This window comes from Mesorhizobium sp. ES1-6 (assembly GCF_020164775.1).
In the GTDB taxonomy this organism is placed as follows: domain Bacteria; phylum Pseudomonadota; class Alphaproteobacteria; order Rhizobiales; family Rhizobiaceae; genus Mesorhizobium.
This window is the reverse complement of sequence record NZ_JAIUGU010000005.1, coordinates 281,997-391,903: the sequence shown is the minus strand read 5'-3', so window position 1 is coordinate 391,903 and position 109,907 is coordinate 281,997. Positions and strand designations below refer to the sequence as shown.

The following is a 109,907-nucleotide window of genomic DNA, read 5'->3' as shown; positions in this document are numbered from 1 at the left end:
CGTTGCAAGGAAGCTCCTCGTCGTCCTCAACGCCATCATCCGTGATAAAAAAGCATTCGCATGAACACAGTTGCCATGCCGCGACCTTTGTTGAGGGGTGCAGGGGTGCAGAATTCTGCACTGTTTCAAAGTGTTAGGGTCACCTCATGGATCCCAGGGTTCTGCGCCGCGTCGCTCCGCTCCTTGCTTCGCCCTAATGCATGTCGCCCAAAAGTGACCTCGGTTTTGGGAGAACGCCATGCATAAAACCAAGGATCTAAGCGCGTCGCATGAAACCCGTTTCGACGCGACACGCTTTAGGATGACGAAGCGATGGGGCGACCGGCCGTCATCATGCTGATCAGTTCTCGGTGCTGCGCAGCTGGAACTGGCTGACGCCGATGGCGAGATTGATGCCGGTCTGCGTCTGCAGGCTGAGCGGCTGCAAGGTGAAGGCTTGCGAGGAGCCGCCGACCAGGAGATTGGCGCCGGCGCCGACGGCCGCGGTCACTTCGGCGCTGGCGCCGATATAGTCACCCGCCAAGGCGCCCGGCGCGTAGATGTTCTTCAGCGGCGTCAGCACCAGCCAACGCATCACCGCCTGCTTGGTCGTGCCGATGTCGAGGCCGTATTTGTTGACGGCGCCGAAATAGGCTTCCGGGGCGAAGGTCTTGTCGGCCGGAGTGAAGGTGCAGCTCAGATCCTTGCTCGAACCGAAAATGAAACCGGTGCCGCCCGATATGGCGCATTCAAGCGTGCCGAGTTCGATGCCCTGATCTTGCGCTCGTGCCGGGCCGGCAAGCACGGTTGCGATCACGGCAGCGGCAATGGCTGTCCTCGGCATGGCGTCCCCCAAAATCAAAAACGGCGCGGAACCATCCTATCGGGTTCCGCGCCGCGAAGTGAAGGGCCTGGAGTCGAGGCTCCAATCCGCTTATTTGAGCGAGTGGATCAGTTCCAGCGACGTCACGGCCACGGCGAGGTTGACGCCGGTCTGCGCCTGGACGCTGAGCGGCTCCAGCATGAAGGCGCTGTCGAAGCCACCAACCAGCAGGTTGGCGCCGCCGCCGGTCACGACGCTCGCCTCGGCGTTGACGCCGTAATAGCTGCCGGCAAGGTCGCCAGCGTCACGATCGCGGGTCGCGGCAAAAACGGCCCAGACGAGCTGGCCCTGATGCGTCTTGCCGAGATCGACGCCGATCTTGGAGATGACGCCGGTGTAAATTTCCGACGGACCGTGATGGTAGGGGCGGAAAACGCAGGACACACCCTTGTTGGAGGCGACGATATAGCCGGTGCCGCCATCGATGGTGCAGTCGAGGGTGCCGAGCTGCAGCTTGCCGGCGCTGGCCGGAGCGGCGGCGAACACGGTCGTTGCAAGGGCGGCGGCGCAGACGAGTTTCTTGATCATGGGAGGGTCCTTTCGCAGTCAGTCTTCGGTAACGTCTCGGGCCCCGCGACCGTTCCGCTGAAAACTTGGCGCGAACAAGGCAAGGGTCGACGGCTTGCCGCCGGGGTTAACGCGGGGTTGCCGGTTTGAGGGCGATATGCCTCGCCGCGTGTCTTTTTGGACACGCACACGATGTGGTGGAACGCTTATGCGGGCTTGTAGAGGCCGATGTCAGCTGACGCGGGCGAGGCCGTCCTTGGCCGGCTGGTAGCTGGGGTTGAGGCGCACGGCCTCGCGATAGGACTTCGCCGCCTTGGCCTTGTCGCCGCGCCGTTCGTAGATCAGCGCCTGGTTGGCCCAGGCCTCGGCGTTCTGGCCGTCGAGCTTGATAGCCATGTTGAAATCGGAGAAGGCGTTGTCCTCGTCGCCCGTCGCCAGATAGGAGAGGCCACGGCCGTTATAGGGCTCGGCCGCGTCGGGGGCCAGGGAGATGGCTGTCGAGAAATCCTCGATGGCGAATTTGTGCTGGCCCTGGCTCTGATAGATCAGCCCGCGATTGTGGTAGGCGCGGGCGTCCGTCGTGTCGAGCTGGATCGCCTTCTGGAAGTCGGTGAAGGCATCCTGGGTGCGGCCGGCCTTACGGTAGAGATTGCCGCGGCCGATATAGGCGGCGTCGTAATTGCCGTTGATCTGGATCGAGCGGTTGTAGTCCGCAAGCGCTGCTTCCTGGTTGCCGAGGAAGCGCTGGATGAGGGCCCGGTTCGAATAGGCCTGGTAGAAATTCGGATTGAGCTGGATGGCCTGGTTGAAGTCCTTGAGCGCCGCCTGGTACTGGCCGCCGCGGCCATAGGCCGAGCCGCGCACATTGTAGCCCTCGGGATCCTGGGGATTGCGCTGGATCACCGCCGACAGCGAGGAGATGTTCTCGCTCGACCCTTGCGCCTTGTCGATGTTGTTGAACTCGCCAGCCGGGCCCGATGTCTGGCAGCCGGCAAGCACCAATCCGGAAAGCAGGGCCGCTGTCAGGGCGAAACCACGCAATGCGGTCCCGCGCTCCACGCTCGTTGCGTTCATGTCTGCCCTGTCCTCACTTGCGCCGTCGTTCGGGTCCGGTTCCCCCCTCCGGGCCGGTCATATCAAAATAAAAGGGTGGCGGCGATTCCGCATCGCGCCACCCTGGTATCCTTCGAAAAGGACGAAATATTGGCGATAATCAGCGCGGCGGACGCGCTGCACCGGCGGCACCGCCAGCAGCGACCGGACGCGGGGTCATCGGCAGCAGGCCTTCGCGCTGTGCGCGCTTGCGGGCCAGCTTGCGGGCACGGCGAACGGCTTCGGCCTTTTCACGGGCGCGCTTCTCGGAAGGCTTCTCGTAGTGGCCGCGCATCTTCATTTCGCGGAAAATGCCTTCGCGCTGCATCTTCTTCTTGAGCGCGCGAAGCGCCTGATCAACGTTATTGTCGCGGACGAGTACCTGCACGGGCAATCCTGTCTTTCGGGTTTGATATCAACAGGCAAGTAGCCATAGCCACAAGCCTCCGCGGCGCTCGACACCACGAATTGTGGCGGCTGATAGCAGAATCAAGCCTCGCTGTCCACAGTCGAAATGAGAGACGGCAGCCAAATTGCCACGGTCGCCTGGAGATAGGGCGCCGTTACGCCGTGGCCAGGTGCAACCGCTCGAAATCCTCGAAGAACTCACCGTAATCGCAGGTGATCTCCTCGCCGACGGCGATATCCCGGGTCGCGGTCGCGCCGCCATAGTGCGAGAAGTCGGTGTTCGGCGTGGCCGAATGGTTCATGAAGCGGCCATTGTCGACCTCGTAGACCATGAAACCGGGCTTGTCCGGGCTCGGATAGGCGTAGCGGTCGAGCAATTCCTTAAGGGGCGGCGAGGCCGTCTCGTATTTGTCCATCGGGATCAGCCGGTCGAAATCCGGGTCCAGCCGCCAGATCGAGGCGCCTTTCGCGACCGGCTCGGCGGCGAACATGCCGACGCCTTCGATGGCGCTCTGGGCGACATAAGTTCGGATCAGCATCATGGCTTCAAGACTCGTTTGGTAAAAGGACCCGTTTCGACAGGAAACGAAATCGCCAAATCGGGCGCAAAAAGCAAGACCGGCGGCCTGCGTCACAACGACGAACAGGCCTGTTCCCCGTAAATCCTTCACGTCCGGTTGATCGACACGCCGCCATCGGCAAACAGCGCGGTTCCCGTGGTGAAGCTCGAGGCGTCGGAGGCGAGGTAAAGCGCGGAGCGGGCGATCTCTCGCGGTTGCGCCATGCGCTTCAGGGCATGGAGGCCCTCGACAAAGGCGCGGGCCTCGGGCGTGGTCGTGGTCGCGCCTGGCGTGTCGGTGCCGCCCGGCAGCAGCGCGTTGACGCGCAGTCCCTTCGGTCCGTATTCGGCGGCAAGCACCTGCGTCAAACCGATCAGGCCGGCCTTGGCGGCGGCGTAGGCGGCCATGCCCGGCATGCCGGCGGTGTAACCGACAAAGCTCGACGTAAAGATCAGCGAGCCGCCGCCGCGCTCCAGCATGGCCGGTATCTGATACTTCGCGCCGAGAAAGGCGCTGGTCAGATTGGTGTCCATCGTCCCGTGCCATGTCCGTGCCGACATGTCGGGGACTGATCCCATCAGTCCAACGGAGCCGGCATTGTTCAACGCGATGTCGAGTCCTCCGAAGCTGCCGACCGCCAGCTCGACGAGGGCTTTCGCGTAGGTCTCGTCGGTGACGTCCCCCGCGAGGGCGACGGCCGTGCCGCCGGCGCCCTCGATTTCGGCGGCGAGCGCATCAAGCTCCGCTTGGCGGCGGGCGGAAATGACGAGCCTGGCGCCCTCCTCGGCGAACAGCTTTGCGGTGGCGCGGCCAATGCCGGAACTGGCGCCGGTGACGATGGCGATCTTATTGGCGAGTGCGAGCATCTTTTGCATCCCTGTCCTTCGCGCCGGTCTCGCCGGCAATCGGGATGCTTGGTCACAGATCGGGCCGGGCAGGGCCACCCGATACGTGCCAATGTGCCGATGCCTTGCTTGCGTCTTTTTCAGCACGGCGCAAAACGGCAAGCGCCGTCGCAAACAGCGCAAGGATGGCAGCGCGGTTTCGCTAGTGATACACCTCGCGCGCCGGGGCTTGATGATGAACGCCCGGCTGCCATTTGCGAGGCTGGACCGTGAAGAAATACTCTGTATTCGCCATCGCCCGCGAGGCCATGCGCGGCCACAAGGGCTGGGAGGAGCAATGGTCCTCGCCCGAGCCGAAGAAGGAATACGACGTCATCATCGTCGGCGCCGGCGGCCATGGCCTGGCCACCGCCTATTATCTCGCCACGGTGCACGGCATCACCAATGTCGCGGTTCTGGAAAAGGGCTGGCTCGGCGGCGGCAATACCGGCCGCAACACCACCATCATCCGTTCGAACTATCTCTATGACGAGAGCGCCGGCATTTACGACCATGCCCTGAAGCTGTGGGATGGGCTCAGTCAGGAACTCAACTACAACGTCATGTATTCGGCGCGCGGCGTCATGATGCTGGCCCACAATGTGCACGACATCCAGGTGCTGAAGCGCCACGTGCATGCCAACCGGCTCAACGGCATCGACAATGAATGGCTGACGCCTGAGCAGGCAAAGGAATTCTGCCCGCCGCTCAACACCTCCAAGGACGCACGCTATCCGGTCGTCGGGGCTGCCTTGCAGCGCCGCGGCGGCACGGCGCGCCACGACGCTGTCGCCTGGGGCTATGCGCGCGGCGCCTCGGCGCGCGGCGTGCATATCATCCAGAACTGCGAGGTGACGGGCGTCAAGCGGGCTGCCAATGGCGCGGTGACGGGCGTCGACACGACGCGTGGCTTCATCGGCGCCAAGAAGGTCGGCGTCGTCGCCGCCGGCCATTCCTCGGTCATCATGAATATGGCCGGCGTGCGCATGCCGCTGGAAAGCTATCCGCTGCAGGCGCTGGTGTCGGAGCCGATCAAGCCGGTCGTGCCTTGCGTTGTGATGTCGAACACGGTGCACGCCTACATCTCGCAGTCCGACAAGGGCGAACTGGTGATCGGCGCCGGCACCGACCAGTATGTCTCCTATTCGCAGACCGGTGGGCTGCACATCTTGCAGCATACGCTCGACGCCATCTGCGAGATGTTCCCGATCTTCACGCGCATGAAAATGCTGCGCTCGTGGGGCGGCATCGTCGACGTGACGCCCGACCGCTCGCCGATCCTGGCCAAGACGCCGGTGCCCGGCCTCTATGTCAATTGCGGCTGGGGCACGGGCGGCTTCAAGGCGACGCCCGGTTCGGGCCATGTCTTCGCCCACACCATCGCCAAGGACGATCCGCATCCGATCAACGCGCCCTTCACCATCGAGCGCTTCCGCACCGGCCGCCTCATTGACGAGGCGGCGGCGGCGGCGGTGGCGCACTGATGATGATGGCGCAGATGGCTGTCGCCATGCCGCTGATGCTGGCGGGGGAACAGGGCATGTTCCATTTTCCTTCGGCGGACGAATTCCGCACGCAGCCGATCAGCCGCGCTGGAAACGAGGCCAACTGGCCATTTACCGTCGACGACGGCGTCCTGGCCTGCGTGTGGAGTGGCGGCCAGAGAGTGGTCATGTTCGTGGAGAACAGACCCGCCGATCTCGACGAGGACGAACCGTTCGAGCCACGTCGCGTCATCGTCACGACCGATCCGATGCAACTCACCATCGGCAACATGGCGTATCGCGATCTGTTTCGCCCGGCCGCAAGCGTGGAGGAGCGCATCCGGCTCGTCGCGCCATTTGCGGCTATGGGCCAAAGGCTTTGCGACCAACCGGCTGGCGCCCACGTCGGTCACGGCGAATTGTAGGAACAAACACGATGCTTCTCATCCGCTGCCCCTATTGCGAGGAAGAGCGCCCGGAACTCGAATTCCGCAACGCCGGCGAGGCGCATATCGCGCGTTCGGCCGACATATCCGCCGAGAGCGACGACGACTTCGAGAAGTTCTTCTTCATCCGCTCCAATCCCAAGGGCATCATTTATGAGCGCTGGCGGCACATGCATGGCTGCGCGCGCTTCTTCAACGCGGTGCGCGACACCGTGACCGACAAATTCGTCATGACCTACAAGGCCGGCGAGCCCAAACCCTCCAAGCTGCCCAAAAACTCCACCGAAGGAGTTGCGAAATGAGCGGCGCGTTGCGCATTTCCGGCGCCGGGCGCCTCAGCCAGGCCAAGACAGCCCGTTTCAGCTTCGATCGCCAGTCCTATACCGGCATCGAGGGCGACACGCTGGCCTCGGCGCTGCTTGCCAATGGCGTGCATCTGGTCGGCCGCTCGTTCAAATATCACCGCCCGCGCGGCATCCTGTCGGCCGGCGCGGAAGAGCCCAACGCGCTGGTGCAGATCGTGCGCGACGATGCGCGAAAGACGCCGAACGTGCGTGCGACCGTGCAGGAGCTCTATGACGGTCTCGCCGCCAACTCACAGAACCGCTGGCCGTCGCTGTCCTTCGACCTCGGCGCTGTCAACGACCTGGCCTCGCCGCTGTTTTCGGCCGGCTTCTACTACAAGACCTTCATGTGGCCGAAGGCGGCCTGGAAGAGCCTTTACGAGCCCAAGATCCGCGAAGCCGCCGGCCTCGGCGTTTCGCCCGACAAGCCCGATCCCGACCATTATTCCTCGCGCTACGCGCATTGCGACGTTCTGGTGCTGGGCGGCGGTGCGGCCGGTATCGCGGCGGCGTTAGCAGCGGCGGAGACCGGCGTTCGCGTCATCCTCGCCGACGAGCAGGCCGCGTTCGGCGGCAGCCTGCGATTCGAGTCTGGTGCGAAGATCGACGGCCAGGACGGCTTTGCCTGGGCGCAAGCGGCGATCGCCAGGTTGAGTTCAATGGACAATGTCCGCGTGCTCTCGCGCACCACGGCGTTCGGCTATTACGCGCAGAATTTCATCGGCCTGGTCGAGCGCGTCAGCGACCACCTGAAGGCCCCGGGCCACGACCTGCCGCGGGAGCGGCTCTGGCAGGTTCGCGCCAAGCGCGTGGTGCTGGCTTCCGGCGCCATCGAGCGCCACATGGTGTTCGCCAACAACGACCGGCCGGGCGTCATGCTGGCGGGAGCGGCACGCACTTTCCTCAATCATTATGGCGTCGCGGTCGGCAGGAATGTCGGCGTCTACACCGCCAATGACTCGGCGTACGCGGCCGCGATCGACCTGAAGAAGGCCGGCGTCAGCGTGGCGGCGATCGTCGATCTGCGCGACAACCCGACCGGCCCGGTAATCGACGAGGCGAGGGCGCTCGGCATCGAGATCAATTTCGGCCGTGCGGTGATCCGCGCCGGCGGCAAGCTGCGGGTGTCGTCGATGACGGTGCAGCCGAAGAATGGCGGCGGCGAACGCACCATTCCCGTCGACGCGATCCTGATGTCGGCCGGCTGGACACCGTCGGTGCATCTGTTCTCGCAGTCGCGCGGCAAGATCGCCTTCAACGACGAGACCAAGCGTTTCGTGCCCGGCACCTACGCGCAGGACTGCGTCTCGGTCGGCGCCTGCAACGGCACCGACGGCCTGTCGGCCTCGGTCGACGAGGCCTCTGCGGCGGGTGCCAAGGCGGCAAAGGAAACAGGCGGCAAGGTGTCCAAGGGCACCAAGCCGAAGGTGGATGCCTCCGAGAGCTGGTCGCGCGGCATGCTGGGCGCGGCACCCGGCGCCGGGCCGGATACGACGGTGAAAGCCTTCGTCGATTTCCAGAACGACGTCACCGCCAAGGACATTCGCCAGGCGGTGCATGAAGGCATGCGCTCGATCGAGCACGTCAAGCGCTTCACCACCAACGGCATGGCGACGGACCAAGGCAAGACCTCCAACATGCACGGGCTGGCGATCGCCGCCGAGACGCTGGGCAAGCCGATCCCCGAGGTCGGGCTGACCACGTTCCGCGCGCCCTATACGCCTGTCACCTTCGGCGCGATCGTCAGCCATGCGCGCGGGCCGCTGTTCGACCCGACCCGCAAAACCGCGATCCATCCCTGGGCCGAGGCGCAGGGCGCGGTGTTCGAGGATGTCGGCCAGTGGAAGCGCGCCTGGTATTTCCCCAAACCCGGCGAGGACATGCATGCGGCGGTCGACCGCGAATGCGTTGCCGTGCGCAACCAGGCTGGCCTGTTCGATGCCTCGACGCTCGGCAAGATCGAGGTGGTCGGGCCGGATGCGGCCAAGTTCATGGAACTGCTCTACACCAATCCGTGGGAGAAGCTGGAACCCGGCCGCTGCCGCTATGGCATCATGCTGCGCGAGGACGGCTTCATCTATGATGACGGCGTCGTCGGCAGGCTGGCGCCGGACCGTTTCCATGTGACGACGACGACGGGCGGCGCGCCGCGTGTCATGAACCACATGGAGGATTATCTCCAGACCGAGTTCCCGCATCTCAATGTCTGGCTGACCTCGATCACCGAACAGTGGGCGGTCATCGCCGTGCAGGGGCCGAAATCGCGTGACATCATCGCGCCGCTGGTCGAAGGCATCGACATGTCCGACGAGGCGCTGCCGCATATGTCGGTGCGCGAGGGCAAGATCTGCGGCGCGCCGACGAGGCTGTTCCGCATGTCGTTCACCGGCGAGCGCGGTTTCGAGGTCAACGTGCCGGCCGACCATGGTCAGGCCGTCTGGGAAGCGTTGTGGGCCGAAGGCCAGAAGCATGGCGCCACCGCCTACGGCACCGAGGCGATGCACGTGTTGCGCGCCGAAAAGGGCTACATCATCGTCGGCCAGGACACGGACGGCACGGTGACGCCAAACGATGCCGGCCTCGACTGGGCGGTCGGCAAGAAGAAGACCGACTTTGTCGGCATTCGCGGCTTGAAGCGGCCGGACCTGGTGGCCAAGGGCCGCAAGCAATTGGTCGGCCTCAAGACCAAGGACCCCAAGGTGGTGCTGGAAGAAGGCGCGCAGATCGTCGAGGATCCGAAACAGGCCATCCCGATGAAGATGATTGGTCATGTCACATCGAGCTACTGGTCGCAGAATTGCGGCCGCTCCATCGCGCTGGCGCTGGTTGCCGGCGGGCGCGACCGAATGGGCGACACGCTCTACGTGCCGATGCCTGATGGGGTGATCGAAGTGGAGGTTACCGGCATGGTGTTCTTCGACGAGACGGGAGGGCGCCTCAATGGCTAAGGCTGCTGCAAAGACGACGGCGTCGTCCTCGGCCGAGCGGCGTCCGGCATTGGCCGGGCGCGCCACATCGGCGGCCGGCGTCAAGGTCGAGGTGCTGCCCCCGGCGGAGCGCATGTCGCTGCGGGCGCCGGAGGCTTCGCTTGCGGGGCTTTCGAAGGCGCTCGGCGTGACCTTGCCGAAGAAGCCGAAAACATCCGCGTCCAAGGCGGGGCGTACCGCACTGTGGCTTGGCCCGGACGAATGGCTTGTCATCGATGAAGCCGGCAAGGACCCGCTTGCCGATTGCGCGAAAGTTTCCGTCCTGCACTCGTCGGTCGGTATCTCGCACCGCAACATCGCGATTTCAGTTGCCGGCCCAGGGGCCGAGGCCACGGTCAATTCGGGCTGCCCGCAGGATCTGTCGCTCGAAGCCTTCCCGGTGGGCGCCGCTTCGCGCACCATCCTGGGCAAGGCCGAGATCGTGCTGTTGCGCACGGCCGAGGACGCCTTCAGGGTCGAGTGCTGGCGTTCCTTCTCGGACTATGTCTTTACTTTCCTGTCCGAGGGAGCCCGCGACGCCGCCGGCTGACCCCGGAACGTTTGCCGCCCGCGTCCGTTGAGCGGCGACAGTCGAGGGAGAGATGCCGATGCCGTCGAAGTCCGCGCCGAAATCGCCGAAAACAGCGGCGGTCCGTTCGCTCGAACACGAGCGGCATCACGACGCCGACGCCGAAGAAGAACTCGAGGAGGGCCTCGAGGACACGTTCCCGGCCAGCGATCCGGTGTCGATCACCAGTTCCGCCATTCCGGGCGCCCCGGCTAAACCCGGCAAGGCCAAGACCGTCCCCGGTCGCAAGTCCCGCAAGCCTTGATTTCCAAAAATTTTGGTTGAAAGCCATCTTCCCAAGACCTCCGCAGATACGATATTCAAAGCGCTTTGGAGAGGAAGAATGCCTGTTAAAGCCATAGTCTGGGGCGAGAACGTCCATGAACAGACCAATGCCGCCGTGCGCGACCTCTATCCCCTGACCATGCATAGCACGATTGCCGCCGCGCTCAACCAGGACAAGGGCATCGAGGCGACCACCGCCACCTTGCAGGAACCCGAGCACGGCCTGAGCGAGGCGCGCCTTGCCGCCACCGATGTCTTGCTGTGGTGGGGCCACGCCGCGCATGGCGAGGTCAAGGACGAGATCGTCGAGCGCGTGCAGAAGCGGGTCTGGGAAGGGATGGGTCTGATCGTGCTCCATTCCGGCCATTACTCGAAGATTTTCAAGCGGCTGATGGGCACGCCCTGTTCGCTGAAATGGCGCGAGGCGGGCGAGCGCGAGCGTGTCTGGGCGATCAACCGCGGCCACCCGATCGCGCAAGGCATCGGCGAGTGCCTGGAGATCGGCGAGACGGAAATGTATGGCGAGCCGTTCGCGGTGCCGGAGCCGCTGGAGACGGTGTTCATCTCCTGGTACGAGGGCGGCGAGGTGTTCCGCTCCGGCCTGACCTACCAGCGGGGCGCCGGAAAAATCTTCTACTTCTCACCGGGCCATGAGACCTATCCGATCTACCACAATGAAGGCGTTCAGCAGGTGCTGCGCAACGCCGTGCATTGGGCGCACAACCCGGCTCCGGCATGGTCCGGCATCACCAATGCGCCGAATGTACCGACGGACAAGGCCAAGGAGAAGATCGTCCAGAAAGGCCTGCGCCTGCATACCGACGGTGACAGGGGGTTGAGCTGATGCATCGCCTGCTCTTGCTCGGCACCGGCTGGATCGCGGCCCATCATATCGAGGAGTTCGGTCAGGTTCCCGGCTGCGCCATCGTCGCTTGCGTGGACCAGCTGCCGGGCCGCGCGGCGGCGTTCGCCGCCGCCAACAAAATAGGTACTTTCTTCGAGAGCCTCGAAACGGCGATCGCTTGGGGCGAGTTCGATGCAGCCATCAATGCGACGCCGGACCAGGTCCACAAGGCGACGACGCTGGCCCTGCTCGCCGCCGGGAAACATGTCTTCTGCGAGAAGCCGCTGGCGCCGACCTACGCCGATGCGCTTGCGATGAGCGAAGCCGCCGAGGCGGCCGGGCTCGTCAACATGGTCAATCTGACCTATCGCAACACACCGGTGATCCATGCGGCGCGGCGTATGGTGGAGGCCGGCGAGATCGGCGAGCTGCGCCATGTCGAGGCCAGCTACAGGCAAAGCTGGCTGGTCAGCAAGTTCTGGGGCGATTGGCGGGTCGACGACAAATGGCTGTGGCGCCTGTCGGGCCGGCACGGTTCGACAGGTGTTTTGGGCGATGTCGGCATCCATATCCTCGACTTCGCGACCTATGGGGCGGCCGAGGATATTGTCTCCCTGCATGCCGATCTGGTGACGTTTCCGAAGGCCGAGGGCGACCGCATCGGCGATTATGTGCTCGACGTCAATGACAGTCTGGCGATAACGGCGCGGCTCAGGTCAGGCGCGCTGGCCACGATCATGGCCAGCCGCTACACGACAGGCCATGGCAATGATCTGTCGCTGGCCCTACACGGCACCAAGGGCGCGATCAAGGTCGAGACCGATGGCAAGGTTTCGAAACTGTCCGCTTGCCTGGGCGACGACGTCGATCAGCACCGTTGGCGGACGCTGACGCCGCCTGACGTCAAACACAATGCCCGGCGCTTCGCCGATGCGCTGGACGCGGGACAGAACGGCGATCCGTCGTTCCGGCGCGCCGCCGAGATGCAGAAGCTGATCGACGCGGCCTTTCAGAGTTCGGCGGCCAAGCTGCCGGTCTCGATCGCCTGAAATCATCATGTGGCCGGCTGAGCCGGCCACAACCAACCTTGCAAATCTCAGTAGGCGCTCGGCATGATCCACGGGTTCACCGTGATGCCGAGGCGCGGGCCCTTGCCTTCGGTCGTGGCTTCCGTGGAAGCCTTCTTGTCGACCGAGCCGGTCGAAGCGCAATCGAGCTTCACATTGGTCCGGGTGTCGACGCAGGCGGCGGCGGGCACATGCTTGACCGCATGGGTCGTGTTGGCGGCAAAGGCCGAGCCCGAAAGTGCCAGCACGGCGGCGAGGGTGAGGAGGGTCTTTTTCATGGTCAGTCTCCGTTTTCGACGGTGAATTTATTCCGTACATGTACGTTGCTTCGTACAAATACGCTCGTCGATCGCGGAGTTCAAGGGCAAATCGTACACGTACGGTAGTTTTTTGTTAACCAAGAAATTCGCCCCCGGTTTGGCTCGGAAAGGCGGCGCGGAAATCTGGAAACGAAAAGCCTGCAGATCAGCAGTTGACCGGTGTCTCGGTCAATGGCGGCACATCTTGTGTGCTGAGCGTGGCAAGGGTGAAGTCGCACATCCGCTTCACGAATGCCTGCGCGTCCCCGAAGGGATAGAAGGGGAAGGTGATCAACAGCGAGATGGTGCCATGGCCGACCGCCCACAGCATGGTGGCGATGGCGCGCGGATCGCCATGCAATTTCCCGGCGGCGACACAGGCCTCGACCCTGCTGATCAGCACCTTCATCGCCGGATTGCCTTCTTCCATGTCCTCGTAGCTCCTGCCTTCCGGCAGCCTGGTCTTTTCGGTCATGAAGACGGTGCGGTATTCATTTGGATTGCCGAGCCCGAAGGCGGCATATTCGGTCATCACCGCCCGCAAGGCCTCGATCGGATCGTCGGACGGGTGTTCCTCGATGCGCCGGGCAAGCGTTTCGAACGCGTCCTCGGCCAGCGCGAAGAGGATGTCCTGCTTGTCGGCGAAATAGGAATAGACCGACATCGGCGCGTAGCCGACCCGCCTGGCCAGCTTGCGGATGGTCAGGCCCTCGTAGCCTTCTTCCTGGACGAGCTTGTGCGCGGCCTCTACAAGCTCCGAGCGGAGTTCGGCCTTTTGTTTCTCGCGGCGTTTCTGGACGCTCAGCGGCAAGTCCGTTGCCCTTGTCTGGTTGATGCCTGGCTAAATTATATACGCTGTACGGAAACGAACAAGGCCGCCGACGGTTCCCAAGCGGCAGGCGCCAGATCGCGGGGAATCAGATCGCGCCGATGCCGCCGTCGATGGCCAGCGCATGGCCGGTCATGAAGGAATTGGCCGGGTCGGCGGCAAACAGGATGGCGGTGGTGATTTCGTCGACTTCGGCCACGCGCTTCATCGGCACGCCACGGGTCAGTTCGGCCAGCGCCTCTGCCTCCGGCGCGCGGGAGACGCGCACGAAACTGTCCACCATCGCCGTCCTGGTGTGGGCGGGGCAGATGGCGTTGATGCGCAGGCCCTTGCTGGCATATTCGACCGCCGCCGAGCGGGTCAGGCCGACGACGCCATGCTTGGCGGCGGCATAGACCGAAAGCTTCGGCGCGCCCGAAAGGCCGGCGGCCGAGGCGATGTTGACGATGGCGCCGCCCTTGGCCGTCGCCTTGAACTGCTGCTCCATCCGCGGGATCTGGTGCTTCATGGCATAGAACACGCCGAGCAGGTCGACCTCGAGCACACGGCGGGCTTCGTCGGATGGAACCTGCGGCAGGCGCACGAAACTCTGGACGATGCCGGCATTGTTGACGGCGACATCCAGGCGGCCAAATCTTTCGACCGCCAGCGCCACCAGCGCTTCCGATAGCGCCTCATCGGCAATGTTGCCGGCCAGAATTGCCGTTTCGGCATCGAGCGTCCCGGCGAAACTCATCAGGGCTGTTTCATCCAGGTCCGAGAGAACCAGCCGGGCGCCTTCGGCGGCAAAGCCCTTGGCGGCGCCACGGCCGAGGCCGCCGGCCGCGCCCGTGATCAGCACCGTAGCTCCATCAAAGCGGCCCATTGCTTAGCTCTCCTTGTCGATCAACTCGGCGGCGAGGCGCGACAGCAGCTTCACCGCCTCGCCATAGGTCCTGGCCTTTTCGGGATTAGAGGCATTGCCGTCCAGCGCCCGCTTGTAGACACCCTGGCAGATTGCAGCCAGCCGGAAGAAGGAGAAGGCGAGGAAGAATGTCCAGTTGCCGATGCCGGTGAGCCCGCGCCGCCGACAATAGGCAGCGACATAGTCTTCTTCGAAGGGCAGGCCGAGTGCCGAGCGATCGATGCCGCCCAGGCCGCGAAAGCCGGATGCATGCGGCAGGCGCCATTGCATGCACTGATAGGCGATGTCGGCGAAGGGGTCGCCAAGCGTCGACAATTCCCAGTCGAGCACGGCCAGCACATCCGGCCGGTCCGGCGCGAAAATCAAATTGTCCAGCCGGTAGTCGCCATGCACCAGCGCAATGCGGCCATCATCGGCCGGCACATGCGTCTCAAGCCAGGCGATCAGGCGGTCCATGTCGGCAATGGCGCCGGTTTCCGAGGCACGGTACTGGGTGGACCAGCGCGCCAGCTGGCGTTCGAAATAATTGCCGGGCCGGCCGAAATCGCCGAGCCCCACCGCCTCGACATCGACATCGTGCAGGGCGGCCAGCGTGGCGTTCATGGCGTCGCAGATGGCCGCGCGTTCATCGTTGCCACGTGCCTCCGGCAATGCCGGATCCCAGAAAATGCGGCCATCGAGGAAGTCCATGACGTAGAACATGCGGCCGATCGGCGAGTCCTCGGTCGACAGGTGCAGCATTTCGGGCACGGGCACGGCCGTGCCGGCAAGCGCCTTCATCACGCGGAATTCACGGTCGACCTGGTGCGCCGATTTCAGGAGTTGGCCTGGCGGCTTGGCGCGCAGCACGTAACGGCCGCTTGCCGCCGTCAGGAGATAGGTCGGGTTGGATTGGCCGGACTTGAATTTTTCGATGGCCGCGAGCCCGGAAAAGCCTGGTATTTGCGCCTCGAGGTAAGGCGCGAGCGCCGCCTGGTCGAGCGCGTTCGGGTCACTCATGCGGTCTCGGGCTGGCGTTCAAGCAAGGTCAGGGTCAACCAGCGGGCGGTCAGCGCCGGTTTCTTCGAGCCCTCGATCTCGATGGTCACGTCGTGCGCCGTCTGCACCCAGCCCGACGGCCTGACCTTGACGTCGGCCAGCACGAAACGGGTGCGGATGCGCGCGCCGGTCTTCACCGGTGCCAGGAAGCGCAGCGAATCGAAGCCATGGTTGACACCCATCTTGCCGTTTTCCAGCGGCGGCATGGTCTCGAAGGTCATGGCCGACAGCAGCGACAGCGACAGGAAACCATGCGCGATGGTGCCGCCGAACGGCGTTTCGCGCTTGGCCCGCTCTGGGTCGCAGTGGATGAACTGGTGGTCGTCGGTGGCGTCGGCGAACTGGTCGATCATGCGCTGCGTGACCACGCGCCAGGGCGAGACGCCGACTTCCTTGCCGACGCTGGCCAGAAGCACATCGAGACTGATCGGTTCCACGCTCACGTCCTCCTGTTTTCACCTCCGGCTTCTGCGGCCGGAAAATGTCATTCCTTGAACAAGGTCAGCCCATGCTGCACCGACTGCCCGCCGTCAATCGGCAGGATGGCGCCGGTGACATAGCTGCCTGCACGGCTGCACAAATAGAGCGTTGCGCCGGCAATGTCATCCGGTGCGCCGATGCGGCCGATCGGGACATGGTTGCCGACATGCCTGGCCTGTTCGTCCGTGCCGGTGGCGAAAGCCGTCATGCGGCTCTGGAAGGGGCCGGGGGCAAAGGCGTTGACGGTGATACGGCGGCCGGCAAGTTCGAGCGCCAGCGTGCGCGTCAGGTGATGCACAGCCGCCTTCGAGGCGGTGTAGGAATAGGCATCGTCGGCCAGCGGCTGCGTGCCCATCACCGATCCCAGATTGATCACCCGGGCCGGATCGGCGTCGCTGGCGCCGGCATCGAGCAGCGGCAGCAATTCGCGCGTCAGATGGAAGACCGCGGTGACGTTGACGCCGAACACCTTGGCCCAGGCATGGTAGGGAAAGCTTTCCAATGGCGCGCCCCACGACACGCCGGCATTGTTGATCAGAATATGCAGTTTTTCGGTGCGCGCCTTGACCTCGCCGACCAGGGCGGCAATGCCTGCCTCGCTGGAGACGTCGCCGGCAAAGCCTTCCGCCTGGCCCGGGGCGCCAAGCCCGTTCAACTCATTGGCCACCTTGATGCAGTCGTCGCCCTTGCGCGAGGCGATCATTACGCTGGCGCCGGCCCTGACCAGCGCGGTCGCCGCCATGCGGCCGATGCCGGTCGCCGCTCCCGTCACCAGCGCGGTCTTGCCGGCAACCGAAAACAGCTCGTCGAGATAGCTCATCCGAATTTCTCCGCGCCTTGCCCCGCCTGCGGGCAAAACAGTTCGCGTTGACAAGGCTATCCGAAGTACGGTCATCCTTGCCACGGGTAAAATGCCTGGCCTGCATGAAGGGTTAGCGACCGATGACGCAGATGAATCTCGGCATGACCGAGCGGCTGAAACCGATCCACGCACGCGTCGCGGCCATGGTGCGCGACGAGATCATGCCGCTCGACAAGGAATTCCTCGGCGAAGTCGGCAAGGAAGGCGACCGCTGGGTCTACAGCAAGCGCCAGAGCGAGATCCTCGAAGGGCTGAAGAAGACCGCCAGGGACCGCGGCCTGTGGAACTTCTGGCTGACCGGTTCGGAGCGCGGCTACGGCCTGTCCACCGTCGAATACGCCTATCTGGCGGAGGAGATGGGCAAGGCGCATCTGGGCGCCGAAACCTTCAACTGCTCGGCGCCCGACACCGGCAATATGGAGGTTCTGGAACGCTACGGCACGGCCGAGCACAAGCGGGAATGGCTCGAGCCGCTGCTGGACGGAAAAATCCGCTCGGCCTATCTGATGACCGAGCCGGATGTCGCGTCCTCCGACGCCACCAACATTGCCATGCGCTGCGAGCGGCAGGGCGATGATTATGTGCTCAACGGCGAGAAATGGTGGGCATCGGGCGCCGGTGACCCGCGCTGCGCCATCTATATCGTCATGGCGCGGACCGGCGGCGATGAGGAGCCACAGCACCGCCGCCATTCCATGATCCTGGTGCCATCGGACGCCAAGGGCGTGACCAAGGTCCGCGCCATGCAGGTCTATGGCGACGATGACGCGCCGCATGGCCACATGCACCTACGCCTCGACAATGTCCGGGTGCCGGCCTCGAACCTGATCCTCGGCGAGGGCAAGGGTTTCGAGATCGCCCAAGGGCGGCTCGGTCCCGGCCGCATTCATCACTGCATGCGCGCCATCGGCCAGGCCGAGATGGCGCTGGGAATGCTGTGCCAGCGTTCCGTGCGCCGCGAGGCGTTCGGCCAGAAGCTGGCAAAACTTGGCGCCAATTTCGACATCATCGCCGAATGCCGCATGGAGATCGAGATGGCCCGGCTGCTCTGCCTCAAGGCGGCGTGGATGATCGACCAGGGCGACGCGCGCGCCGCTGCGCCCTGGATCAGCCAGATCAAGGTGATCGCGCCGCGCGTCGCGCTGAAAGTCACCGACGAAGCGGTGCAGATGTTCGGCGCGCAAGGCATCAGCCAGGATACGCCGCTCGCGCGCTCGTGGACGCATCTGAGGACCCTGCGCCTCGCCGACGGACCTGATGCCGTGCACCGGCGGCAGGTGGCGCGCACCGAGCTCAAGAAATACACGCAGGAAAAGATCTGAGCGCTGCCGGCCGTGTTGCCGCCGACAAACAAGGAATCCCGCCAATGACGATCCCCTCCGAAATGAAGGCGCTGCTCTTGGTCGGTGACGGCTATACCAGGACGCCGAGCGGCAGCGTGCTCGAGGCGATGGAGCCGTATCTTGAGCCTGGCAGGATCGCGGTGCCGGCGCCCGGGCCGGGCCAGGTGCTGATCAAGGTCAGCCTGGCCTCGATCAACCCCTCGGATGTCGCCTTCATCAAGGGCCAGTATGGGCAGCCGCGCGCCAAGGGCCGGCCGGCCGGCTTCGAGGGTGTCGGCACGGTCGTGGCCGGTGGTGACGAGCCCTATGCCAAAAGCCTCGTCGGCAAGCGCGTCGCCTTCGCCACCGGTCTCAGCAACTGGGGTTCATGGGCCGACTATGCCGTCGCCGAGGCAGCGGCCTGCATTCCGCTGCTCGATACGGTGCGCGACGAGGATGGCGCGGCGATGATCGTCAATCCGCTGACCGCGATCGCCATGTTCGACATCGTCAAACAGGAAGGCGAGAAGGCCTTCGTCATGGCCGCCGGCGCCAGCCAACTCTGCAAGCTGATCATCGGCCTGGCCAGGGAGGAAGGGTTTCGGCCTGTCGTCACCGTGCGCCGCGACGAGCAGATCGCATTGCTGAAAGAGCTTGGCGCGGCGCATGTCCTCAACGAGAAGGCGCCGGATTTCGAGGTCACGCTGCGCGATGTAATGAAGGCCGAGCAGCCGCGCATCTTCCTCGATGCGGTCACCGGGCCGCTGGCCTCGGCCATCTTCAATGCAATGCCGAAACGGGCGCGCTGGATCATCTATGGCCGGCTCGACCCCGAGGCCACGATCATCCGCGAGCCCGGCCAGCTGATCTTCCAGCACAAGCACATAGAGGGTTTCTGGCTGAGCGAATGGATGCGGCAATCCAGAGATCGGCGTGGCCCCGCGGTCCTCGAGGCGCAGAAGCGATTTTCCGATGGACGCTGGTCAACCGACGTAACCGCGATCGTGCCGCTCGCCGAAGCGATGGCACGGGTGCCTGCGGAGCTGGCCAAGCCCAACGGCAAGGTGTTCATCCGGCCCTAGCGCCTCGAAAGACCGCCATCGAACCTGCCGGATCGTCATCCGCGCCATCAAGCCCCCTATGCCGCGCCGCTTTGTCCGTGATATGCCGCCGCCATCGAATGCCGGGACGAGGCTGAGGCGTCTTCCCCATTGGCGTGCGGGGTTTATTGATGACGATTTCCAAGCCGGTTTTCGACCGTTTGGGGCTGGGCCTTTGGATCGGGGCATTCCTGGTCGTTCTCGCCATGGTCCTGTGGTCGCCCCACACCCGCACCGTGATGGCAGCCTACACATATGGCAGCGACGCATTCCTGAATGGGCGGCCGCTCTACAATCTCCAATCCGAAATGGGATATCTCTACGCGCCCGCCTTCGCCGCGCTTTACGTTCCGGTGGCGAAGCTCGGACCTTATCTCGGCGGGCTGATTTGGCACGTGATGGGCTTTGCCGTGCTCACCTTCGCGGCGATGCGGCAGGTACGCAAGCTTGGCGGCGGCGAATCGACTTGGTTGCTTTCTTACGGTCTCTTCCTTGCCTTGCCGATGGCGCTGGGCGCGATCCGCAACGGCCAGGCGACGATCCTCCTGACCGGTGCCTGCTGGCTTCTCACTCTGTCGGCGCTCGAAGGGCGTCGCGCCGAGACCTTCTTCTGGGCTTCGGTCGCCATCATTGCCAAACCGACCGCCATCATCATGCTTTTGTTGGTGGGGGCTCTGCGCCCGCGGCTGATAGCCGTGCTGGTGCTATCGGTGCTGTTCGTGCTTGCCGTGCCCTATGCGTTCGCACCAGCTTCCTACCTCAACGCGCAATATGGCGATTTCGCCCGCATGCTGACTTCGATGGGCCTCGACAAATCAAGCCACTTTGTCCCCACCGACTTCACGGCGCCCTTCACCTCGGCGGGACTGCCCATGCCTGAATTCGCCGCGACGACCGTGCGTGTCGTCGTGGCACTGCTTACGCTATCGACCGTCCTCTGGTTCGACCGCAAGCTCCAGCCTGGAATGGCCGGACTGGCGATCTTCCTGACGGCAGCCTTCTACATGTGCGTGTTCAATCCGCGCGTCGAGCCCAACACCTATGCCATGATCGCCGTGCCCGCCGGCCTCGCTATTGCCACACTGTGGCGGGACGAGCGTGGCGGCGTCCTGGCCTCGGTGCTGGCGACGGTATTGTTCCTCACGGGTTTGACCGGCGTCGAGCGTCACATGCATGATTTCTTCTACCCTTGGTTCCGGCCGCTCGCGGTCACCTTCATCGCCTGTTCGCTGATCTGGTGGTTCTGGGCCAAGGCGCGCGAAAAGGCGGTGAATGTCGGACCCGTCGCCCATGGCTGAGTTGCGTCAGAAACTCGATATCGTCGCGCCGTTCTTCAACGAGGCGCAATCGGCGTCTGCCTTCGCCGCACTGCTCGACAGGCTCGAGGAAGCTGTATCGAGCCGTTTCGGCATGGCGGTCCACAAGATCCTGGTCGATGACGGCAGCCGCGACGACGGGGCCGAGCGATTTTCCCGCGCCCTGTCGGGATCTTGGGAGATCGTTCGCCTCAGCCGCAATTTCGGCAAGGAGGTCGCGGTGCTCGCTGGACTCGACCAGTCGCGCGGCGACATGGTGCTGATCATGGATTCCGATCTGCAGCATTCCATGGACATCAGCCTGAAGATGATCGCCGAACTGGTCGACGACCCCGAGATCGACGTCGTCTACGCGCAGAACGACCGGCGCGAGGCGAGTTGGCGGCGCAGCCAGCTAGCGAAGCTGTTCTATAGCCTGATCAACAGCAGCCAACGTTTCGACATTCCGGAGAACGCGGGTGACTTTCGCGTCATGCGCGGTACCGTTGCGCGCGCTTTGACGAGTTTGCGTGACAAGCGGCGCTTCAACAAGGGCCTGTTCGCCTGGGCCGGTTTCCGTCAGAAAGCCATACCCTATTCGCCGGAAAACCGCGCCATCGGCAAGTCGAAATGGAGCCGGCTCAACCTGATCGCCTTTTCGCTGGAAGGCTTTACGTCGTTTTCCGTCATCCCGCTGCGCATTATCAGCTTGAGCGGGATGCTGGCGGCGCTGGCGGGCATTGTTTACGGCGCCAAAGTGTTCTTCGAGGTGATGTTCTATGGCATTGCCGTGCCTGGCTATCCCAGCCTGATGGTCGCCGTTGTGCTGCTCGGCGGCCTCAATCTCACCTTGCTCGGCTTGATCGGCGAATATGTCTGGGTCACGCTGTCGGAGAGCAAGGACCGCCCTGTCTATCTGGTGCGCGATGTGGTGCGCAGCAACGTTTCGGACGGCGCCCCAGGCGCGTCCCGCGGATGACGCGGCGCATTCGCCTGATCGCCGACGATTACGGGCTGGCGCCAGGGGTTTGCGCCGGAATTCTCGATCTGCTCGACCGTGGACGCCTGACCGGCACCAGTTGCATGACCGGCTTTCCGGAATGGCCTGATGCGGCGGCGCGCATAAAGCCGCTATGCGGCCGCGCCGCGATCGGGCTGCATCTGACGCTGACCGACCAGCCGGCCATCACAGGCAAATCGAGCCTGGCGCCAAAGGGCCACTTGCCGCCGCTTCGTTCCCTGGCCTTGCCGGTCTTGCGCGGCCGGATCGACGCGCGCGACGTCCATGCCGAACTCGACGCGCAGTTCAGCCGTTTCGTCGAGGCGCTGGGCCGCGAGCCCGACTTCATCGACGGTCATCAGCACGTGCATTTCCTGCCCGTCGTGCGCGGATGGCTGCGTTCGCGTTTTCCCGAGGCCGCCGACAGGCCGATGCTGCGCGGCGCCCCGGCGCTGGGCGATGCCGCCGTCGCAGCGAAAATCGCGGCAATCGCCGCTGTCGCCGCCGGTTTCAACCAATCGATGCAGCACGCCGGCTTTGCGGTCTGGAAGCCACTCGCCGGCATCTATGACTGGCGGCAACCCGACAAATTCCGCCCGGTGCTGGAGGCCGCGGTCGACGCGCTGCCGGAGCATGGACTGTTCATGTGCCACCCCGGCCATGTCGACGAAACGCTGCGCGCGCGCGATCCGATGCAGGGCGTGCGCGAAGTGGAATTCGATGTGCTGGCCTCCGATGCGTTCGGCGCGCGCCTGGCCCGCGCCGGTGTCGAGATCATGGACGGCATGGGATGAGCAGCAGTGACCAACCCCGGCGTTCGACCGGCAGCAAGATCGTCCGTTTCGCGCTTGTCGGACTGGCGAATGCAGCCATCGACTTTGCCAGCTTTTTCCTGCTGCTCAAGCTGCACCTCCCGCCGCTGCCCGCCAATGTCATCTCGTGGTCGATCGCCGTCGTCTTCTCTTTCGTGGTCAATGGCTTCTGGTCGTTCGAGCGCAATCAGGCCATCCGGCTGCATGATGCGTTCCTGCGGTTCGTCTCGCTCGGGGCGCTGATTTCGCTCGGTGTCTCCAGCCTGTCGATCGCGCTCTTTTCCGGCATCGCCGGCGTGTGGCCGGCAAAGATCGGTGGGGTCATCGTCGCGGCGGTGCTGAACTTCCTCGCCGCGCGCTGGTCGATCGAGGGCCGGCTGGTGAAGTAGCTATCACTAGAGAGGTTCAGCGTTTGGTGGAATCGCGGAGCCGCTCTAACACTTTGTTTTCATGCAATTCCGGGCGGAAAACCGTCATACACTTTTCCTGGAATTTGCTCTATTCCGCCGGCTCGATATTGGTGTAGGCGGCTTCCTCGAGTTCGCGCTTCAGCCGCGCCTCCTCATGGGTCTTGGGCGTGACGAAGCGGCCCAGCAGGAGATAGGCGACCGGCGTCAGGAACAGCGTCGAGATGGTGGCCAGGCCAAGCCCGCCGACGATCACCCAGCCCAGCGCCACGCGCGCCTCGGCGCCCGCACCGGCGGCCAGCACAAGCGGCACACCGCCAAGGATGGTGCAGATCATCGTCATCATCACCGGCCGCAGGCGGATCGTGGAGGCCTGCTCGATCGCTTCGCGCACGCCGAGGCCGCGATCGCGCAGCTGGTTTGCGAATTCGACGATCAGGATGCCGTTCTTGGCCATGACGCCGACCAGGAGCACCAGGCCGATCTGGCTGTAGGCGTTGAGGCTGGTGCCGGACAAGAGCAGCGCGAAGATCGCGCAGGCAAGCCCGAGCGGCACCGTGGCCATGATGATGACGGCGCTGACGAAGCTCTCGAACTGGGCGGCCAGCACCAAAAGTATGATGACCAGCGCGAAGCCGAAGATGGTGACCATGGCGCTGTTTGTTTCGCCCAAGGTCGCGGCTTCGGCCAGCGGCAGGATACGGCTGCCCGGCGGCAGCAGCGGCGTGGCAATTTGCTCGGCGCGCGCCAGCGCATCGCCGAGCGCGAAATTGCCTGACAGATTGGAGGTGATGGCTACCGACGGCTGCTGCTGCTCGCGCGACAGCGACGGCGGCACGGCACGTTCGGTCAGCGTGGCGATGGTCGACATCGGCACGAAACGGCCGTCAGCCGTCTTCAGGAAGACATTTTCCAGATCGGTCGGGTCGTTGATCGGATTGGTGGTCGAGACAAGCTTCACCCCGTAGCTGCGGTCGGCGATGTAGACATCGACGACGTCGTTGCCGTCGAGCATGGCTTGCATGGTGTTGGCGAGACCCGTGATGTCGATGCCGAGATCGGAAGCGCGCTCACGGTCGATGGCCACGGCCAGCTGCGGCTGCGTCGGGTCGATCGACAGGCGCGGCGTCTGGAAGCGCTGATCCTTCTGCATCTCGGCGATGATCTTGACGGCCGCGTCGCCGAGCGCCTTGCGATCGTTGCCGACCAGCGCGAATTGCAGGCCGTTGCCGGCGCCGCGGATGCCGAGGCTGTTGGGCTGGACCGGGAAGATGCGCACGCTGGGCACCTGCCTCGTCAGCTGGCTGATCTCGGCCATGATCTCCTGCTGGCTGCGGCTGCGCTCGTCCCACGGCGCAAGCGTCATCACCATGAAGCCCGAATTGTAGGAGCCGTTCTGGCCGGCGTTCTCGAAGGTCGAGCGGATCTCGCCGGAATCGCGCATCGGCTGGATCAACCGCTCGATCTTCTGCATCTGCTGCGTCGTGTAGTCGAGGCTGACGCCTTGCGGGGCGTTGATGCGCAACAGCACGGCCGCACGATCCTCGGTTGGAGTCAGCTCCTGGCGGATCGTGCCGAACAGGCTGAAGGCGATGCCGGCAAACAGCGCCGCGACAAGAACCACGATCCAAGGCGCGTCGAGACATGCATGGAGCGCGCGCTTGTAGCCGGCATTGAGGACGCCGCCGATGCGCGCACCGATGCCATGGCCGCCTTCGTGCTGAAGCGATGCGCCGGTCAGCATGCGCGAGGCAAGCATCGGGCAAAGCGTCAGCGCCACCACGCAGGACAGAAGCACCGACATGGCCAGCACGAAGCCGAATTCGCGGAACAGGCCGCCGGTCTGGCCAGGCAGGAACGAGATCGGCACGAAGACGGCGACCAGCGTCAGCGTCGTGGCGACGACGGCGAAGAACACTTCCTGCGCGCCGAGCACGGCGGCCGCGCGCGGCCCCATGCCCTCGTTGCGCCGTCGCACAATGTTTTCCAACACCACGATGGCGTCGTCCACGACAAGTCCGGTGGCCAGCACCAAGGCGAGCAGCGTCAGGATGTTGACCGAGAAACCGGCCAGATAGATGGCGGCTATGGTGCCGATCATGGCGACCGGCATCGACAGGCCCGGGATCAGCGTGGCACGCCAGTCGAGCAGGAAGACATAGATCACGATCAGCACCATGGTGACCGACAGGCCGAGCGCGATCTCGACCTCGTGCACCGCGCCCTTGACGAAGACCGCGTCGTCGCTGGTGATCTTGATCGACATGCCCTCGGGCAGGTTCTGCTGCAGCTTGGCGACGGCAGCCTGCACGCCGGTCGAAATGTCCAGCGTGTTCGATTCCGCCTGGCGGATGATGCCGAGCCCGATGCCGGTCTTGCCGTCCGAACGCAGCGCGGTCTGGCCGACATCGGGGCCAAGCGTGACGGTGGCGACATCGCGGATGCGCGTCGTGCCGCCGATGATGATGTTTTCGAATTCGGCGGGCGTGGTCACGTCAGCCGTCGTGCGCACGATCAGGTCCTGGTTGGTCGTGGTGATCGAGCCGGCCGGGGAATCGAAGGCAACCGAGGCAAGTGCTGCCCGAAGATCCGCGACCGTGAAGCCGAGGCTGGCGAGCTTGTTCTGGTCGACATCGATGCGGAAGATCTTGTCGCGGTCGCCATAGACCTGGACGTCGGCGACGCCGGGTACGGCGGCCAGTTCATCCTCGATCTGGTCCTGAACCACCACCGTCATGTCCTGGATCGACATGCTGTCCGATGTCACCGCCAGGCGCATCACCGCGTCGGAATTGGCGTCGGCCTTGACGATGCGCGGCGGATCCGCGGTATCCGGCATCTGGTTGGCGACACGGCCAACCGCGTCGCGCACGTCCGAGGCCGCGACGTTGAGATCGACGCCGTCGTTGAACTCGATGGTGACGCGGCTCGAGCCGAAAGAGGAGGAGGACGAGATCGACTTGACGCCGGAGACGCGGGCGACGGCGCCCTCGATCGTGTCGGTCAATTCGCGGTCGACGGTTTCGGCGGCCGCGCCATTGAAAGTGGTGGACACGGTGACGACGGCGCGATCGACGTCGGGCAGTTCGCGGATCTCGACACCGTAGAAGGCGGCGAGGCCGGCAACGGCGATAAGGGTGTTCAGCACGAAAGCCATGACCGGCCTGCGGATGAACAGGGCGGTGAAGCCGGTATCGCTGGCGGCGTTGACGGTGCCGGTCATGAGCCTTCCACGGCGTTCGCGGCAGGAGGCTTCTGGCCGGCGATGCGGACCTCGCCGCCCTCGCTGACGCTCTGGGTGCCTTCGGTGACCACCATGTCGCCGCTGTCGATCTCTGCGTCGATCAGCACCGTCTCGGTGTTGCGCTGGATAATGCGCACCGGCACGCGCCTGGTCTTGCCGTCCTCGACCTGCCAGACATAGGCGCCGTCCGATCCCCACAGGATCGCCAGCGGGCTGACGGCCGGATAGGTCTCACCGGGGAATTTCATGGTGATGCCGAAGGACATGCCGGCGCGCAGGGAATCGGCGGGGTTGGCGATCTTGGCCTTGACCAGAAGCGTGCGGCTCTTTTCGTCGATGTGGTTGTCGATGGCCCAAACCGTCCCGGTATAGGCATTGCTCGGATTGGCGATCGGCGTCGCCGTCAATTGCGCCCCGACCTTGATGGCGGCGGCAAAACGTTCGGGCACCTGGAAATCGACCAGGATGGAGGAGCGGTCATCGAGGGTGGCGATCGCCGATTGGTTGGTTACATAGTTGCCGGCCGAGATCGGCAGGATGCCGACCGTACCAGCGATGGGGGCCAGGATCGAGCGGCGCTGCAGCGCGAGCTCGGCGTCCTGAAGCGCCAGCCTGGCGCCCGCCAACACCACTTCGGCGTCAGCGACCGCGACCGGGGTCGCGGCGTTGGAGGCGCGCAGCGACTTGACGCGGTCGAGCTTGGCCTGGGCGTCCTGCAAGGCGAGCTTGGCGCGGTCCTGGGCGATGATCTCCGTCTCGGAATCGAGCGTGGCGATAATTTGTCCCTTGTCGACATGGCTGCCGGAGTCGACCAGCAGTTCGGCGAGGCGGCCGGAACTGTAGGGATTGACGGTCACCGAGGCGTTGGCGCGGCCGGTGCCGATGGCCTGCAGGCGGTCGTTGATAACAGCCGAAACGGCAGGCAAGGCGACGACGTTGACCGGGCGGGCGCCATTGCGATTGCCAGCCTGTTTCGCGTCGGTCGCACCGCTCCCGGCCGGGGGCGTCGCCGCGTAGGTCCAATCCATCCCCCAGCGCGCCAGCACCTCGGGCGCCCCGGGATAAAAGCGCGCCCATGCGGCCGCGGCGGCGACCACGATCACAAGCGCAACGGCAATTTGCTTCCAGGTCCGCATCGATACTCCGGTTCAGGAATCGTCAGCCATTCCCAAAGGAGCGGCACAGCGACGATGCGGGCGGCAAGATCCGGCCACGCCACACCGAATATCAGCGGTTTATGGCAATTATCACGCAATCGTGCACATTAAATCTCGGTAACGTGAAGCCGGACATCCGGTTGAGGCGGACGCGATTGGCTGGGATCGGCCTATCGCAGGCCCTCCATCTCGCGGATGCGCCGTGCGCCGTCGGCCTCGAGCTGCAGGGTGACGGCCCCGATCAGCGTTTCGGCGACGACGAACAGTGCCGCCGAGGAATCCCATGCGGAAGGCACAGCGGTGCGCCCGGCGATGACATGGCGGGCAAAGCGGGCGATGGGCGACAACCACTGATCGGTGAACAGCACGATCTGGACGCCACGCTGATGCGCCTTCTCGGCGAAGCGGACGAGGCTGTCCTGGTAGCGCCTGATGTCGAAGATCACCAGCACGTCCCGCTTGCCCATGTCGATCAGCCTGTCGCGCCACATGCTTTCCTGTCCCGCGAGATGAAACACGTCGGGCTGGATGACGGCGAGATGGGCGGCCATGTAGCGCGCCAACGGGTCGGTAAAACGACCGCCGATCAGGAAGGTCTTGCCGCGCCGCTCGGCAAGCCGCGCGGCGATGTCGGCGAGCTGCTTGTCGGAGAGATGGCGGAAGGTCTCGCGCATATTGTCGAGCGTGGCTTCCAGCATCGGCGAGGCGCTGCCGCCGGCGGGCGAGGGGGGATTGAGTGTGCGGATCGCCGGTGACTGCAATTGCGCCGCCAATTCGTCCTGCAGGCTCGACTGGAACTCGGAATAATTCTGGAATCCGAGCCGGGCAACGAAGCGCAGGATCGTCGGCGAGGAGACGCCGGCCGCGGCCGAGAATTCGGCGACCGTCTTCAAGCCGATCAACGGATAGCTGGCGATCAGCGTTTGGGCCGCCCGCCGCTCACCAGCGGGCATCGCGCCGATGCGGTCGGCGATCAATTCGGCAATGCTGGATATCATCGTTCCCCACCTTTGGCTCGCCGACGGTCTTTTCCCCAGATCGCATTTGACAAAGCCGGACAAACTGTATGAAATCATCCGTAGGGACGCAATGAGGCAAAATACGTAACATACGATACAGCGCTCCCCGGGGACGGCAGACTATGGAGAAAGCACGGCCCGCCAGCCTTGCATCGCCTGATACCGTGAGGGTGACCAACCCCGGCGGATCAAGCCCTTTCGTCCTGACCTGCGACCACGCTTCCAATTTCCTGCCGGCCGAATTCGGCACGCTCGGCCTCGCCGCAGAGGACCTGTCGCGTCACATCGCCTGGGATCCCGGCGCGCTGCCGGTTGCGCTGCGCATGGCGCGGGCGCTCGACGCGACGCTGGTCGAGACCCGCGTTTCGCGGTTGGTCATCGACTGCAACCGGCCGCTCGACGCGCCGGACCTGGTGCCGCCGGTCAGCGAAACCACAGCCATACCGGGCAATACCGGTCTGTCGGAAAAACAGCGCGCGGCGCGGGTCGCCCTGTCCTGGCAGCCGTTTCATGGCACCATCGAGCGCATTGTCGAAGACCGGCTGGCGCGCGGCCAGGAGACGCGGCTGGTTTCCGTCCATTCCTTCACGCCGGTCTACAAGGGCCACAACCGGCCCTGGCATATCGGCATCATCCATGACGAAGACCGCAGGTTGGCGAAGCCGCTGATTTCGGCGCTGCAACGGCTTGCCGGGGTCACGGTCGGGGTCAACGAACCCTATTCGCCCGCCGACCGCGTCTATTTCACGCTGGAGCGGCACGCGCGTTCGCGCGGCTTGCCCTGCGCGATGATCGAAATCCGCAACGATGAAATCTCCGGCGAAACCGGGCAGCGGAAATGGGCGGATCTGCTCACCGGCATTTTTTCGGATCTGGAACCAGAGGAGGCCACGCGGCCCAGATCGCATTCAGTCAGAAAGTCAGTCCAATCGGCCAGCTGAGAATCAAAACAGGGGACTTCCAATGGCAGCACCGGGTTATACAGACGTCGACAAGGCGGAGGACGTAAAGGCCCTCCACAGCATGGGCTACGCCCAGGAACTGGAGCGGCGTCTCAGCCGCTTTTCGAACTTCGCGGTTTCCTTCTCCATCATCTGCATCCTGTCGGGTGGCATCAATTCACTGGCTCAGGCAACGTCGGGTGCCGGCGGCATTGGCATCGGCATCGGTTGGCTGGTCGGCTGTTTCATCTCGCTGACCTTCGCGGTCGCCATGTCGCAGATCAGCTCGGCCTATCCGACCGCCGGCGGCCTCTATCACTGGGGCTCGATCCTCGGCAATCGCGGCACCGGCTGGGTGACCGCCTGGCTCAACCTGCTCGGCCTGATCACCGTGCTCGGCGCCATCAATGTCGGCACCTGGACGTTCTTCGTCGGCGCCTTCGGACCGGCGCTCGGCATCGAGGGCACGCTGACCAACCAGATGATCTTCCTGGTCGTCATCACCGGCGCCCAAGCCCTGATCAACCATTTGGGCATCAAGCTGACGGCGAAGCTCACCGATTTTTCGGGCTATCTGATCTTCTTCGGTGCGATCCTGATCGCGGTGGTCTGCCTGATCTCGGCGGAACATTGGGATTTCAGCCGGCTGTTTACGTTCCACAATTACTCCGGCGATGCCGGCGGCGGGGTCTGGCCGCAGGTTTCGAACGCCTGGGTATTCGCGCTCGGGCTCTTGCTGCCGATCTACACGATCACCGGCTACGACGCTTCGGCGCACACCTCCGAGGAAACCATCAAGGCGGCTTCCTCGGTGCCGCGCGCCATGGTCATGTCGGTGATCTGGTCGGCACTGTTCGGCTATTTGTTCCTGGCTGCTTTCGTGCTGATGATCCCCAACATGGACGACGCCGCCAAGCAGGGCTGGAACGTGTTCTTCTGGGCCTTCGACCAGCGCGTCAGCCCCGGCCTCAAGGAGTTCGTCTATCTCGTCGTGTTCATCGCGCAGCTGCTGTGCGGTCTCGCCACGGTGACCTCGGCTTCGCGCATGATCTTCGCCTTCTCGCGTGACGGCGGCCTGCCGGGCTCCTCGGCGCTCGCCAAGGTCAGTCCGACCTACCGCACGCCGGTGGCGGCGATCTGGACGGCGTCGATCCTGTCGGTGCTGTTCGTCTGGGGCTCGACGCTGGTTTCGGTTGCCGGCACCTCGGCCTATACCATCGTGGTGTCCTGCACCGTCATCTTCCTGTTCCTCTCCTTCATCGTGCCGATCGTGCTCGGCATGCTGGCCTGGGGCACGCCGAAGTGGGACAAGATGGGGCCATGGAATCTGGGGCGCGGCGTGTTCATGCTGTTCGGCTTCCTGTCGATCGTGTCGATGATCCTCATCTTCATCATCGGCATCCAGCCGCCGAACGACTGGGCGCTTTACATCACCGTCGGCTTCTTCATCCTGACGGCGATCGTCTGGTTCGCCTTCGAACGCAACCGCTTCCAGGGGCCGCCGCTGGGCGACATCATCGCCGCGCGTCAGGCGGCGATCAAGGCAGCAGAGCAGGCGGTCGGCGAAACCGGCCACTGACGTCAAGCATCACCAATTATGGCCGGCATCGTGCCGGCCATGGTTGGGGTTTTCCCTTTCAACGACCAAGCACTGGAGTGCCACAGGAATGGCCGGAAATTTCTCGTTCGATCAGTTGAAGAAAGCGGTCTCCAATGGCGAGATCGACACGGTGCTGGCCTGTATCGTCGACATGCAGGGCCGGCTGGCGGGAAAGCGGTTCCTGGCGCAATATTTCGTCGATTCCGCGCATGACGAGACGCATGGCTGCAACTACCTGCTGGCTGCCGACATCGATATGGAGCCGGTGCCGGGCTACAAGGCGGCAAGCTGGTCGAAAGGCTATGGCGACTTCGTCATGAAGCCGGACCTCGCCACCCTGCGGCGCATCCCCTGGCTGGAAAAGACGGCGCTGGTGATCTGCGACGTGCTCGACCACCACACGCATGACGACCTGCCGCACTCGCCGCGCGCCATGCTGAAGAAGCAGGTCAAGCGGCTGCAGGAGCGTGGCTATATCGGCTATTTCGCTTCCGAGCTCGAATTCTATTTGTTCAACGAGACCTACGATTCCGCCCGAAAGAAGCACTGGCAAGGTCTCGACACCGCGTCGCCCTATATCGGCGATTATCAGATCGGCATCACCACCAAGGAAGAAGGCGTCATGCGCCGGCTTCGCAACGAGATGGAAGCGGCCGGCATCCCGATCGAGAATTCCAAGGGCGAGTGGGGCCCGGGCCAGGAAGAGATCAATGTGCGCTATGCCGAAGCGCTCGACATGGCCGACCGCCACGTCATCCTGAAGAACGGCGCCAAGGAAATCGCCGAGTCCGAAGGCAAGGCGATCTCCTTCATGTCCAAATACAATTATGGGCTCGCCGGCAATTCCAGCCACATCCACAATTCGCTGTGGAGCGCCGACGGCAAGACGCCGCTCTTCTTCGACAAAAAGGCTGAATGGACCTTGTCGACGCTCGGCCAGCAATGGGCCGCCGGGCAGTTGAAATACGCCAAGGAGTTCACCTGGTTCCTGGCGCCCTACATCAATTCCTACAAGCGCTTCCAGGCCGGCACCTTCGCGCCGACCAAGATCATGTGGAGCGAGGACAACCGCACCGCCGGCTTCCGCCTGTGCGGCGAAGGCACAAAGGGCATCCGCATGGAATGCCGCATCGGCGGCGCCGACTTGAACCCCTATCTTGCTTTCGCCGCACTGATCGCGGCTGGCCTCGCCGGCATCGACGAGAAGCTGGAGTTGCAGAAGCCCTTCGTCGGCGATGCCTACCAGGCATCGCGCCTGCCCGAGATCCCGAAGACCCTGCGCGATGCCACCGAAACGCTGGCCAGGTCGAAGATGCTGAAGCAGGCGCTCGGCGAGGACGTGCTCGAACATTATGTCCACACGGCGAAGTGGGAGCAGTTCGAATACGACCGCCGCATTACGGATTGGGAACTGCACAGGGGATTCGAGCGGTATTAAAGCTTAATGCAGCTTTAATGTTGACAATTTGGTTAAAGTGGCCCACGTGAAGGCTGCAAACTGCAATTGTTGAGGAGTTCGCAATGTCCAAATATGCGCCGCTGAAGGAATTTCTGGTCGCCCAGAATGCCGACCGTATTCCTATGTCATTCGATGAGATCGAGAGTGTGCTTAGTCTGCCGTTGCCTGCATCCAAGCAATACCCTGCGTGGTGGAGCAACAATCCGAACAACAACCCCATGACCAGGGAGTGGCTCGAGGCTGGGTTCGAAACCGAATCCGTCAACGTAGGCACTGGCAAGCTTGTCTTTCGCCGCGTTCGCAAGATGCCGACTGGTGACGGCGCACCCGCGGTGCGTACACACCGTCACCCTGGATTTGGTTTCATGAAGGGCTTGATAGCAATCGAGGCGGGGTTTGATGTCACCAAACCGTTCGATGACGAGCCTTGGGATCGGGGCTATCTGGGCGGTGAAACTCAGCATGACAAACACGTGATGCGCAAATGAGTGAAGAGCCGGGCCTGCTTCTGGACACGTGCGCGGTGATATTCATCGCCAACGACAGCAAAATCGATCCTCAGGCAAGTCAGCAGATTTCGGACGCGGCCTATGATGGCCGCCTCTACCTCTCGCCGATGTCTGCATGGGAGATCGGCATCGGTGTGGCCAAGGGCCGGCTTAACTTGCCCATAGCGCCGCTCGATTTCGTAGAGCGATTCATAGAGCGCATGTCGGCAAAACTCTGCGCGATTTCGCCGGCCATTCTGATTGCGTCTTCCAACTTGCCAGGTTCGCCTCATGGCGATCCCATGGATCGAATACTGATTGCCACTGCAAGGGCTTTGGACATGGTTCTTGTGACGCGAGACGAGCCCATCCTTCGCTACAGCCGCAATGGTCATCTGCGTGCATTAGCCTGCTAAATGGAGCATCTTTTGGAAACCGTAAAACTCAAATCCCCCATCGACGGCTCGATCTATGCCGAACGTCCGATCGCGACGGACCAGGCGATCAATGCCGCGGTCGAACGGGCCAAGGCGGCGCAAGAGAAATGGGCGCGGACGCCGATCGTCGAACGCGGCAAATACATGCTGGCGATGCTGGAAGCGCTGGTCGCGATGACAGATGAGATCGTGCCCGAGATCGCCTGGCAGATGGGACGGCCGGTGCGCTACGGCGGCGAGTTCGGCGGCGTCAAGGAACGCACCAACTATATGGTCGAGATTGCCGAGCAGGCGCTGAAGTCCGTGCCGGCCTCCAACCCCAAGGACGGCTTCCGCCGCTATGTGAAGAAGGATCCGCTCGGCGTGGTCATGGTGATCGCGCCGTGGAACTATCCCTATCTCACCGCCGTCAACACCATCGTGCCCGCGCTGATGGCCGGCAACACCGTCATCCTGAAACATGCCGCGCAGACGCTGCTGGTCGGCGAGCGCTTCGCCCAGGCCTTCGACAAGGCCGGCCTGCCCAAGGGCGTGTTCCAGAACGTCGTTCTCAACCACGCCCAGACCGAAAAACTGCTGGGTTCCGGCAAGATCGACCATGTCAATTTCACCGGCTCTGTCGCTGGCGGCCGCGCCATCGAGAAGGCGGCGGCGGGCACCTTCATGACGCTCGGCCTCGAGCTGGGCGGCAAGGATCCGGCCTATGTGCTGCCCGACGCCAAGATGGATCACGCGGTCGCCAATCTGGTCGACGGAGCGTTCTTCAATTCCGGCCAGTGCTGCTGCGGCATCGAACGCGTCTATGTGCACGAGAAGGTCTATGACGAGTTCGTCGAGGGCTTCATCGCCGAGACCAGGAACTATGTCGTCGGCAATCCGCTCGAGCAGGCGACGACGATGGGGCCGATGGCGCAGGCGCGCTTCGCCGACCTGATCCGCGAACAGAAGGCCGAAGCGCTGCGCAAGGGTGCCAAGGCGCATATCAACATGAGGGTCGAAAACGACAAAGCAGGCTCGCCCTATCTGGCGCCCGAGGTGCTGACCGAAGTCGACCACCAGATGAGCGTCATGCGCGAGGAAAGCTTCGGCCCGATCGTCGGCATCATGAAGGTGCGCAACGACGAGGAGGCGATCGCGCTGATGAATGACAGCCCCTATGGGCTGACGGCCTCGATCTGGACGCGCGACACCGAGCACGCGGTGGCGATCGGCGATCGCGTCGAGACCGGAACGGTGTTCATGAACCGTTGCGACTATCTCGATCCGGCGCTGGTGTGGACCGGCGTTAAGGACACCGGCAAGGGCGTAGCACTCTCGGCGCTGGGCTACGACAATCTGACCCGGCCGAAATCCTTCCACCTGCGCGAAACCATCTGATTTTTCGAAAGACAAAAAATGTCAAAGCTGATCTCCAAATGGAACTATCCCACCACTGTCCGCTTCGGCGCCGGGCGCATCAAGGAATTGCCCGAGGTGCTGGCTGCCACCGGCATCAAGCGGCCGCTGTTCGTCACCGATCCGGGCCTGGCGAAACTGCCGGTCGTGGCCTCGACGCTGAAAATCCTCGACGATGCCAAGGTTCCCTATGGGGTGTTTTCCGAGGTGAGGCCGAACCCCGTCGAGTCGAACCTCACCGCCGGTATCGCCGTGTTCAAGAAGGGCAAGCATGACGGCGTCATCGCTTTCGGCGGCGGTTCCGCGCTCGATCTCGGCAAGCTGATCGCCTTCCAGGCCGGGCAGGTCAGGCCGGTGTGGGATTTCGAGGATGTCGGCGACTGGTGGACGCGCGCCAATTCCGACGCCATCGCCCCAATCATCGCGGTGCCGACCACGGCCGGCACCGGGTCGGAAGTCGGCCGCGCCGGGGTCATCACCAACGAGGAAACCCACACCAAGAAGGTCATCTTCCATCCCAAGCTTCTGCCGGCCATCGTCATCGCCGATCCCGAACTGTCGGTCGGCATGCCGGGCTTCATCACCGCCGGCACCGGCATGGACGCGCTGGCGCACTGCCTGGAAGCCTATTGCGCGCCTGGCTACCATCCGATGGCTGATGGCATTGCCGTGGAAGGTGTGCGGCTGGTGTTCGAGAATCTGCCGAAGGCCTTTGCCAACGGCAAGGACCTTGTCGCTCGCGCCCATATGATGAGCGCGGCGGCCATGGGCGCCACGGCCTTCCAGAAGGGGTTGGGCGCCATTCACTCGCTGTCGCACCCGATCGGCGCGCTCTATGACACCCATCACGGCATGACAAACGCCGTGTTCATGCCCTATGTGCTCGCCTTCAACCGCGACTCCATCGAGGAGCGCATTGGCCGGCTCGCCGCCTATTGCGGCATCAAGGGCGGCTTCGACGGCTTCGCCAAGGCTGTTATCAAGCTGCGCAAGGAACTGAAGGTGCCGCACGCGCTGCCGGGCCTGATCAAGGGGCTCGACATGGACAAGAAGCGCAAGGCGCTGATTGCCGACATGGCGGTGGTCGATCCGACGGCTGGCGGCAACCCGGTCAAGCTGACCAAGAAGGCGGCACTGACACTGCTCGAAAACGCTATCGCCGGGACGGTCTGAGGCCGCTCCCGGGACGCGAAACTTGATCGGAAAACGAGGGGAAAGGAAAGGGGAAGGGGCGAAAGACGGGCGGATTAATGATTAGCCGGAAAATTAAGTGATGGCTAATTGCTACAGCCGGTTAAAAAGAGTTAACTTTTCGCGCTGCTGGCGGCTGGTTTCACAAAGCTTTCATCTGGCTGTCACACGAAAACGATACCGCATCGCAGGCGTCCAACGGCGCCAGTTCAACGGAGAGAACACATGTTCAAATTCACGGGGAAGGTGCTTTCCCTTTCGGCCGCGACCCTGATGGTGTCGTCGGTGATTTCGTCCGCTGCTTCGCTGGACGATCTCGTCAAGGCCGCGAAGGCTGAAGGCCAGCTCACGACCATAGCTTTGCCGCATGACTGGTGCGGTTATGGCGACGTCATCGCCGGTTTCAAGGCGAAGTATCCGGAAATCACCATCAACGAACTCAACCCCGACGCCGGTTCCGGCGACGAAGTCGAGGCGATCAAGGCCAACAAGGACAACAAGGGCCCGCAGGCTCCCGACGTCATCGACGTCGGCCTCTCCTTCGGCCCGACCGCCAAGGCCGATGGCCTGCTGATGCCTTACAAGGTGTCGACCTGGGACTCGATCCCGGACAGCGCCAAGGATGCCGACGGCGCCTGGTACGGCGACTATTACGGCGTGCTGTCGTTCATGGTGAACAAGGACCTGATCAAGGAATCGCCGAAGGACTGGGCCGATCTCCTGAAGCCGGAATTCGCCAACGCGGTCGCCGTTGCCGGTGATCCGCGCGCTTCGAACCAGGCCATCCAGGCGGTGTATGCCGCTGGCCTGTCGTCGGGCGCCGCCGCTGGTGAAGCCGCAGGCACCGCCGGCCTCGACTTCTTCAAGAAGCTCAACGCCGCCGGCAATTTCGTCCCGGTCGTCGGCAAGCCGGCAACGCTTGCCCAGGGCCAGACCCCGATCCTGATCAACTGGGATTACAACGCGCTTGCTGGCCGCGATACGCTGAAGGGCAATCCGCCTGTCGACGTCATCGTGCCGAAGACCGGCGTCGTCGCCGGTGTCTACGTGCAGGCCATCAGCGCCTTCGCGCCGCATCCGAACGCAGCCAAGCTCTGGATGGAATATCTCTATTCCGACGAAGGCCAGATCGGCTGGCTGAAGGGCTATTGCCACCCCATCCGCTTCAACGACCTCGCCAAGAACGGCAAGATCCCGGCGGACGTGCTGGCCAAGCTGCCGCCGGCGGAATCCTATGCCTCGGCCGCCTTCCCAACGCTCGAAGAGCAGGGCAAGGCCAAGGAAGTCATCAGCAAGAACTGGGACGCCGTTGTCGGCGCCAACGTCAAGTAAGGTTTGAAATCCACCGGGCGGCCGAGAGGCCGCCCGGCTTCCCCTCGAAGACGGTAGCCGGCGCATGACCGATCTTACGCTTTCAAATCAGGCACTTGCCACCAGGCCCGCGCCGCCGAACGAGGCGACCGCTTTCCGTCTGCCGACGCAGTGGATTGGGGTTGCGCCCTTCTTCATCTTCGCCCTGATGTTCCTGATCCTGCCGACGATTTATCTCGTCGTGGGCGCATTCCAGCGTAGTGACGGCTCGTTCACCCTGGACAATATCCTGCAGCTGGTCAGCGATCCGTCGATCAGCAGCTCCTATTGGGTCTCGATCAAGATCAGTTTCTGGTCGGCCATCATCGGCGCCTTTGCCGGGCTTGCCATAGCCATCGCGATCGTTCGTGGCGGGCTGCCGAACTGGACACGTTCCGCGACCCTGACTTTTTCGGGCGTCGCCTCGAATTTCGCCGGCTTGCCGCTGGCTTTCGCGTTCCTGGCCACCCTTGGCCGCGTCGGCATCGTCACAACGCTTTTGCGCGACGTTCTCAATATCAACATCTACGCGATGGGCTTCAATTTCCTAACCACTTCGGGGCTGATCGCGGTCTATCTGTTCTTCCAGATTCCGCTGATGGTGGTCATCATCGTGCCGGCCATCGATGGCTTGAAAAAGGAATGGGGCGAGGCGGCCGCCACGCTTGGGGCCACTCAATGGCAGTATTGGCGCATGGTGGTCATCCCAGTGATATGGCCGAGCTTTCTCGGCACCGTCATCCTTCTGTTCGCCAATGCCTTCGGCGCCATCGCCACTGCCTATGCGTTTGCCGGCCCGGCGCTCAACATCGTCCCCATCAAACTCTACTCGCAGATCAATGGCGACGTGCTGCACAACCCGCAACTCGGCTATGCCATCGCCTTCGGCATGATCGTCATCACGGGCCTGGCCAACGTCTTCTACATCTGGTTCCGGACCCGGTCCGAAAGGTGGCTCAAATGAAGTCGGGCAAATTCTGGGCCTGGGTCGTCTTCATTGTCGGCGCGGCCTATTTCTTCATTCCGCTGATGGCGACGGTCGAATTCTCGCTGCGCATGCGGCGCGGCGTGCATTCCTTCGATGCCTACCAGATCGTGCTGGGCGACGCGCGCTTCCAGTCGACCTTCCTGTATTCCGTGGTCGCGGCCATCTTCACGATCATCCTCGGCGTGCTGATCGTCGTGCCGGCCGCCTACTGGATCCGGCTGCGTCTGCCGCAGCTCAGGCCGATCGTCGAATTCATCACGCTGTTGCCGCTGGTCATTCCGGCCATCGTCATCGTTTTCGGCTATATCAGGATGTACGGTTCGAATTCACCGCTGCCGTTCCTAGGCAGCAATATGGGTGCCAACGCCCTGCTGGTCATCGGTTATGCGACACTGGCTCTGCCCTATATGTATCGTGCCGTCGATACCGGCCTGCGCACCATCGATGTGCGCACGCTGACGGAAGCGGCGCAGATCCTGGGCGCCGGCTGGGGCACGATCATCGGCCGGGTGATCCTGCCCAATGTGCTGATCGCCGTGCTGTCGGGCGCGTTCCTGACCTTTGCCATCGTCATCGGCGAGTTCACCATGGCCAGCCTGCTCAACCGGCCGGCCTTCGGCCCGTATTTGCAGAATATCGGCGCCAACCGCGCCTATGAGCCGGCAGCCCTTGCCATCATCGCCTTCGCCATTACCTGGGGCTGCATGTCGCTGATCCAGATCCTGTCCCGCTTCGCGCCGAAATCGGCGAACCGCCCGAATTGATCGAAAAGCATTGACCTGAGAGAAAAGCCATGGCCGAGCCATTCCTGTCGATCCAGCATGTGCGAAAGTCCTACGGTTCCAACACCGTGGTGCAGGATTTCAGCCTCGACGTCGGGCCGGGCGAGTTCGTCTCGTTCCTCGGACCGTCCGGTTGCGGCAAGACGACTGTGTTGCGCATGGTCGCCGGCTTCGAGGAGCCCTCGGCCGGCAAGATCGTCGTCGCCGGCAAGGACATCACGCGGTTGAAGCCCAACCAGCGCAATGTCGGCATGGTTTTCCAGGCCTATGCGCTGTTCCCGAACCTCACCGTGGCGCAGAACATCGCTTTCGGACTGAAGGTTGCCGGCATGCCGAAGGCCGACGCCGACAAGCGCGTCGCCGAGATGCTCGACATGATCAAGCTGCCGCAGATGGCGGATCGCTATCCCTACCAGCTCTCCGGCGGCCAGCAGCAGCGTATTGCCTTGGCGCGAGCGATCGCACCGAAGCCAAAACTCCTGCTGCTCGACGAGCCGCTGTCGGCTCTCGACGCCAAGGTTCGCGTGTCGCTGCGCGAGGAAATCCGCTCGATCCAGAAGAAGCTCGGCATCACCACCATCTTCGTCACCCATGACCAGGAAGAGGCGCTGTCGATCTCCGACCGCATCGCCGTCATGTATGGCGGCAAGGCCGAGCAGGTCGCCACGCCGTTCGAGATCTACAACCGGCCGGCGACTAAGTTCGTCGCCAATTTCGTCGGCACGCTGAACGTGCTCGAAGGCAAGGTCACCGATGCCGCATCCGGCACAGTGCAGGTCAACACGCAGCAAGTCTCGCTCAAGGGCAAGCTCAACGGCTCGAAGTCCGGCGATACGCTGTCGCTGGCGCTGCGGCCGGAGGCGATTTCGCTTGGCAGCCAGCCCGGCCATGATTCCCGGCTGACCGGCGAGATTTCCGAAGTGCACTTCCTCGGTTCCGTGATCCGGGTCCGCGTCGGCATCGGCAACAACACGGTCTCGCTCGACACCTTCAACAACTCCGCCACCCCGCCGCCCGCCGTCGGCGAGAAGGCCGAGATTTCGTTCTCATCGAGCGACATGCTGGTGCTGCACTGACGGCCAATCGGGTCGATAGCTCTCGTAAAGCCGAGATATCGATTTAGTCTGCTGGGCAACGACCCCAAAGGAAAGGCATTCCGGAGCCGAAGTCGATCTCGAGTAAGGTATTCGGGGTCATCATTATCAATGCGCTTGTGCCGCTGGCATTCCTGAGGATTTGCGTGCTGATTGGCTCCGAGTTCCCTATGACGGCCATTTGTTGTTCGATATTCCATTGGTAGTTATAAGACATTCCCGTCTTGAAGGTGTATTCTTTGTGGATCGCCTGCTTGGCTCTTGGAAAATTGGCCTTACTTACAATTTCGAAGGAATAATACGTCAGTTTCTTGAAATAAGATCCATAGCTTGAGCAATATTTATTCATGCTATCTTCGTCGATTAGGTCGGAATACCCAAGGTCTATCCATTTACCTTCTATGATTGACAGCAATCTCTCATTCGTCTGCTTCGCCCAGAGACCCATTCCTGGGTCTGGTCGCTGAGTTCCCAGAAGCCTGATCTTTGCCGTAAGCAATTCGTCATACAGCGCGGAAGCCGTTGCCAAAGATGAGGTCAGTATCAATGCACACAGTGTCGCGAATAATCTCATCATTGAAGCTCTTCAACCAGCTAAAATATCGATATGTCACCTTGGTAATTGGCAATAAACGACCACTGCTTTGAAAGGTCAAGGCTGATTGTCTGGTCAAGCGGTATCGAGCAAGGGTCGCATCGGCTCGGCTTGGCATCCTGACCTGTCCGTCGCTTTCAATCTGTGCGGTGGACGCGATTTCAGGCGTATTGCCGGGGGGCTTGAGTTCGATGGCCACTCGACCGCATCCTGCATGCATGTTTGCGCCGGCAATCCCGCCCCACGGATGTAGCAGCCCATGGCTCTTTTTGAACTGACCCTCGTCCTGCTTTTGACCGCCGTCGCGCTGACGGCGTTGTCGCGACGGCTGGAGATTCCCTATCCGTCCCTGCTGGCCCTCGCCGGCGTCGCGATTGCCTTCGTGCCGGGCGCGCCAGTGATCGAGATCGATCCGGAACTGGCGCTTGCCCTGTTCATCGCGCCAGTGCTTCTCGACGCCGCCTATGACACCTCGCTGCGCGACCTGAAGCGCTACCGGCTGTCGCTGGTGCTGCTGGCGCTTGGCGCCGTGGTCTTCACCACGCTCGTGGTTGCCTTCGTCGGCTGGAAGATGGCCGGACTGCCGATCGCGGCGGCGATCGCGCTTGGCGCCATCGTGGCGCCGCCGGACGCGGTGGCGGCATCGGCCGTGCTCGGGCAATTCAAGGTGCCGCACCGCATCACCGCCATCCTGCAGGGCGAGAGCCTGCTCAACGATGCCACGGCGCTGCTGATCTACCGGCTGGCGGTTTCGGCAGCGCTCGGCTCGATCATGCTGAGCAACGCCATTCCGACGATATTGCTGTCAACCGTAGGGAGCCTTGTCGCGGGTTACGTGTTTGGCCGCGTCTCGCTGCTGACCCTCACCCGGATCGACGATGCCGCCAGCAGCACCGTGGTGCAGTTCGCCGGGACATTCGGCGTGTGGATCCTGGCCGACAGGCTCGGTCTTTCAGCCATCATCACCATTGTCGTCTATGCCATCACCATTGCGCGCAGGGCGCCGCGCCGCATGTCGGCAAGGAGGCGCGTCAGCACCTATTCGGTGTGGGAGTCGGCCGTCTTCGTGCTCAACGTCCTGGCTTTCGTGCTGATGGGCCTGCAGGCGCGATCGATCGTCGGCAGGCTTTCCGGCGACGGGCAGGGTGACGCCTTTCTCTTTGCCGCGACGGTGCTGGTCGTCGTCATCGTCGCGCGTCTCGTCTGGGTGGCCAGTTACGTTGCAATCATCCGATGGTTCGCCCGCTTCGGCGGCGAAGACAGAAAGCGAGAAGCACCGACATTTCGCGGAGGCGTGCTCGTCGGCTGGTGCGGCATGCGGGGGCTGGTGACGCTGGTGGTGGCGATTGCCCTGCCGGCCGACTTCCCGGGCCGCGATCCAATCGTGCTTGCCGCCTTCGCGGTGGTGCTCGGCACGCTTGTGCTGCAAGGCATGACCTTGAAGCCCTTGCTTCATATACTCGCCTTCGAACGCGACACGACGATAGACCGTGAGGTGGCCCAGGCGCGCGTTGCCATCATGCAGGCCGCCCTTGATGTGTTGAGCCGCAAGACGTCGTCAGCCGCGGCTGTCGTGCGCGAGCAGTACGAAGCGCAGCGGCTGATCGCTGAGAACCCGGAAGACGCGCAGGCGGCAACCGAATATGACCGGCTGCGGCTATACGCCATCAACCGCCAGCGTGACACGCTCGAGGAATTGCGCAGCAACGGCACGATCGGCGACGAAGCCTATCACCGGCTGGAGGAAGAGATCGATTGGGCGGAACTGGCCGCATCGCCGGCAGGGCGCTTCCAGCCGCTGACCACGGATTAGTTGGCAAGTCCTGCTTTCGATCGCCTTGCTGGCCCAAGCCCCGTCCGTCTTCCTGCACATTGCAAGCAATCGACCGAACCGTTACTGCCAACGCCGAGAAGTGAGCCGGATAAGCAATGAAGCTCGTCAGCTACAACATTCAGTACGGGTTCGGCAGCGACAGACGCTACGATCTTTCGCGCGCCGCGCGCATCATTGCCGGCGCCGACATCATCGCCTTGCAGGAGGTCGAACGGCACTGGCAGCGCAGCAATTTCGACGACCAACCCGAAATCCTGTCTGACCTTCTGCCGGGCTATCACTGGGTCTATGGGCCGGCCTTCGACATGGACGCCAGCGAATGGCGGGACGGCCGCCTGGTCAATCGTCGCCGGCAGTTCGGCACCATGGTGCTGTCGAAGCTGCCGATCGCCTGGTCGCGGCTGCATGCGCTGCCGATGCGCCGCACGCTGCGGCCGCTCAACACCCGCAACGCCGCGCTCGAATGCATGATCCGCACGCCGGCCGGGCCGGTGAGGGTGCTCTCGCTGCATCTCGCGCATATCGCGGCCGAAGAGCGGCTGGAGCAGATTGATTATCTCGTGGCCGAGCACCGCCGGGCGCCATCGGAAGGCGGACCGTGGAGCGGCGCGGACGACGAGCCTTCGCGCAACTGGACGCATGGAGAACCGGAGCCGGAAAACCCGCTGGCGGCGATCTGGCTGGGCGATTTCAACATGGAGCCGGGCAGCGCTGAGTATCGCCGCATTGTCGGCAGCACGCCCTATCATCGGGGTGCTGCGTATCTCGATGGCTTCGTCGATGCCGCCGCCGTGACGGTTGAGCCGGCTGGCGACTTCTACACGCATGAGAAGATCATCGACGGCAGGCTGGCAAAGCGCCGGCTCGACCATTGCTTCGTCGGCGGCATGTTGGCCGGGCGGGTGAAATCGATCGGCGCCGACATCGGCGAGGTGGCGTCCGATCACTTTCCGGTCCGGGTCGACCTCGACCTCGAAACGCCATTCGGCCCGGGAGTTCGATGAAACCCGTATGACGCTTTTCGTCTTCTTCGCCGTGCTTGCCGCGGCCGCGATGCATGCGATCTGGAACGCGCTGGTCAAGGTGCATCTCGACCGCTTCCTGTCGATCACGCTGATGACGTTGGGTATGGGGGTCGCGGGCCTCGTGGTGCTGCCTTTCGTCGAGGTGCCTAAGGCGGAAGTCTGGCCCTACATCATCGCTTCGGTGATCTTCCATATGGGCTACCGTACCTTCCTGATCGGCGCCTATCAGGCTGGCGATTTCGCGCAGACCTATCCGTTGGCGCGCGGCACGGCCCCGCTGCTGGCGGCGATTGGCGGCATGTTCGTCGTCGCCGAGGTGCCGGCGCCGCTCGCCATCGTCGGCATCCTGCTGTTGTCGGCCGGCACGCTGGTGATGTCGTTTCGCGGCGGGGCGCATCTGGAGAAACTGAACCTGCGCGCCGTCGGCTTTGCCTTCGGCACCTCGGTGTTCATCGCCAGCTACACGCTGTCCGACGGCAGCGGCGCGCGGCTGGCGGCAACGGCGCAGAGCTATGCCGCCTGGCTGTTCATCTGCGATGCGCTTGGCGCGTTGGTGCTGTGCCTCATTTTCCGGGGACCCAAGGCGCTGCCAGTGTTGGCGCGCGACTGGAAGACCGGGCTGTTCACCGGCGTGCTCAGCGGTGCCGCCTACTGGATCGTGATGTGGGCGATGACCAAAGCGCCGATCGCCTCGGTGGCGTCGCTGCGCGAGACCTCCATCCTGTTCGCCATGATGATCTCGGTCTACGCGCTCGGCGAGAAGATGACGGGCTGGCGCGGTGCGGCCGCGCTCAGCATTGTCGCCGGCGTTATCGCACTGCGGCTGGGGTGATCCGAGCTCAACCCAGCACGGTCATCACCTGGCCGCGCCGCTCCGGACTGAAGCGGATGACGACGATGATACAGACGGCGACCACGCCGGCGAACAGGGCCAGCGCGTAGCCGTAGCTGCCGCCGGCTGCCTCGGCGATCCCCGCCTGATAGGGACCGCCATAGGAAGCGGCGAGATTGCCGGCCTGGTAGATGAAGCCGGGCAAGGTCGCGCGCACAGCGCCCGGCGACAGCTCGTTGAGATGCACCGGGATGACGCCCCAGGCGCCCTGGACCGCGACCTGCATGACGAAGGCGCCGACGGCCAGCATGAAGGGCGTGGAACTGTAGGCCCATAGCGGGATCGCCGGCAGGGCGATGATGCAGGCCAAAGTGATGGCGTTGACGCGACCGATCTTCTCCGACAGCGCGCCGAAGGCCAGGCCGCCGACAATGGCGCCGATATTGGCGACGATGGTGATCCAACTCACCGTATGCGGGTCAAAGCCGTGCTGCTTCTTCAGGAAGGTCGGGTAGAGATCCTGCGTGCCGTGGCTGAAGAAATTGAAGAACATCATCAGCACCACGGCATAGAGCGCGACGCCCCAGTGCTTCTGCAGCGTCTCCAGAAGCCCCGGCCGGGGCTGTTTCCGCGCCTCGACGAAGGCCGGCGACTCCGGCACGTGCGAGCGGATGAAGAGGACGATCAACGCCGGAATGAAGGAGAGCAGGAACATGGCGCGCCAGCCGACGGTATAGCCGCCGATCGTCTGCTGGTAGATCAGGCCGTAGACCACCGCCGCCAGGAGGTAACCTGCCGGATAGCCGCATTGCAGGATGCCCGAGACGAGGCCGCGAGCGCTGGGCGGAATGGATTCCATGGCGAGCGAGGAGCCAAGCCCCCATTCGCCGCCCATGGCGATGCCGAACAAAGCGCGCAGCGCCAGGAAGATGCCAAGATTGGGCGAGAAGGCGGCGAGCGCCCCGATCACCGAATAGCTGACGATGTTGAGCATCAGGATAGGCTTCCGCCCGTATTTGTCGGCGAGCATGCCAAAGAAGAACGCGCCGATGAAGCGTGTCGCCAAGGTCAGGAACAGTGCCTTGGAAACTGCCGGGACATCGGTCCGGAATTCAGCCGCAATATCGGTGAGCAGGAATGTCAGGAGGAAGAAATCAAACGCATCCAAGGTCCAGCCCAGGAACGAGGCCAGCACGGTTTTCTTCTGCGCTGCAGTGAGATTCAAGGCGTCCTCCTTTGGTGCCCCCAAAGGAACGATATGTCGCCCTGTCGGCAAAAGAGAACAGCGATCAGCCGGCTTTCGAAAGGCCGGCGGTCACTTTTTCGTAAGGTCGAGATCGAAGACCATCAATCCTTCGGTGCCGCCTTCGAGTGCCGCGACCAGCCGTGCCCCGGCGCGCTGATGCGCCTCATGCACGAGATAGGCGTCGCGCGCCGCGGCGTCGCGGAAATCGATGGTGAAGCCATGGCTGAAACCGCGCGCGAATGGCTCGGGGCTGACATTGGCGCTGAACTGGACGGTGTCCATGCCGTCGATCACCTGCCGCAGCGCTTCGAGGTCGGCATGGATTGCCTTGCGTTCGCTGTCGGGGACATCGTTGCGAAACCTGACGAAGACACAGTGGCGGATCATCTTCATATTTCCTTCAAGCAGCCCGGTTTCCCGAAAACACCGCCGGCGGCAGCGGCTCGCGGCCGAGGATCAGGTCCGAGCCCTTTTCGCCGACCATGATGGTCGGCGCATTGGTGTTGGAGGAGGGGACGCGCGGCATCACCGATGCGTCGCAAACGCGCAACCCCTCGATACCGCGCAGCCTGAGATCCGGCGTCACCACGGCCATCTCGTCATGGCCCATGCGGCAGGTGCCGACCGGATGGTGATCGGTCTTGGAGGTGCGGCAGGCATAGTCGATCAACTCGTCGTCGCCGGCGAGCGAGGGGCCAGGCAGCACTTCGCGCATGATGTAGGGGGCAAGCGCCTTCTGCCGCATGATCTCGCGCGCCAGCCGCAGCCCCTTGAGCGACATGGCGCGGTCGTAGGGATCGGACCAGTAGTTGGGGTCGATCAGCGGATGGTCGGCAGGGTTGGCGCTTTTCAGCCGCACCGTGCCGCGCGAGCGCGGCCGCAGGAAGGCCGAGTTCAAGGTGACGCCGGGGTTTTTCAATTTCTCCACGCCGGCCTCGATGCCGGATCCGAGGCCCAGATGGAACTGGATGTCGGGCGAGGCGGCGGTCGGGTCGGCGTACCAGAAGCCACCGGTCTCGAACAGGCTGGAGGCCACCGGTCCCTTCTTCAACAGCAGATATTGCAGGCCGGCCCAGGCGGTGCGGTGCAGCTTGGCGTAATTGTCATAGCTGTGATCGCCGGTGCATTCGGCGATGACGAACAGGTCGAGATGGTCCTGCATGTTGGAGCCGACGCCGGGCAGGTCGTGTACCGGCGTCACGCCGACCGATTTCAAATGGTCGGCCGGGCCGATGCCCGACTGCATCAACAGCTTCGGCGAGCCGATGGCGCCGGACGAGACGATCACCTCGCGGTCGGCGCGCAGGATGTTTGTCTCGCCGCCGGGTCTGTCGACAATCTCCACACCGATGGCGCGGCCTTTCTCGACGACGATGCGGGTGACCAGCACGCCTGTCCTGACGGTGAGGTTCTTGCGATCGCGGATCGGCTTCAAGTAAGCGACCGAGGCGGAGGAGCGCCGGGCATCCTTCTGGGTCAACTGGTAATAGCCGACGCCTTCCTGGGCAGCACCGTTGAAATCCGGGTTGAAGGGAATGCCCATCTCCTGGCCGGCGCGGAAATAGGCCTCGCAGATCGGCAGCGGCGCAATCGGGTTCGACACGCCGAGCGGACCCTGGTCGCCGTGGAAATCGTTGGCGTAGCGCTGGTTGTTCTCGGCGCGCTTGAAATAGGGCAGCACGTCGCGATAGCCCCAGCCGGCCAGCCCTTCCTCCTTCTCCCAGGCGTCGTAGTCGCGCGCATTGCCGCGCGTGTAGATCTGGGCGTTGATGGAGGAGCCGCCGCCGACCACCTTGGCCTGCGTGTACCAGAAGACGCGATCCTTCATGTGCTTCTGCGGCACGGTCGACCAGCCCCAGGAGGCAATGCCCTTGGTCATCTTGGCGAAGCCGGCCGGCATATGGATATAGGGGTGCCAGTCCTTGCCGCCGGCTTCGAGCAGCAGCACGGAATTGGAGGGGTCCTCGCTCAGCCGGTTGGCCAGCACGCAACCGGCCGGACCGGCGCCCACGATGATGTAGTCGGTCATTGTCTCATCCACTCACAGCCGGGGCACAGAAAGCGCGCCGTCGACATTGATGATCGAGCCGGTCGAAAATCCCAGTCTGCCGGCGGCGAGCGCCGCCACCATGGCGCCGATGTCGGAGGCTTCGCCCCAGCGTTTCGCCGGCACCAGGCCGCTGTCGATCAGCGCATCGTATTTGGCGGTCACGCCCGCCGTCATGTCGGTGCGGATGATGCCGGGCCGCAGTTCGAACACGCCGATATTTTCCGGGGCGAGCCTGAGCGCCAGGTTCTTCACCCACATGGAAAGCCCGGCCTTCGACATGCAATATTCGGCGCGTTCCGGAGAGGCCATCTCGGCGCTGACCGAGGTGATGGTGATGATCGATTTCGCATGATCGCTGGGCTGGCGCAGCATCGCCTTGGCGACGGCTTGGCTGAGGAAGACGGTGCCACGCAAGTTGATGCCGAGCGCGCGGTCGAAATTGTCGGGTTTGAGGTCCAGCAGGTCGCCCCGCACGACGGCGCCGATGCCGGCATTGTTGACGAGGCAATCGATGCGGCCGAAGGCCTGTGTGGCAGTGTCGACCAGGGAGGCGTGGCTGGAAAGATCGGCGATGTCGCATTGGGCGTAGGCAAACTTCGCGCCACGCGCGGCCAGGTTTTCCGCAAGCCGGTCGGCAGGCTTGTCGGCAAGGTCAGCGACAAGAATATCGAAGCCGGCATCGGCGAGTGCCTCCACGCAAGCCAGCCCGATACCACGCGCACCGCCGGTGACGATAGCCGCGGGGCGGGTCATTGGAAACTAGCCTTACGGACGTAGGCGCTGCCCCTCATCGCCCTGCCGGGCACTTCTCCCCGTTTAGTGACGGGGAGAAGGATGCCGTCATCGCCGCTTTCGCCAATCGCCAGCGCTGCAAAAAGGTCGCCGGCGTTGCGGCCAAGTCCCTTCTCCCCGTCCTTCACGGGGAGAAGGTGCCGGCAGGCGGATGAGGGGCGGCGCTGACCTTTCATCATGCAAGTTCCACCTTGCGGATATGGTCCGCCACCCGCAGCGCCTGGGCGGCGATAGACAGCGCCGGATTGACCGCCGCCGAGTTCGGCAGAAAACTGGCGTCGACGACGAACAGGTTCGGGTGATCGAAGGCGCGGCAGAACGGATCGAGCGGCGACGTGGCCGGGTCGTCGCCCATCTTCACCGTGCCGCACTGGTGCGAGGGCGTGCGCTTGTCGAAGGGCCGTGACAGCACGATGGGATACCCGCAGGCGCGAAAATTCGCGCGCATCACCTTGGTCAGCCCGTCCAGCGACTGCATGTTGGAGCGCCGCCATTGCATGACGATGTCCTTGCCGTCGACCATGATGCGGCTTTCGGGATCGGGCAGGTCCTCGCACATCAGGTACCAGTCGACGGCGTGGCCGGCCATGTAATCGAGCGCGAATTTCGGCACTCGTTTTACATTGGCCCTCAGCATGTTGCCGTCGATCTTGCCGAGAAGCTGGACATTGCCGAGCGGCTTGCCGCCCTTGCCATCCGAGAGATAGTAATCGTTCAGCATCAGCGTTTTCTGGTAGACGGCATCGTTCCTGCGGCGCGGATCGATCGCCAGCATGGCGCTGGAATTGTGGTTCATGAAATTGCGGCCGACCTGGTCCGAGCGGTTGGCAAGGCCTTTGCCTCGCCCCTTGCCATTACCGGGCGAGGGTGAGCGCAGCAGGATGACCGCCGAATTGACCGCGCCGGCCGACAATATCACCAATTTCGGCGCAACTTTCCTCGGCTCACCGTTCAGGCGGTAGTGAACCGCCGAGATGGTTTTGCCGTCAGCTGATGTCTCCAGATATTCGACATAGGCGCCGGTTTCGAGCTTGATGTCCGGATCGGTCAGTGCCGCCGCCAGCGGTGCCGTCTGGGCATCCATCTTACCCTGCCCGGTGTTTGGAAAAGCATCCCAGCCGGTCCTGCCCTCCTTCAGCCAGGTGTCGATGTCGACGCCGAGCGGCAGCGAGGCCGGATGCAGGCCGAGCCCCTTGAGCTCGGCGCGGGCGCGCGCGATCGGCGCCTCGTCGGGCACCGGCTTGAAGGCATAGGGAATCGAGTGGAACGGCTCGGTCGGGTCTTCGCCGAGCGCGCCGCGCACACGAAACAACTGCTCGGCCCTGGAATACCAGGGTTCGAATTCGTCATAGGAGAACGGCCAGGCCGGCGAGACGCCGCCGAAGTGCTCCATGTCGGAGAAATCCTCTTTGCGGTAGCGGATCAGCACCGCGCCGAAGAATTTCGAATTGCCGCCGACATAGTAGTAATTGCCGGGGTTGAAGGCGGCGCCGCCGGCCTCGCGCCACATCTCCTTTGGCCGGTAGTGCCCGTCGACGAAGATCGAGCGTGTGTCGCGCGCGTGCGGCGTTGCCGGCAAGGGTTCGCCACGCTCCAACATCAGGATGGAGGCGCCGCTGCCGGCCAGACCGGAGGCGATCGTGGCGCCGCCGATGCCGGAGCCGATGATGACGATATCCGGGTTTGCCATGTCTAAAGGTCTTTGTTTTGATGCATGTCGTTGTCCCAAAACCGGACCCACTTTTGGGCGACAGGCATCAGCGAATACGGCTCTCGGTCGCCGGGTCGAAGAACACCGCCTTGGTCAGGTTGAAGGCCAGCGGGGTGTTGGTGCCCGGCTGGATGTTGGCATCGGCGCGCAGCCGCGCCACCACGCCCTTGCCGCCGAGATTGGTGACGGCGAAGGTGTCGGAGCCGGCCGGCTCCACCACCTCGATATGGCAATCGGCGGTGGCGATTTGCGAGGCGTTGCGTTCGGCGCCTTCCGGATCGGTGAGCGCCTCCGGGCGAACGCCGAAGATGACCGGCTTGCCCTTGAACGCCGACAATCCGGCCGGCGCGTTGGCCATCGGCAAGGTGATCGGCTGGCGGGCCTCGCGGTCGAGCACGACGGCCAGATCGCCGCCATTGCCGCCAATGGTCGCCGGGATCAGGTTCATCGCCGGCGAGCCCATGAAATCGGCGACGAAGACATTGCTGGGGTTGTTGTAGATCTCGGCCGGCGTACCGAATTGCTGCACCTCGCCGTCGCGCATGACGGCGATCTTGGTCGCCAGCGTCATCGCCTCGATCTGGTCGTGGGTGACGTAGACGATCGTCGTCCCCGTGGTTGCGTGAAGACGCTTGATCTCGATGCGCATGTCGACGCGCAGCTTGGCGTCGAGATTGGAAAGCGGCTCGTCGAACAGGAACAGTTTGGGGTCGCGCACCAACGCCCGGCCCATGGCGACGCGTTGGCGCTGGCCGCCGGAGAGCTGGCTCGGCTTGCGGTTCAGCAGATGGCCGATCTGCAGCACCTTGGCTACCTTGTCGATCGCCTTCTGGCGTTCTTCCGCCGGCACGCCGCGCATCTCCATGCCGAAGGAAATGTTTCCGGCGACCGTCATGTTGGGGTAGAGCGCGTAGCTTTGGAACACCATGGCGATGTCGCGCTTGGACGGGTGGAGATCGGTGATGGTGCGGCCGTCGACGCGGATATCGCCGGAGGTGATCGTCTCCAGTCCGGCAATGGTGTTGAGAAGGGTGGACTTGCCGCAGCCGGAAGGACCGACCAGCACCAGGAAGCCGCCCTGTTCCAGCTCGAGATTGATCCCTTTCAGAATCTCGACCTGGCCGAAACGCTTCCTCAGACCATCAATTTCCAGAAAAGCCATTGGATTATCCTTTGACCGCGCCCGCCATCAGGCCACGCACGAAATAGCGGCCGGCGAGCACGTAGACGAGAAGGGTGGGGAGTGCGGCGATCATCGCCGCCGCCATGTTGACGTTGTATTCGACGACGCCGGTCGAGGTGTTGACGACGTTGTTCAGCGCCACCGTCATCGGCATCGCGTCGCCTGTGCCGGCATAGGCGGAGGCGAACAGGAAGTCGTTCCAGATGTTGGTGAACTGGTAGATCACGGTGACGACGAAGATCGGCATCGAGTTCGGTAGCATGATGCGGCGGAAGATCTGGAAGAACGATGCGCCGTCGACCTGCGCGGCCTTCACCAGTTCGGTCGGGAACGCCTCGTAATAGTTGCGGAAGAACAGGGTGGTGAAGCCGATGCCGTAGACGACGTGGACGAACACCAGGTTGACCGTCGGATTGCCGAGGCCGAAGCTGGTGCCGAAGGTGTTCTGCAATGTCACGCCGAAGCGGCCGAGGCTGCCCAGGATCGTCGCCATCGGCAAGAGCACCGACTGGAACGGGATGAAGCAGGCAAACAGCATCAGCCCGAACACCAGCGTCGCGCCGCGAAAACGCCATTTGGTCAGCACGTAGCCGTTCAGCGCACCCAGCATGGTCGAGATCAGCACGGCCGGAACCACCATCTTGATGGAGTTCCAGAAATAGCCCTTGATGCCGGCGCAGGTGAGGCCAACGCAGGTCTCCCCCCAGGCCTTCAGCCAGGGGGCGAAAGTCGGCGCCTTGGGCAGCGACAGCATGTTGCCGTTCTGGATCTCGTCCATGGTCTTGAACGAGGTTACCAGCATGACGAACAGCGGCATCAGGTAGAACAGCGCGAACAGCGCCAGCAGCCCGTAGATGACGATGCGGTTGACGAGTTTGACGTTCATGCCGCCGGAGGAGGGGCGGGCGGGAGTGGCGACAGCACTCATCGCGGCTTCTCCCTGAGTTCGGAATAGAGATAGGGCACGATGATGGCGACGATGGTCATCAGCATGATCACGGCACTTGCCGAGCCGACCGCCATTTCGTTGCGCTTGAAGGTGTATTCATACATGAAATTGGACGGCAGCCAGGCCGAGCCGCCGGGTCCGCCGCTGGTCAGCGCCACCACCAGATCGTACGACTTGATGGCAAGGTGCGCGAGCACGATGAAGGCCGACAGGAAGATCGGCCGTAAGAGCGGAATGACGATGCGGCGGTAGAGCTGGAAAGTGGTGGCACCGTCGATCTGCGCCGCCTTCATGATCTCGCCGTCGATGCCGCGCAGCCCGGCCAGGAACATCGCCATGATGAAGCCGGAAGCTTGCCAGACGCCGGCGATGACCACCGTGTAGATGACGAAGTCCTTGTTCTTGATCCAGTCGAAATGGAAGCTCGTCCAGCCCCATTGATGCAGCGTCTGCTCGAGGCCGAGACCTGGGTCGAGGAACCATTTCCAGGCGACGCCGGTGACGATGAAGGAGAGCGCCATCGGGTAGAGGTAGATCGGGCGCAGCACGCCTTCGCCGCGGATCTTCTGGTCGAGCAGGATGGCCAGGAACAGGCCGAGCGCCAGGCAGATCAAGATGTAGAGAAAGCCGAAAATGCCCATATTGGTGATCGACGTGTACCAGCTCGATGGCGGGTCGGTGTCGAAGGTCCAGCGCCACAATCGCTGATAGGCGCGCCCGCCGGTAATGGCGTAGGAGGGGAAGGTCTTGGAGTTGGTGAAGGACAGATAGATCGTCCACAGGATGAAGCCGTAGACGAAGACGATGGTGATGGCGAAGCTAGGCGCCAGCACGATCTTGGGCAAGGCATCCTGCAGGCGCGAGCGCACCGAGGCGCGTGACCGTTCCGGCGTCAGCTTGATCTGGGTTGTCGCTACACTGCTCATGGGGGTCCTCCCGTCGGCTTCCGGCCGATCGGCCTCAGAGACCGGGAACCTTCCCCGCCAGAGCGGGGAAGGTGTTTTGGTGCGTAACGCTTACTTGGCGTCGTCGATCGCCTTGACCAGTTCGGTCACGGCTTCGTCCGAGGTCTTGATCTGGCCGTGGACGAACTTGGAGACGACGTCCTTGTAGGCATTGGCGACAGCCGGAGGCGCGCCGTAGCCCTGGGCCAGCGAGCCGAACAGCGTGCCGCCTTCATTGGCCTTCTTCAGGTCGGCGATGCCCTTCTTGCCGCAAGCGTCGAAGTCGGTGTCAGGCACGTCGGTGCGGGCCGGAACCGAACCCTTGACGACGTTGAAGGCCGACTGGAAGCTCTTCGACAGAGTGGCGGTGGCCAGGGCGACCTGGGCAGCCTTGCGGTCGTCCGGGACGTTGAACATGCCGAACATGTCGGAGTTGTAGATCACCGAGCCGTCGGTGCCCGGGAAGCGGTAGCAGAGGAAGTCGGTGCCCGGAGTCTTGTTGGCGGCATGGAATTCGCCCTTGGCCCAGTCGCCCATGACCTGCACCAGCGCATCCCCTTTGATGACCATGGCGGTGGCGAGGTTCCAGTCGCGGCCCGAGAAGTTCGGGTCGACATAGGTGACGAGCTTGGCGAGATTGTCGAACGACTTTTTCATCGTGTCGGACTTGAGCGATTCATCGTCCAGGTCGTTCATGGCCTTTTTGTAGAACTCAGGCCCGCCGGTCGACAGCACGACGGAATCGAACATGGTGGCTTCCTGCCAGTTCTGGCCGCCAAGCGCGAGCGGGGTGACGCCGGCCGCCTTGGCCTTGTCGAGCAGGGCGATGAAGTCGTCGAAGGTCTTCGGCTCGGTGCCGCCGATCTTGTCCATCACCGCCTTGTTGATCCACAGCCAGTTGACGGAGTGGACGTTGACCGGAGCAGCCACCCACTTGCCGTCATAGACGGAGAATTTCTGCAGGGCGGCCGGAACCGACTTGTCCCAGCCTTCCTTCTTCGCCGTTTCGGTGAGATCGCCCATGACGCCGGCCGCGGCATAGTCGAGCACGGTATAGCCGAGCATCTGCGAGGCGGTCGGGTAGTTGCCGGCCGCGACCATCGCCTTCAGGGCGGTCATGGCGGCATCGCCGCCGCCGCCGGCCACCGGCACGTCCTTCCAGGCATAGCCTTCCTTGGCGAGATCGCCCTTGAGCACGTTGAGGGCGGCGGCTTCGCCGCCCGACGTCCACCAATGCAGCATCTGCACTTCCTTGACGTCTTCCGCATGGGCCGCGAAAGCCAGGCCCGATGCGAGCGCCGTTCCGATAAGCAGTTTGCGCAACATGTACTTCCTCCCTTGTTGCATTACACGACCGGTGGCAGCCCACCGGGTTCTTCCCAACTCAGCCGACCCACCATCCGGTGCGCTGGCCGCGATGAAACTGGATTGTCTTTTCCTCGGTATAGTCCTCGACGGCGCGCTTGCCGAGTTCGCGGCCCAGGCCCGACTGCTTGTAGCCACCGAACGGCAGTTCTGGATAACCTTCCATGAACGTGTTCACCCAGACCGTCCCCGAACGCACGCCCCGCGCCACCGATATGCAGGTGTCGATGCTGGCGCTCCACACACCCGCCGAGAGACCATAGGGCGTGTTGTTGGCTATGTGCAACGCCTTTTCAATCGTTTCAAAAGTCAGCACCGAGAGCACCGGCCCGAACACTTCCTCGCGGGCGACGGCCATGTTTTCGGTGACGTTGCGTAAGATCGTCGGGTCGAGATAGTGGCCGGCATTGGAAGGCAGTTGCGCCCCGCCGCTGTAGATGCTGACGCCGTCGCTCGCGGCTGCGGTCACGTAGTCGGTCACCTTGGCCAGATGGTCGGACGAAATCATCGCGCCGACCTTGGTCAGGTCGTCAAGCGGGTCGCCAACCGTTACCTTGGCCGCCAGCGCCTTCACGGCGGCCAGGAAATCGTCGGCGATCGCCTCGTGCACGATCAGCCGGCTGCCGGCATTGCAGCATTCGCCGGCATTGAAGAAGCCGCCGAACACCGCTGCATCGGCGGCGGCGGCTAGATCGGCGTCGGGGAAGACGATCTGGCCGTTCTTGCCGCCGAGCTCCATCGAGACCTTCTTCAGCGAATTCGAGGCCGAGGCCATGGTCATCTTGCCGACACGGGTGGAGCCGGTGAACGAAACCATCTCGACCAGGGGATGGCTGACCATCGGCGCGCCGACATCGCTACCCAGACCGGCGAGGATGTTGACGACGCCGGCGGGCAGGCCGGCCTCGATCAGGATGTCGCCGAGTACGAAGGTCGAGGCCGATGTCATCTCGCTCGGCTTGACCACCGCCGTGCAGCCGGCGGCGAGCGCGAAAGGCAGTTTCTGGCTGACGATCAGGAACGGAAAATTCCATGGCGTGATGATCGAGACGACACCGATCGGCTCGCGCAGCACGACGCCCAGCATGGTATCGCCGAGATTGGCGTAGCTCTCGCCGTGCAGCGTGCGGGCAAGCGAGGCGGCATAGCGCCAGATGTCGACGGCGCCGCCGATCTCGCCGCGCGCCTGGGCGATCGGCTTGCCCGATTCCAGCGCATCGAGCCGGGCGATCCCTTCCAGCCGCCCCTCGATCAGATCCGCGGCCTTGAGCAGGATCGCGGCACGCTCGGCTGCCTTCATGCGGGGCCAGGGGCCGGTTTCGAACGCCTTGTGCGCGGCCTGTATCGCCGCTTCCACCTCAGCCTCGCCGGCCTGAGCATAATGTGAGACGGTGAAGCCGTGGCCGGGGCTCCTGCGTTCCAGCACGCGGCCGTCACGGGCATCGACATGCTTGCCGTCGATCAGCAGCTTGTATGCTTTCGGCGCGGCGGCAGCCTCGGCCGGCATGGAAATCTTCAGAGCTGCATTCATGTGATTTCCACTCTGTCCTAGGAACGCGAAAAGACGGGCTTCTGCCTGATCTTAAAGGCGTCGACGCCGGCCTTGAGATCGCCGGTGAGCGCAATGAAGCCGCTGGCAAGGGCTTCGGTGGCGGCAGCGCTTTCCTCACCTTCGGCAATGGCGATCATCAGCTTGGCGGCTTCGGTCGCCAGCGGGCCGCGCTGGGCGATCTTTTCGGCCCAGGCCTTGGCTTCATCCGACGCCTTGCCGGTCCCGACGACGCGGTCGACGATGCCTAGCGCAAGTGCTTCGGCAGCCAGGAAAATCTCGCCGCCGAGAGCCATGCGACGCACCGGCTGCGCGCCGAAGCGGCGCACCGCGCGTTGCGTGCCGGACCAGCCGGGGACGACGCCGATCGAAGTTTCGGGAAAACCGAGCTTCACCTGGGTTTCCGCCACACGAAAATCACAGGCGACGGCCAGTTCCAGCCCGCCGCCGAGCGCATGGCCGGACAGGACGGCGATCGTCGGTTGCCGCAGCCGTGCCAGCCGGTCGAAGACCCGATGGCCATAGCGCACCCATTGCACCTGGAAATCGGCGGCATTCATGCCGCCCCAGGCCTCGACATCGCCGCCGGCGCAAAATCCCTTGCCTTCGCCGCGCAGAAGCACGACGCGCACGCCTTCGGCGCTTTCCGCCTCATCCAGCGCCGCTTCCAGCGCGCGCAGCATCGGGACGTCGAGCGCGTTGAATTTTTCCGCCCGGCGCAAGGTAATGACCCCAATGGCGCCATCCTGCTCGAAGGTGACGAGGCGTTCAGCCATGCGCGCCTCCGAGCGAGGCGCCGCCATTGAGCGACAGGCCGATCGGCCGATCCTGGTAGAGCGCGGCCGGCGTCACCTTGAGGTCGTTGGCTACATTGAGCGGAAACTCGGCTTGACCAAGCACATCGCGCTCGAGGTCTATGCCAGGCGCCAGTTCCGTCACCATCAGCCCGTCCGGCGTCAGCTTCATCACGCAGCGCTCGGTGACATAGGTGATGTCCTGTCCCTGCGCGACTGCACGCTTACCCGAGAAGGAGATGTGCTCGACCGCCTCGACGATCTTCTTGACCTTGCCTTCCGCGTCGATGCGGATGCCGCCATTGGCGAGCGACAGCTTGGCGCCGGCATTGAAGAAACCGGAAAACACGATCTTCTTCGCCCGCGCCGTGATGTCGACGAAGCCGCCGGCCCCGGCGGTGACATGCGGCCGCGCCGAAAGCCTGGACACGTTGACCGAGCCATGGCGGTCGATCTGCAGGAAGGACAACAGCGAGGCGTCGAAGCCGCCGGCCTGGAAATAAATGAACTGATGCGGCGATGGCATGATCGCCTCGGCGTTGGAAGCGCAGCCGAACTTGAAGTCGAGCAGCGGCACGCCGCCGACGGCACCTTGTTCGATCACCCAGGTGACCTTGCCGTGCTGGCCTTCCTCCAGGAGGATGCGTGGCACATTGGCCGAGATGCCGAAGCCGATGTTGACGGCCATGCCGTCGCGCAGCTCCATGGCGACGCGGCGCGCGATCACCTTCTGGACGTTCATCTCGGCATTGCGGAAGCTCGACAGCGGCCGGAAGATCTCGCCTGAGATTGCGGGATCGTAGGGCGTCAGCGTCGTCTGCAACTGGTCCGGCGCCACCACGACATGATCGACCAGCACGCCGGGCACGCGCACATCATGCGGCTTCAGCGTGCCGTTCTCGACGACGCGCTTGACCTGCGCGATGACGATGCCGCCATTGTTGCGGGCGGCGAGCGCCTGTTCCAGGCCGCCGAGATAGGCGCCCTCATGCTCGTAGGTCAGGTTGCCGCGCTCGTCCGCCGTGGTGGCGCGGATGATCGAAATGTGAGGGACGATGGCGCGGAAATAGAGCCACTCCTCGCCGTCGAATTGCTGCACCGAGACGATCGGCTCGTTCGCCGCGTCGTTCATGGCGCAGCCCTGGTGGCGTGGGTCGGCGAAAGTGTCGAGCCCGATCTTGGTCAGCACGCCCGGCCGCTTGGCGGCTGCTTCGCGATGCATGTCGAACAGGATGCCGGACGGCACGTTATAGGCGGCGACCGAATTGTCGCCGATCATCTTCCAGATCTGCGGCGGTTCGGCGGACGAGGGGCCGGACGGATAGGAGCCGCACAGCGTGCGCTTCAACAGGCCGGGCTTGGCCAGATGATCGATGCCCTTGATGCCATACATGTCGCCGGCGGCGATCGGGTGCAGCGTGGTGATGTCCTTCGGATGGCCCTCGCTGTCGAAGCGTTCGCCGATGGCAGAGAGCACGGCGTCGGGACAGCCAAGGCCGCTCGACGACGAGACCGAGACGACCATGCCGTCCTTGATCAGGCTGGCTGCCTGCGCCGATGAAACGACCTTGCTCAATTCATGCTCCCGAGTTTCGGGTCGATCTTGAAGGCTCTGGCGAAATTGCCCGATTGCAATGCCGCCTCGGCCGTGGCGAGCGGCCGGATCGTGCCGGCGCCACTCAGACGCCACTTGATGCTCATACCGCGCCTCCCGCGGGCCGGTTCCGCGTGCGGCGATCCGGACCACAGCTTTCCCTGACCACGAGATTGACGGCGCCGATATGGTCCTCGGCGCGCGTGGTGCGCGATTGGATCATCTTGAGCATGACGTGGGCGGCGCGTTCGCCGAGGCCGGCGGTGTTGACCGCGACGCTGGTCAGCGCCGGCACATAGTGTTCGGCCTCGACCACATCGTCGAAGCCGACGACGGCGAAATCCGCGCCGGGCTCGAGTCCGCGCTTGCGCAGCGCCAGCATGGCGCCGAAGGCGACGGCATCGTTGAAGCAGAGCGCCGCAGTCGGCGGCTCGGCCAATGCAAACGAGGTTTCCAGGCAAGCCATGCCGCCCTTGCGGTTGGTCTCGCCCTCGATGACCAGAGCGTCGCGGGCAGCGATGCCGAGCGTCTCGCAGGCCTCATGAAAGCCGCCCAGGCGCTCGTGGTAGACCACCAGGTCGGACGAGCCGCCGAAGAAGGCCAGGCGGCGATGCCCCTTGCCGATAAGATGAGCGGTGGCGAGATAGGCGCCACGATGATTATCGGGCGTGATCACCGGGATGCGGCTTTCCGGCAAGCGGCGCATGGCGAAAACGACGGGCACGCCCGCCAACTCCAGCCGCCGGAAGGCGCCTGGCGTGGTGCCGCGCGCCGGCGAAACGATGAGGCCGGCGACGCCTTGCTCCATCAGGGATTTCAGGACCTCTTCCTGGCGTACCGGATTCTCCGCCGTATTGGCGATGAACGGCACGATGCCGGCCGACTGGAAGACGCGCTCCATGCCAACCGCCAGTTCCGCGAAGAACGGATTGGTGAGATCGTTGATGACCATGCCGATGACGTTGGAATGGGCCTTGCGCAGGTTGGCGGCGCCGCGGTTGTAGACATAGCCCACATCCTCGATCGCCTTGCGAACCTTGACCGCGGTCTCGGGACGGATCAGCCCGCTGCCCTGGAGCACGAGCGACACCGTCGATTTGGACACGCCTGCCTCGCGGGCAATGTCGAAGATCGTCGCCTTGGCCCGGCTGGCCATCCCGATGTCTCCTCCCGGTTTTCTCGATCAAATCTATTGGAACGTTCTAATCGCTGGGCCATGGGTGAGTCAATCGGGTTTCTTTCTCCGTCGGAAGAGGCGATCATACGTGCTCAAACCACATGTGCATCAATGCGCTTGGTATTGCGACGCAGCAATGGTGCTGCGGCGCGCTTCGAATCCTAAAGGTTCTTGATTTATTGGAACGTTCCATTTATTAGGCGCGGCCAAGGGAGAGATCGATGGATATTGCCTTGCCTGGCGAGGGTGGCCGCAGCAGCCGCTACGCGCTTGTCGGACAGCCGGTCCAGCCAGACATCGGCGCGCGGTTCCCGCGCATCGCCTATGCCGCCGCGCATGTCGTTGCCGATCCCTTGGGAATGACCGATCCGTGGTCGCGGCCCGTTGTCGACTGGGACAGGACGATGGCGTTTCGTCATCATCTGTGGCGGCTCGGCTTCCGCATCGCCGAGGCCATGGATACGTCGCAGCGCGGCATGGGTCTCGACTGGACGAATGCAAAAGAACTGATCCGCCGTTCGATCGCGGAGGCGCGCAGCGTCGCCGGCGCCGATCTCGCCTCTGGCGCGGGCACGGACCATCTGGCGCCGGCGTCGGCCAGGACACTGGACGATGTGATCGCCGCCTATGAGGAGCAGTTCGCTTTCATCGAGGGGCAGGGCGGCAAGACGATCATGATGGCCAGCCGCGCGCTGGCGGCCGTCGCCAAGGGCCCGGATGACTATGCCTTGGTCTACGACCGCATATTGGGCCAGGCCTCCGGCAAGGTCATCCTGCACTGGCTGGGCGACATGTTCGACCCGGCCTTGAAGGGTTATTGGGGCAGCGCCGATTTCGAGACCGCGCTCAATACGGTGGTCGCCATCATCGAGCGGCATGCCGGCAAGGTCGAAGGCATCAAGATATCGCTGCTCGACGCCGGCAAGGAGGTCGCGCTCAGGAGCCGGCTGCCGGATGGCGTGGTGATGTTCACCGGCGACGACTTCAATTATCCCGAACTGATCGCCGGAGACGGCAAGCGACACTCGCACGCGCTGCTCGGCATTTTCGACGCGATCGCTCCGGTTGCCAATGCGGCGCTGGCGAAGCTGGCTGACGGCGATCGTGCCGGCTACGACGCGCTGATGGCGCCGACGGTGCCGCTGTCACGAAAAATCTTCGAGGCGCCGACCGAATATTACAAGGCCGGCATCGTCTTCATGGCGTGGCTCAACGGCCACCAGGACCATTTTTCGATGGTCGGCGGCATGCAGTCGGCGCGCGGCATCCGCCATTATGCCGAAGTCTTTCGCCTCGCCGACCAGGCAGGCTTGCTGGCCGATCCGGACATGGCGATTGCCAGGATGAAGAGCCTCTGCGCGGTCGCGGGTGTCTGAGCGGTACAGCTTTGCCCGTAGCCAGCCACTCGAGCGTTGTGGCTGACCCTCGCAAAACCCGCTGATCGCATCGGTAGCGCGAGCGCTCCGATGGATGACGATCGAATCCCGCACGCCCCGAGACGCTGGCCGCCGAGTGCTTGATCTGAAAATTCGCAGCTGCCTTGAACCATTTTCTCCCTGGATGCGACCAAGCGGCGTGTACCAACACGATCCATTGAGGAGAAATTTATATGACTATCTCGAGAAGCGTCCTTCTGGCCGCCATCGCCGTTTCGGTGCTGGCCGGCTGCAAGACGACCAACACCAGGGACTGCGATAATCTGAAGCCGAACCTGACCTACCATGGCAAATGCTGCGGCGTCGGCGACGCGCCTTGCCGCGACGGCAATGGCGGGCATGACCGGCCGGGCAATACGCCTGATCCGACACCGCAATGATTCGATAAGGGAATAGGGCAGTGGGGAAATCAGGGCGCGAAGCAGCGGCCAGGCCCTACCGCCTTATCTCATCTACTCAGCCGGCTTGGATCTGGATGGTGGGCGTGACAGGGATTGAACCTGTGACCCCTGCAATGTCAATGCAGTGCTCTCCCGCTGAGCTACACGCCCATCCGAAGCCGCGCATACACCATTTTTGGTCCGGCGCGTCAATAGCGGGAAAAGAGGAAAACACGTCGTCTCACAGCAGACCGTGGACTGACGCCGGCGGCTTGCGGAAGGCGGCTCAGGCTGCCTGCAGCATCTTCTCGACCTCGTTGACGAGATCGCGCAGGTGGAAGGGCTTGGACAGCACCTTGGCGTCTTTCGGCGCCTTGGAATCCGGGTTCAGCGCGACGGCGGCGAAACCGGTGATGAACATGACCTTGAGGTCGGGGTCGATCTCGGTGGCCCGGCGCGCCAGTTCGATGCCGTCCATCTCGGGCATGACGATGTCGGTCAAAAGCAGCGAGAACGGTTCCTCGCGCAGCCGCTCATAGGCGCTGGCGCCGTTGTCGAAATCGCTGACCTGGTAGCCGGCGCGTTCCAGCGCCTTGACGAGGAACCGACGCATATCGTCGTCGTCTTCCGCCAGAAGAATGCGTGCCATGATATCCCGTCCGAATCACCCGCCCGAGCCTGCCGCCGGGGCAGCCCGTTAACCATCCTGTATATGAGGAGGTGACGGTAAACATCAAGTGAACGCGGCGAAGCATTATCCGCATTTGGCAGGGCCAGGCGCGCGGCGAAATGCTGGACACGCGGCCAGCAAGGTGGCAGTTTCATGTCATGATGCACTGGTGTTTTCGGGTTCGTTCAAATTGAAGACGGCAGCCGAGGATTTTTCGGTCTTTCCACCCTTCGAAATCCGGTCGGGCGCCGAGCAGCGCGTCCCCTTCCTGTTCAACTCGCCGCATAGCGGCCGCTACTATCCCGAACGCTTCCTTGCCATGGCGAGGCTCGATCGCAACGCCATCCGCCGGTCGGAGGACTGCTATGTCGACGAGCTGTTCGGCGGCGCGGTGGCGCTCGGCGCGCCGATGCTGGCGGCGAATTTCCCGCGTGCCTATCTCGACGTCAACCGCGAGCCCTGGGAACTCGACCCGCGCATGTTCGCCGAGCCGGTGCCGTCCTTCTGCAACATCCGCTCCGCGCGCGTGGCGGGCGGGCTCGGCACCGTGCCGAAGCTGGTGGGCGAGGGGCTCGACATCTATGCGGGCCGCTTGCCGCTCGCCGAGGCGGTCGGACGCATCGAGGCCGTCTACAAGCCCTATCACGAAACGCTGAAGCGGCTTTTGACCAGGACCCATGCCCGTTTCGGCTTTGCCGTGCTGATCGACTGCCATTCGATGCCGGCGAGCATCCGGGTCGGCGACAGCGGGCTGCGGCCGGATTTCATCGTCGGCGACCGTTTCGGCATCTCGGCCACCGCGGCCTTGACTGAGACCGCGATCGGCCTGCTGACCGCGATGGGTTATACCGTTGCCCACAACAAGCCTTATGCCGGCGGCTTCATCACCGAGCACTATGGCCGTCCGGCGCGCCATCTGCACGCACTGCAGATCGAGGTCAATCGTGGGCTCTACATGAATGAGCGGACATTCGAGAAGGGGGCGGGCTTCGACGCGCTGGCCGACGACCTGACGCGATTTTCAGCCGATCTGATGGCAATGCCGGACCATCATTTCATCGACCTGCCGCTGGCGGCCGAATAAAACTCGCAGCCGGGCTCTCGGCTTAAAAAAAGACCGCATCGTTTGCACGATACGGTCGAAGTCTAGGGAGGAAACGCCCAAGGAGGGCATGGACAGGAAACCCTGTCCGAGGCTGAGGGTATTGTGCAGCGCACAAATGTCAAGCGATCACGGGTTTTTTAATTCAGAGTGATGTGGAAATTGGATCTCGATGACGTTCGCGTGACATTCTGGCAACAGTTATTGCGGCGGATAAATCGATAAACTGGCTTGTTTTGGTGGGAAAGTCGCGGCAAGGCCGGCTCGGGCACGCCGCAACGCGGGAGAATCAATTGGACATCAGCATCGATTTCATGCGCCGTATCGCGCAAGCGGCGGCGGCCGAGACCTTGCCGCGCTTTCGCGCCCAGGGCGCGGTCGCCAACAAGGAAAAGGGCAGTTTCGACCCGGTCACCGAGGCCGACCGCGAAGCGGAACGCGCCATCAGGGCGCTGATATCGGCCGAGTATCCCGACCACGGCATTCTGGGCGAGGAGCATGGCAGCGAGAACATTTCCAGCCGGCATGTCTGGGTGATCGATCCGATCGACGGCACGCGCGCCTTCATCTCCGGCTTGCCGGTCTGGGGGACGCTGGTCGGGCTGACGGTCGATGGCGACGCGGTCGCCGGCATGATGGCGCAGCCCTTCACCGGTGAACTGTTCTACGCCAATGCCTCGGGTTCGCACTATGAAGGGCCGGGCGGGCGGCGCAAGCTGACAACCCGCAAGACGACGAAGCTAGATGAGGCGACGCTGTTCACCACCACGCCGGCGCTGTTCAAGGGCGAGGCGCGCACGCGCTACGATGCGTTTGAAAAGCAGATCCAGCTCGCCCGCTATGGCGCCGATTGCTACGCCTTCGCCATGATCGCCTCGGGCAGCGTCGACATCGTCGCCGATCCCGGATTGAAGCCCTATGACATCGTCGCGCTGATCCCGATCATCGAGAAGGCCGGCGGTGTCGTCACCACTTTCGACGGCGGCCCGGCGGAGAATGGTGGCGATGTGCTGGCGGCCGCGACACCGGAGCTTCATGCCGCCGCCATGGCTGCGCTGCGCGGCTGATGTCGCCACTGGTCAGCGCGGTCGTATCGAACGCTGGAATTCCGCCGGCGTGCGCCCGTAGGCCTGCTTGAATGCCGCACTGAAATGGCTGTGGCTGGAGAAGCCGAGATCCATGCCCAGCGTGGTCAGATTGTCGTAGCGGCCAAGCAGGTCGAGCGCACGCGCCAGCCGCAGGCGCAGATGATAGCGATAGAGCGGCATGGCCTCGACCTGCTGGAACAACTGCGTCAGGTAGACCGGCGAGACGCCGACCTCGGCGGCAATCCCGGCCAGCGTCCAACGTCGCGACAGGTCCGAAGACAAAACGAGCTTGGCGCGGTCGACCAGCTTCTGCCTGCCCGGGCTGGCGCCCGCGACATGCGAGGTGCGCTCGCCGAGCGAGCGCCGCACCAGAGTCAGCGCAAGCGTCTCTGCCTCCAGCGTTTCGGCGACGTTGCGGCTCAGGCCGTGGCGCAGCAGCGCCACCAGCGCCTGTGCGCGCGGATCGATGCGCCGGCGCTGGCGCCGAAACGCCAGCATGCCGCCGAAGCGCAGCTGCTCCTTCGGCGCCAGCTCGCGCAACTGGCCTTCCTCGATGACGAGATCGAGGCAGGCGTCGCCGCCCTCGACGGGGTGGCTGACCCGATAAGGCTCGGCCTCGTTGAAGAACAGCAGTTGGTTGGCTTCCGCGACCGCGTCGTTGCGGCCGACATGGCGCACGAAGACACCGCGATAGGGAAACGCCAGATGCGTGGCGCCAGTGCATTCCTCATCGCTCCTGTGACGGCATGTGCCGCTGCAGACGACGTCCCTCACCCGGACGGTACCGGTGTCCAGAAGCGGCTGCACCGTGAATTGCGACATGGCCGTTGCGCTCGTCCCTCATGCCGGAAACGAATCCGGAATTGCGGATGGCAGTTTACGCAAGCGGCCTGCCCAATCCTGTCAGGAGACTTCTTCGACAGGCGCTTCTCAATCCCAAGAGCAGGTCGCTTTTCATTGAAAACGGCGACCTGCTCTTGCTTCTTGTTAGCGCCGCCTGAATTCCGCATAGGCCTGGCCGCGCGACAGCCCGATGTCCTTGAGCTGTTCATCGCTCATTTCGAGCAAGGCGAGGCGGCTTCTTCGTTTCTCCATCTGGCAGCCGAACCATCTCGCCGCCGCGACGCATTGGGCTTGCAAGGACCGCCGCATGGTCGTGGCGCGTGCTGCCGGCGCCGCGCCGGCCAGGCGCTGCGCTGCTGTGTAGTCGGCACACATTGCTCAATCCTCGCCTGCACCGGCCGCCGAGGCGCCGGCTTCGTTCAGCGCTTGCGCGCATTCCTCGCAGCAGACTTCGACGGTCTTGCCGCCGACCTTGACCCGGATCGGGTTGGCATCGAGCTGGCAATCGCAGGCGGCGCAGGTTTTCTCGGTCATGATCTCATCTCCTTGGCGTTCAATTCGACGCGGACAGATGAGCATTCCGGGGCGGCGGGGGCTGTCAGAATCTTTAGCACTTTGCCTGCCGAGGGGTCGGCTGGTGCGCTCTTCCTGACAACGGGGTGTCAGCTATGCCGGCCTGTGGAGATGCCGCGGCACCGGTCAGGCCGTTGGGTCGTCCGAGCCGGGGATGAAGGCGTCGAAGGCGGCGAGGAATTGTTCGCGGTAGAGGTCGACTTCCTGCAGGATCTCGTGCTTGGCGCCGTCGATCATCAACAGCGAACCGAGCCTCAGATTTCTGGCGTATGTTTCCACCGCCTTGGTCGAGACGACCTGGTCGGCACCAGCGGCGATGATCAGCAGCGGCACTTGGATGCGGGCCATGAAGTCGGGGTCGCTGATGGCTTCCGACGCCTTCGCCGCCGCCTGCAGCCAGCGGATCGTCGGGCCGCCGAGCGCCAGTTGCGGATATTCTTCATAGATGCGCGTGTTGCGGCGGTAGCGCTGCGGATCCGACGTCACCTTGTTGGCTTCGAAGGGCAGCGTGTGTCTTGGCCGTGGACCCCAGGCGGCATAGAGCCAGCCAAGCCCCAGGGCGCAGAAAACCGAACAGACCCGGCGCACCGTCCTGATCGAGACGGGCAGGTCGGGCAATGTCAGGAACGGCGCGATCAGCACCATGCGCCGCACGCGGTTCACCATCGACGGCGCTGCAAGCAGCGTGATCACCGCGCCGGCGGAATGGGCGAGGATGTAGTAGGGGCCACGGCAGTCCGGCAGCACGATCTCCTCGAAGAACTGCTCCAGGTCAGCCGTATAGTCGCGGAACGACCTGACATAGCCGCGCTGGCGATCGCGGATCAGCCGGTCGGAATCGCCCTGGCCGCGCCAGTCGAGGGTGGCGACGCCGAAGCCGCGGGCGGCGAGGTCGCGGATGGTCTCGAAATATTTCTCGATACACTCGTTGCGGCCGCCGAGCAGCACCACTGTGCCACGCATTGGACGCGCGACCGCCGCGAACAGGCCATAACGTATCTTTTTGCCGTCGCGCGTGGTGAAGAAGCCGCCCGTGGCGTTTTCCGGTCGCGGATTGCCCTCGACTTCGTGAAAAAAGGGTGTGTCGTGGAAAAGGTCCGTCATTCGGCGCTTCGTGCTTGGCGTCTTCGGGTGCCCGCCTGATAGGGCCGGCCCGTCAAGGTGATAGACGCCAATGCGTCAAAAGCAAAGGAATTCCGGGTGCGGCAAGACCGGCAACGGGGAAGGCCGGAAGCCGCTCGAAGGCGTGCTTCCGGCCCCTGTCGATCCGGGAGGAAGGGACGTTAACACCCGGTTCGGCCTCGTTGCGGATGCATGGGAAGTCAGATTTCCAGCGCCGCTAGTCCTTGAAGTTGACTGGACCATACCAGCTTCTGTCTGAACGCGGACCGAAGCGCCGGTTCATCTGCCGTTCATCAGGGATCACCGGAGCACGAGCGAACAGACGGATCCGCCGCCAATCAAAAATCTTGAAATGGCTCAGTCCGCTTCCCAAATGTCTCCTGCGGCCGCCAATGTCGGGGCCGCTGGTCCAGCCGAAACGCCGCTCACGGGTTTCGCACCGGCCATACGCAAACCATGTTGCTCAACAGGAGAACACCTCATGCGTCACGTTGATTTTTCCCCGCTTTACCGTTCGACCGTCGGCTTCGACCGTCTCTTCACGATGCTGGATTCGCTCGCGCAGCCCGATGGCGCGCAGACCTATCCTCCCTATAACATCGAGCGCACCGGCGAGGATTCCTACCGCATCTCGATGGCGGTTGCCGGCTTCTCGGATGAAGAGATCTCGATCGAAGCCCATCGCAATGTGCTGACCGTGAAGGGTGAGCGCAAGGACGAGGGCACCGGCGAAGGCTCCGAGTTGCTCTATCGCGGTATCGCCTCCAGGTCCTTCGAGCGCCGCTTCCAGCTTGCCGATCACGTTGAAGTCGTCGGCGCCGCGCTGAAGAACGGCCTGCTCTTCGTCGACCTCAAGCGCAACATTCCCGAGGAATTGAAGCCGCGCAAGATCGCGATCACCTCGGCTCCGGCCAAGGCCAAGCAGATCGAGGCCAAGACCGCTGCGTAACTCCTAAAGTCTCCTCCCGAGACGGAAGCGGCGCCGAAAGGCGCCGCTTTTTTTGTTGTCCGTGGGATCGCTGTTATCCGGCGATCAACTGGCCGAAACGATCGACCTCCTCGGAGGTGGTGGCGAAGCTGGTGACGAAGCGATAGAGCAACTCGTCCTCACCGACATGGCCGTCAAAGCCATGCGGCCTGTGCCAGTCGTAGAAGGCGGCGCCCGCCGCCTGCAGTTTCTCGGCTTCGGTGTTCTTGATCACCGCGAACACCTCGTTGGCCTGCGGCAGCCAGGCGAGCTTGGCCGTGGCCGAATCCTCGATCGCCGCGGCCAGGCGCGCGGCCATGGCGTTGGCATGCCTGGCGGTGTCGAGCCACAGCCCGTCCTTGAAATAGGCTTCGAACTGGGCCGCGACGAAGCGCGACTTCGAAAACAGCTGAGCGGCACGCTTGCGCAGGAAGGACAGTTCCTTGGCCCGGTCGAGGTCGAACAGGACGATCGCCTCGGCGCACCAGCAGCCGTTCTTGGTGCCGCCGAAGGACAGGATGTCGACGCCGCGTTTCCAGGTCATTTCGGCCGGCGTGGTGTCAAGCGCGGCCAGCGCATTGGCAAAGCGGGCGCCGTCCATGTGCAGCGGCACGGAATGGTGTCTGGCGATCGCCGCGATCGCTTCGATGTCGGCCAGGCCATAGACCGTGCCGACCTCGGTCGACTGGGTGATCGAGACGGCCATCGGCCGGCCCCAATGCACTACTTCGCCGGCGAAACGGCTGATCGCCCTGTCCAGATTGTGCGGCTCGATCTTGCCCAGGGACCCATCGACGGCGTGCAGCCGCGAGCCGCCGGAAAAGAATTCGGGCGCGCCGCACTCGTCCTCGATGACATGCGATTCGCGGTGCGCGAAGGAAATGCCGCCGGGCTTGTTGTAGGCCGTCAGCGACAGCGAATTGGCGGCGGTGCCGGTCGCCACGAAGAACACGGCGACTTCCCGCTCGAAAATCTCGTTGAAGCGCTGATAGACGGCCTGGTCAAGGGCACCATCGCCATAGGCGGTCGAAAAGCCGCCGGTATGGGCCGAGAGGCCGGCCGCAATGCTTGGGTGGGCGCCTGCCCAATTGTCGGAAGCGAAGAACATGCGTTTGCCTGTGTTGGGAAAATCGCCGGGACCTTGACCGGTTTCATGGCATGCCCGCAAGAGCCAGCCACCAGAAAACGGGTAAAGCCAGCGTCAGGCCCGCAGCGCCGTCTAAGACCGAAGCTTGCGGTTTGCGCTCGCCTCACGAAATATTGTGTCGCGGGGCGGCCAAGTTTTTTGTGAATCGGTCTTGTGTGGGTCCTGGATTTCTGTCATAAAAATTTAGGACAGTAGTGCTGTCTTATTTTGTCGCACAAAACAGGCTGGATTGGCGTATCGTTTGGGCCACTCCGGCTTTTGTCGCGAGCGACAGGTGGACGGACCAGCTCTGGCCTGTACGATACCAGATGTGAACCCAGCGGCGTGCCGCCTGGTTCGGCGATTTCGCAAGACGTGCCGCAAGGATGAAGGGCGAGCCCAAGTGCTCGCCAAGGCAAACCAGCGCCCCAGGCTGACCAATGCCCTGTGGTGCGGAACGGAGGATAGGACAATGACGGAATTGACGCTCTCTGCGACGAACGGCCAGGCCGCGCAGACGGAAGCGGCCGCCGTCAAAAATACCTCGGCCAAAAATCGCTCGACTACCGGCGGCCTGAGCGCCCAGGGCCTCTACGACCCGCGCAACGAGCATGACGCCTGCGGCGTCGGCTTCATCGTCAACATGAAGGGCGTGAAGTCGCATCAAATCGTCAAGGACGGGCTTGCCGTGCTCGAGAACCTGACGCATCGCGGCGCCGTTGGCGCCGATCCGCTGGTCGGCGACGGCGCCGGCGTGCTGGTGCAGCTTCCGGATGTTTTTTTCCGTGAGGAGATGGCGGCCCAAGGTATCGAACTGCCACCGGTTGGCCAGTACGGCGTCGGACACTGGTTCATGCCGCAGAATGAAGCGCTGCGCGCCCATATCGAGGATATCATCGCCGAATCGGCACAGTCCGAGGGGCTGCCGCTCATCGGTTTCCGTGACGTGCCGGTCGACAATTCGTCGCTGTCGAAGGCGCCTGATATCGTCGCGTCCGAGCCGTTCCACCGCCAGGTCTTCATCGGCCGCACGCCCGACATCACCGACGACGAGGAATACGAGGCCAGGCTCTATCTGCTGCGCAAGGTCATCTCGGGCCGCATCTACGCCGAGAACGACAACAAGGACATTGGCGCCTATTGCGTGTCCTTGTCGGCGCGCACCATCGTCTACAAGGGCATGTTCCTGGCCTACCAGGTCGGCGCCTATTACAAGGACCTCAAGGACCCGCGTTTCGAGACCGCGCTGATCCTCGTCCACCAGCGCTTCTCGACCAACACCTTCCCGTCATGGAAGCTGGCGCATCCCTATCGCATGGTCGCGCATAATGGCGAGATCAACACCGTGCGCGGCAACAACAACTGGATGGCGGCGCGCCAGGCATCCGTCGATTCCGAACTGTTCGGCAACAACATCTCGAAGCTCTGGCCGATCTCCTATGACGGCCAGTCCGACACCGCGTGCTTCGACAACGCGCTCGAGTTCCTGTTCCAGGGCGGCTACAGCCTCAGCCACGCCATGATGATGCTGATCCCGGAAGCCTGGGCCGGCAACAAGCTCATGGATCAAGACCGCAAGGCCTTCTACGAGTACCATGCGGCGTTGATGGAGCCGTGGGACGGGCCGGCGGCGGTCGCCTTCACCGACGGCCGCCAGATCGGCGCCACGCTCGATCGCAACGGCCTGCGTCCGGCGCGCTACATCGTCACCGATGACGATCGCGTCATCATGGCTTCGGAAGCCGGCGTCCTGCCGGTGCCGGAGGAGAAGATCGTCCAGAAGTGGCGCCTGCAGCCCGGCCGCATGCTTCTGATCGACCTCGCCAAGGGCCGCATCGTCCCCGACGAGGAGATCAAGTCGGAGATCGCGACCAGGCACCCCTACAAGACCTGGCTCGCCAACACGCAGCTCATCCTCGAAGACCTGAAGCCGGTCGAGCCGCGCGCGCTGCGCAAGGATGTCAGCCTGCTCGATCGCCAGCAGGCGTTCGGCTATACCCAGGAAGACACCAAGCTGTTGATGTCGCCGATGGCGACCACCGGCCAGGAAGCCGTGGGCTCGATGGGCACCGACACGCCGATCTCGGCGATGTCGGACAAGTCGAAGCTGCTCTACACCTATTTCAAACAGAATTTCGCCCAGGTCACCAACCCGCCGATCGACCCGATCCGCGAGGAACTGGTGATGAGCCTGGTGTCCTTCATCGGGCCGCGGCCGAACATCTTCGACCTGGTCGGCAATTCGCGCCGCAAGCGGCTCGAAGTGCGCCAGCCGATCCTGACCAATGGCGATCTGGAAAAGATCCGTTCCATCGGCCACACCGAGGACCGTTTCGACACCAAGACGATCGACATCACCTATGGGTCGAGCGAGGGCGCCGCCGGCATGCAAGGCGCCGTCGAACGTCTGTGCGAGCGGGCCGAGGCGGCTGTCGCCGGCGGCTACAACATCATCATACTGTCCGACCGCCAGCTCGGACCGGACCGCATCGCCATTCCCGCGCTGCTGGCCACGGCCGCTGTGCACCACCACCTGATCCGCAAGGGGTTGCGCACCGCGGTCGGCCTGGTCGTCGAATCGGGCGAGCCGCGCGAGGTGCATCATTTCTGCTGCCTTGCCGGCTATGGCGCCGAAGCGATCAATCCCTATCTCGCCTTCGACACGCTGCTCGACATGCACAAGCGCGGCGAGCTGCCGGAAGAGGTCGACGCTTATGAAGTGGTGTCGCGCTACATCAAGTCGATCGGCAAGGGCATCCTCAAGGTGATGTCCAAGATGGGCATCTCGACCTACCAGTCCTATTGCGGCGCGCAGATCTTCGACGCCATCGGGCTGAAGTCGGATTTCGTGCAGCAATACTTCACCGGCACCGCGACGCTGATCGAAGGTGTGGGGCTCGATGAGGTCGCGGGTGAAACCGTCAGCCGCCATACGGATGGTTTTGGCAGCGATCCGGTGCTGCGCAACAGCCTGGAGGTCGGTGGCGAATATCTGTTCCGCATGCGCGGCGAGGCGCATATGTGGTCGCCGGACGCGGTCGCCACCTTGCAGCACGCCGTGCGCCAGGGCTCGTGGGACACGTTCAAGGAGTATTCCGCGCAGATCGACAGCGAGACAGCCCGCGCGCAGACCATTCGCGGCCTGTTCAAGATCAGACTGGCGGACGAAACCGGGCGCAAGAAGGTGGCGCTCGACGACGTTATGCCGGCGGCCGAGATCGTCAAGCGCTTCTCGACCGGTGCGATGTCGTTCGGCTCGATTTCCAGGGAGGCGCACACCACGTTGGCGCGCGCCATGAACCAGATCGGCGGCAAGTCGAACACCGGCGAGGGCGGCGAAGAGGCCGACCGTTATCTGCCGCTGCCTGGCGGCGGCAAGAACCCGGAACGCTCGGCGATCAAGCAGGTCGCCTCGGGACGGTTCGGGGTGACGGCCGAGTATCTCGTCAATTCCGATGTCATGCAGATCAAGGTGGCGCAGGGCGCCAAGCCCGGCGAGGGCGGCCAGTTGCCCGGTCATAAGGTCGACGCGACCATCGCCAAGGTGAGGCACTCGACGCCTGGCGTCGGCCTGATCTCGCCACCGCCACATCACGACATCTACTCGATCGAGGATCTGGCGCAGCTGATCTATGATTTGAAGAACGTCAATCCGGCGGCCGATGTGTCGGTCAAGCTGGTGTCGGAAGTCGGTGTCGGCACGGTTGCCGCCGGTGTCGCCAAGGCGCGTGCCGACCACATCACCATCTCGGGCTATGATGGCGGCACCGGCGCTTCGCCGCTGACCTCGCTCAAGCATGCCGGCAGCCCTTGGGAAATGGGCCTTGCCGAAACGCACCAGACGCTGGTGCTGAACGGCTTGCGCTCACGCGTGGCGCTGCAAGTCGATGGCGGCCTGCGCACCGGGCGCGACGTCATTATCGGCGCGCTGCTCGGCGCCGACGAGTTCGGCTTCTCGACCGCGCCGCTGATCGCGGCCGGCTGCATCATGATGCGCAAGTGCCATCTCAACACCTGCCCGGTCGGCGTCGCGACGCAGGACCCGGTGCTGCGCAAGCGCTTCAAGGGCACGCCCGAGCACGTCATCAACTTCTTCTTCTACGTGGCCGAAGAGGTGCGGGCGCTGCTCGCCGAAATGGGCTTCACCCATATCGACCAGATCATCGGCGACGCCGACCTTCTGGAAAAGCGCGACGTGATCCAGCACTGGAAGGCGCAAGGGCTGGACTTCTCGAAGATGTTCTACAAGCCCAATGCACCGCATGAGGCGGTGCATTGGACCGAGCGGCAGAAGCACCCGATCGACGATGTGCTCGACCGCAAGCTGATCGAACTGGCCAAGCCCGCGCTGGAGGCCAAGCAGCCGGTCAAGATCGAGGTCGATATCCGCAATGTCGATCGCTCGACGGGCGCCATGCTGTCGGGCGAGGTGGCCAAGCGCTTCAGGCACAAGGGCCTGCGTGAGGACACGATTCAGGTCAAGCTCACCGGAACCGCCGGCCAGTCCTTCGGCGCCTTCCTGGCGCGCGGCATCTCGTTCGAGCTCGTCGGCGCCGCCAACGACTATGTCGGCAAGGGCCTCTCGGGCGGGCGCATCGTCATCCGGCCGCCTGAAGAGGCAAGGATCGTCGCGGCCGACTCCATCATCGTCGGCAATACGGTTCTCTATGGCGCCACCGAGGGCGAGGCCTATTTCGCCGGGGTCGCCGGCGAGCGCTTCGCGGTGCGTAATTCGGGCGTGGCCGCCGTCGTCGAAGGCGTCGGCGACCATGGCTGCGAATACATGACCGGCGGCGTCGTCGTCGTCATCGGCAAGACCGGCCGCAACTTCGCCGCCGGCATGTCGGGCGGTGTCGCTTATGTGCTTGACGAGGCGGGCGATTTCGCCGAGCGCTGCAACATGGCCATGGTCGAGCTGGAGCCGGTTCCAGAAGAAGACGACCTGATGGAAAAGTTGCTGCACCATGGCGGCGACCTCGACCACAAGGGCCGCGTCGACGTTTCCGGCGACATGACCAGCCATGACGAGGAACGGCTCTACCAGCTGATCTCGAACCACGTCCACTATACGGGTTCGGTGCGCGGCCGGGAGATCCTCGACGACTGGACGGCGTTCCGGCCGAAATTCCGCAAGATCATGCCGGTCGAATACCGCCGCGCGCTGATCGAGATGGAACGCATGCGCATGGGCGTCGCGGCGGAATAGATTTTTGAGAATTGCCGGGGAGCGCAGGCTTCCCGGCCCCCTTCATCGACTGTTTGACCTCGGGCTCAAGGTTGCCATGGCTGCCTCAAGAGGTTAACGGGTGCGGCGAAAACCGCACCATCTGGACAGCAGGAACTGGACTATGGGCAAGGTAACAGGCTTTCTCGAAATCGACCGGCAGGTGCACAAGTACCAACCGGCCTCCGACCGCATCCGGCACTTCCGCGAATTCACGCTGCCGATGTCGGACAAGGAGGTCGAGAAACAGGCCGCGCGCTGCATGGATTGCGGCATTCCGTTCTGCCACGGGCCGACCGGCTGTCCAATTCACAACCAGATCCCCGACTGGAACGACCTCGTCTACAACAGGGACTGGGACAACGCGATCCGCAACCTGCACTCGACCAACAATTTCCCGGAATTCACCGGCCGCATCTGCCCCGCGCCCTGCGAGGAAGCCTGCACGCTGAACCTCGAGGACATTCCGGTCGCCATCAAGACGGTGGAGCAGGCGATCGCCGACAAGGCGTACGAGACCGGCCACATCAGGCCCTATCCGCCGGAAAAGAAGACCGGCAAGCGGGTTGCCATCATCGGCTCCGGCCCGGCCGGCATGGCGGCCGCCCAGCAGCTCGGCCGCGCCGGTCACGACGTGCATGTCTATGAGCGCGAAAGCCGCCCGGGCGGGCTGATGCGCTACGGCATTCCCGACTTCAAGATCGAGAAGCACTATATCGACCGGCGTATCGAACAGATGCAGGGCGAGGGCGTCACCTTCCATTGCGGCGTCAATGTCGGCGTCGACAAGCCTGTGACCGAGCTGCTCGCCGAACATGATGCGGTGCTTTATTGCGGTGGGTCTGAAACGCCGCGCGCTGCCGGCATTCCCGGCGACGATCTCGGCGGCGTGCATGATGCGATGCCCTATCTGGTGCAGCAGAACCGCCGCGTCGGCGGCGAGCCAATCCAGTCGGTTGCCTGGCCGTCGCATCCGATCATCGCCGGCGGCCAGCATGTCGTCGTCGTCGGCGGCGGCGATACCGCCTCCGACTGCGTCGGCACCGCCTTCCGCCAGGGCGCCGTGCGCGTCACCCAGCTCGACATCCGCCCACAGCCGCCCGAGAAGGAAGACAAGCTCGCGGTCTGGCCCTATTGGGCAACCAAGATGCGCACCTCATCCTCGCAGGCCGAGGGCGCCGAGCGCGAATTCCAGGTGGCGACGCTCGAATTCATCGGTGAGGAAGGCCAACTGACCGGCGTCAAGTGCTGCGAGGTCGACGAGAAGCGCAAGCCGATCGCCGGCACCGAGTTCGTCATCCGCGCCGATCTCGCCTTCATCGCCATCGGCTTTGCCGGACCGGCGACGGCCGGCGTGGCCGCCGAGCTGGAAGGCGAGATGAAGATCACCACCGACAGCCGCCGTTCCAGGAATGTCGAGGCCAATGACCGCGACTACAGGACCAGCGTCGATCGGCTCTACGCGGCGGGCGACGTGCGCCGCGGCCAGTCGCTGGTCGTCTGGGCGATCCGCGAGGGTCGCCAGGCCGCACGTTCGATCGACGAAGCGCTGATGGGGACGACCGTCCTGCCTCGTTAAGGGGTGATCGCCGTCGTGGTTTCGGCGGCGGCCGTGGCTGGCGGACTGGCCTTCGGAGGCCAGGAAAAATCGTCTGCGCGTCCAGGCGAAGCCTCCGGCGCCTTGCCCTCGATCACCAGCCTTTCCCCGGGAAGCGCGGGATTGGCCTTGGCCGGCGGGGCGGAACCGAGCAATTCGGTGCCGCCGTCGAGCGCGGGGTCACTGAGCAGCATGGGCTGGGTGCGATCGATGACGATGGGTGCGGCCGCCGGAGCCGGTGCCTCGACGGGGGCGCCCGCCGGCGCCGTTGCCGGTGCCACACCCCCCGGCGCGGCCAGTCCAAGGATCTTCAGCAGCGGCTTTTCGGTATAAAAGGCAAGCTTGCGCTTGCCGGCCTTGGACACGTTGATGCCGTCATCGGCGCGCAGCCGCACGGGCTGGCCGTTCATGTCGGGGCCGCTGGTGATAAAAGCGCCATTCTCGTCGACAAATCCGTCCCAGACATCGACGAATTCGCCGCCGTGGCTCTCGGCCGCCTTGTGGTAGATATCGTTGAAGGCCAGCATGTCGGACGTCATCTTCGGCACCCGGAAGGCCGGCATGCCGACCCATAGGAAAGGCACCTTGGCGGTGGCGATCGTCTTGCCCAGTTCATCGGTGCGGCGCTCGTATTCCTTGGTCCAGTTTTCGGAACGGGGTTGCTCGCGCACGTCGCCGACCTTCATCTGCTGGCGGTCGTTCGAGCCCAGCATGACGACCACGGCGGCAGGCTTTTCGGTTTCGATCAGCGATTTGATCTGTTCGGGCCAGTTGTAGAAATCATCGCGCACGAAGCCCGACGAGCCATTGCTGCGGACAACGATCCTGACGCCGGTATTCTCGGCGAAGGCGTCGTCCAGCCCTTCGGCGAGGCCCGCCGCCATGAAGTCGCCGACCACCAGGACAGTGCGGGCATCAGGCGCTTTTTCGACCACGGGCGTGGCAGGCTCGGCGGGTGGGCGGGGCGCACGCGGTTTCTTCTTCGGCTTAGGCCGCGCCTTCTGGATGTCCTGCGGCGGCTCTATGCGCTCGCTACGGCGCGGAAACAGGAGGTCGCGCAAGGACCAGCCCCGGCTCTGCTGCTGCTGCTCCTGCGCCATGGCCGGGGCATGGATGGCGCTGGCCACGGCAATGGCAAGCACGGCGAAGGTCAGGATCAGCACCGGCATGCGACGAACAAACGTGCCGATACGCGCAGCCCAAACCAATCGTTACCTCCCTACTCAACTCCGTCAGGCTTTATTTCTGCCTGAGCCATTTCAGCACTTCCATGCTCGGATAGCCATCCTGGGTCAAGCCGACCTTTGCCTGATAGGCCATGATGGCCGTCTTCGAGCCGTCGCCGATCTTGCCGTCGAATTTGCCATCATAAAGGCCATGCTGGGAAAGCCGCTTCTGCAACTCCTGCCTTTCCTCGAAGGAGAGCTTGGTGAAAGGCCGCTTCCAATCCTGGACAAGGCCGTTGCCGCCGGCGATTTCATCGGCAAGCAGACCAACGGCGAGCGCGTATTTGTCGGCGTTGTTGTAGGCCTTGATGACGGAGAAATTCCTGATCATCAGGAAGGCCGGTCCGCCGCGGCCATCCGGCACTTTCAGCGTCGCCTTGTCGGTGAGGTTCTTGAACGGCTTGCCGCTGGCCCTGACGACGCCGAGCGCCTGCCATTGCGCCAGCGTCTTCGATCCGGCGGGCAGTTTCCCGGCCGGCAGCTCGACCTCATAGCCCCAGGTCTTGCCGGCCTGCCAACCGTTTTTCTTCAGCAGGTTGGCTGATGTCGCGAGCGCATCGGGAATGGAATTCCAGATGTCGCGCTTGCCGTTGCCGTCCATGTCGACGGCATAATGCTGGTAGCTGGTCGGAATGAACTGGGTCTGGCCCATGGCGCCCGCCCAGGAGCCCATCAGGTGGCTTTCGTCGATATCGCCGGTTTGCAGGATTTTCAGGGCCGCGACCAGCTGGGTGCGGGCGTATTTCGAACGCTTCGGATCGCCATAACCCAAAGTCGCCAGCGAACGGATGACGTTGCGCATGATGTCGTCGCGCTTGAGGATCTCGCCATAGTTCGATTCCATCGACCAGATGGCCAGGAGAATGTAGCGGTCGACACCAAATCGCGCTTCGATCCTGTCCAGCCAAGGCTTCCACTTCTTCGCCATCTGCTGCCCGACGGCAACGGACTGGTCATGGACGCGGTTGTCGAAATAATCCCAGGCGGGGGCGGTGAATTCGGGCTGGGTGCGGGCCTTATCCAACACCACCGGATCGGGTTCCTTGATGTCCCGGAAAGCCTGGTCGTAGACGGAGCCGGAAACGCCGCCCGCCACGGCGGTGGCGCGGAAGCTGGCGACCCATTGCCGGAAGCCGGCATCGGCGAAAGCCGGACCGGTGGGGATCAGCAAAGCAAGCGAGAGGCTGGCGGCCGTCATGACGCTGGTGAGAATTTTTGCGGCATTGCGAACGGACATCTTTTCCTCCTTCTTTGTCTCAGGAAAGACCATTCATCGCCGAACCGGGTTAGGAATTAGTTTACCATAGGTGTCGCCTGGAACGAAAAGACACCTCGATGCTTTAACCGGTGGAAGTTTCCCTCACCCGCTCCCGTATTCTTCAATTCCGGCGTGAAAATGTCGCGAGACGGGGATTGCGGAGCCGGCCAGCAAACGGATAATTGAAAGCATGAAGAGAGTTCGCAAGGCAGTTTTTCCGGTCGCCGGTCTCGGCACGCGGTTCCTCCCGGCCACCAAGGCTGTTCCCAAGGAGATGCTGACCGTCGTCGACAGGCCGGTCATCCAGTATGTCGTCGATGAGGCGCGGGAGGCGGGCATCGAGCATTTCATCTTCGTCACCGGCCGCAACAAGGCGGTCATCGAGGATCATTTCGACATTCAGTTCGAGCTCTATGACACGCTGGCACAGCGCGGCAAGGACGAGCAGCTTGCCCGCCTGCAGCGGCTGCAGCCGGCGCCGGGCCAAACCAGCTTCACCCGCCAGCAGGTGCCGATGGGGCTGGGCCATGCCGTCTGGTGCGCGCGCGAACTGGTCGGCGACGAGCCGTTCGCGCTGTTGTTGCCCGACATGATCATGCAGTCGGAGAAGAGCTGCACGAAGGCGATGGTCGAGCTCTACGAGGAAACCGGCAACAACATCGTCGCCGTGCAGGAATGCGACCCGGCCGAGGCCCATAAATACGGCATCGTCGGGCGCGGCGAGGACACGCATCACGGCTTTCGCATCACCGAGATGGTCGAAAAGCCGAAGACCGGCACCGCGCCGTCCAACCTCTACATCAACGGCCGCTACATACTACAGCCGGAGATTTTCAAAATTCTCGAGGGCCAGGAGAAGGGCGCCGGCAACGAAATCCAGCTCACCGACGCAATGCTGAAGCTGGAAAAGGAGCAGGCCTTCTACGGCTACCACTATCAGGGCCGCACCTTCGACTGCGGTTCGCCTGAAGGCTTCGTCGAGGCCAATGTCGCCTTCGCGCTCTGGCGCAGCGACATGAACCAGAGCATGGCCGGCGTCATCCGCACGCTGCTCGACGAGATGAAGCCGTCGGAGCGGCGCGGCGCCGCGTTCTAGGGCCCACACTTCCGTCAGCGCTGCACTTTCACGCCGAGATAGATGCTGTTGGCGGTGTAGTCGCGGCCGGGCAGGTTGCTGGTCAGCTTTTCGGTTCTTGCCCGGCTGGTGAGGCCGGCATAGCGGTTCAGCCACCAGGTCAGCCCGGCCTCTGCGCTCAAGATCCTGTCATGGCCGTCAATGCCGACATAGTCGCGCCAATCCAGGCCCAGGGCCGCATTCGCGGTAAGATTGGCACGGATAAGGCGTTCGCCGGTCAGGCGGCCGGAGTAGAGGATATCGCCGCTCTCGCCCGCTGTGGTCGTGGTCTCGACGGTGGTCTTGCCGGTCAGGCCGATCGTGGTGCCGCGTTCGGGCGACCATTTTAGATCGGCGTTGACGGTGGCGCCCGAAATCGCTTCCAGGCTTTTGTCGTCGACCGCTTCCCTCAGCCATCCGGCCGAGAATTCACCCGACAGCTTCTCACCCATGTCGAGTTGCAGGCCGGCACGGGCGCCGAGGCGCGTCGAGGAGCGCTCGAAGCCTTCATTGTCGATGCGCTGGTCGTAGACCCGGCGGCCGACCTCGATTTCGGTGAAGGGGGTGAGGGCCGGGGAAATCTCGTAACCGGTGCGCAAGGTCGCGGTGTAGAGCGTGTTGTCCTGATCTTTCTGCGACAGCGAGGTGCCGTCCGAGAGCTCGGCGTCGCCATAGAAGTCGTGCGAGACCGCGCCGGTCAGCGTGTACTGCATCTTGCCGACCGCCTTTTCGACGCCGAGGCTGCCGTCGATTGTCTGCCGCAGCGGCTGCTTGTCGACGCCAGCGATGGCGTCGGGCGACGACGCCGATTCCGGCACGGCTTCATAGCCGAGCTTGGCGATGGCGCGCAGCTCATTGTCGAGGTCGACATTGAGCTGGCCTTCGATGCGGCCTTGCGCGTCGTGAACCGGGTAGCCCGACACTGTTTCGCGGAAAGTGCCATAACCATCGATCGTCGCGGAGTTTTCGCGCCAGTCGGAGGCGGCGGTAAAGCGCAGCGCCGTCTCGGACAGCAGCGCCGACGTGCCGGCACTGCTCGAATCGCCGTTCGTCGTGGCCGTCAGGCCTTGTTCGATGGTCGGCCGGATGACGAAGGAGCCCCATTTGACGCCGGTGGCGGCGAATGGATCGTCCTCGGGCTTCTTGTTCTGGCCTTCGATCGCGGCGGTGTGCTCGGCGCCGGCGTCGAGTTTCTGCTTGTCCACACTGTCGACGGTAAGTGCGCGGCGGTTGGCCGCTTCCTGGTCCGCCACGGTGTCGTCGGTATCGTCCGTCGTCGCCGTGGTGGTTGGATCCGTAGCCGCCGTTTTGCTTTTTTTCTTCTTGGACTTGTCGGCTGCCTTGTCCTTTGCCTTGTCGGCCGCGCTCTGCCTTGCGGTTGAAGTGCGGCGCGGCTTGGGCGGCGTCGGTGTGTCGGCGGAGGTATCGTCGCTGGCCTGGGGCGGATCGAAGACGCTGGTGGTCGGGTCCGCGGCTTCCGTATCGTCAGGCACGGCGCCGGCGCTTGCCGGCAGATAGGTGCGCGCCGGCGCATTGTCCTGCGCGGCAGCCGCCGCTTGCTCGGCAAGGACCAGGTTTCTCGCCTTGCGCTGCTGATCGGACAGGATCGCCGATTCCGAGACTTCTCCCCGCAGTTCCGTTTCCTGGGCCAGGAGGGGCGCGGGGCGCAGCAAGGCAAGGACGCTGGTCGCCAGCAACAAGGCGCAAACCGCCTTGCCCCGTCGTCCTCTCGATTTTTCTGGCTGGACCCCGGACATTGCCACCACTGCTTGCGCGGCGCACGCGCGCCATACTTACCGAACCGTAAATGGCGATGGTTAACGGAGGGTTGAGGCCGCGCGCGCCACTGGCTCAAACGTGATTTCCGCAAGCGAGAATGCGGATCCGCCTCGTGCTCTGTGTTTTGATCCTCATGGTTGCCCTGACCGCCGCACACATCCGGCCCTCACGCAGAGGCCATTTCTGTTGGACAGGCGGGCGGCAAAGCGCTAATCGCATCATCCATGCATGCGAGACCTCTCGATAAGAAGCCCCTGGACAGGCAAGCGTCGATCGAATCGGCGCTGAGAACGGTGGCAACCGAGCAGGCCGGGATCGCGGCCCTTGCCGAGGCGCTGGAGAACGGACTGGCGGCACCCTTTGCCGAGGCCGTCGACATGATCTCGAAGATCGAGGGCCGGCTCATCGTCACCGGTGTCGGCAAAAGCGGCCATATCGGTTCCAAGATCGCGGCGACGCTGGCCTCGACCGGCACGCCGGCCTTCTTCGTCCATCCCGTCGAGGCCAATCACGGCGATCTCGGCATGATCGCCAGGGACGATGCCATTATCGCCATATCGTGGTCGGGCGAAAGCCCCGAGCTCAAGGGCATCATCGCCTATTCCAGGCGTTTCTCCATCCCGCTCATTGCCGTGACCTCCGGAGAGACATCGGCGCTGGCGCGCGCGGCCGACGTCGTGCTGCTTTTGCCGCGCGCCCCCGAGGCCTGCCCGCATGGCCTGGCGCCGACGACGTCGACGCTGCTGCAACTGGTCGTCGGTGACGCGCTGGCGATCGCGCTGCTCGAGGCGCGCGGCTTCACGCCCGACCATTTCCGCACCTTCCATCCCGGTGGCCAGCTCGGCGCCAATCTGACCATGGTCTCCGAGATCATGCGGGTCGGCGACCAGATGCCGCTCGCTTCGCTCGGCACCAAGATGCCGGAAGCGGTGATGACGCTGTCGCAGAAGAAGGTCGGCTGCGTCCTGATCGTCGACGCGAACGGCGAACTGGCCGGCATCATCACCGACGGCGATGTGGCGCGCAACCTGCACCGCAACCTGGCCGACGTCATCGTCGATGAGGTGATGACGCGCACGCCCAAGACGGTCGACCCGCAGACGCTTGCCGGCACGGCGATCGCGCTGCTCAACGAGCACAATGTCGGCGCGCTGGTGGTGACCAGGGACAACATGCCGCTCGGCGTGGTGCATTTCCACGACCTGCTGCGCATCGGCGCCGCCTAAGGTGTGCTGATATTCAGGTGAGGCCGGTCTGCAAATAGCGGCGTCCTGCGCTTCCCCGTTCTACTGCGTCGCAGTAGAACTGAGCTCACGTACAAAAAGTACGCTCTGCTCCGGTTCTCGGATGCCACTATTTTCGACGCGACCTGACCTGAATCTCAACACACCATGCACGTTGGCGCTGGAGTTCAGACGCGCTCCACCGTCAGTTCCAGATCGGTGTCGGCGGCGGCGGTGACGCGTACCTGGGTGCCGGCGGGCAGGTCCGGGCCGGAGACGCGCCATAGCGTGTCGCCGAGTTTGATGCGGCCGCGGCCGTCGCGGATTGGTTCGGCGAGCGTCGCCATCCTGCCGACCATCTGCGCGCCACGACGGTTGAGCAGCGGCTGGTCGGTCGGCTGGTCGCGTCCGCCCATGAGTTTCTTGCCGACAAAGGCCGAAACCAGCGACAGGACCAGGAACAGAAGCACCTGGACCTGCCATGTCCAGATGGCGGCATCCCAGATCAGCAGCGATACCGCGCCGACGATGAGCGCGGCGATGCCGATCCAGAGCATGAAGAAACCGGGCGCGATGACCTCTACCACCAGCAGCACGAAGCCCAGAACCATCCAGTTCCACGGGCCGAGTTCAGAAACGATGCGGTCGATCATGAGCGTGGCCTATCTCAGTTTTCGGAGGGCCTGACGACGGGCGGACGCGCGGCCTGCCGTTGCGCGCCGGTCGTGCCTTCGCTGCGGAAGACTTCCTTGGCGATTTCGCCGATGCCGCCAAGCGAGCCGATCAGCGACGACGCCTCGAAGGGCATCAGCACGATCTTGCTGTTGGTGGCGGTGCCGATCTTGCCCAGCGCCTCGGTGTATTTCTGGGCGACGAAGTAGTTCAGCGCCTGGACGTCACCCTTGGAAATCGCTTCCGACACCACCTGCGTGGCGCGGGCTTCGGCTTCGGCGGAGCGTTCGCGCGCTTCGGCGTCGCGGAAAGCGGCTTCCTTGCGGCCTTCCGCTTCGAGGATCTGCGACTGCTTGAGGCCTTCGGCGGCCAGAATCTGCGCACGCTTGTTGCGCTCGGCGGTCATCTGGCGGCCCATCGATTCGATGAGGTTGGCCGGCGGATTGATGTCCTTGATCTCGACGCGTGTGATCTTGATGCCCCACGGGTGCGCCGCTTCGTCGACGACGCGTAGCAGGCGCTCGTTGATGGCGTCACGGTTGGACAACAACTCGTCGAGGTCCATCGAACCCATGACGGTACGAATGTTGGTCATCGTCAGGTTGAGGATGGCGTTCTGCAGCCCGGCAACCTGATAGGCGGCCTGGGCCGCATTGAGGATCTGGTAGAAAGCAATGCCGTCGACACCGACTATGGCGTTGTCGCGGGTGATGATCTCCTGGCTCGGAACGTCGAGCACCTGCTCCATCATGTTCATCTTGGCACCGATGCGATCGACGAACGGCGTGATAAGATTCAGGCCGGGGCTCAGTGTCTTGGTATAACGACCAAAACGTTCGACGGTATAGTTGTAGCCCTGCGGAATTGTCTTGATGCCTTTGAACAGCACCAGCACGACAAGCGCGACCAGAACAACGACCGCAATATCGAAACCACTGAAATCCATTTGGCTCTCCCTCAGAGGCAGGCCGCGCGAGCCATTCCCGCACAGCCGGCTTCACCAAAGACTTAAGTGTGTTTCAGCAGCGTTACAATCAGGTGATGAGGGATTGTTTAAGGGGATGCACTCAAGGGTTGAAGGTAAACAGGCTTGCATCCGTGTCTTCGAGCCCGCCGATTGAGGCCGAGACGATCTCGGACGCGATGCGCGAGAAGGTGATGCCGTTGCCGCCATAACCCATCACGGCATGGATGCGCGGGTGGCGGGGAATGGCGCCGATATAGGGCAGGCCAGTGGTCGTGGTGCCGAAGGAGCCGGTCCAGGCGAATTCCGGCCTGGTGTCGAGATGCGGCAACAGCCTGCCAAGTTTTTCGGCAATGCGTGCGCTCTTGGTGGTGATGAGTTCGTCTCGCTGGGTCTCGTCGGCGAAATCCTCGTCCTCGCCTCCGCAGACGACCCGGCCATCGGCGGTCGCCCTGACATAGAGGTAGGGATCCGACGCCTCCCAGATGAACGCCGCGCCCGGCCACAGCTTGCGCGGTTGCGGGCACGTCGCGATCGCCCAGGTCGAAATGATCTGGTGGGCGGCCGCCGGCACGATGTCGATGAGTTCGTAACCGGTGGCGAGGACAACATGCCGTGCCGTGATGGTGGGGCCGTCCCTGGTTGCCACGATCACCTCGTTCGCACTGTCCCTGATGACCGTGGCTTCGACGGGCGCGTAGAGACGTGCCTTGCGCTCGAGCGCCTTGAGCAGCAGTCCTGCCGTCAGCTTGCGTGGATCGAGCGCGACGTTGCCATGGCTGAGGATGGCGCCGGCGCGATCGATGCCGAACGCCTCGGCGAGTGGCTGAGGGGGCAGATAGGTCGCGGCGATGCCAGCTTGACGTCGCGCCTCGGCTTCCTCGCGCAATTCCAAGGGGCCCAGCACGGTTCCGGCCAGATAGAGCGAGTGGCTGCGGCTCATGCCGCAATTGATGCCGAGTTCGGCGATGCGGGCGGCAAGGTTGGAAACGGCCAACCGTGAGCGTCGCCAGGCCTGCTCGGCGGGAGCTTTGCCGATCATCCGCGAAAGCGTTGAAAGCGGCTGGTCGATTTCGAACTGGACCAGCGCGGTCGTTGCCGCCGTCGAGCCCTTCAGCGGGCCGCGCCGGTCGATGCAGATCACGGCGTGACCGTCCGCTGTGAGTGCCTCGGCCATCATGGCACCGCTGATGCCCATGCCGACGATCAGCACATCGGTCTTGACGTCCCGGGTGAGACTGCCGGTCGGCACCGCGGGCGCCCGATAGGCGGACCAGACGGGCCGGCCAGTTGTGAGATCGAGTTTGCGGGGCATTCAGTTCTCCGGGGCCTCTTTGTTTGACGCAATTCCGGACGGAAAACCGTTTCATACTTTTCCCGGAATTGCTTTAGACCCAGCCCAACAGTTCGCGCCGCACCATCGCTTCGATCACCGCCATGCCTTCCGGAGTGTCGTTGAGGCAAGGGATGTGGGCGAAATTCTCGCCGCCCGCGTGATGAAACGTCTCGGCTGCCTCGCGGCCGATCTCGTCCAGCGTCTCGATGCAATCGACGGAAAAGCCGGGATTGACGATGGCCATCGACTTGATGCCATCCTTGGCCAGTTTCTCGACCGTCTTGTCGGTGTAGGGCTGCAGCCATTCCTGCGCGCCGAAGCGCGACTGGAAAGTGGTGATCAGTTTCTTGTCATCCCAGCCGAGTCGTTCACGCAACAGCCGCGTCGTCTTCTGGCAGTGACAGTGATAAGGATCGCCCTTCTCGAAATAGGGCTTTGGGATGCCGTGATAGGAGGTGATGACCACCTCCGGCTCGAAATCGAGTGTTGCCAGATGCTGCTCGATCGAACGCGCCAGCGCCTCGATGTAGACCGGCTCGTCATAGTAGGGCGGCACACTGCGCACCGCAGGCGCGCGGCGCATCTTCATCAAAGCGCGAAACAGCTGGTCGTTGGCGGTTGCGGTGGTGGTGGCCGAATACTGCGGATAGAGCGGAAACGAGAGGATGCGGTCGCAGCCCTGCGCAACCAGCCTCTCAGTGACGCTCGCCGTCGAAGGATTGCCGTAGCGCATCGCCCAGTCGACGACGACATTAGGCAGGTCGCGCAGCGCCTCGGCAAGCTTTTCGCCTTGGGCGCGGGTGTAGGTGCGCAAAGGCGACTCGTTCTTCTCCCGATTCCAGATCCTGGCGTAGTTGGCGCCCGACTTCTTCGGCCGTGTGGTGAGCACCAGGCCGTAGAGGATCGGATACCAGATCGCCTTGTTGAGCTCGATGACGCGCGGATCGGAGAGGAATTCCCGCAGATACCGCCACATCGGCTTGAAATCGGTGCCATCAGGCGTGCCGAGATTGACCAGCAAGACGCCGATCTTGCCGGCCTTGACCGGCGGATGTCCAGCCGGTAACGGGCCGATGGCCTTGGCGGCTTTGGCATCGACAGGGGTGGAAAGCGTCATAAGGGTTCTCCAGGAGGCGCGAACCTAACCATCTTGCGCGCGCTTTCAATGCAGCGTCTGGCCGCACCTTAATCCGAAAACACTAAACCCACCCGGTTTCCCGGGCGGGTTGGTGTTGGAAGAGGCGAAGCGGCGTTACTTCGCCGGGATGGTCAGTGTCGCGCCCGGCACAAGCCTATGCGGCCTTTGACCCTTGTTCGCCTCATAGATGCGTTTCCACTTGGTCGCGTCGCCATAGGCCTTCTTCGCCAGATCCCAATAGGTATCGCCGGTCACGATGACATGGCTGCCGGTGGCCGGTGCGGCTTCGGCGGGCTTTGCCGGCTCGGCGGGCGAGGGTGCCGCCGGGGCGGGAGCGGCCGGCGCCGTCTCCGCAGGCTTTGCCGGTTCAGCTGCCGGCGGGGCCGGCGGTGGCGGCGCGTTTTCCGTCGATATGGCTGGTGGCGTGTTGGCGATATCGCCTGAGTTGGCGGGCAGTTCCGGCATCGGCGCCGCGGCATCGGCGGGCTTTGCCGGCTCAGGCGGTTTGGCGGCCTCGGCCGGCACCGGCGCTGCCGGGGCGGTCTCCGCAGGCTTTGCAGGCTCGGCGGGCTTGGCCGGCTCGGCGGCGGGAGCCGCCGCTGTCGTCGCGGCGATCTCGGTGATGCGGCCGTCGAGTTTGGGCGTATAAGGCCGGTGGGCGCCGAGGTAATCGGCAACGACCTGTTCGAGGCCAGGGCCGTAATCATAGGCGTTCTTGGCTTTTTCGGCGAAGACCTTGTAGCCGTCGCCGCCCTGGCGGACATAGTTGTTTGTGGCGACCAGATAATCCTTGTCCGGATTGATCGGCGTCCAGGCGCCGTTTTCCATCACCTCCACCGATTTCACACGGCCGGCATTGGGCGCGACCGACCTGTCGAAGGAATATTTGAGGCCCGCCACCTGCGGGAAGCGGCCGGCGCCGTCCTCGATCTGGCTGAGGCCGCCTTCGAGGCCGGCGACAAGGTCCTTGCCGGAAATCTGGAAGGTCGCCAGCGTGTTCTGGAACGGCAGCACGGTCAGTACCTCACCCATGGTGACGGTGCCCTTGTCGATCGAGGCCCGCAGGCCGCCGCCATTGGAGATGACGATCTCGACGCCCTGTCCCTTGACGCGGTCGAGGATGGCGTCGGAGACGAGGTTGCCCATCGCGCATTCCTTGGCGCGGCAATTCTCACGGCTGCCGTCGATCACGCCGGTGGTCTCGGCCACTTCCTTGTTCTTCAGCGCTTCGATCGGGGCGCCGAGCTCCTTGATGCGGGCAAGCACCGCCGGATCCGGCGTGATCGACTTGTCGAGATAGATCGGGTCGCCGCTCGCCGATTTGACGACGCCATTGTCGTCGAACACCACCTTGAACTCGCCGAGATATTTCGAATAGGAGGCCGCCTGCACCACCGGCACCTTGTAGCCGCCGGAGTTGTCGACCATCGTCGGGTAGGGGCCGGCCGCCTTCGGGTCGGTGTTCGACAAAAGCGTGTGGCTGTGGCCGCCGACGACGACGTCGATGCCGGGGATCTTGGCGATGACGTCGCGCTCCCTGTTATAGCCGATATGGGTCACGGCGATGATCTTGTTGACGCCTTCTCGCTTGAGCTTCTCGACCTCGGCCGTGATCGACTTGACGTCGTCCTCGATCGTGATGTTGGGGCCGGGGGAGGCGAGTTCGGGCGTGTCGTTGGTGACGGCGCCGATGATGCCGATCTTCTGGCCGCCGACCTCGACCACGATGGACGGCTTGACGCGGTCGCCGAGCTTGGACTGGGCGTTGGCCTTGACGTTGGCGCCGAGCACGGGGAACTTGATCATGTCGAGGAACGGCGCCAGCGCTGCTTCGCCGTCGTCGAATTCATGATTGCCGAGCGCCATGGCGTCGAACTTCATCTCGTTGAGGAACTCGCCTTCGACCTTGCCCTTGTAGGTCGTGTAGAACAGCGAACCCTGGAAATTGTCGCCGGCGCTGAGCAGCAGCACGTTCTGGCCTTCCAGCTTCTTGCGCTCCTGGGCAATCGCGGTGATCAACCGGCCCGCGCCGCCGATGCACTCGCCCTTGGTCTCCTCCTCGGCCGAGCAGGTCGATTCATATTTGTTGTTGCCTTCGATGCGGCTATGCCAGTCATTGATGTGGAGGATATTCAGTGTGTAGTCGGCAAAGGATGCGCCGGCCGACAGGCCAAGCGTCGACGCGGAAAGGGCGGCAATGGCGGCAAGCTTCTTCATCTTCGTCTCCCGGTAGGCTGATCAGAGGCGTCTAACGCCTTTGCTTGACTGGGGTATAACAGCCAGCGTTTTGATCATGTTCCCATCGCGTTCCGGTCGACGCAAGCGGAAATCCAGGCGAGCTTTGCCGGCATAAAAAGACGGCGGCCAATGGCCGCCGTCCTCGAGCATGCGAATGTTCGCCGGTTCAGGCGCGTCGCGTCAGGACGAAATTCTGGCCGGCTGAACTGGTACAGTTGAGCTGGCTGGTCGACACCAGCAGGCAGTTGAAGCTGACGCCGGTCTGGCGGATCAGCGAGGTGCCGTTGATCTGCACCGAAGTGGCGCCGGTCATCGTGTAGCTGCCATCGGCCAGCTTCTGGCCGGTATCGGTGGCGACGGTCGTGAACTTGCCGCCGTTGAAGGTCGACAGGCCGGTGCCCTTGGCATCGATCCAGGAACCCTCGACGCCTTTCGGCGTGGTTGCCATCGGCGGCTGGTCGGGACCGCTGGTGGTACAGGCAGCGAGCATCGAGACAACGGCACCCGCCACGCCCATAGAAAGAACTTTGCGCGCAATAGTCATATGAAATCCTCTCCAAACGCGTCGGTCCAAAAATCGGGCGGATTTCTGGAAAGCGCGACGCGAACGTCCAAACTGCTGGGTAGGCTTTATGCGTCCAACGGGACGCACATCGCCACTCCAGGCCGCATCCCTTCAATCGCCCGATTTCCGGGCGATTGCAAGGCAATGGGGTAGGGTCCGCGCGATGCTATCGGACGAGGATGTTGCGGAATTGCCACGGGTCGCTGCGGTCGAGGTCCTCCGGGAAGAGGCCCGGGCGCCTATCGAGCGGCGTCCAGTCGGTATAGTAGCCCTTGACCGGTCCGAGATAGGGCGACTGCACCTCCAGGCAACGCTTGAAATCCATCTCGTCGGCCTCGACGATGCCTGCCGCCGGATTTTCCAGCGCCCAGACCATGCCGGCCAGAACCGCCGAGGTGACCTGCATGCCGGTGGCGTTCTGGTAGGGAGCGAGCTTGCGCGCCTCGGCGAGCGAAAGCTGCGAACCGTACCAGTAGGCATTCTTGTCGTGGCCGTAGAGCAGGACGCCGAGCTCGTCGACGCCGTCGACCAGCTCGTTCTCGTCGAGCACATGGTGCACCGGCTGCGGCTTGCCGGCGGCGCCGAACATCTCGTCCAGCGACAGCATCGCGTCGTTGCAGGGATGGTAGGCGTAGTGGCAGGTCGGGCGGTATTGAACCTTGCCCTTCTTGGAGCGCACGGTGAAGAAATCGGCGATCGAGATCGCCTCGTTGTGGGTCACCAGCAGGCCGTACTGCGCGCCCGGGGTCGGACACCACGAGCGCACGCGCGTGTTGGCGCCGGGCTGTTCCAGATAGATCGCGGCCTTGGAGCCGTGCTTGTGTTTCTTGCCGTTCTTGGGCATCCACTTCTCATGCGTGCCCCAGCCGAGTTCGGCCGGCTGCAGGCCTTCGGAGATGAAGCCCTCGACCGACCAGGTGTTCCAGAACACGTCCATCGGCTTGGGCTTCTTGGCGCGCTGGGTGTCGCGCTCGGCGATATGGATGCCCTTGACGCCGGCCTTCTTCATCAGCTTGGCCCAGCCCTCGCGGTCTTCCTGCGCTGGCTCTGAGAACTCCATGCCAAGATCGGTGGCCAGATTGACCAGCGCCTGCTTGACGAACCATGACACCATGCCGGGGTTGGCGCCGCAGGTGGAGACGGCGGTGGCGCCGCCAGGCTTGTCATGCTTTTCCTTGATCAGCGCCTCGCGCAGCGCATAGTTGGTGCGGCTGGCATTGTCGGCCTTGGCGTCGAAATAGAAGCCAAGCCAGGGCTCGACGACGGTGTCGATGTAGAGCACGCCGAGCTTGCGGCAGAGCCGCATCAGGTCCACCGAGCCGGTATCGACCGACAGGTTGACGCAAAAGCCCTGGCCCCCGCCATTGGTCAGAAGCGGCGTCAAAAGCTTCTTGTAGTTCTTCTCGGTGACCGCTTCCTGGACGAAGGCTATGCCGCGCTCGTCGAGCAGCTTGCGGTCGGTATCGCGTGGATCGAGGACCGTCATGCGCGACTTGTCGAACTTGAAATGGCGTTCGATGAGCGGCAGCGTTCCGCGTCCGATCGAGCCAAAGCCGATCATCACCACGGGGCCGGTGATCTCACCGTAAACGGGCCAGTTTTCATTCGCCATTTTATCGAGCACTCCTTCAACTACAGCAGAAAGCCAGGCATTTTCGCCCGACGGCCATGCGCTACATCACAGATCAATGTCACAAACCAGTGAAAAGCGCCAACTGGAGGCTAGCCACCCTTGGCCATGTGGTTAAGGACCGACACCAGCCGGTCGCGGTCCGATGTCAGGCCCTTATAGTCGAGCTGGTCGAGATCGAGCGCTTCGAGCTGGGCGGCAAAGGAGATTGCGAGGCTCGCCCGGTCCGGATGCCGCGCCAGTACGGCGAGCGGGTCGAGATGGATGCGGATGGTGAACAGGATGTCGCGCGAGGCCGGCAGTTTGCGCAGCGTCTGGCGCTCGACACGGATGAAGGGGTGCGCCTTGACGTCGCCGTCGGGGAAACGCGTCGGCCGGTTGGTGGCACGGTCGATGCGCTCGACATTGGACAAGGGATGGTAGAGCGCATTGTCGGCCTGGATCGACCAGTTGAAGCGCTCGACCGCCTGGCCCTGCAGGCCGTCGAACATGCGGTTGATGAGATCGGCCGGCCTGCTGCCCGGCCCAAAACCCGGCACCGGCTCGTGGATCCGCTGCAGCGGCTTGCCGAATTTTTCGGTGAGCGACCAGGACGAGGGAAAGCACAGCGAGCCGGCGGCCAGACGCCAGCCGTCTTCGCCCCGGCGCATGAGGATCAAGTCTTCCTGGACCAGCAGCGAGGCCGCGACCAGGGGTGCGCCGGCAAGGCTGGAGGGGATCGGGGGATGGTCCGTCGCGCCAACGACAGCAACGCCCGCATCGACGCGCCGGTGCGTGCCGGGAAATCGTTCCGGCAGGTGGGCGCCAAGCAATTCGAGCACCTCCTGCTGGGCGCCCCGCGTGCCGTCCTCCTCGACGAAGACCTGCTCGGGAATTTCGGCATAGAGCCGGCGCTTCTCGGCGAGATAGGGCAGCAGGTGACCGTCGACCTCGATCCAGTGCGCGGGGTCGAGCGGCTTCAGCCCGATGGTGAAGAGTTTCGACGAACCGTCATAGGGAGTGTGGGCGGGTAGGGGTGTCATGCCTCAGATCAGTTTGGCTTCAGATTAGTTTGGCCGGGATCAGCCCGCGCAGCGAATTGCCGACGAACAGCGCCTTGGCGGATTTCAGGTCATCCAAGCTGTAGATCGCTTCACCGGCGCGGCCTTCATCCAGAAGCGCGGCGCGCAATACACCAGGCAAGAGGCCGCAATCGAGCCGCGGCGTCGCCAGCATGCCGTCGCCGAAATCGGCGAAGACGTTTGTGATCGTGCCTTCGCAGATATCGCCGCGTTCATTGGCCAGCAGCACTTCATCCGCCTGGGTGACGAGATATTCGGAGCGGGCATGGGTGTAGAGCTGCCGCCGGCTGGTCTTGTGGCGCAGCAGCATGTTGCTCGAATCGAGCCTCGTGCGTGCCAGCCGCAGCGTCCACACCTTGTCGGCAGCAAGCGGTTCATAGGGTTGCGCCGAGGCGTTCGCCTCGCCATTGCGCGACAGAGCGAGCCGCGTGCGCATGGCGGTGGATGATCGATCCACGGCGCCGCTCAGCGCTTCGCCGACCTTTTGCGGGTCATGGCTGAAGCCCAGTTCCACCGCCGAGCCATAAAGGCGCGCAAGATGGCGGTCGAGGCGCAGGAAACCCGAGGCGGGTTCCCAGCGCATGGTCTCGATCAGCTCGAAATCGGCGACGTCCCGGTCGCGAAGCGGGCTTTGAGCAGACACTCCTGATACTCCTCCTCGGCAACCGAATCGAAGACGATGCCGCCGCCGACATTGTAGACGGCCTCGCCGCTGGCAAAGAGCGAGATGGTCCGGATCGCCACCGAAAAGCGCATCGTGCCGCCGGGTGCGATCCAGCCGATGGCGCCGCAATAGACGTCGCGCGGCGTGCCCTCCAGCTCGTGCAGGATTTCCATGGCGCGGATCTTCGGCGCGCCGGTGATCGAGCCGCAGGGAAACAGCGCCGCGAAGATCTGGCGTATGCCGAGGCCGGGCAGCAACCTGGCCCTGACGTCGCTCACCATCTGGTGGACGGTCGGGTAGGACTCGATGCGGAACAGTTCCGGCACCTCAAGCGTGCCGACCTCGCTGATCAGCGATATGTCGTTGCGCAGCAGGTCGACGATCATCCGGTTCTCGGCCTGGTTCTTTTCGTCGTTGCGCAGGAAATTCTTCTGCCGTTCGTCCTCGTCCCTTGTCGCGCCGCGCGGTGCGGTGCCTTTCATCGGATGTGTCTCGATCATCCCCGCGGCATTGATCTCGAAGAACAATTCGGGCGAGCGCGAGAGGACGATTGGGTCGCCGAGCGCGACCAGCGCGCCATATTTCACCGGCTGGCGTTCGGTCAGCGCGTCGAAGGCGGCGAGCGGATCGCCAGACCATTGCGCGTGCACCGGAAAGGTGAGGTTGCCCTGGTAGCAATCGCCTTGCCTGATGTGCCGGTGCAGCCGCGAGAACCGTTTCTCGTAATCCTCGAACGACCATGTCGCCCTGGCGTCGAAGATCGGGCCGTTGGTCGGCGGGCCGCGCGGCGGCACCGCCTCTTCGTCAGGGGCATCGAAGACCCCGAGGCAGACCAGCGGAGCCCGGCGCCGGCCCGGCAGCAAGGGCGCGAGTTTCGGCTCGAGCAGGTAACCGGCCTCGTAGGAGAAATAGCCGGCCAGCCATTTGCCGGCGTCGTGCGCGGCCTGCGCCGCTTGCAACGCCGCCTGGAAGTCCTTGGCCTCACGCGCGACGATGAGATCGGCCGGCCGCTCGAAAACGAGCTGGCGCGCGCTTTCGTCGTTGCGGAAAATTGCGGCGGGCAGGGACATGGGAACCGGGATCGATGAAGCCAACGATCGCTCTATATGGGGGGCCATGCGCGCGCAATCGAGGGAACGGCACCCTGTCCCTCAAAGCCGACTTCTGGCCTGACGCTGAAACAAAACGGCGGCGCCCTGGAGCGCCGCCGGTTTTGTCCTGGCTTGTCGCTCAGGTGTTGCTTGCGGTTCCTGCGGTCGGAAACTGCTTTGCGAATTCGGCCTCGTTGCCGGCCGCGAGCAGCCTGGCCTGCTCGATCCAACGTTCGCGCGCGATGCGGCCGTCGAAGTTCATCACGTCCTCGATCCGCTTGATGTCGGCAGCGGTCCAGGCGGCGATCTGGGCGAAGCTGGTAACGCCTTGTGCCTTGAGCAGCTTCTCGTTGACCGGGCCGATGCCGATCAGCCGGCGCAGATTGTCGGGCTTGCCCGATGCCGGTTTGGCAGCAGCCGGGGCAGCCTTCTTGGCGGCGGGCGCTGCCTTGGGCGCGGTCGAGGTCTTCGCCGGAGCTTTGGCCGCCGCGGGCTTCGGCGCCGCCTTGGCCGGGGCGGCCTTCGCGGCGGCCGGCTTGGCTGCGGCCGGAGCGGATTTGGCAACGGCAGGCGTGGACATCAGGGCTGCCGGCGGCTGAGTTGACGCCTTTGCCGCGCCGGCGCCAGTCGAGGCCTGCGCCTCGCGCAACTGACGCTCGAGGTCGGAGCGGGTCTTGCCGCACGCATTGAGTTCGCCGGTCAGGCGATCGCTGTCGGCGCGCAGCTTGTCGCGCTCGCCGCGGGTGCGGTCGAGGTCGCCGCGCAGGCTGTCGAGCTCACCGCGCAGACGCCCCCAGATGAACCAGCCGACCAACACGCCTACCAGGAACGCCAGGATCACGTAGAAAAAAGTGGCCATTGTCTCTCTCCAGTCAGATCCGTCTGCCGGGGCATGACCTTCGGCGCGGGACTACTCGATGATGGTTCCGCTGATACACGGAACAGCCGGCTTCGGTTCGAGCTGTCGGCGATCGGCTTTCCAGCCCATGGTCAACGGTCGTTGTCGCGTTCGCCCGAGCGCACGGCTGGCTGAGATTTCCCTCGCCGATCCGCATGCGCTCCGGCTGAGCTTGGAGCGAAGGCTATCATAGAGCTTGCGGAAAGCTATCGGAAAACGTCCTGCGGAGAGTTCTTCAAGAACAAATATTTAGGGCAAGAATAGCCAAGCCAGACATGCATCCCGGCTAAACTGTTCTTGCCGGGCGAGAGACGTCTCAACCGTCGAGCGTTTCCAGTTCGTCGATCAGGCCGCTGATCACGCCGAGCCCGATCTGCCAGAAGGCGGGGTCGGTGGCGTCGAGACCGAAAGGCGCCAGAAGCTGCGAATGATGCTTGGTGCCGCCGGCACGCAGCATCTCGAAATATTTGTCCTGAAAGCCGCGCTCGGCATTCTGGTAGACCGCATAGAGCGAGTTCACCAGGCAGTCGCCGAACGCATAGGCATAGACGTAGAAGGGCGAGTGGATGAAATGGGGGATGTAGGTCCAGAACGCCTCGTAGCCTTCGCGCAGCTTGATCGCCGGCCCCAGGCTTTCGGCTTGAACCTCCAGCCAGAACTCACCGAGCCTGTCGGATGTCAATTCGCCGTTGCGGCGCTCGGCATGCACCTTACGCTCGAATTCATAAAAGGCGATCTGGCGCACCACCGTGTTGATCATGTCCTCGACCTTCTGGGCGAGCATGGCCTTGCGCTCGCGCCGGTCGGTGGTCCGCTCGAGCAGCGAGCGGAAGGTCAGCATCTCACCGAAGACGGATGCCGTCTCCGCCAGCGTCAGCGGCGTCGAGGCCATCAGCGCGCCCTGGCCGGCGGCCAGCACCTGATGCACGCCGTGGCCGAGTTCATGCGCCAGCGTCATCACGTCGCGCGGCTTGCCCATGTAGTTGAGCAGCACATAGGGGTGGGCCGAGGGCACGGTCGGATGGGCAAAGGCGCCAGGCGACTTGCCCGGACGCACCGGCGCGTCGATCCAGTTGCGGTCGAAGAAGGTGCGCGCGATCTCGGCCATCTCGGGCGAGAAGCGATGATAGGCCGACAGCACCGTGTTCCTGGCCTCGTCCCAGCCGATCACCGCCTGCGGCGTCTCCGGCAGCGGCGCGTTGCGGTCCCAGTGGTTCATCACCTCCATGCCGAGCCAGCGCGCCTTCATGGCGTAGTAGCGGTGCGACAGGCGCGGATAGGCCTCGCGCACGGCGGTGGCCAGCGCATCGACCACGCCGCGCTCGACGCGGTTGGCGAGATGGCGTGAATCGGCGATGTCCTCGAAGCCGCGCCAGCGGTCGGAAATCTCCTTGTCCTTGGCCAGCGTGTTGGTGATCAGCGTGAAGGTGCGCAGGTTCTTGCGGAAGGTGGTGGCCAGCGCCTCGGAGGCGCGCCGGCGGACCTCGCCGTCCGCATCCTGCAGGCGGTTGAGGGCCGGCTCAAGGGTCAGTTCCTCGCCGTCGATATCGAAGCGAAGATCGGTCATCGTCTCGTCGAACAGGCGATTCCAGGCGCCGCGTCCGGTGATCGATTTTTCGTGGAAAAGCTGCTCGACGCGATCCTCGAGCTGATAGGGCTTGTCCATGCGCAGATCGAGCACCCACGGGCGGTAATGCCCAAAGGCCGGGTCGCTGGCCAGCGCGCCTTCGATCGCCGCATCGTCGATCAGGTTCAGTTCGAGCGCGAAGAACAGCAGATGCGCACTGGCGTCGGTCATCTTCTCCTGGATGTCGCCATAGAGCTTGGCGCGCTGCGGATCGGCGGTGTTGCCGGCATAGACGAGGCCGGCATAGGAGACGATGCGGCCGATCAGTTCCTCGAGCGCTTCGTAGGCGCCAAGGGCCTCGCCAAGCCGGCCGGCGGCGCCGCGCCCGGCCTCGGCTGCGAGCGTGCCCTTCCAGCGGGCCTCGAACGCGACGGCGTCGGCCGCTGCTTTGGCAATGTCGCGCTTCAGTTCCGGCGCGTCCATGCCGGCATAGAGATCGGCGAGGTTCCATTCCGGCAGATCGCCAAGCCCGGCCGCGCCCTGACCGGACACTGGCGCCGCAATCCGCCGATCAAACATCATGCGCATAGAGATACCTTCTTTGAACCAACTGGCCTTCTTTGAACTGGCCGGCGTTGAAGCCCGTGGCCAGAATCAGGGGAGCCAGACTCAACGAGGATGGAAAAGCCGGTCAAATCCTAAGGAATTCGTTCACCGGGTTTTTTGAAACCTTATTTAGAACCCTGTGCCAAGATGATCCATGGGGAATTCGGGCGCGGGCAGACCAAGACAGTCATGACAGGTTCCATACTCATAGTCGATGACGATCCCGTGCAGCGCCGGCTGCTCGAGGCGGCGGTGACCCGGTTCGGCCACACGGCGATCGTCGTCGAAGGCGGTGCCGCCGGCCTCGAGGTTCTCGACGGGCGTGGCGCCCGCGACGTGTCGGTCGTGATCCTCGACCTTGTCATGCCCGGCATCGACGGCATCGGCGTGCTGAAGGCGATGCGCGAGCGCGACATCAGCGTGCCGGTCATCGTGCAGACCGCGCAGGGCGGCATCGAAACCGTGGTTTCGGCGATGCGTCATGGCGCTTTCGATTTCGTCGTCAAGCCGGCTTCGCCCGACAGGCTGCAGGCCTCGATCTCCAATGCGCTGAAGGTCGAGGCGGTCGAGGGCGAGGTCAAGCGCACGTCGCGCAAACGCGGCGGGCTGCTGACCTTCAAGGACATGATCACCCACAGTCCGGCCATGGACAGGGTGATCCGCCTCGGCCAGAAAGCGGCGGCCTCAAACATCCCGATCCTGATCGAGGGCGAATCCGGCGTCGGCAAGGAACTGGTGGCGCGTGCCATTCAGGGCAGCGGTGACCGCCGCTCGAAACCCTTCGTCACGGTCAATTGCGGCGCCATCCCCGACAATCTGGTGGAATCCATCCTGTTCGGCCATGAGAGAGGCTCGTTCACCGGCGCCACTGACAAGCACACAGGCAAATTCGTCGAGGCGCATTCCGGCACCCTGTTCCTGGACGAGATCGGCGACCTGCCGCTCGACGTGCAGGTCAAGCTGCTGCGCGCCGTCCAGGAGGGCGAGGTCGATCCCGTCGGCGGCCGCTCGACCGTCAAGGTCGACATCCGGCTGATTTCAGCGACGCACCGCAACCTGTTGCAGCAGGTCAAGGACGGCAAGTTCCGCGAAGACCTGTTCTACCGGTTGAATGTCTTCCCGATCTTCGTGCCGCCGCTGCGCGACCGCCGCGAGGACATTCCCCATCTGGTCTCGCATTTCATGGAGAAGGTGGCGCCGGCCGACCCGCGTCACCGGCTGCAAGGCATTTCGGCGGCAGCGCTTGGCATTCTGCAGGCCTATGACTGGCCCGGCAACATCCGGCAGCTCGAAAACGCCGTCTTCCGTGCCTCGGTGCTGTGCGAAGGCGAGATGCTGACCGCCGATGATTTCCCGCAGATCCGGGCGCAGGTCGAAGGCACGGTCAATCTCGAAGCCGGCGACAGGTTCGAAGCAAGTGGCGCGGCGGCGCCGCTGGCGCCGCGCGACGAGGACATCGTGCCCGACGAGACCGATTCGACGGCTGTACGTGAACAGCCGGTCGCCTCGCTGCCTCGCTTCGGTACGCTGCGGGCGCTCGACGAGCGCGGCAATGTGCGGGCGCTGGCCGATGTCGAACTCGAAATGATCAAGCTCGCCATCGACCACTACAACGGCCAGATGAGCGAGGTCGCTCGCCGGCTCGGTATCGGCCGCTCGACGCTTTACCGCAAGCTGAAGGAATATGGCATCGACCCGGAAACCGGCCGCGTCGACAGGCTTGTTTCCTGAGCCGCAAGGCCGGGACCAGTTTCCTCTGTCACGACATGGCGCCGACGCCGGATTATGGCGGCCGGACGGCGGCGCTCGACAGGCCATTGTTCACGCATTGAGGCCGATGGTAACAGATCGTGTTCGGTCAAGGTCGGAATCATGATCTAAACCAGCGGTTTACCAAGAAACCTTGCGGACAATTTTTGACGGGATATCGCCATGGTGTTACCGCATTTCGGCTTCAATAAGCGATGATTAACCATTAGGATCGATATTCGGATGTGATAACGACACGTCCGTTTGGGCAAATCCGGGGACAAACGGCAGCCTGCAAGGCCTTTTGATTTGAACAGAATCGAACGACTCACAAACGGGCGGCACCATCATTTGAGCGTCTGGCCGAGATGGCTGGCGGCAGTGATTGTCGCATTTGGTTTTGTTGCCGCGGCCGCCACGGGCGCCCATGCCGAAGTTCGTTCGCTGAAGCTCTACCATCTCCATACGCACGAGAAGGCCGAGATCGTCTACAAGCGCAATGGCCGCTACGTTCCCGAGGGCCTGCGCAAGATCAACATCATCCTGCGCGACTGGCGCCGCAACGAGCCGACCAAGATGGATCCGCGCCTGCTCGACCTGGTCTGGGAAGCCTATCGGGAAAGCGGCGCCACCGATTATATCCAGGTCGTCTGCGGCTATCGCTCGCCGTCGACCAACTCGATGCTGCGCAGCCGCAGCCGGGGTGTCGCCGAGAAGAGCCAGCATATGCTGGGCAAGGCGATGGATTTCTATATTCCCGGCGTGCCGCTGAAGAAGCTGCGCAATATCGGCCTCAAGATGCAGGGCGGTGGCGTCGGCTATTACCCAACCTCCGGTTCGCCGTTCGTCCATATGGACGTCGGCAATGTGCGCCACTGGCCCGGCATCAGCCGCCAGGAACTGGTCAGCCTGTTCCCCAATGGCAAGACGCTGCATGTGCCGAGCGACGGCCGGCCGCTGCCGGGCTACGAACAGGCCCTGGCCTCCTACAAGTCGCGCAAGGGCACTGGCACACCTAATATCGAACTGGCCAGCGCCGGCGGCAGCGGCAAGAAATCCGGTGGCTTCCTGTCCGCCTTCTTCGGTGGTGGCGGCGACGACGAGGCCGATGACAGCGCCGATGTCGAGACCGCTTCGGCTGCCCCGGCGCCCAGGGCTAAAAACCTGAAGCCGGTCGCTACCGCCAAGACCAGCAACCTGCCGGGCATCGCTATCGTCGCGCCCGAGAACGCCCAGCGCGCGAACATTCCGCAGATTGCCGACGAGCAGGCTCCGGAGCCGGAGAAGGACGCGCCGGAGACGATCATCGCGGCGCTGCCGGCCAAGGAGATCCCGCTGCCCGATTTCGCGCCGCGGCCGAAGGCCGATGTCGGCGCACAGACGCCTGAAAACGTTCCCTTCGCCACGGCGGATGCGACGGCCACCACGGAACAGGCAGTGGCGACCGCGCAGGCGCCGGCCAACATGCCTTTCAGCAAGGCTGATCCGGCAGCGCTGGCCGCGGCTGCGGCCGCCGATCCGGCGCAGGTCGCCGTCAACAACATCCCCTTGCCGACATGGCGTCCCGAACGCACGCTGCCGGCGGATCTCGCGCCGCCGCCCAGCAAGGATGTGCTGATGGCGCTGGCCGATACGGCTGATCACGGCAAGACCGCGACGGATGCGTTCTCCGTACTGCCGAGCGCGCGTCCCAAGCCGGACGCCGTCAAGGCCGTGCTCGACGAGGCCAATGCGCAGGTCGGCAATGGCGACGAGTATCAGCTCGCGTCCTTGTCCGCGGAACCGCGCTCGGCGTTCAACGATCCGTCCGGTGTCGATGCCGCTTCGCCGCGCCAGGCCGTTGCAGCCCGTCCTGCCGGTTCCGATCCGGCCGCCGCGATCGGCGCCGGTGTGAAGACGACCCGCAAGGAAGCCAGGGCAACCGTCCGCGACCAGAAGCCCGGCCCCAGGGCCGTGGTGGTTGCCGCGGCACCGCAGGCCGCCCGCTGGGCGCTGACCAGTGGCGAGAACGTCGCCACCGTTTCCAGCGCGACCACCGCGCCGGGTTACGCCTACAACATCGTGCATACACCGCCGAGCGAGGTCTATACGGCCGGCTTCCAGTCGGGCAACCAGATGGCCGACGCCAACCGTTTCACCGGCAATGCCGTCAAGTTCATGTCGGTCGCCCGCTTCCAGACCAAGTAGCGCACGGACCAGACCATCGCTGAAGCCGCGCCGGGCGACCGACGCGGCTTTTTGCTGTCCGGAGGCGCGATGCGCGGGGTTCTTCTGTATACTCGCGGGAGCGCGCCTGTCGGCCCGACTGTGATGCCGGTCAGGCGAGGGCGACGCCCGTAACCGGACGATCGTTGCGGGAGAAAATCGGCGGAAGGCCGGCGAGGATCACGCGCGGCTGAACTTCTCGTGAAGCCGGAACGGGTCACCCCGTTTCCGGGTTAAGGTGGGTACGTTCCAACCTGGGGATATTCATGAAGAAGATCTTATTGGCCACAGCTCTAACGCTGGCGGCTGCCTCGGCCGCCATTGCTCCGACACAGGCGGCAACCGTCGTCGTCAAGACCAATGACCACATGCATGCCAAGCACTGCAGGACCAAGGTGGTCACGCACTGGAGGCATCACCACAGGGTGATTGAAAAGGTCAGAGTCTGCAACTGACCCTTGCTTGAAGGGAAAGCAATGCGGCCCGGTCGGCGAAGGTTCGGCCGGGCCTTTTGCGAGCCCCCTGGATTTCTGGGGTGGTTCAGCGTTTGATAGATCGCCGAACCACTCCAACTCTTTGTCTTACGCAATTCCGGACGGAAAACCGTCACACACTTTTCCTGGGATTGCTCTGAGCGCGTCGCGTCGAAACGAATTCCGCGCCGCGCTTTCGACGTGCATTAGTCCACCTCAAGCGCGGCTACTTCGCCTCGCGCCAGCAGCCGCGCGGCGTCACGCGCGGGCGGCAATCCGAATTGGCGGGCATATTCGCGGGTGAACTGCGAAGCGCTCTCGTACCCCACCTCAAAAGCGACGCGCGCGGCGTTGCCCGGCTGGGCGATCAACAGATGGCGCGCCTCCAGCAGGCGGACCTGCTTCTGGTACTGGATCGGGCTCATCGCTGTCGCCGCCTTGAAGTGGCGATGAAAGGCGGCGTTGCTCATATGGGCCAGGTCGGCCAGCTGTCGCACCTCGATAGGCTCGTTGTAATGCGTCCGGATCCACGCCGTGGCGCGGCGGATCCGCGACAGGCGGCCGTCGGCGCGGGCAAGCTGGTGCAGCTTGCCGCCTTGCGGACCTTGCAGCAGCCGAAACAATATCTCCCGCTCGATCATGGGAGCGAGCACGGAAATCTCGGCGGGCCGGTCGAGCAGCCGCAGCATCCGGCGCCACGCATCGAGCAGGTCGTCATCGGCCAGGCAAGTCACAAAACCGTCGCCACCGACCGCCGGCTCGTGGTCGATGAGCAAGGTGGCGATCGATCCGACATCAAGGGCGAAACCGATGGCCAGGTAAGGGCAGGCGGCACTTGCTTCGATCAGCTGGCTGGTGGCGGGCGTCTCGACCGCGTAGACGAAATAGCTGCCGGCCTCATAACGAAGCGTTCGGTCGCCGAGCAGCACCGATTTCGCGCCCTGCAGCACGAACAAGGCCGTTGGCTGACAAAGCTCCGGCAGTGGTGGCGACGGTATCTCGCTGCGGCCGATCGTGACGCGGGGGATCGCCGTCCGTGTCCGTCGTCCATGCGCGTGGCGGGCTGCGATCGCGATCAATTCCCGAAGCATTTCGTTCATCGTTTCAGCATTGCCCATCCACGGGTAGAGCGCAACCAAGTGAGAGTTTTAGGCAAGAGCATGAGAGCTTCCGGCGCGCGAAGCAGGCCGGCTTGCGTCATTTCTGGGATCACGAAAAAGGAGACTTTGCGATGACGACACAGAAGACCGCTCTGGTGACCGGCGCCAACAAGGGCATCGGCCTCGAGACCGTGCGGCGGCTTGCGAGGATGGGGTTCAGGGTCTGGCTCGGCGCCCGCGATCCAAAGCGTGGCATGGCCGCGGCCGGTGCCTTGCGCACCGAGGGGTTCGACGTCGAATGGCTCGAACTCGACGTCGCCAGCGACGAAAGCGTGGCCGCCGCCGCCAGCGTCGTCGCGGCAAGGGCGCCCAGCCTCGATGTGCTGGTCAACAATGCCGGCATCGCGCCCGGATATGTCGATGCGCTCGGTCCGGACGGCCGCTACGAGCGGCTGCCGAGCCAGGAGAACATTGCCGATATGAAGGCGACCTATGACGTCAACGTTTTCGGTCCGATCCGCGTCACCCAGGCGTTCCTGCCGTTGCTTTCGGCAGCACCCGGAGCCCGCATCGTCATGCTGAGCAGCAATCTCGGTTCGATCGCGCGCGCGTCCGACAGCCTCGCTGAAAACCAGTCACCCAATATCATGGGGTATGGCAGCTCCAAGACTGCGCTCAACGCCATCACCGTGGCATTCGCCAGGGAACTCGCGCCGCGGGGCATCAAGGTCAATGCCGCCGCGCCCGGCTATACAGCGACCGATCTCAATGGCGGCAAAGGCTACCGCACGGTGGAGCAGGCAACCGAGATCGTCGTGCGGCTGGCAACGCTGGATAGTGATGGCCCGACAGGTGGATATTTCGACGACAACGGCCCACTGCGCTGGTGAACCCGAGGGGGGTTATTTCCCGAGCTTGCTCGCGGCCCGTGCGAGCGCCTCGATCTCGTCCCACTTGCCGGCCTTGACCAGTTCGTCGGGTGCAACCCAGGAGCCGCCGACGCAGATGACGTTTGGCAAAGCGAGGTAGTCGGCGGCGTTCTTGCCGGTGATGCCGCCGGTCGGGCAGAATTTGATGTCCGCCAGCGGCGAGGCGAAGGCCTTCAGCGACGCGATGCCGCCGGACTGTTCGGCCGGGAAGAATTTCAGGAAGCGCAGGCCGGCTTCGCGCGCGGCCATGATCTCGCCTGGCGTGATGGCACCGGGCAGCAGTGGAACCTCGCTGTCGGCGGCGGCAGCCAGAAGCTGACTGGTGATGCCGGGGCTGACGATGAAGCGCGAACCGGCGCTGGCTGCCTGGTCGAACTGCTTGCTGTCCAGAATGGTGCCGGCGCCGACGATGGCTTCCTCGACCTCGCCCGCCACGCGGCGGATCGCTTCGAGCGCATCCGCGGTCCGGAGCGTGATCTCGATCGCCGGCAAGCCGCCGCGCGCCAGAGCACGGGCCAGCGGCACCGCATCGGCAACGTTGGCGATCTTCAGCACCGGAATGACCGGCTGGCCATTGAGGAGCGACAGGAGTTTTTCGGTCTTGGTCGGCATCTGTCTCTCCTTGTCGAGGGTCGCATCGAGGGAATTTCAACCGATTAGCAGACGGGTATTGCCCTGTCCACGGAGCCGGTCGCGTCGCGATGTCACGCGGTGCCGTCGAGCTTAACGGTTATTCGCCGACAGGGCCATGACGAGGCAGCCCGAACTCGTTTCGCCTTGAATCGGCTTCCGCGAGCGTCTAGGTGCTCTGGCAATGACAACACCGCCCGCGCCATCCCAGCCAGTCCGCATCGCCGCGCTCTATCGCTTTGCCCGGCTCGACGCCTTCGAGGCGTTGCGCGCGCCGCTCGCGGCCTTCTGTTGCGGGCGCGGCATCAAGGGCACGCTGCTCCTGGCGCATGAGGGCATCAACGGCACCGTCGCCGGCAGTGGCGAAGCGATCGCCGCGCTGATCGACCATATTGAAGCGATCGACGGCCTCTCGGGTCTCGAAGTGAAGTACAGCGACGCCGCGGCCATGCCGTTCCACCGCATGAAGGTGCGGCTGAAGCGTGAGATCGTCACCATGGGGGTCGAGACCATCGACCCGGCGACAAGCGCGGGCACCTATGTGGAGCCGGGCGACTGGAACGCGCTGATCTCGCAACCCGATACGCTCGTCATCGACACGCGCAACGCCTATGAGGTCTCGATCGGCACTTTCAAGGGTGCGGTCGATCCGGCGACGGCGAGCTTTCGCGAATTCCCGGCCTGGGTGGAAACACACCGCGCGGAGCTCGAGGGTCGCAAGGTAGCCATGTTCTGCACCGGCGGCATACGCTGCGAAAAGGCGACGGCCTATGTGAAGTCGCTCGGCTTCGAGGAGGTCTTTCACCTCAAGGGCGGCATTCTCAAATATCTCGAGCAGGTCCCGGCCGAGCAGAGCCTGTGGCAGGGCGAGTGCTTCGTCTTCGACGAGCGGGTTTCGGTGTCACACGGCCTCGCCGAGGGTGACGCGGAATTGTGCCGCGCCTGCCGCCATCCGCTGACGCAGAGCGAGCTGACGTCGCCGAACTATGCCGCCGGGGTTTCCTGTCCGCATTGTTTCGATGCCCGCTCGGACGAAGACCGCAAGCGCTACGCGGAGCGCCAGCGGCAAGTGGAGCTCGCGCGAGCCCGGGGCAGGGGTCCGCATATCGGATCCTGATCGAGGCGCCGCGGCCGGCAAAGCGGCCGCGTGTCATTGCAATGTCAGGTTTCGGGACCTACGTCTTCGGCGTTCGAAACCCGCCCGTTCGGCCGGGCAAATGTGGAGGCACTGAATGTTCGATCCCAAGAAGCTTCTCGACGATCTGCTCGGCTCGCAAGTTCCCGGCACCAGCGGCACGGTCCGCGACACGGCCGGACAAGCGGTGCAGATGGCCAAGGACAATCCGCTGGCCGCCGGTGCGCTGGCCGCGGTGCTGCTTGGAACCGGCGCTGGCCGGCAGGTGACGGGTGCCGCGGTGAAGCTCGGCGGGTTGGCCGCCATTGGTGGCCTCGCCTACAAGGCCTATCAGAACTACAAGGCCGGCAACGCACCCGAACAGGCGCCCACGGCCGGCGAGCCGGAATTGCTGCCGCCGCCCAAGGGCACGGCCTTTCACCCGTCGCAGGCGCCGCAAGGCGAGGATGAGTTCACGCTGACCTTGGTGCGGGCGATGATCTCGGCGGCCAAGGCCGACGGCCATGTCGACGACGAGGAGCGCCAGAAGATCGCCGGCAAGCTCAGCCTTGCCGGGATCGGCACCGATGCGGAAAAATTCCTAATGGCGGAGCTGGAGAGCCCGCTCGATCTCGACACGCTGGTGGCCGGCGCCAGGACCGATGCGCAGAAGCTCGAGCTCTATACGGCGTCGCGTCTCACCATCGATCCCGACACGCGCGCCGAGCGTGGTTATCTCGACCTGCTTGCCGGCCGGCTTGGCCTGCCGGATGCGCTGGTCGACCATGTCGAGGCGACGGTTTCGGCGGCCAAGGTGCCAGCGGCACAGGCTGGGACCTCACCCAACCCGCGCTGGTAGGTCAAAACGGGACAGGCGGGTCTTCCAGCGTTAACCTTTCGTTAACTCAGGAAGCGCATGATTCTAGACAGTCGGATCGGCTTTTCCTCCTCCCAAGCCCGGTTCAGATCAGGGCGGTCGCCAATGACCGCCCTTTTTGTCGGCCCTCGCCGGACTTCCTCCAAAGACGCGGTTCCACTTTTTCGAGCGCAGGCGCCCGCGGCCCCGCTTGCCATCGCCGCCGTCATTTGCGATGCCTTCTCCCGAGCCAAATCCTGAAAATCAGTCGGGCACGCGCGGCGCTGCCGGAGGACATCTGCCATGACCGAGCAAAAAACCGCCATCGTCACCGGCGCCGGCACGGGTATCGGCAAGAGCGTCGCCACGGCACTGCTCAAGGCGGGCTGGAACACGGTGTTCTGCGGGCGCCGCAAGCCGGTGCTGGACGCCGCGATCGCCGAGATCGGACCGACCGAGGCGAGGGCGTTGGCGGTTGCCTGCGACATCAGCAAGGCCGCCGAGGTCGACGATCTGTTCGAGACGGTGGCGGAGGCGTTCGGCCGCGTCGACCTGCTCTTCAACAATGCCGGCATGGGCTACAAGTCGACGCCGATCGACGAGATCCCGGTCGAGGTGTGGAACGATGTCGTCGGCGTCAATCTCACCGGTTCGTTCCTGTGCGCGCGCGCCGCCTTCGGCGCCATGCGCAAGCAGAAGCCGATGGGCGGCCGCATCATCAACAATGGTTCTGTGTCGGCCTATGCGCCACGCCCGGGCTCCGTGCCCTATACGGCGACCAAGCACGCCATTACCGGGCTGACCAAGACACTGGCGCTCGATGGCCGCCCCTATGACATCGCCTGCGGCCAGATCGACATCGGCAATGCGCTGACCGACATGGCGCAGCCGATGACCGTCGGCGTGCCGCAGGCCAATGGCTCGATCGCGGCCGAAGCGGTGATGGATGTCCAGCGCGTCGCCGACGCGGTCGTGCACATGGCCAGCCTGCCGCTCGACGCCAATGTTCTGTTCATGACGGTCATGGCGACCAAGATGCCGTTTGTCGGGCGTGGGTGAGCAGCCGCCCTGGCCGCGCTTTCGCCCGAGCCTTATTTTCCCACCAGCGGCACGCCGGGCTTGAAGAGCAGAATAGGCCTGATCTCGTAAACGGCGGTTGGGTTGACACGAAGCAGGTCGCGGGCGATCGCTATCGCGTCGTCCCTGGTGACGCAGTCGACGACATAGAGACCGAGCAACTGTTCCTTGGTCTCGGCGAAAGGCCCGTCGATGATCACACCGTCGCCCGGGCCGCGCAAGGTGCAGGCATCCCGTGTCGTCCCCAGACGCGCCGACGGCCCAAGCGTGCCTTCCGCATGAAGCCTGGTGTTGATCTTCAGCAACTCGGCCATCAGCGCCGCGTCTTCCTGCGGCGTCAGTGCGTCGATCGCGTCTTCCACGTGATAGGCGAGGATTGCATAAAACATCCGAGGTCCCTCATTCCGGTCCTGATCCGGGGAAGTGGTAGCCGTTTTCGGCATGACCGCCCAGCCTCGGCCACGCGCCTCCCGACGGCTCATGACACGATCTGGCGGTTGACGCGGGAGAGGCGACGATTGCCGGCGATCAGCCGGATGGTCGTGACGCCTCGTCGATGAGCCAGTCGACAAACCGGCCTATCAATGGATTTTCCAGGCCTTCCTCGCGGCATATGCAGTGATATTGGGGAGCTGACGGCACGCTGAGGGCCAGGGGCTGGACGAGGCGTCCCTCATCCAGATCCCTGAAGGAGATGATGCCGCTGGTGAGGGCGAGGCCGTGGCCGTCGCGGGCGGCCTGGAGCACCATGGCGAAATTGTCGAAATAGATATCGGATTCCACGAAGTGCGGCACGCGCGCCTCGTTCAGCCAACGCCGCCACTGGCTGCCGTCGTCCTCGTGCAGCAGGCGGTGGTGCAGCACGTCGCGCGGCTCGCGAATGGCGTGCGGGCCGCGCAGCAGTTGCGGACTGCACACAGGGGTCATCGGCAGGCCCTGCAGCAGCCGCCACCAGAATCCCGGCCAGGGCGGATTTCCATAGACGATGGCCACATCGACTTTCCGCCAGTCGATCTCCTCGAACCTCACCGCCGTCAGCATCTGCATGCGGATGTCCTGGTTCTCGTCGAGGAAGCGGAAGATCCTCGTCGCCAGCCAGGTCGTGGCGAAAACAGAGGGTGCCGAGACGCGCAGCGTCGCCTTGGTGGCGGCGCTGTAGGCGTTCGCCGATATCTCGCGGATGGATCCTGATATCTGCTGCATGGCGGCCGCCACACTCTTCTGCAACGCCGCGCCGCGTTCCGTCAGCACCTGGCGGCGACCCTGTTTTTCGAACAGGTCGATCCCTAGCGACAGCTGCAGGGCGCGCAATTGCTGGCTCACCGCCCCCGGCGTCACATGCAGTTCAGCCGCCGCCGCCGCGATGTTGCCGAGGCGCGCCACACTTTCGAAGACACGAAGCGAGTGGAGGGAGGGCAGGGCCATCTGGACGCCAATAATTTAGAAAAACTGTCGGATTTTTCCCTTAAAGATTTAGCTTGTTTGACAGAATTCCGCAACATACCGTCGCGATCAACGTACAAAAAACAGACAGGGGAACCAATCATGAGTGCCATCCGACCTTCAATTTCGGCCGTCGCCAAAGTTGCTCTCGGCATGCTGATCGCCTGCGTTGCGGCGCCGATGGCGCGGGCCGCGGATACCACCCTGGTGCGCGACGGCGTGCTCAACGTCTGCACCGGCGGCGACTTTCCACCCATGCAGTATTACGCCAATCCCGGAGACGAGAAGCTCGTCGGTTTCGAAGTCGATGTCGTCGACGCCATCGCCAAGCAGTGGAACGCCACGACGAAATATGTCGTGGGCGATTTCAAGGGTCTCTTGCCGTCACTCGGCGCCGAGCGCTGCGACCTCGTTGCAAGCGGTATCATGGTGACCAAGGACCGGCTCAAAGCCTATGACGCGGTCCCCTATTTCATCTCCAACGTCGTGATGGTCACGGCAGCATCGGATGCCGAAACCAAGTCGCCGCTCGACCTCGGCGGCAAGGTGCTGGCGATCGAGGCGGGTACCACCTATGAAAAGACGGCCGCGGATCTTGACGCCGAGCTGACGAAGGCCGGCAAGCCGCCGGCGCAGATACAGACCTATCCCTCGGCCTCCGCCGTCATCGAGCAGATCCTGGTCGGCCGGGCCGCGGCCACGATCACGCAGGACACGACGGCCGCCTTCCGCATCAAGCAGATGCCCGGCCGATTGCAGGTGCCGTATAATTATGGCGACGGCGAAACTTACGGGATCTATCTGAGAAAGGGCGGCGACAACCGCGCGGCATTGGTGAAAGCCATCGAGACGCTGCAGGCCAGCGGCGAGATGAAGACGCTGCTGCAGAAGTGGAAGCTTCCCGAGACCGCCACCGACGTCAAGCACGCGACTGAGTGAGGCAAAGGCGGTGTTCGACGGCAAGCTCTTCCTCACCGCACTGTTCGGCTGGCCCCTTGCCAAGGGGGCATTGCTGACCTTGCTCCTGTCGGTGCTGGTGATGATCGTCGCCCTGGCGGTGTCGATGGTCACCGCGGCGCTGGCGACGTCGAAACGGCGCTGGATACGTTTCCTGATCGCCGCCTTTGTCTGGCTTTTTCGTGGGGCACCGGCACTGCTCGTGCTCCTGTTCATCTGGAACGGGTTGCCGCAGATCGCGGCGATCTTCCGGGCAGACTGGTTCACGCCGTTCATCGCGGCCTTTCTTGCCCTGACGCTGATCGAGATCGCCTACCTTACCGAGATCCTGCGCGGCTCCTATGCTTCGATCGGCAAGGGACAATCGGAAGGGGCGGCGGCCCTTGGCCTGCACCGGGGCCAGATATTCTTCCTGATCATCCTGCCGCAGGCCATTCGTGTTGCCCTGCCGGCGCTGGTCAACGAGTTCATCTCGCTGCTCAAGGCAACGTCGCTGGCGACGGTCATCTCGCTGAAGGAACTGATGACGGTAACCCAGTTCGCGATCGCTACCAGCTTTCGTTTCCTGGAATGGTATGGCGCCGCGCTGATCTACTACATGTCCATCGTCTCGGTTCTGACTGTGCTGCAGATGCGGGTCGAGCGCATTCTGGCGCGGGGCCATCGGTGATGCCGGGCACTGGACCCGGCGGCCCCAGCCGTGCCGCCGGCTGGTTTTCAAGCGAGGATCTGGGCGGCGGCATCACGCGGCTCTGGGAGCCGCACG

General features: G+C 63.8%; 103 protein-coding genes and 1 tRNA gene (1 of these 104 only partly in view). 47 read left to right on the top strand and 57 right to left on the bottom strand.

All coding sequences use genetic code 11. The features are described from left to right. Window positions 1-340: 340 nt before the first annotated feature. From LB564_RS16415 to LB564_RS16390, 6 genes are all read right to left on the bottom strand, one after another. The gene (locus tag LB564_RS16415) at window positions 341-823 is read right to left on the bottom strand and encodes a DUF992 domain-containing protein (protein ID WP_224539205.1); all 483 of its coding nucleotides are present in this window, start codon (window positions 821-823) and stop codon (window positions 341-343) included. Window positions 824-913: 90 nt separating this feature from the next. Continuing rightward, on the bottom strand, window positions 914-1,390 hold the full coding sequence (locus LB564_RS16410; protein ID WP_224539204.1) for a DUF992 domain-containing protein: 477 nt from the start codon (window positions 1,388-1,390) through the stop codon (window positions 914-916). A gap of 210 nt (window positions 1,391-1,600) precedes the next feature. Next, the gene (locus LB564_RS16405; protein ID WP_140704270.1) at window positions 1,601-2,443 is read right to left on the bottom strand and encodes a tetratricopeptide repeat protein; all 843 of its coding nucleotides are present in this window, start codon (window positions 2,441-2,443) and stop codon (window positions 1,601-1,603) included. Between the two features lie 139 nt (window positions 2,444-2,582). Continuing rightward, the gene (gene rpsU / locus LB564_RS16400; RefSeq protein ID WP_010911429.1) at window positions 2,583-2,849 is read right to left on the bottom strand and encodes a 30S ribosomal protein S21; all 267 of its coding nucleotides are present in this window, start codon (window positions 2,847-2,849) and stop codon (window positions 2,583-2,585) included. Between the two features lie 175 nt (window positions 2,850-3,024). Further along, window positions 3,025-3,411 carry an SET domain-containing protein gene (locus LB564_RS16395; protein ID WP_224539201.1) on the bottom strand — a complete coding sequence of 129 codons (387 nt, stop codon included), beginning with the start codon at window positions 3,409-3,411 and terminating at the stop codon, window positions 3,025-3,027. Window positions 3,412-3,536: 125 nt separating this feature from the next. Then, window positions 3,537-4,295 (bottom strand): SDR family oxidoreductase, encoded by a 759-nt coding sequence (locus LB564_RS16390; protein ID WP_224539233.1) that lies wholly within the window; start codon window positions 4,293-4,295, stop codon window positions 3,537-3,539. Window positions 4,296-4,543: 248 nt separating this feature from the next. Here LB564_RS16390 and LB564_RS16385 point away from each other — a divergent pair, with 248 nt between their 5' ends. The 8 genes from LB564_RS16385 (at window position 4,544) to LB564_RS16350 (ending at window position 12,299) form a co-directional block, all read left to right on the top strand. Continuing rightward, window positions 4,544-5,797, top strand: a complete 1,254-nt coding sequence (locus tag LB564_RS16385) for a sarcosine oxidase subunit beta (RefSeq protein WP_023793829.1) — start codon at window positions 4,544-4,546, stop codon at window positions 5,795-5,797. A 2-nt stretch (window positions 5,798-5,799) separates the two neighbouring features. Next, window positions 5,800-6,222: a hypothetical protein gene (locus tag LB564_RS16380; protein ID WP_140705023.1), complete on the top strand. Its 423-nt coding sequence runs from the start codon at window positions 5,800-5,802 to the stop codon at window positions 6,220-6,222. 11 nt (window positions 6,223-6,233) lie between these two features. After that, window positions 6,234-6,545, top strand: a complete 312-nt coding sequence (locus LB564_RS16375; protein WP_224539199.1) for a sarcosine oxidase subunit delta — start codon at window positions 6,234-6,236, stop codon at window positions 6,543-6,545. Next, a complete protein-coding gene (locus LB564_RS16370) occupies window positions 6,542-9,535 on the top strand; it encodes a sarcosine oxidase subunit alpha (RefSeq protein WP_224539198.1) in 2,994 nt (997 codons plus the stop codon). Before LB564_RS16375 ends, LB564_RS16370 begins: the two co-directional genes overlap by 4 nt. Continuing rightward, window positions 9,528-10,103, top strand: coding sequence for a sarcosine oxidase subunit gamma (locus LB564_RS16365; protein ID WP_224539196.1), 576 nt, complete (start codon window positions 9,528-9,530; stop codon window positions 10,101-10,103). The genes LB564_RS16370 and LB564_RS16365 overlap by 8 nt, the downstream gene beginning before the upstream one ends. Window positions 10,104-10,161: 58 nt before the next feature. After that, window positions 10,162-10,386 (top strand): hypothetical protein, encoded by a 225-nt coding sequence (locus LB564_RS16360; protein ID WP_224539194.1) that lies wholly within the window; start codon window positions 10,162-10,164, stop codon window positions 10,384-10,386. Between the two features lie 78 nt (window positions 10,387-10,464). Beyond that, window positions 10,465-11,250: a ThuA domain-containing protein gene (locus LB564_RS16355; RefSeq protein WP_224539192.1), complete on the top strand. Its 786-nt coding sequence runs from the start codon at window positions 10,465-10,467 to the stop codon at window positions 11,248-11,250. After that, window positions 11,250-12,299, top strand: coding sequence for a Gfo/Idh/MocA family protein (locus tag LB564_RS16350; protein WP_224539190.1), 1,050 nt, complete (start codon window positions 11,250-11,252; stop codon window positions 12,297-12,299). Before LB564_RS16355 ends, LB564_RS16350 begins: the two co-directional genes overlap by 1 nt. A gap of 47 nt (window positions 12,300-12,346) precedes the next feature. Here LB564_RS16350 and LB564_RS16345 read toward each other — a convergent pair whose 3' ends face one another. The 6 genes from LB564_RS16345 to LB564_RS16320 all read right to left on the bottom strand — a co-directional run bounded on the left by LB564_RS16345 (window position 12,347) and on the right by LB564_RS16320 (window position 16,687). Continuing rightward, entirely contained in the window at window positions 12,347-12,595 is a 249-nt protein-coding gene (locus LB564_RS16345) for a DUF680 domain-containing protein (RefSeq protein WP_224539189.1), read from the bottom strand. Between the two features lie 187 nt (window positions 12,596-12,782). Beyond that, window positions 12,783-13,427: a TetR/AcrR family transcriptional regulator gene (locus LB564_RS16340; RefSeq protein ID WP_140704290.1), complete on the bottom strand. Its 645-nt coding sequence runs from the start codon at window positions 13,425-13,427 to the stop codon at window positions 12,783-12,785. Window positions 13,428-13,533: 106 nt separating this feature from the next. After that, a complete protein-coding gene (locus tag LB564_RS16335; RefSeq protein WP_224539187.1) occupies window positions 13,534-14,310 on the bottom strand; it encodes an SDR family NAD(P)-dependent oxidoreductase in 777 nt (258 codons plus the stop codon). A gap of 3 nt (window positions 14,311-14,313) precedes the next feature. Next, window positions 14,314-15,348 carry a phosphotransferase family protein gene (locus LB564_RS16330; RefSeq protein ID WP_224539185.1) on the bottom strand — a complete coding sequence of 345 codons (1,035 nt, stop codon included), beginning with the start codon at window positions 15,346-15,348 and terminating at the stop codon, window positions 14,314-14,316. Next, window positions 15,345-15,830, bottom strand: a complete 486-nt coding sequence (locus tag LB564_RS16325) for a MaoC family dehydratase (RefSeq protein ID WP_023770549.1) — start codon at window positions 15,828-15,830, stop codon at window positions 15,345-15,347. Before LB564_RS16325 ends, LB564_RS16330 begins: the two co-directional genes overlap by 4 nt. A 41-nt stretch (window positions 15,831-15,871) precedes the next feature. Continuing rightward, entirely contained in the window at window positions 15,872-16,687 is an 816-nt protein-coding gene (locus LB564_RS16320; RefSeq protein WP_224539183.1) for an SDR family oxidoreductase, read from the bottom strand. Between the two features lie 122 nt (window positions 16,688-16,809). Between LB564_RS16320 and LB564_RS16315 the strand changes: the two genes are divergently transcribed. From LB564_RS16315 to LB564_RS16290, 6 genes are all read left to right on the top strand, one after another. Beyond that, the gene (locus LB564_RS16315; RefSeq protein WP_224539181.1) at window positions 16,810-18,051 is read left to right on the top strand and encodes an acyl-CoA dehydrogenase family protein; all 1,242 of its coding nucleotides are present in this window, start codon (window positions 16,810-16,812) and stop codon (window positions 18,049-18,051) included. A gap of 44 nt (window positions 18,052-18,095) precedes the next feature. Next, window positions 18,096-19,133: a zinc-binding dehydrogenase gene (locus LB564_RS16310; protein WP_224539179.1), complete on the top strand. Its 1,038-nt coding sequence runs from the start codon at window positions 18,096-18,098 to the stop codon at window positions 19,131-19,133. Between the two features lie 149 nt (window positions 19,134-19,282). Further along, window positions 19,283-20,449 carry a glycosyltransferase 87 family protein gene (locus tag LB564_RS16305; RefSeq protein ID WP_224539178.1) on the top strand — a complete coding sequence of 389 codons (1,167 nt, stop codon included), beginning with the start codon at window positions 19,283-19,285 and terminating at the stop codon, window positions 20,447-20,449. Continuing rightward, window positions 20,442-21,425 (top strand): glycosyltransferase family 2 protein, encoded by a 984-nt coding sequence (locus LB564_RS16300; RefSeq protein ID WP_224539175.1) that lies wholly within the window; start codon window positions 20,442-20,444, stop codon window positions 21,423-21,425. Before LB564_RS16305 ends, LB564_RS16300 begins: the two co-directional genes overlap by 8 nt. After that, entirely contained in the window at window positions 21,422-22,240 is an 819-nt protein-coding gene (locus LB564_RS16295; protein WP_224539173.1) for a ChbG/HpnK family deacetylase, read from the top strand. Before LB564_RS16300 ends, LB564_RS16295 begins: the two co-directional genes overlap by 4 nt. Then, window positions 22,237-22,647 (top strand): GtrA family protein, encoded by a 411-nt coding sequence (locus LB564_RS16290; RefSeq protein WP_224539171.1) that lies wholly within the window; start codon window positions 22,237-22,239, stop codon window positions 22,645-22,647. The genes LB564_RS16295 and LB564_RS16290 overlap by 4 nt, the downstream gene beginning before the upstream one ends. 109 nt (window positions 22,648-22,756) lie before the next feature. Here LB564_RS16290 and LB564_RS16285 read toward each other — a convergent pair whose 3' ends face one another. The 3 genes from LB564_RS16285 to LB564_RS16275 all read right to left on the bottom strand — a co-directional run bounded on the left by LB564_RS16285 (window position 22,757) and on the right by LB564_RS16275 (window position 28,064). Next, complete coding sequence (locus LB564_RS16285; protein ID WP_224539168.1) at window positions 22,757-25,888, bottom strand: efflux RND transporter permease subunit; 3,132 nt, start codon at window positions 25,886-25,888, stop codon at window positions 22,757-22,759. Then, window positions 25,885-27,045 (bottom strand): efflux RND transporter periplasmic adaptor subunit, encoded by a 1,161-nt coding sequence (locus tag LB564_RS16280; RefSeq protein WP_224539166.1) that lies wholly within the window; start codon window positions 27,043-27,045, stop codon window positions 25,885-25,887. The genes LB564_RS16285 and LB564_RS16280 overlap by 4 nt, the downstream gene beginning before the upstream one ends. A 191-nt stretch (window positions 27,046-27,236) precedes the next feature. Beyond that, entirely contained in the window at window positions 27,237-28,064 is an 828-nt protein-coding gene (locus LB564_RS16275) for a MurR/RpiR family transcriptional regulator (protein WP_224539164.1), read from the bottom strand. Window positions 28,065-28,207: 143 nt separating this feature from the next. Between LB564_RS16275 and LB564_RS16270 the strand changes: the two genes are divergently transcribed. The 11 genes from LB564_RS16270 (at window position 28,208) to LB564_RS16220 (ending at window position 39,792) form a co-directional block, all read left to right on the top strand. Next, window positions 28,208-29,026, top strand: a complete 819-nt coding sequence (locus LB564_RS16270; RefSeq protein WP_224539162.1) for an N-formylglutamate amidohydrolase — start codon at window positions 28,208-28,210, stop codon at window positions 29,024-29,026. Between the two features lie 22 nt (window positions 29,027-29,048). After that, the gene (locus LB564_RS16265) at window positions 29,049-30,605 is read left to right on the top strand and encodes an amino acid permease (protein WP_224539160.1); all 1,557 of its coding nucleotides are present in this window, start codon (window positions 29,049-29,051) and stop codon (window positions 30,603-30,605) included. 88 nt (window positions 30,606-30,693) lie between these two features. Continuing rightward, the gene (locus LB564_RS16260) at window positions 30,694-32,064 is read left to right on the top strand and encodes a glutamine synthetase family protein (RefSeq protein ID WP_224539158.1); all 1,371 of its coding nucleotides are present in this window, start codon (window positions 30,694-30,696) and stop codon (window positions 32,062-32,064) included. A gap of 83 nt (window positions 32,065-32,147) precedes the next feature. Further along, on the top strand, window positions 32,148-32,573 hold the full coding sequence (locus LB564_RS16255; protein WP_224539156.1) for a hypothetical protein: 426 nt from the start codon (window positions 32,148-32,150) through the stop codon (window positions 32,571-32,573). Continuing rightward, the gene (locus LB564_RS16250) at window positions 32,570-32,989 is read left to right on the top strand and encodes a type II toxin-antitoxin system VapC family toxin (protein WP_140704319.1); all 420 of its coding nucleotides are present in this window, start codon (window positions 32,570-32,572) and stop codon (window positions 32,987-32,989) included. Before LB564_RS16255 ends, LB564_RS16250 begins: the two co-directional genes overlap by 4 nt. Beyond that, the gene (locus tag LB564_RS16245; RefSeq protein WP_224539154.1) at window positions 32,990-34,387 is read left to right on the top strand and encodes an aldehyde dehydrogenase family protein; all 1,398 of its coding nucleotides are present in this window, start codon (window positions 32,990-32,992) and stop codon (window positions 34,385-34,387) included. An 18-nt stretch (window positions 34,388-34,405) separates the two neighbouring features. Continuing rightward, window positions 34,406-35,578: an iron-containing alcohol dehydrogenase gene (locus LB564_RS16240; RefSeq protein ID WP_140704321.1), complete on the top strand. Its 1,173-nt coding sequence runs from the start codon at window positions 34,406-34,408 to the stop codon at window positions 35,576-35,578. Between the two features lie 243 nt (window positions 35,579-35,821). Beyond that, a complete protein-coding gene (locus LB564_RS16235) occupies window positions 35,822-36,928 on the top strand; it encodes an ABC transporter substrate-binding protein (protein WP_140704323.1) in 1,107 nt (368 codons plus the stop codon). A gap of 64 nt (window positions 36,929-36,992) precedes the next feature. After that, the gene (locus LB564_RS16230) at window positions 36,993-37,910 is read left to right on the top strand and encodes an ABC transporter permease (protein ID WP_411910175.1); all 918 of its coding nucleotides are present in this window, start codon (window positions 36,993-36,995) and stop codon (window positions 37,908-37,910) included. Beyond that, entirely contained in the window at window positions 37,907-38,698 is a 792-nt protein-coding gene (locus tag LB564_RS16225) for an ABC transporter permease (RefSeq protein ID WP_140704326.1), read from the top strand. The genes LB564_RS16230 and LB564_RS16225 overlap by 4 nt, the downstream gene beginning before the upstream one ends. Before the next feature lie 29 nt (window positions 38,699-38,727). Continuing rightward, on the top strand, window positions 38,728-39,792 hold the full coding sequence (locus tag LB564_RS16220) for an ABC transporter ATP-binding protein (RefSeq protein WP_224539153.1): 1,065 nt from the start codon (window positions 38,728-38,730) through the stop codon (window positions 39,790-39,792). A gap of 43 nt (window positions 39,793-39,835) precedes the next feature. Here LB564_RS16220 and LB564_RS16215 read toward each other — a convergent pair whose 3' ends face one another. After that, entirely contained in the window at window positions 39,836-40,339 is a 504-nt protein-coding gene (locus LB564_RS16215) for a hypothetical protein (protein ID WP_224539151.1), read from the bottom strand. Beyond that, entirely contained in the window at window positions 40,314-40,604 is a 291-nt protein-coding gene (locus LB564_RS16210; protein ID WP_224539149.1) for a hypothetical protein, read from the bottom strand. The genes LB564_RS16215 and LB564_RS16210 overlap by 26 nt, the downstream gene beginning before the upstream one ends. A gap of 60 nt (window positions 40,605-40,664) precedes the next feature. Between LB564_RS16210 and LB564_RS16205 the strand changes: the two genes are divergently transcribed. The 3 genes from LB564_RS16205 to LB564_RS16195 all read left to right on the top strand — a co-directional run bounded on the left by LB564_RS16205 (window position 40,665) and on the right by LB564_RS16195 (window position 44,096). Further along, complete coding sequence (locus tag LB564_RS16205) at window positions 40,665-42,218, top strand: cation:proton antiporter (RefSeq protein WP_224539147.1); 1,554 nt, start codon at window positions 40,665-40,667, stop codon at window positions 42,216-42,218. Between the two features lie 116 nt (window positions 42,219-42,334). Beyond that, window positions 42,335-43,243, top strand: a complete 909-nt coding sequence (locus LB564_RS16200; RefSeq protein ID WP_224539145.1) for an endonuclease/exonuclease/phosphatase family protein — start codon at window positions 42,335-42,337, stop codon at window positions 43,241-43,243. A 7-nt stretch (window positions 43,244-43,250) separates the two neighbouring features. Continuing rightward, entirely contained in the window at window positions 43,251-44,096 is an 846-nt protein-coding gene (locus LB564_RS16195; RefSeq protein ID WP_140704334.1) for an EamA family transporter, read from the top strand. A gap of 7 nt (window positions 44,097-44,103) precedes the next feature. Here LB564_RS16195 and LB564_RS16190 read toward each other — a convergent pair whose 3' ends face one another. The 14 genes from LB564_RS16190 to LB564_RS16130 form a co-directional block, all read right to left on the bottom strand. Further along, window positions 44,104-45,321, bottom strand: coding sequence for an MFS transporter (locus LB564_RS16190; RefSeq protein WP_224539143.1), 1,218 nt, complete (start codon window positions 45,319-45,321; stop codon window positions 44,104-44,106). A 90-nt stretch (window positions 45,322-45,411) separates the two neighbouring features. Then, a complete protein-coding gene (locus tag LB564_RS16185; protein WP_140704338.1) occupies window positions 45,412-45,729 on the bottom strand; it encodes a Dabb family protein in 318 nt (105 codons plus the stop codon). A 13-nt stretch (window positions 45,730-45,742) separates the two neighbouring features. Beyond that, window positions 45,743-47,371, bottom strand: coding sequence for a GMC family oxidoreductase (locus LB564_RS16180; protein ID WP_224539141.1), 1,629 nt, complete (start codon window positions 47,369-47,371; stop codon window positions 45,743-45,745). Window positions 47,372-47,383: 12 nt separating this feature from the next. Beyond that, on the bottom strand, window positions 47,384-48,145 hold the full coding sequence (locus LB564_RS16175) for a 3-ketoacyl-ACP reductase (protein WP_224539139.1): 762 nt from the start codon (window positions 48,143-48,145) through the stop codon (window positions 47,384-47,386). Window positions 48,146-48,359: 214 nt separating this feature from the next. Next, entirely contained in the window at window positions 48,360-49,874 is a 1,515-nt protein-coding gene (locus LB564_RS16170; protein WP_224539138.1) for a GMC oxidoreductase, read from the bottom strand. Window positions 49,875-49,941: 67 nt separating this feature from the next. Next, a complete protein-coding gene (locus LB564_RS16165; RefSeq protein WP_224539136.1) occupies window positions 49,942-51,057 on the bottom strand; it encodes an ABC transporter ATP-binding protein in 1,116 nt (371 codons plus the stop codon). 4 nt (window positions 51,058-51,061) lie between these two features. Beyond that, window positions 51,062-52,006, bottom strand: coding sequence for a carbohydrate ABC transporter permease (locus tag LB564_RS16160; protein ID WP_140704348.1), 945 nt, complete (start codon window positions 52,004-52,006; stop codon window positions 51,062-51,064). Then, on the bottom strand, window positions 52,003-52,953 hold the full coding sequence (locus LB564_RS16155; protein WP_140704350.1) for a carbohydrate ABC transporter permease: 951 nt from the start codon (window positions 52,951-52,953) through the stop codon (window positions 52,003-52,005). Before LB564_RS16155 ends, LB564_RS16160 begins: the two co-directional genes overlap by 4 nt. Window positions 52,954-53,043: 90 nt before the next feature. After that, a complete protein-coding gene (locus tag LB564_RS16150; RefSeq protein WP_140704359.1) occupies window positions 53,044-54,297 on the bottom strand; it encodes an ABC transporter substrate-binding protein in 1,254 nt (417 codons plus the stop codon). 58 nt (window positions 54,298-54,355) lie between these two features. Beyond that, complete coding sequence (locus LB564_RS16145; protein ID WP_224539134.1) at window positions 54,356-55,867, bottom strand: aldehyde dehydrogenase family protein; 1,512 nt, start codon at window positions 55,865-55,867, stop codon at window positions 54,356-54,358. 17 nt (window positions 55,868-55,884) lie between these two features. Next, the gene (locus tag LB564_RS16140) at window positions 55,885-56,661 is read right to left on the bottom strand and encodes an enoyl-CoA hydratase/isomerase family protein (RefSeq protein WP_224539132.1); all 777 of its coding nucleotides are present in this window, start codon (window positions 56,659-56,661) and stop codon (window positions 55,885-55,887) included. Then, complete coding sequence (locus tag LB564_RS16135) at window positions 56,654-58,255, bottom strand: acyl CoA:acetate/3-ketoacid CoA transferase (RefSeq protein WP_224539130.1); 1,602 nt, start codon at window positions 58,253-58,255, stop codon at window positions 56,654-56,656. The genes LB564_RS16140 and LB564_RS16135 overlap by 8 nt, the downstream gene beginning before the upstream one ends. After that, window positions 58,252-58,380 (bottom strand): hypothetical protein, encoded by a 129-nt coding sequence (locus LB564_RS31480; protein ID WP_263491352.1) that lies wholly within the window; start codon window positions 58,378-58,380, stop codon window positions 58,252-58,254. Before LB564_RS31480 ends, LB564_RS16135 begins: the two co-directional genes overlap by 4 nt. Then, window positions 58,377-59,429 (bottom strand): LacI family DNA-binding transcriptional regulator, encoded by a 1,053-nt coding sequence (locus LB564_RS16130; protein WP_140704367.1) that lies wholly within the window; start codon window positions 59,427-59,429, stop codon window positions 58,377-58,379. Before LB564_RS16130 ends, LB564_RS31480 begins: the two co-directional genes overlap by 4 nt. Window positions 59,430-59,671: 242 nt before the next feature. Here LB564_RS16130 and LB564_RS16125 point away from each other — a divergent pair, with 242 nt between their 5' ends. After that, window positions 59,672-60,826, top strand: a complete 1,155-nt coding sequence (locus LB564_RS16125) for a dihydrodipicolinate synthase family protein (RefSeq protein ID WP_224539129.1) — start codon at window positions 59,672-59,674, stop codon at window positions 60,824-60,826. Between the two features lie 233 nt (window positions 60,827-61,059). Then, the gene (locus LB564_RS16120) at window positions 61,060-61,266 is read left to right on the top strand and encodes a hypothetical protein (RefSeq protein WP_224539127.1); all 207 of its coding nucleotides are present in this window, start codon (window positions 61,060-61,062) and stop codon (window positions 61,264-61,266) included. Between the two features lie 96 nt (window positions 61,267-61,362). On the opposite strand, the gene LB564_RS16115 is transcribed toward LB564_RS16120, so the two are convergent. Then, window positions 61,363-61,437 (bottom strand) — tRNA-Val (locus tag LB564_RS16115). A gap of 115 nt (window positions 61,438-61,552) precedes the next feature. Then, window positions 61,553-61,915 carry a cell cycle two-component system response regulator CpdR gene (gene cpdR / locus LB564_RS16110; protein ID WP_006199474.1) on the bottom strand — a complete coding sequence of 121 codons (363 nt, stop codon included), beginning with the start codon at window positions 61,913-61,915 and terminating at the stop codon, window positions 61,553-61,555. Window positions 61,916-62,078: 163 nt separating this feature from the next. On the opposite strand from cpdR, the gene LB564_RS16105 reads away from it, so the two are divergent. Together LB564_RS16105 and hisN are read left to right on the top strand one after the other, a co-directional pair. Continuing rightward, a complete protein-coding gene (locus tag LB564_RS16105; RefSeq protein WP_140704372.1) occupies window positions 62,079-63,020 on the top strand; it encodes an N-formylglutamate amidohydrolase in 942 nt (313 codons plus the stop codon). 311 nt (window positions 63,021-63,331) lie between these two features. Beyond that, the gene (gene hisN, locus LB564_RS16100) at window positions 63,332-64,105 is read left to right on the top strand and encodes a histidinol-phosphatase (RefSeq protein ID WP_224539125.1); all 774 of its coding nucleotides are present in this window, start codon (window positions 63,332-63,334) and stop codon (window positions 64,103-64,105) included. Window positions 64,106-64,117: 12 nt separating this feature from the next. Here the strand turns inward: hisN and LB564_RS16095 are convergent, their stop codons facing one another. The 4 genes from LB564_RS16095 to LB564_RS16080 all read right to left on the bottom strand — a co-directional run bounded on the left by LB564_RS16095 (window position 64,118) and on the right by LB564_RS16080 (window position 66,646). Next, a complete protein-coding gene (locus LB564_RS16095; RefSeq protein WP_140704375.1) occupies window positions 64,118-64,948 on the bottom strand; it encodes a helix-turn-helix transcriptional regulator in 831 nt (276 codons plus the stop codon). Window positions 64,949-65,113: 165 nt separating this feature from the next. Further along, complete coding sequence (locus LB564_RS16090; RefSeq protein WP_140704377.1) at window positions 65,114-65,344, bottom strand: DUF1127 domain-containing protein; 231 nt, start codon at window positions 65,342-65,344, stop codon at window positions 65,114-65,116. Window positions 65,345-65,347: 3 nt separating this feature from the next. Beyond that, the gene (locus tag LB564_RS16085) at window positions 65,348-65,503 is read right to left on the bottom strand and encodes a hypothetical protein (protein WP_181173637.1); all 156 of its coding nucleotides are present in this window, start codon (window positions 65,501-65,503) and stop codon (window positions 65,348-65,350) included. A 165-nt stretch (window positions 65,504-65,668) separates the two neighbouring features. Next, window positions 65,669-66,646: an alpha/beta fold hydrolase gene (locus tag LB564_RS16080; RefSeq protein WP_140704379.1), complete on the bottom strand. Its 978-nt coding sequence runs from the start codon at window positions 66,644-66,646 to the stop codon at window positions 65,669-65,671. A 499-nt stretch (window positions 66,647-67,145) separates the two neighbouring features. Here LB564_RS16080 and LB564_RS16075 point away from each other — a divergent pair, with 499 nt between their 5' ends. Beyond that, complete coding sequence (locus tag LB564_RS16075) at window positions 67,146-67,613, top strand: Hsp20 family protein (RefSeq protein WP_140704381.1); 468 nt, start codon at window positions 67,146-67,148, stop codon at window positions 67,611-67,613. 73 nt (window positions 67,614-67,686) lie between these two features. Here LB564_RS16075 and LB564_RS16070 read toward each other — a convergent pair whose 3' ends face one another. Further along, a complete protein-coding gene (locus LB564_RS16070; RefSeq protein ID WP_140704383.1) occupies window positions 67,687-68,739 on the bottom strand; it encodes a threonine aldolase family protein in 1,053 nt (350 codons plus the stop codon). 490 nt (window positions 68,740-69,229) lie between these two features. Here LB564_RS16070 and gltB point away from each other — a divergent pair, with 490 nt between their 5' ends. Together gltB and LB564_RS16060 are read left to right on the top strand one after the other, a co-directional pair. Then, window positions 69,230-73,963: a glutamate synthase large subunit gene (gene gltB, locus LB564_RS16065; RefSeq protein WP_224539123.1), complete on the top strand. Its 4,734-nt coding sequence runs from the start codon at window positions 69,230-69,232 to the stop codon at window positions 73,961-73,963. Window positions 73,964-74,105: 142 nt separating this feature from the next. Further along, window positions 74,106-75,560 (top strand): glutamate synthase subunit beta, encoded by a 1,455-nt coding sequence (locus LB564_RS16060; RefSeq protein WP_224539121.1) that lies wholly within the window; start codon window positions 74,106-74,108, stop codon window positions 75,558-75,560. On the opposite strand, the gene LB564_RS16055 is transcribed toward LB564_RS16060, so the two are convergent. Both LB564_RS16055 and LB564_RS16050 read right to left on the bottom strand, forming a co-directional pair. After that, complete coding sequence (locus LB564_RS16055; RefSeq protein WP_224539119.1) at window positions 75,557-76,786, bottom strand: DUF459 domain-containing protein; 1,230 nt, start codon at window positions 76,784-76,786, stop codon at window positions 75,557-75,559. The two genes, LB564_RS16060 and LB564_RS16055, sit on opposite strands and share 4 nt — an antisense overlap. 31 nt (window positions 76,787-76,817) lie before the next feature. Then, window positions 76,818-78,041, bottom strand: a complete 1,224-nt coding sequence (locus LB564_RS16050) for a lytic murein transglycosylase (protein ID WP_224539117.1) — start codon at window positions 78,039-78,041, stop codon at window positions 76,818-76,820. 202 nt (window positions 78,042-78,243) lie between these two features. On the opposite strand from LB564_RS16050, the gene galU reads away from it, so the two are divergent. Then, the gene (gene galU, locus LB564_RS16045) at window positions 78,244-79,158 is read left to right on the top strand and encodes a UTP--glucose-1-phosphate uridylyltransferase GalU (protein WP_181173655.1); all 915 of its coding nucleotides are present in this window, start codon (window positions 78,244-78,246) and stop codon (window positions 79,156-79,158) included. A 14-nt stretch (window positions 79,159-79,172) separates the two neighbouring features. Here the strand turns inward: galU and LB564_RS16040 are convergent, their stop codons facing one another. Further along, on the bottom strand, window positions 79,173-80,933 hold the full coding sequence (locus LB564_RS16040) for an outer membrane beta-barrel protein (RefSeq protein ID WP_224539116.1): 1,761 nt from the start codon (window positions 80,931-80,933) through the stop codon (window positions 79,173-79,175). A 246-nt stretch (window positions 80,934-81,179) separates the two neighbouring features. Between LB564_RS16040 and LB564_RS16035 the strand changes: the two genes are divergently transcribed. Continuing rightward, window positions 81,180-82,181 (top strand): SIS domain-containing protein, encoded by a 1,002-nt coding sequence (locus tag LB564_RS16035; RefSeq protein ID WP_224539113.1) that lies wholly within the window; start codon window positions 81,180-81,182, stop codon window positions 82,179-82,181. A gap of 185 nt (window positions 82,182-82,366) precedes the next feature. Here LB564_RS16035 and LB564_RS16030 read toward each other — a convergent pair whose 3' ends face one another. The 12 genes from LB564_RS16030 to LB564_RS15975 form a co-directional block, all read right to left on the bottom strand. Next, window positions 82,367-82,831, bottom strand: coding sequence for an NfeD family protein (locus LB564_RS16030; RefSeq protein WP_140704399.1), 465 nt, complete (start codon window positions 82,829-82,831; stop codon window positions 82,367-82,369). A gap of 14 nt (window positions 82,832-82,845) precedes the next feature. Further along, window positions 82,846-83,796, bottom strand: coding sequence for an SPFH domain-containing protein (locus LB564_RS16025; protein WP_027146254.1), 951 nt, complete (start codon window positions 83,794-83,796; stop codon window positions 82,846-82,848). 121 nt (window positions 83,797-83,917) lie between these two features. Beyond that, entirely contained in the window at window positions 83,918-85,129 is a 1,212-nt protein-coding gene (locus LB564_RS16020) for an NAD(P)/FAD-dependent oxidoreductase (RefSeq protein ID WP_224539111.1), read from the bottom strand. 73 nt (window positions 85,130-85,202) lie between these two features. Continuing rightward, window positions 85,203-86,267, bottom strand: coding sequence for a ferrochelatase (gene hemH, locus LB564_RS16015; protein ID WP_224539109.1), 1,065 nt, complete (start codon window positions 86,265-86,267; stop codon window positions 85,203-85,205). Between the two features lie 135 nt (window positions 86,268-86,402). Beyond that, entirely contained in the window at window positions 86,403-88,505 is a 2,103-nt protein-coding gene (locus LB564_RS16010; protein ID WP_224539107.1) for a bifunctional metallophosphatase/5'-nucleotidase, read from the bottom strand. Between the two features lie 187 nt (window positions 88,506-88,692). Next, on the bottom strand, window positions 88,693-89,070 hold the full coding sequence (locus LB564_RS16005) for a hypothetical protein (RefSeq protein ID WP_140704406.1): 378 nt from the start codon (window positions 89,068-89,070) through the stop codon (window positions 88,693-88,695). Between the two features lie 187 nt (window positions 89,071-89,257). Then, window positions 89,258-90,703 (bottom strand): homospermidine synthase, encoded by a 1,446-nt coding sequence (locus LB564_RS16000; RefSeq protein ID WP_224539106.1) that lies wholly within the window; start codon window positions 90,701-90,703, stop codon window positions 89,258-89,260. A gap of 110 nt (window positions 90,704-90,813) precedes the next feature. After that, window positions 90,814-91,743, bottom strand: coding sequence for a heme-dependent oxidative N-demethylase family protein (locus LB564_RS15995; protein ID WP_224539104.1), 930 nt, complete (start codon window positions 91,741-91,743; stop codon window positions 90,814-90,816). Between the two features lie 19 nt (window positions 91,744-91,762). After that, complete coding sequence (locus LB564_RS15990) at window positions 91,763-92,425, bottom strand: aminotransferase class IV family protein (RefSeq protein WP_140704412.1); 663 nt, start codon at window positions 92,423-92,425, stop codon at window positions 91,763-91,765. Next, on the bottom strand, window positions 92,374-93,528 hold the full coding sequence (locus tag LB564_RS15985; protein WP_411910180.1) for an aminodeoxychorismate synthase component I: 1,155 nt from the start codon (window positions 93,526-93,528) through the stop codon (window positions 92,374-92,376). The genes LB564_RS15990 and LB564_RS15985 overlap by 52 nt, the downstream gene beginning before the upstream one ends. Window positions 93,529-93,676: 148 nt before the next feature. Next, window positions 93,677-94,396, bottom strand: a complete 720-nt coding sequence (locus tag LB564_RS15980) for a proton-conducting membrane transporter (RefSeq protein ID WP_224539099.1) — start codon at window positions 94,394-94,396, stop codon at window positions 93,677-93,679. A gap of 355 nt (window positions 94,397-94,751) precedes the next feature. After that, the gene (locus LB564_RS15975; protein WP_224539097.1) at window positions 94,752-96,590 is read right to left on the bottom strand and encodes a M3 family oligoendopeptidase; all 1,839 of its coding nucleotides are present in this window, start codon (window positions 96,588-96,590) and stop codon (window positions 94,752-94,754) included. 207 nt (window positions 96,591-96,797) lie between these two features. On the opposite strand from LB564_RS15975, the gene LB564_RS15970 reads away from it, so the two are divergent. The 3 genes from LB564_RS15970 (at window position 96,798) to LB564_RS15960 (ending at window position 101,017) form a co-directional block, all read left to right on the top strand. Next, window positions 96,798-98,339 (top strand): sigma-54-dependent transcriptional regulator, encoded by a 1,542-nt coding sequence (locus tag LB564_RS15970; protein WP_224539095.1) that lies wholly within the window; start codon window positions 96,798-96,800, stop codon window positions 98,337-98,339. Window positions 98,340-98,708: 369 nt separating this feature from the next. After that, window positions 98,709-100,544: a DUF882 domain-containing protein gene (locus tag LB564_RS15965; protein ID WP_140704419.1), complete on the top strand. Its 1,836-nt coding sequence runs from the start codon at window positions 98,709-98,711 to the stop codon at window positions 100,542-100,544. 284 nt (window positions 100,545-100,828) lie between these two features. Continuing rightward, window positions 100,829-101,017 (top strand): hypothetical protein, encoded by a 189-nt coding sequence (locus LB564_RS15960; protein WP_224539091.1) that lies wholly within the window; start codon window positions 100,829-100,831, stop codon window positions 101,015-101,017. Between the two features lie 224 nt (window positions 101,018-101,241). Here LB564_RS15960 and LB564_RS15955 read toward each other — a convergent pair whose 3' ends face one another. Further along, on the bottom strand, window positions 101,242-102,135 hold the full coding sequence (locus LB564_RS15955) for an AraC family transcriptional regulator (protein WP_224539090.1): 894 nt from the start codon (window positions 102,133-102,135) through the stop codon (window positions 101,242-101,244). A gap of 131 nt (window positions 102,136-102,266) precedes the next feature. Between LB564_RS15955 and LB564_RS15950 the strand changes: the two genes are divergently transcribed. Next, window positions 102,267-103,025, top strand: a complete 759-nt coding sequence (locus LB564_RS15950) for an SDR family oxidoreductase (RefSeq protein WP_224539088.1) — start codon at window positions 102,267-102,269, stop codon at window positions 103,023-103,025. Window positions 103,026-103,037: 12 nt separating this feature from the next. On the opposite strand, the gene LB564_RS15945 is transcribed toward LB564_RS15950, so the two are convergent. Beyond that, window positions 103,038-103,676 (bottom strand): 2-dehydro-3-deoxy-phosphogluconate aldolase, encoded by a 639-nt coding sequence (locus tag LB564_RS15945; RefSeq protein ID WP_224539086.1) that lies wholly within the window; start codon window positions 103,674-103,676, stop codon window positions 103,038-103,040. A gap of 202 nt (window positions 103,677-103,878) precedes the next feature. Here LB564_RS15945 and LB564_RS15940 point away from each other — a divergent pair, with 202 nt between their 5' ends. From LB564_RS15940 to LB564_RS15930, 3 genes are all read left to right on the top strand, one after another. After that, window positions 103,879-104,811 carry a rhodanese-related sulfurtransferase gene (locus LB564_RS15940; protein ID WP_224539084.1) on the top strand — a complete coding sequence of 311 codons (933 nt, stop codon included), beginning with the start codon at window positions 103,879-103,881 and terminating at the stop codon, window positions 104,809-104,811. 115 nt (window positions 104,812-104,926) lie between these two features. After that, entirely contained in the window at window positions 104,927-105,667 is a 741-nt protein-coding gene (locus LB564_RS15935) for a tellurite resistance TerB family protein (protein ID WP_224539083.1), read from the top strand. Window positions 105,668-105,967: 300 nt separating this feature from the next. Then, window positions 105,968-106,723 carry an SDR family oxidoreductase gene (locus LB564_RS15930; protein ID WP_224539081.1) on the top strand — a complete coding sequence of 252 codons (756 nt, stop codon included), beginning with the start codon at window positions 105,968-105,970 and terminating at the stop codon, window positions 106,721-106,723. A gap of 32 nt (window positions 106,724-106,755) precedes the next feature. On the opposite strand, the gene LB564_RS15925 is transcribed toward LB564_RS15930, so the two are convergent. Both LB564_RS15925 and LB564_RS15920 read right to left on the bottom strand, forming a co-directional pair. Then, a complete protein-coding gene (locus LB564_RS15925) occupies window positions 106,756-107,130 on the bottom strand; it encodes a YciI family protein (protein WP_224539079.1) in 375 nt (124 codons plus the stop codon). Between the two features lie 139 nt (window positions 107,131-107,269). Beyond that, window positions 107,270-108,166: a LysR substrate-binding domain-containing protein gene (locus LB564_RS15920; protein ID WP_224539077.1), complete on the bottom strand. Its 897-nt coding sequence runs from the start codon at window positions 108,164-108,166 to the stop codon at window positions 107,270-107,272. A 120-nt stretch (window positions 108,167-108,286) separates the two neighbouring features. On the opposite strand from LB564_RS15920, the gene LB564_RS15915 reads away from it, so the two are divergent. The 3 genes in view from LB564_RS15915 to LB564_RS15905 are tightly spaced (at most 10 nt apart) and all read left to right on the top strand, a layout consistent with a single transcriptional unit that may run on beyond the window. Then, the gene (locus tag LB564_RS15915) at window positions 108,287-109,123 is read left to right on the top strand and encodes a transporter substrate-binding domain-containing protein (RefSeq protein ID WP_224539075.1); all 837 of its coding nucleotides are present in this window, start codon (window positions 108,287-108,289) and stop codon (window positions 109,121-109,123) included. Between the two features lie 10 nt (window positions 109,124-109,133). Continuing rightward, on the top strand, window positions 109,134-109,811 hold the full coding sequence (locus LB564_RS15910; RefSeq protein ID WP_224539073.1) for an amino acid ABC transporter permease: 678 nt from the start codon (window positions 109,134-109,136) through the stop codon (window positions 109,809-109,811). Continuing rightward, window positions 109,811-109,907 carry the start of an MBL fold metallo-hydrolase gene (locus tag LB564_RS15905; RefSeq protein WP_224539071.1) on the top strand. It continues 650 nt past the right edge of the window, so the window shows 97 of its 747 coding nt (coding positions 1-97); it begins with the start codon at window positions 109,811-109,813; its stop codon lies off the right edge, out of view. The genes LB564_RS15910 and LB564_RS15905 overlap by 1 nt, the downstream gene beginning before the upstream one ends.

What these genes read in the sequence shown, in the direction of transcription:
- LB564_RS16245 (WP_224539154.1), top strand. Translation starts at nt 32,990, where the DNA reads ATGGAGCATCTTTTGGAAACCGTAAAACTCAAATCCCCCATCGACGGC.
- LB564_RS16155 (WP_140704350.1), bottom strand. Translation starts at nt 52,953, where the DNA reads ATGAGCAGTGTAGCGACAACCCAGATCAAGCTGACGCCGGAACGGTCA.
- LB564_RS16175 (WP_224539139.1), bottom strand. Translation starts at nt 48,145, where the DNA reads ATGACCCGCCCCGCGGCTATCGTCACCGGCGGTGCGCGTGGTATCGGG.
- LB564_RS16295 (WP_224539173.1), top strand. Translation starts at nt 21,422, where the DNA reads ATGACGCGGCGCATTCGCCTGATCGCCGACGATTACGGGCTGGCGCCA.
- LB564_RS16225 (WP_140704326.1), top strand. Translation starts at nt 37,907, where the DNA reads ATGAAGTCGGGCAAATTCTGGGCCTGGGTCGTCTTCATTGTCGGCGCG.
- LB564_RS16165 (WP_224539136.1), bottom strand. Translation starts at nt 51,057, where the DNA reads ATGGCTTTTCTGGAAATTGATGGTCTGAGGAAGCGTTTCGGCCAGGTC.
- LB564_RS16040 (WP_224539116.1), bottom strand. Translation starts at nt 80,933, where the DNA reads ATGTCCGGGGTCCAGCCAGAAAAATCGAGAGGACGACGGGGCAAGGCG.
- LB564_RS15950 (WP_224539088.1), top strand. Translation starts at nt 102,267, where the DNA reads ATGACGACACAGAAGACCGCTCTGGTGACCGGCGCCAACAAGGGCATC.
- LB564_RS16260 (WP_224539158.1), top strand. Translation starts at nt 30,694, where the DNA reads ATGGCCGGAAATTTCTCGTTCGATCAGTTGAAGAAAGCGGTCTCCAAT.
- LB564_RS16080 (WP_140704379.1), bottom strand. Translation starts at nt 66,646, where the DNA reads ATGACGGACCTTTTCCACGACACACCCTTTTTTCACGAAGTCGAGGGC.
- LB564_RS15995 (WP_224539104.1), bottom strand. Translation starts at nt 91,743, where the DNA reads ATGACACCCCTACCCGCCCACACTCCCTATGACGGTTCGTCGAAACTC.
- LB564_RS16150 (WP_140704359.1), bottom strand. Translation starts at nt 54,297, where the DNA reads ATGTTGCGCAAACTGCTTATCGGAACGGCGCTCGCATCGGGCCTGGCT.
- LB564_RS16335 (WP_224539187.1), bottom strand. Translation starts at nt 14,310, where the DNA reads ATGGGCCGCTTTGATGGAGCTACGGTGCTGATCACGGGCGCGGCCGGC.
- LB564_RS16235 (WP_140704323.1), top strand. Translation starts at nt 35,822, where the DNA reads ATGTTCAAATTCACGGGGAAGGTGCTTTCCCTTTCGGCCGCGACCCTG.
- hemH (WP_224539109.1), bottom strand. Translation starts at nt 86,267, where the DNA reads ATGACGCTTTCCACCCCTGTCGATGCCAAAGCCGCCAAGGCCATCGGC.
- LB564_RS16200 (WP_224539145.1), top strand. Translation starts at nt 42,335, where the DNA reads ATGAAGCTCGTCAGCTACAACATTCAGTACGGGTTCGGCAGCGACAGA.
- LB564_RS16075 (WP_140704381.1), top strand. Translation starts at nt 67,146, where the DNA reads ATGCGTCACGTTGATTTTTCCCCGCTTTACCGTTCGACCGTCGGCTTC.
- LB564_RS16125 (WP_224539129.1), top strand. Translation starts at nt 59,672, where the DNA reads ATGGATATTGCCTTGCCTGGCGAGGGTGGCCGCAGCAGCCGCTACGCG.
- LB564_RS16375 (WP_224539199.1), top strand. Translation starts at nt 6,234, where the DNA reads ATGCTTCTCATCCGCTGCCCCTATTGCGAGGAAGAGCGCCCGGAACTC.
- LB564_RS15955 (WP_224539090.1), bottom strand. Translation starts at nt 102,135, where the DNA reads ATGAACGAAATGCTTCGGGAATTGATCGCGATCGCAGCCCGCCACGCG.
- LB564_RS16305 (WP_224539178.1), top strand. Translation starts at nt 19,283, where the DNA reads ATGACGATTTCCAAGCCGGTTTTCGACCGTTTGGGGCTGGGCCTTTGG.
- LB564_RS16300 (WP_224539175.1), top strand. Translation starts at nt 20,442, where the DNA reads ATGGCTGAGTTGCGTCAGAAACTCGATATCGTCGCGCCGTTCTTCAAC.
- LB564_RS16355 (WP_224539192.1), top strand. Translation starts at nt 10,465, where the DNA reads ATGCCTGTTAAAGCCATAGTCTGGGGCGAGAACGTCCATGAACAGACC.
- LB564_RS15935 (WP_224539083.1), top strand. Translation starts at nt 104,927, where the DNA reads ATGTTCGATCCCAAGAAGCTTCTCGACGATCTGCTCGGCTCGCAAGTT.
- LB564_RS15975 (WP_224539097.1), bottom strand. Translation starts at nt 96,590, where the DNA reads ATGCGCATGATGTTTGATCGGCGGATTGCGGCGCCAGTGTCCGGTCAG.
- LB564_RS15920 (WP_224539077.1), bottom strand. Translation starts at nt 108,166, where the DNA reads ATGGCCCTGCCCTCCCTCCACTCGCTTCGTGTCTTCGAAAGTGTGGCG.
- LB564_RS16350 (WP_224539190.1), top strand. Translation starts at nt 11,250, where the DNA reads ATGCATCGCCTGCTCTTGCTCGGCACCGGCTGGATCGCGGCCCATCAT.
- LB564_RS16095 (WP_140704375.1), bottom strand. Translation starts at nt 64,948, where the DNA reads ATGTCGCAATTCACGGTGCAGCCGCTTCTGGACACCGGTACCGTCCGG.
- LB564_RS15960 (WP_224539091.1), top strand. Translation starts at nt 100,829, where the DNA reads ATGAAGAAGATCTTATTGGCCACAGCTCTAACGCTGGCGGCTGCCTCG.
- LB564_RS16265 (WP_224539160.1), top strand. Translation starts at nt 29,049, where the DNA reads ATGGCAGCACCGGGTTATACAGACGTCGACAAGGCGGAGGACGTAAAG.
- LB564_RS15925 (WP_224539079.1), bottom strand. Translation starts at nt 107,130, where the DNA reads ATGTTTTATGCAATCCTCGCCTATCACGTGGAAGACGCGATCGACGCA.
- gltB (WP_224539123.1), top strand. Translation starts at nt 69,230, where the DNA reads ATGACGGAATTGACGCTCTCTGCGACGAACGGCCAGGCCGCGCAGACG.
- LB564_RS15980 (WP_224539099.1), bottom strand. Translation starts at nt 94,396, where the DNA reads ATGGCCACTTTTTTCTACGTGATCCTGGCGTTCCTGGTAGGCGTGTTG.
- LB564_RS16000 (WP_224539106.1), bottom strand. Translation starts at nt 90,703, where the DNA reads ATGGCGAATGAAAACTGGCCCGTTTACGGTGAGATCACCGGCCCCGTG.
- LB564_RS15945 (WP_224539086.1), bottom strand. Translation starts at nt 103,676, where the DNA reads ATGCCGACCAAGACCGAAAAACTCCTGTCGCTCCTCAATGGCCAGCCG.
- LB564_RS15970 (WP_224539095.1), top strand. Translation starts at nt 96,798, where the DNA reads ATGACAGGTTCCATACTCATAGTCGATGACGATCCCGTGCAGCGCCGG.
- LB564_RS16255 (WP_224539156.1), top strand. Translation starts at nt 32,148, where the DNA reads ATGTCCAAATATGCGCCGCTGAAGGAATTTCTGGTCGCCCAGAATGCC.
- LB564_RS16010 (WP_224539107.1), bottom strand. Translation starts at nt 88,505, where the DNA reads ATGAAGAAGCTTGCCGCCATTGCCGCCCTTTCCGCGTCGACGCTTGGC.
- LB564_RS16130 (WP_140704367.1), bottom strand. Translation starts at nt 59,429, where the DNA reads ATGGCCAGCCGGGCCAAGGCGACGATCTTCGACATTGCCCGCGAGGCA.
- LB564_RS16275 (WP_224539164.1), bottom strand. Translation starts at nt 28,064, where the DNA reads ATGATATCCAGCATTGCCGAATTGATCGCCGACCGCATCGGCGCGATG.
- LB564_RS16310 (WP_224539179.1), top strand. Translation starts at nt 18,096, where the DNA reads ATGACGATCCCCTCCGAAATGAAGGCGCTGCTCTTGGTCGGTGACGGC.
- LB564_RS16170 (WP_224539138.1), bottom strand. Translation starts at nt 49,874, where the DNA reads ATGGCAAACCCGGATATCGTCATCATCGGCTCCGGCATCGGCGGCGCC.
- LB564_RS16290 (WP_224539171.1), top strand. Translation starts at nt 22,237, where the DNA reads ATGAGCAGCAGTGACCAACCCCGGCGTTCGACCGGCAGCAAGATCGTC.
- LB564_RS16250 (WP_140704319.1), top strand. Translation starts at nt 32,570, where the DNA reads ATGAGTGAAGAGCCGGGCCTGCTTCTGGACACGTGCGCGGTGATATTC.
- cpdR (WP_006199474.1), bottom strand. Translation starts at nt 61,915, where the DNA reads ATGGCACGCATTCTTCTGGCGGAAGACGACGACGATATGCGTCGGTTC.
- LB564_RS16205 (WP_224539147.1), top strand. Translation starts at nt 40,665, where the DNA reads ATGGCTCTTTTTGAACTGACCCTCGTCCTGCTTTTGACCGCCGTCGCG.
- LB564_RS16285 (WP_224539168.1), bottom strand. Translation starts at nt 25,888, where the DNA reads ATGACCGGCACCGTCAACGCCGCCAGCGATACCGGCTTCACCGCCCTG.
- LB564_RS16160 (WP_140704348.1), bottom strand. Translation starts at nt 52,006, where the DNA reads ATGAGTGCTGTCGCCACTCCCGCCCGCCCCTCCTCCGGCGGCATGAAC.
- LB564_RS16360 (WP_224539194.1), top strand. Translation starts at nt 10,162, where the DNA reads ATGCCGTCGAAGTCCGCGCCGAAATCGCCGAAAACAGCGGCGGTCCGT.
- LB564_RS15930 (WP_224539081.1), top strand. Translation starts at nt 105,968, where the DNA reads ATGACCGAGCAAAAAACCGCCATCGTCACCGGCGCCGGCACGGGTATC.
- LB564_RS16315 (WP_224539181.1), top strand. Translation starts at nt 16,810, where the DNA reads ATGACGCAGATGAATCTCGGCATGACCGAGCGGCTGAAACCGATCCAC.
- LB564_RS16020 (WP_224539111.1), bottom strand. Translation starts at nt 85,129, where the DNA reads ATGCCCCGCAAACTCGATCTCACAACTGGCCGGCCCGTCTGGTCCGCC.
- LB564_RS16035 (WP_224539113.1), top strand. Translation starts at nt 81,180, where the DNA reads ATGCATGCGAGACCTCTCGATAAGAAGCCCCTGGACAGGCAAGCGTCG.
- LB564_RS16230 (WP_411910175.1), top strand. Translation starts at nt 36,993, where the DNA reads ATGACCGATCTTACGCTTTCAAATCAGGCACTTGCCACCAGGCCCGCG.
- LB564_RS16060 (WP_224539121.1), top strand. Translation starts at nt 74,106, where the DNA reads ATGGGCAAGGTAACAGGCTTTCTCGAAATCGACCGGCAGGTGCACAAG.
- LB564_RS16180 (WP_224539141.1), bottom strand. Translation starts at nt 47,371, where the DNA reads ATGACCGACTACATCATCGTGGGCGCCGGTCCGGCCGGTTGCGTGCTG.
- LB564_RS16410 (WP_224539204.1), bottom strand. Translation starts at nt 1,390, where the DNA reads ATGATCAAGAAACTCGTCTGCGCCGCCGCCCTTGCAACGACCGTGTTC.
- LB564_RS16005 (WP_140704406.1), bottom strand. Translation starts at nt 89,070, where the DNA reads ATGACTATTGCGCGCAAAGTTCTTTCTATGGGCGTGGCGGGTGCCGTT.
- LB564_RS31480 (WP_263491352.1), bottom strand. Translation starts at nt 58,380, where the DNA reads ATGAGCATCAAGTGGCGTCTGAGTGGCGCCGGCACGATCCGGCCGCTC.
- LB564_RS16085 (WP_181173637.1), bottom strand. Translation starts at nt 65,503, where the DNA reads ATGACCGAGAAAACCTGCGCCGCCTGCGATTGCCAGCTCGATGCCAAC.
- LB564_RS16185 (WP_140704338.1), bottom strand. Translation starts at nt 45,729, where the DNA reads ATGATCCGCCACTGTGTCTTCGTCAGGTTTCGCAACGATGTCCCCGAC.
- LB564_RS16050 (WP_224539117.1), bottom strand. Translation starts at nt 78,041, where the DNA reads ATGTCCGTTCGCAATGCCGCAAAAATTCTCACCAGCGTCATGACGGCC.
- LB564_RS16240 (WP_140704321.1), top strand. Translation starts at nt 34,406, where the DNA reads ATGTCAAAGCTGATCTCCAAATGGAACTATCCCACCACTGTCCGCTTC.
- LB564_RS15915 (WP_224539075.1), top strand. Translation starts at nt 108,287, where the DNA reads ATGAGTGCCATCCGACCTTCAATTTCGGCCGTCGCCAAAGTTGCTCTC.
- LB564_RS16145 (WP_224539134.1), bottom strand. Translation starts at nt 55,867, where the DNA reads ATGAATGCAGCTCTGAAGATTTCCATGCCGGCCGAGGCTGCCGCCGCG.
- LB564_RS16120 (WP_224539127.1), top strand. Translation starts at nt 61,060, where the DNA reads ATGACTATCTCGAGAAGCGTCCTTCTGGCCGCCATCGCCGTTTCGGTG.
- LB564_RS16025 (WP_027146254.1), bottom strand. Translation starts at nt 83,796, where the DNA reads ATGGATTTCAGTGGTTTCGATATTGCGGTCGTTGTTCTGGTCGCGCTT.
- LB564_RS16195 (WP_140704334.1), top strand. Translation starts at nt 43,251, where the DNA reads ATGACGCTTTTCGTCTTCTTCGCCGTGCTTGCCGCGGCCGCGATGCAT.
- LB564_RS16330 (WP_224539185.1), bottom strand. Translation starts at nt 15,348, where the DNA reads ATGAGTGACCCGAACGCGCTCGACCAGGCGGCGCTCGCGCCTTACCTC.
- LB564_RS16090 (WP_140704377.1), bottom strand. Translation starts at nt 65,344, where the DNA reads ATGTGTGCCGACTACACAGCAGCGCAGCGCCTGGCCGGCGCGGCGCCG.
- LB564_RS16380 (WP_140705023.1), top strand. Translation starts at nt 5,800, where the DNA reads ATGATGGCGCAGATGGCTGTCGCCATGCCGCTGATGCTGGCGGGGGAA.
- LB564_RS16280 (WP_224539166.1), bottom strand. Translation starts at nt 27,045, where the DNA reads ATGCGGACCTGGAAGCAAATTGCCGTTGCGCTTGTGATCGTGGTCGCC.
- LB564_RS16270 (WP_224539162.1), top strand. Translation starts at nt 28,208, where the DNA reads ATGGAGAAAGCACGGCCCGCCAGCCTTGCATCGCCTGATACCGTGAGG.
- LB564_RS16030 (WP_140704399.1), bottom strand. Translation starts at nt 82,831, where the DNA reads ATGATCGACCGCATCGTTTCTGAACTCGGCCCGTGGAACTGGATGGTT.
- LB564_RS16140 (WP_224539132.1), bottom strand. Translation starts at nt 56,661, where the DNA reads ATGGCTGAACGCCTCGTCACCTTCGAGCAGGATGGCGCCATTGGGGTC.
- LB564_RS16370 (WP_224539198.1), top strand. Translation starts at nt 6,542, where the DNA reads ATGAGCGGCGCGTTGCGCATTTCCGGCGCCGGGCGCCTCAGCCAGGCC.
- LB564_RS16390 (WP_224539233.1), bottom strand. Translation starts at nt 4,295, where the DNA reads ATGCTCGCACTCGCCAATAAGATCGCCATCGTCACCGGCGCCAGTTCC.
- LB564_RS16320 (WP_224539183.1), bottom strand. Translation starts at nt 16,687, where the DNA reads ATGAGCTATCTCGACGAGCTGTTTTCGGTTGCCGGCAAGACCGCGCTG.
- LB564_RS16345 (WP_224539189.1), bottom strand. Translation starts at nt 12,595, where the DNA reads ATGAAAAAGACCCTCCTCACCCTCGCCGCCGTGCTGGCACTTTCGGGC.
- LB564_RS16415 (WP_224539205.1), bottom strand. Translation starts at nt 823, where the DNA reads ATGCCGAGGACAGCCATTGCCGCTGCCGTGATCGCAACCGTGCTTGCC.
- LB564_RS16365 (WP_224539196.1), top strand. Translation starts at nt 9,528, where the DNA reads ATGGCTAAGGCTGCTGCAAAGACGACGGCGTCGTCCTCGGCCGAGCGG.
- LB564_RS16405 (WP_140704270.1), bottom strand. Translation starts at nt 2,443, where the DNA reads ATGAACGCAACGAGCGTGGAGCGCGGGACCGCATTGCGTGGTTTCGCC.
- LB564_RS15940 (WP_224539084.1), top strand. Translation starts at nt 103,879, where the DNA reads ATGACAACACCGCCCGCGCCATCCCAGCCAGTCCGCATCGCCGCGCTC.
- LB564_RS16395 (WP_224539201.1), bottom strand. Translation starts at nt 3,411, where the DNA reads ATGATGCTGATCCGAACTTATGTCGCCCAGAGCGCCATCGAAGGCGTC.
- LB564_RS16070 (WP_140704383.1), bottom strand. Translation starts at nt 68,739, where the DNA reads ATGTTCTTCGCTTCCGACAATTGGGCAGGCGCCCACCCAAGCATTGCG.
- LB564_RS16220 (WP_224539153.1), top strand. Translation starts at nt 38,728, where the DNA reads ATGGCCGAGCCATTCCTGTCGATCCAGCATGTGCGAAAGTCCTACGGT.